Origin of the sequence: Bacillus halotolerans, from assembly GCF_004006435.1 — a bacterium.
GTDB lineage: Bacteria > Bacillota > Bacilli > Bacillales > Bacillaceae > Bacillus > Bacillus halotolerans.
This window is the reverse complement of the sequence record NZ_CP029364.1, coordinates 1,422,672-1,538,014: the sequence shown is the minus strand read 5'-3', so window position 1 is coordinate 1,538,014 and position 115,343 is coordinate 1,422,672. Positions and strand designations below refer to the sequence as shown.

General features: G+C 40.6%; 123 protein-coding genes, 7 tRNA genes, 6 pseudogenes and 2 riboswitches (2 of these 138 cut by a window edge). Of the genes and pseudogenes, 104 read left to right on the top strand and 32 right to left on the bottom strand.

Annotation, left to right across the window (positions count from 1 at the left end):
- Positions 1–306, top strand: partial view of a pyridoxamine 5'-phosphate oxidase family protein gene (locus DIC78_RS07830; RefSeq protein ID WP_024120258.1) — the 3' portion only. It extends 117 nt beyond the left edge of the window; the window shows 306 of its 423 coding nt (coding positions 118–423); the start codon falls outside the window, past its left edge; its stop codon occupies positions 304–306.
- Between the two features lie 511 nt (positions 307–817).
- Positions 818–1,627 (top strand): lipid II flippase Amj, encoded by an 810-nt coding sequence (gene amj, locus DIC78_RS07825; RefSeq protein ID WP_127695956.1) that lies wholly within the window; start codon positions 818–820, stop codon positions 1,625–1,627.
- A gap of 38 nt (positions 1,628–1,665) precedes the next feature.
- Here the strand turns inward: amj and DIC78_RS07820 are convergent, their stop codons facing one another.
- The gene (locus DIC78_RS07820; RefSeq protein ID WP_127695954.1) at positions 1,666–2,103 is read right to left on the bottom strand and encodes a carboxymuconolactone decarboxylase family protein; all 438 of its coding nucleotides are present in this window, start codon (positions 2,101–2,103) and stop codon (positions 1,666–1,668) included.
- A 123-nt stretch (positions 2,104–2,226) separates the two neighbouring features.
- A complete protein-coding gene (locus DIC78_RS07815) occupies positions 2,227–2,517 on the bottom strand; it encodes a DUF3817 domain-containing protein (RefSeq protein ID WP_010333070.1) in 291 nt (96 codons plus the stop codon).
- Between the two features lie 182 nt (positions 2,518–2,699).
- On the opposite strand from DIC78_RS07815, the gene lrpC reads away from it, so the two are divergent.
- From lrpC to DIC78_RS07765, 10 genes are all read left to right on the top strand, one after another.
- On the top strand, positions 2,700–3,134 hold the full coding sequence (gene lrpC / locus DIC78_RS07810; protein ID WP_010333071.1) for a transcriptional regulator LrpC: 435 nt from the start codon (positions 2,700–2,702) through the stop codon (positions 3,132–3,134).
- Positions 3,135–3,198: 64 nt separating this feature from the next.
- Entirely contained in the window at positions 3,199–5,382 is a 2,184-nt protein-coding gene (locus tag DIC78_RS07805; RefSeq protein WP_127695952.1) for a DNA topoisomerase III, read from the top strand.
- Between the two features lie 195 nt (positions 5,383–5,577).
- Complete coding sequence (locus tag DIC78_RS07800; RefSeq protein ID WP_127695950.1) at positions 5,578–6,672, top strand: lipoprotein YdaJ; 1,095 nt, start codon at positions 5,578–5,580, stop codon at positions 6,670–6,672.
- Positions 6,653–7,504, top strand: a complete 852-nt coding sequence (locus DIC78_RS07795) for a diguanylate cyclase domain-containing protein (RefSeq protein ID WP_103671944.1) — start codon at positions 6,653–6,655, stop codon at positions 7,502–7,504. The genes DIC78_RS07800 and DIC78_RS07795 overlap by 20 nt, the downstream gene beginning before the upstream one ends.
- Complete coding sequence (locus DIC78_RS07790; protein ID WP_127695948.1) at positions 7,494–9,224, top strand: DUF2334 domain-containing protein; 1,731 nt, start codon at positions 7,494–7,496, stop codon at positions 9,222–9,224. Before DIC78_RS07795 ends, DIC78_RS07790 begins: the two co-directional genes overlap by 11 nt.
- Complete coding sequence (locus DIC78_RS07785) at positions 9,217–10,479, top strand: glycosyltransferase family 2 protein (protein WP_106020972.1); 1,263 nt, start codon at positions 9,217–9,219, stop codon at positions 10,477–10,479. The genes DIC78_RS07790 and DIC78_RS07785 overlap by 8 nt, the downstream gene beginning before the upstream one ends.
- Positions 10,480–10,484: 5 nt before the next feature.
- Positions 10,485–12,596 (top strand): cellulose biosynthesis cyclic di-GMP-binding regulatory protein BcsB, encoded by a 2,112-nt coding sequence (locus tag DIC78_RS07780; protein ID WP_106020970.1) that lies wholly within the window; start codon positions 10,485–10,487, stop codon positions 12,594–12,596.
- A gap of 136 nt (positions 12,597–12,732) precedes the next feature.
- Positions 12,733–12,877, top strand: a riboswitch (cyclic di-AMP (ydaO/yuaA leader).
- A 190-nt stretch (positions 12,878–13,067) separates the two neighbouring features.
- On the top strand, positions 13,068–14,891 hold the full coding sequence (gene kimA / locus DIC78_RS07775; protein WP_127695946.1) for a potassium transporter KimA: 1,824 nt from the start codon (positions 13,068–13,070) through the stop codon (positions 14,889–14,891).
- A 57-nt stretch (positions 14,892–14,948) separates the two neighbouring features.
- Entirely contained in the window at positions 14,949–15,401 is a 453-nt protein-coding gene (locus DIC78_RS07770) for an NUDIX hydrolase (protein WP_106022302.1), read from the top strand.
- Positions 15,402–15,463: 62 nt separating this feature from the next.
- The gene (locus DIC78_RS07765) at positions 15,464–17,188 is read left to right on the top strand and encodes a pyruvate oxidase (protein WP_095714111.1); all 1,725 of its coding nucleotides are present in this window, start codon (positions 15,464–15,466) and stop codon (positions 17,186–17,188) included.
- Positions 17,189–17,454: 266 nt separating this feature from the next.
- On the opposite strand, the gene DIC78_RS07760 is transcribed toward DIC78_RS07765, so the two are convergent.
- From DIC78_RS07760 to DIC78_RS07745, 4 genes are all read right to left on the bottom strand, one after another.
- The gene (locus DIC78_RS07760) at positions 17,455–17,724 is read right to left on the bottom strand and encodes a hypothetical protein (protein ID WP_010333081.1); all 270 of its coding nucleotides are present in this window, start codon (positions 17,722–17,724) and stop codon (positions 17,455–17,457) included.
- 107 nt (positions 17,725–17,831) lie between these two features.
- Positions 17,832–19,109 (bottom strand): Nramp family divalent metal transporter, encoded by a 1,278-nt coding sequence (locus DIC78_RS07755; RefSeq protein ID WP_049809886.1) that lies wholly within the window; start codon positions 19,107–19,109, stop codon positions 17,832–17,834.
- Between the two features lie 231 nt (positions 19,110–19,340).
- A complete protein-coding gene (locus DIC78_RS07750) occupies positions 19,341–19,598 on the bottom strand; it encodes a GlsB/YeaQ/YmgE family stress response membrane protein (RefSeq protein ID WP_010333083.1) in 258 nt (85 codons plus the stop codon).
- Positions 19,599–19,675: 77 nt separating this feature from the next.
- Entirely contained in the window at positions 19,676–20,128 is a 453-nt protein-coding gene (locus DIC78_RS07745; RefSeq protein WP_127695944.1) for a DUF2188 domain-containing protein, read from the bottom strand.
- Positions 20,129–20,247: 119 nt separating this feature from the next.
- On the opposite strand from DIC78_RS07745, the gene DIC78_RS07740 reads away from it, so the two are divergent.
- From DIC78_RS07740 to DIC78_RS07720, 5 genes and pseudogenes are all read left to right on the top strand, one after another.
- The gene (locus DIC78_RS07740) at positions 20,248–21,066 is read left to right on the top strand and encodes an EcsC family protein (protein ID WP_127695943.1); all 819 of its coding nucleotides are present in this window, start codon (positions 20,248–20,250) and stop codon (positions 21,064–21,066) included.
- Positions 21,067–21,194: 128 nt separating this feature from the next.
- Positions 21,195–21,566 (top strand): glucose starvation-inducible protein GsiB, encoded by a 372-nt coding sequence (gene gsiB, locus DIC78_RS07735; protein ID WP_010333086.1) that lies wholly within the window; start codon positions 21,195–21,197, stop codon positions 21,564–21,566.
- 146 nt (positions 21,567–21,712) lie between these two features.
- Complete coding sequence (locus DIC78_RS07730) at positions 21,713–22,054, top strand: cupin domain-containing protein (protein ID WP_095714113.1); 342 nt, start codon at positions 21,713–21,715, stop codon at positions 22,052–22,054.
- Positions 22,048–22,406: pseudogene (locus tag DIC78_RS07725) on the top strand (YdbC family protein). Before DIC78_RS07730 ends, DIC78_RS07725 begins: the two are co-directional and overlap by 7 nt.
- Before the next feature lie 138 nt (positions 22,407–22,544).
- Entirely contained in the window at positions 22,545–22,943 is a 399-nt protein-coding gene (locus DIC78_RS07720) for a VOC family protein (RefSeq protein ID WP_127695941.1), read from the top strand.
- Positions 22,944–22,971: 28 nt separating this feature from the next.
- Here the strand turns inward: DIC78_RS07720 and DIC78_RS07715 are convergent, their stop codons facing one another.
- Together DIC78_RS07715 and DIC78_RS07710 are read right to left on the bottom strand one after the other, a co-directional pair.
- Positions 22,972–23,793, bottom strand: coding sequence for a manganese catalase (locus DIC78_RS07715; RefSeq protein ID WP_127695939.1), 822 nt, complete (start codon positions 23,791–23,793; stop codon positions 22,972–22,974).
- Positions 23,794–23,878: 85 nt separating this feature from the next.
- Positions 23,879–24,931 (bottom strand): TRAP transporter substrate-binding protein, encoded by a 1,053-nt coding sequence (locus DIC78_RS07710; RefSeq protein WP_106022308.1) that lies wholly within the window; start codon positions 24,929–24,931, stop codon positions 23,879–23,881.
- A 71-nt stretch (positions 24,932–25,002) separates the two neighbouring features.
- Between DIC78_RS07710 and dctS the strand changes: the two genes are divergently transcribed.
- From dctS to DIC78_RS07665, 9 genes are all read left to right on the top strand, one after another.
- Complete coding sequence (dctS, locus tag DIC78_RS07705; protein WP_105955171.1) at positions 25,003–26,610, top strand: two-component system sensor histidine kinase DctS; 1,608 nt, start codon at positions 25,003–25,005, stop codon at positions 26,608–26,610.
- Positions 26,600–27,280 carry a two-component system response regulator DctR gene (locus tag DIC78_RS07700; protein ID WP_101864023.1) on the top strand — a complete coding sequence of 227 codons (681 nt, stop codon included), beginning with the start codon at positions 26,600–26,602 and terminating at the stop codon, positions 27,278–27,280. The genes dctS and DIC78_RS07700 overlap by 11 nt, the downstream gene beginning before the upstream one ends.
- Positions 27,281–27,398: 118 nt before the next feature.
- A complete protein-coding gene (dctP, locus tag DIC78_RS07695) occupies positions 27,399–28,664 on the top strand; it encodes a C4-dicarboxylate transporter DctP (protein ID WP_024120280.1) in 1,266 nt (421 codons plus the stop codon).
- Between the two features lie 145 nt (positions 28,665–28,809).
- Positions 28,810–29,862 (top strand): AI-2E family transporter, encoded by a 1,053-nt coding sequence (locus DIC78_RS07690; RefSeq protein WP_024120281.1) that lies wholly within the window; start codon positions 28,810–28,812, stop codon positions 29,860–29,862.
- A gap of 49 nt (positions 29,863–29,911) precedes the next feature.
- A riboswitch (cyclic di-AMP (ydaO/yuaA leader) is annotated at positions 29,912–30,043 on the top strand.
- A gap of 72 nt (positions 30,044–30,115) precedes the next feature.
- Positions 30,116–31,354: a dicarboxylate/amino acid:cation symporter gene (locus DIC78_RS07685; protein WP_024120282.1), complete on the top strand. Its 1,239-nt coding sequence runs from the start codon at positions 30,116–30,118 to the stop codon at positions 31,352–31,354.
- Positions 31,355–31,444: 90 nt separating this feature from the next.
- On the top strand, positions 31,445–32,371 hold the full coding sequence (locus DIC78_RS07680; protein ID WP_106020960.1) for an ABC transporter ATP-binding protein: 927 nt from the start codon (positions 31,445–31,447) through the stop codon (positions 32,369–32,371).
- A gap of 19 nt (positions 32,372–32,390) precedes the next feature.
- On the top strand, positions 32,391–33,131 hold the full coding sequence (locus tag DIC78_RS07675) for an ABC transporter permease (RefSeq protein ID WP_232351029.1): 741 nt from the start codon (positions 32,391–32,393) through the stop codon (positions 33,129–33,131).
- A 95-nt stretch (positions 33,132–33,226) separates the two neighbouring features.
- Entirely contained in the window at positions 33,227–33,562 is a 336-nt protein-coding gene (locus tag DIC78_RS07670; protein ID WP_003225151.1) for a hypothetical protein, read from the top strand.
- A 128-nt stretch (positions 33,563–33,690) separates the two neighbouring features.
- Positions 33,691–34,833 carry an acyl-CoA dehydrogenase family protein gene (locus DIC78_RS07665; RefSeq protein ID WP_105991472.1) on the top strand — a complete coding sequence of 381 codons (1,143 nt, stop codon included), beginning with the start codon at positions 33,691–33,693 and terminating at the stop codon, positions 34,831–34,833.
- A gap of 28 nt (positions 34,834–34,861) precedes the next feature.
- Here the strand turns inward: DIC78_RS07665 and fbpB are convergent, their stop codons facing one another.
- Positions 34,862–35,008, bottom strand: coding sequence for a Fur-regulated basic protein FbpB (fbpB, locus tag DIC78_RS07660; RefSeq protein ID WP_010333101.1), 147 nt, complete (start codon positions 35,006–35,008; stop codon positions 34,862–34,864).
- A pseudogene (locus tag DIC78_RS07655) lies at positions 34,995–35,160 on the bottom strand (Fur-regulated basic protein FbpA). The gene fbpB and the pseudogene DIC78_RS07655 overlap by 14 nt, the downstream one beginning before the upstream one ends.
- 249 nt (positions 35,161–35,409) lie before the next feature.
- On the opposite strand from DIC78_RS07655, the gene DIC78_RS07650 reads away from it, so the two are divergent.
- Positions 35,410–36,282 carry a cation diffusion facilitator family transporter gene (locus DIC78_RS07650; protein ID WP_127695937.1) on the top strand — a complete coding sequence of 291 codons (873 nt, stop codon included), beginning with the start codon at positions 35,410–35,412 and terminating at the stop codon, positions 36,280–36,282.
- Positions 36,283–36,296: 14 nt separating this feature from the next.
- Here the strand turns inward: DIC78_RS07650 and DIC78_RS07645 are convergent, their stop codons facing one another.
- Positions 36,297–36,617, bottom strand: coding sequence for a thioredoxin family protein (locus DIC78_RS07645; protein ID WP_010333104.1), 321 nt, complete (start codon positions 36,615–36,617; stop codon positions 36,297–36,299).
- A 153-nt stretch (positions 36,618–36,770) separates the two neighbouring features.
- Between DIC78_RS07645 and DIC78_RS07640 the strand changes: the two genes are divergently transcribed.
- The 5 genes from DIC78_RS07640 (at position 36,771) to DIC78_RS07620 (ending at position 43,346) form a co-directional block, all read left to right on the top strand.
- The gene (locus DIC78_RS07640) at positions 36,771–37,856 is read left to right on the top strand and encodes a D-alanine--D-alanine ligase (protein ID WP_095714122.1); all 1,086 of its coding nucleotides are present in this window, start codon (positions 36,771–36,773) and stop codon (positions 37,854–37,856) included.
- Between the two features lie 74 nt (positions 37,857–37,930).
- Positions 37,931–39,304, top strand: a complete 1,374-nt coding sequence (locus DIC78_RS07635; RefSeq protein ID WP_106020954.1) for a UDP-N-acetylmuramoyl-tripeptide--D-alanyl-D-alanine ligase — start codon at positions 37,931–37,933, stop codon at positions 39,302–39,304.
- 423 nt (positions 39,305–39,727) lie between these two features.
- A complete protein-coding gene (gene cshA / locus DIC78_RS07630) occupies positions 39,728–41,212 on the top strand; it encodes a degradosome RNA helicase CshA (protein WP_044161742.1) in 1,485 nt (494 codons plus the stop codon).
- Positions 41,213–41,395: 183 nt separating this feature from the next.
- Positions 41,396–41,875, top strand: coding sequence for a PH domain-containing protein (locus DIC78_RS07625; protein WP_106020952.1), 480 nt, complete (start codon positions 41,396–41,398; stop codon positions 41,873–41,875).
- Positions 41,865–43,346: a PH domain-containing protein gene (locus tag DIC78_RS07620; RefSeq protein WP_106020950.1), complete on the top strand. Its 1,482-nt coding sequence runs from the start codon at positions 41,865–41,867 to the stop codon at positions 43,344–43,346. The genes DIC78_RS07625 and DIC78_RS07620 overlap by 11 nt, the downstream gene beginning before the upstream one ends.
- Here the strand turns inward: DIC78_RS07620 and DIC78_RS07615 are convergent.
- Positions 43,343–43,942, bottom strand: a complete 600-nt coding sequence (locus DIC78_RS07615; protein ID WP_024120294.1) for a rhomboid family intramembrane serine protease — start codon at positions 43,940–43,942, stop codon at positions 43,343–43,345. The genes DIC78_RS07620 and DIC78_RS07615 overlap by 4 nt on opposite strands.
- A gap of 94 nt (positions 43,943–44,036) precedes the next feature.
- On the opposite strand from DIC78_RS07615, the gene acpS reads away from it, so the two are divergent.
- From acpS to DIC78_RS07530, 17 genes and pseudogenes are all read left to right on the top strand, one after another.
- On the top strand, positions 44,037–44,402 hold the full coding sequence (acpS, locus tag DIC78_RS07610) for a holo-ACP synthase (RefSeq protein WP_106020948.1): 366 nt from the start codon (positions 44,037–44,039) through the stop codon (positions 44,400–44,402).
- A gap of 165 nt (positions 44,403–44,567) precedes the next feature.
- Positions 44,568–45,584 carry a LolA family protein gene (locus DIC78_RS07605; RefSeq protein WP_081638241.1) on the top strand — a complete coding sequence of 339 codons (1,017 nt, stop codon included), beginning with the start codon at positions 44,568–44,570 and terminating at the stop codon, positions 45,582–45,584.
- A gap of 116 nt (positions 45,585–45,700) precedes the next feature.
- Entirely contained in the window at positions 45,701–46,870 is a 1,170-nt protein-coding gene (alr, locus tag DIC78_RS07600) for an alanine racemase (RefSeq protein ID WP_024120297.1), read from the top strand.
- A 117-nt stretch (positions 46,871–46,987) separates the two neighbouring features.
- A complete protein-coding gene (gene endB / locus DIC78_RS07595) occupies positions 46,988–47,269 on the top strand; it encodes a type II toxin-antitoxin system antitoxin EndoAI (protein WP_003225183.1) in 282 nt (93 codons plus the stop codon).
- A gap of 4 nt (positions 47,270–47,273) precedes the next feature.
- Positions 47,274–47,624, top strand: coding sequence for a type II toxin-antitoxin system endoribonuclease NdoA (ndoA, locus tag DIC78_RS07590; RefSeq protein ID WP_003156187.1), 351 nt, complete (start codon positions 47,274–47,276; stop codon positions 47,622–47,624).
- A 115-nt stretch (positions 47,625–47,739) separates the two neighbouring features.
- On the top strand, positions 47,740–48,564 hold the full coding sequence (gene rsbRA, locus DIC78_RS07585; protein WP_081638235.1) for an RsbT co-antagonist protein RsbRA: 825 nt from the start codon (positions 47,740–47,742) through the stop codon (positions 48,562–48,564).
- A gap of 4 nt (positions 48,565–48,568) precedes the next feature.
- On the top strand, positions 48,569–48,934 hold the full coding sequence (rsbS, locus tag DIC78_RS07580; protein WP_003225190.1) for an RsbT antagonist protein RsbS: 366 nt from the start codon (positions 48,569–48,571) through the stop codon (positions 48,932–48,934).
- 2 nt (positions 48,935–48,936) lie between these two features.
- Positions 48,937–49,338: a serine/threonine-protein kinase RsbT gene (gene rsbT / locus DIC78_RS07575; protein ID WP_106020946.1), complete on the top strand. Its 402-nt coding sequence runs from the start codon at positions 48,937–48,939 to the stop codon at positions 49,336–49,338.
- Positions 49,339–49,349: 11 nt separating this feature from the next.
- A complete protein-coding gene (rsbU, locus tag DIC78_RS07570) occupies positions 49,350–50,357 on the top strand; it encodes a phosphoserine phosphatase RsbU (RefSeq protein WP_024120300.1) in 1,008 nt (335 codons plus the stop codon).
- Positions 50,358–50,417: 60 nt separating this feature from the next.
- Entirely contained in the window at positions 50,418–50,747 is a 330-nt protein-coding gene (gene rsbV / locus DIC78_RS07565) for an anti-sigma factor antagonist RsbV (RefSeq protein ID WP_024120301.1), read from the top strand.
- Positions 50,744–51,226: an anti-sigma B factor RsbW gene (gene rsbW, locus DIC78_RS07560; RefSeq protein WP_024120302.1), complete on the top strand. Its 483-nt coding sequence runs from the start codon at positions 50,744–50,746 to the stop codon at positions 51,224–51,226. Before rsbV ends, rsbW begins: the two co-directional genes overlap by 4 nt.
- Positions 51,192–51,980, top strand: coding sequence for an RNA polymerase sigma factor SigB (gene sigB, locus DIC78_RS07555; RefSeq protein WP_024120303.1), 789 nt, complete (start codon positions 51,192–51,194; stop codon positions 51,978–51,980). The genes rsbW and sigB overlap by 35 nt, the downstream gene beginning before the upstream one ends.
- Positions 51,980–52,579, top strand: a complete 600-nt coding sequence (gene rsbX, locus DIC78_RS07550) for a phosphoserine phosphatase RsbX (RefSeq protein WP_024120304.1) — start codon at positions 51,980–51,982, stop codon at positions 52,577–52,579. Before sigB ends, rsbX begins: the two co-directional genes overlap by 1 nt.
- A gap of 111 nt (positions 52,580–52,690) precedes the next feature.
- Positions 52,691–53,116: an SRPBCC family protein gene (locus DIC78_RS07545; protein ID WP_038954149.1), complete on the top strand. Its 426-nt coding sequence runs from the start codon at positions 52,691–52,693 to the stop codon at positions 53,114–53,116.
- Positions 53,113–53,552, top strand: a pseudogene (locus DIC78_RS07540) (EVE domain-containing protein). The gene DIC78_RS07545 and the pseudogene DIC78_RS07540 overlap by 4 nt, the downstream one beginning before the upstream one ends.
- Positions 53,536–53,979: a MarR family winged helix-turn-helix transcriptional regulator gene (locus DIC78_RS07535; protein WP_087992953.1), complete on the top strand. Its 444-nt coding sequence runs from the start codon at positions 53,536–53,538 to the stop codon at positions 53,977–53,979. Before DIC78_RS07540 ends, DIC78_RS07535 begins: the two are co-directional and overlap by 17 nt.
- Positions 53,980–54,072: 93 nt before the next feature.
- Positions 54,073–56,232 (top strand): Tex family protein, encoded by a 2,160-nt coding sequence (locus DIC78_RS07530; protein ID WP_127695935.1) that lies wholly within the window; start codon positions 54,073–54,075, stop codon positions 56,230–56,232.
- Positions 56,233–56,241: 9 nt separating this feature from the next.
- Here DIC78_RS07530 and cmpA read toward each other — a convergent pair whose 3' ends face one another.
- A complete protein-coding gene (cmpA, locus tag DIC78_RS07525) occupies positions 56,242–56,355 on the bottom strand; it encodes a cortex morphogenetic protein CmpA (protein ID WP_003225207.1) in 114 nt (37 codons plus the stop codon).
- A gap of 103 nt (positions 56,356–56,458) precedes the next feature.
- On the opposite strand from cmpA, the gene DIC78_RS07520 reads away from it, so the two are divergent.
- The 8 genes from DIC78_RS07520 (at position 56,459) to DIC78_RS07485 (ending at position 57,753) form a co-directional block, all read left to right on the top strand.
- Positions 56,459–56,911: a SprT family protein gene (locus tag DIC78_RS07520; protein WP_024120307.1), complete on the top strand. Its 453-nt coding sequence runs from the start codon at positions 56,459–56,461 to the stop codon at positions 56,909–56,911.
- Positions 56,912–57,035: 124 nt separating this feature from the next.
- A tRNA-Asn gene (locus DIC78_RS07515) sits at positions 57,036–57,110 on the top strand.
- A 5-nt stretch (positions 57,111–57,115) separates the two neighbouring features.
- Positions 57,116–57,206, top strand: a tRNA-Ser gene (locus DIC78_RS07510).
- Between the two features lie 29 nt (positions 57,207–57,235).
- Positions 57,236–57,307: transfer RNA gene (locus tag DIC78_RS07505), tRNA-Glu, on the top strand.
- 12 nt (positions 57,308–57,319) lie between these two features.
- A tRNA-Gln gene (locus DIC78_RS07500) sits at positions 57,320–57,394 on the top strand.
- A 27-nt stretch (positions 57,395–57,421) separates the two neighbouring features.
- Positions 57,422–57,497 (top strand) — tRNA-Lys (locus tag DIC78_RS07495).
- 11 nt (positions 57,498–57,508) lie between these two features.
- Positions 57,509–57,590, top strand: a tRNA-Leu gene (locus tag DIC78_RS07490).
- A 79-nt stretch (positions 57,591–57,669) separates the two neighbouring features.
- Positions 57,670–57,753 (top strand) — tRNA-Leu (locus tag DIC78_RS07485).
- A 99-nt stretch (positions 57,754–57,852) separates the two neighbouring features.
- On the opposite strand, the gene DIC78_RS07480 is transcribed toward DIC78_RS07485, so the two are convergent.
- From DIC78_RS07480 to DIC78_RS07470, 3 genes are read right to left on the bottom strand one after another with little or no spacing between them, the layout of a single operon-like run.
- Positions 57,853–58,959, bottom strand: a complete 1,107-nt coding sequence (locus DIC78_RS07480; RefSeq protein ID WP_127695933.1) for a tyrosine-type recombinase/integrase — start codon at positions 58,957–58,959, stop codon at positions 57,853–57,855.
- An 11-nt stretch (positions 58,960–58,970) separates the two neighbouring features.
- Positions 58,971–59,486 carry an ImmA/IrrE family metallo-endopeptidase gene (locus DIC78_RS07475; RefSeq protein WP_127695931.1) on the bottom strand — a complete coding sequence of 172 codons (516 nt, stop codon included), beginning with the start codon at positions 59,484–59,486 and terminating at the stop codon, positions 58,971–58,973.
- Positions 59,487–59,503: 17 nt separating this feature from the next.
- Entirely contained in the window at positions 59,504–59,887 is a 384-nt protein-coding gene (locus DIC78_RS07470; protein ID WP_003328156.1) for a helix-turn-helix domain-containing protein, read from the bottom strand.
- A 175-nt stretch (positions 59,888–60,062) separates the two neighbouring features.
- Here DIC78_RS07470 and DIC78_RS07465 point away from each other — a divergent pair, with 175 nt between their 5' ends.
- From DIC78_RS07465 to nicK, 7 genes are all read left to right on the top strand, one after another.
- Positions 60,063–60,272 carry an ICEBs1 excisionase gene (locus tag DIC78_RS07465; RefSeq protein ID WP_127696916.1) on the top strand — a complete coding sequence of 70 codons (210 nt, stop codon included), beginning with the start codon at positions 60,063–60,065 and terminating at the stop codon, positions 60,270–60,272.
- Positions 60,229–60,489 carry a hypothetical protein gene (locus tag DIC78_RS07460; protein ID WP_084992056.1) on the top strand — a complete coding sequence of 87 codons (261 nt, stop codon included), beginning with the start codon at positions 60,229–60,231 and terminating at the stop codon, positions 60,487–60,489. Before DIC78_RS07465 ends, DIC78_RS07460 begins: the two co-directional genes overlap by 44 nt.
- A 53-nt stretch (positions 60,490–60,542) precedes the next feature.
- Positions 60,543–60,803, top strand: coding sequence for a hypothetical protein (locus DIC78_RS07455; protein WP_084992058.1), 261 nt, complete (start codon positions 60,543–60,545; stop codon positions 60,801–60,803).
- 205 nt (positions 60,804–61,008) lie between these two features.
- On the top strand, positions 61,009–61,155 hold the full coding sequence (locus tag DIC78_RS07450; RefSeq protein WP_127695929.1) for a hypothetical protein: 147 nt from the start codon (positions 61,009–61,011) through the stop codon (positions 61,153–61,155).
- A 16-nt stretch (positions 61,156–61,171) separates the two neighbouring features.
- The gene (locus DIC78_RS07445) at positions 61,172–61,546 is read left to right on the top strand and encodes a YdcP family protein (protein WP_017418452.1); all 375 of its coding nucleotides are present in this window, start codon (positions 61,172–61,174) and stop codon (positions 61,544–61,546) included.
- A gap of 249 nt (positions 61,547–61,795) precedes the next feature.
- Positions 61,796–63,238, top strand: coding sequence for a coupling conjugation protein ConQ (conQ, locus tag DIC78_RS07440; protein ID WP_127696915.1), 1,443 nt, complete (start codon positions 61,796–61,798; stop codon positions 63,236–63,238).
- Entirely contained in the window at positions 63,231–64,289 is a 1,059-nt protein-coding gene (nicK, locus tag DIC78_RS07435) for a DNA relaxase NicK (RefSeq protein ID WP_127695927.1), read from the top strand. Before conQ ends, nicK begins: the two co-directional genes overlap by 8 nt.
- Before the next feature lie 421 nt (positions 64,290–64,710).
- Here the strand turns inward: nicK and DIC78_RS07430 are convergent, their stop codons facing one another.
- Entirely contained in the window at positions 64,711–65,565 is an 855-nt protein-coding gene (locus tag DIC78_RS07430) for a hypothetical protein (RefSeq protein ID WP_084992065.1), read from the bottom strand.
- Between the two features lie 130 nt (positions 65,566–65,695).
- Between DIC78_RS07430 and DIC78_RS07425 the strand changes: the two genes are divergently transcribed.
- Positions 65,696–65,962, top strand: a complete 267-nt coding sequence (locus DIC78_RS07425; protein ID WP_084992067.1) for a hypothetical protein — start codon at positions 65,696–65,698, stop codon at positions 65,960–65,962.
- Between the two features lie 103 nt (positions 65,963–66,065).
- Here the strand turns inward: DIC78_RS07425 and DIC78_RS07420 are convergent, their stop codons facing one another.
- A complete protein-coding gene (locus DIC78_RS07420) occupies positions 66,066–66,302 on the bottom strand; it encodes a hypothetical protein (RefSeq protein ID WP_084992069.1) in 237 nt (78 codons plus the stop codon).
- A gap of 140 nt (positions 66,303–66,442) precedes the next feature.
- Here DIC78_RS07420 and DIC78_RS07415 point away from each other — a divergent pair, with 140 nt between their 5' ends.
- From DIC78_RS07415 to DIC78_RS07355, 15 genes are all read left to right on the top strand, one after another.
- Positions 66,443–66,724, top strand: coding sequence for a hypothetical protein (locus DIC78_RS07415; protein ID WP_084992071.1), 282 nt, complete (start codon positions 66,443–66,445; stop codon positions 66,722–66,724).
- A 366-nt stretch (positions 66,725–67,090) separates the two neighbouring features.
- Positions 67,091–67,240: a hypothetical protein gene (locus DIC78_RS21565; protein ID WP_164848135.1), complete on the top strand. Its 150-nt coding sequence runs from the start codon at positions 67,091–67,093 to the stop codon at positions 67,238–67,240.
- 27 nt (positions 67,241–67,267) lie between these two features.
- Entirely contained in the window at positions 67,268–68,332 is a 1,065-nt protein-coding gene (locus DIC78_RS07410) for a conjugal transfer protein (RefSeq protein WP_127695925.1), read from the top strand.
- Between the two features lie 11 nt (positions 68,333–68,343).
- Positions 68,344–68,592, top strand: coding sequence for a transposon conjugation system subunit ConC (gene conC, locus DIC78_RS07405; protein WP_003328173.1), 249 nt, complete (start codon positions 68,344–68,346; stop codon positions 68,590–68,592).
- A 12-nt stretch (positions 68,593–68,604) separates the two neighbouring features.
- Positions 68,605–69,129: a conjugal transfer protein gene (locus DIC78_RS07400; RefSeq protein WP_084992074.1), complete on the top strand. Its 525-nt coding sequence runs from the start codon at positions 68,605–68,607 to the stop codon at positions 69,127–69,129.
- Entirely contained in the window at positions 69,017–71,512 is a 2,496-nt protein-coding gene (gene conE / locus DIC78_RS07395) for a VirB4-like ATPase ConE (RefSeq protein ID WP_127695923.1), read from the top strand. The genes DIC78_RS07400 and conE overlap by 113 nt, the downstream gene beginning before the upstream one ends.
- 17 nt (positions 71,513–71,529) lie before the next feature.
- Positions 71,530–71,856, top strand: a complete 327-nt coding sequence (locus DIC78_RS07390; RefSeq protein WP_084992079.1) for a YddF family protein — start codon at positions 71,530–71,532, stop codon at positions 71,854–71,856.
- 3 nt (positions 71,857–71,859) lie between these two features.
- Entirely contained in the window at positions 71,860–74,307 is a 2,448-nt protein-coding gene (locus DIC78_RS07385) for a CD3337/EF1877 family mobilome membrane protein (protein ID WP_127695921.1), read from the top strand.
- On the top strand, positions 74,301–75,290 hold the full coding sequence (locus tag DIC78_RS07380) for a bifunctional lytic transglycosylase/C40 family peptidase (RefSeq protein WP_084992083.1): 990 nt from the start codon (positions 74,301–74,303) through the stop codon (positions 75,288–75,290). Before DIC78_RS07385 ends, DIC78_RS07380 begins: the two co-directional genes overlap by 7 nt.
- A 14-nt stretch (positions 75,291–75,304) precedes the next feature.
- A complete protein-coding gene (locus DIC78_RS07375) occupies positions 75,305–75,811 on the top strand; it encodes a hypothetical protein (protein ID WP_127695919.1) in 507 nt (168 codons plus the stop codon).
- A gap of 62 nt (positions 75,812–75,873) precedes the next feature.
- Positions 75,874–76,257 carry a cystatin-like fold lipoprotein gene (locus tag DIC78_RS07370; RefSeq protein ID WP_127695917.1) on the top strand — a complete coding sequence of 128 codons (384 nt, stop codon included), beginning with the start codon at positions 75,874–75,876 and terminating at the stop codon, positions 76,255–76,257.
- Positions 76,258–76,477: 220 nt separating this feature from the next.
- On the top strand, positions 76,478–77,596 hold the full coding sequence (locus DIC78_RS07365; RefSeq protein WP_084992089.1) for a Shedu immune nuclease family protein: 1,119 nt from the start codon (positions 76,478–76,480) through the stop codon (positions 77,594–77,596).
- Positions 77,597–77,825: 229 nt separating this feature from the next.
- On the top strand, positions 77,826–77,930 hold the full coding sequence (locus tag DIC78_RS21560; RefSeq protein ID WP_338021173.1) for a response regulator aspartate phosphatase: 105 nt from the start codon (positions 77,826–77,828) through the stop codon (positions 77,928–77,930).
- Between the two features lie 231 nt (positions 77,931–78,161).
- Entirely contained in the window at positions 78,162–78,932 is a 771-nt protein-coding gene (locus tag DIC78_RS07360) for a hypothetical protein (RefSeq protein WP_084992091.1), read from the top strand.
- Positions 78,933–78,974: 42 nt separating this feature from the next.
- Positions 78,975–79,388 carry a hypothetical protein gene (locus tag DIC78_RS07355; RefSeq protein ID WP_127695915.1) on the top strand — a complete coding sequence of 138 codons (414 nt, stop codon included), beginning with the start codon at positions 78,975–78,977 and terminating at the stop codon, positions 79,386–79,388.
- 181 nt (positions 79,389–79,569) lie between these two features.
- On the opposite strand, the gene DIC78_RS07350 is transcribed toward DIC78_RS07355, so the two are convergent.
- Both DIC78_RS07350 and DIC78_RS07345 read right to left on the bottom strand, forming a co-directional pair.
- Positions 79,570–80,028, bottom strand: a complete 459-nt coding sequence (locus DIC78_RS07350) for an SMI1/KNR4 family protein (protein ID WP_127695913.1) — start codon at positions 80,026–80,028, stop codon at positions 79,570–79,572.
- A 12-nt stretch (positions 80,029–80,040) separates the two neighbouring features.
- Complete coding sequence (locus DIC78_RS07345) at positions 80,041–81,837, bottom strand: T7SS effector LXG polymorphic toxin (RefSeq protein ID WP_127695911.1); 1,797 nt, start codon at positions 81,835–81,837, stop codon at positions 80,041–80,043.
- Positions 81,838–82,228: 391 nt separating this feature from the next.
- On the opposite strand from DIC78_RS07345, the gene DIC78_RS07340 reads away from it, so the two are divergent.
- The 3 genes from DIC78_RS07340 (at position 82,229) to DIC78_RS21550 (ending at position 84,516) form a co-directional block, all read left to right on the top strand.
- On the top strand, positions 82,229–83,404 hold the full coding sequence (locus DIC78_RS07340) for a Rap family tetratricopeptide repeat protein (RefSeq protein WP_084992097.1): 1,176 nt from the start codon (positions 82,229–82,231) through the stop codon (positions 83,402–83,404).
- Between the two features lie 541 nt (positions 83,405–83,945).
- Positions 83,946–84,323 (top strand): type II toxin-antitoxin system HicA family toxin, encoded by a 378-nt coding sequence (locus DIC78_RS21670; protein WP_080481237.1) that lies wholly within the window; start codon positions 83,946–83,948, stop codon positions 84,321–84,323.
- 16 nt (positions 84,324–84,339) lie between these two features.
- Positions 84,340–84,516 carry a hypothetical protein gene (locus DIC78_RS21550; RefSeq protein WP_003328187.1) on the top strand — a complete coding sequence of 59 codons (177 nt, stop codon included), beginning with the start codon at positions 84,340–84,342 and terminating at the stop codon, positions 84,514–84,516.
- A 394-nt stretch (positions 84,517–84,910) separates the two neighbouring features.
- Here DIC78_RS21550 and desA read toward each other — a convergent pair whose 3' ends face one another.
- Entirely contained in the window at positions 84,911–85,939 is a 1,029-nt protein-coding gene (desA, locus tag DIC78_RS07330) for a Delta(5) desaturase DesA (RefSeq protein ID WP_127695909.1), read from the bottom strand.
- 934 nt (positions 85,940–86,873) lie between these two features.
- Here desA and cspC (DIC78_RS07325) point away from each other — a divergent pair.
- Complete coding sequence (cspC, locus tag DIC78_RS07325) at positions 86,874–87,077, top strand: cold shock protein CspC (protein ID WP_010333136.1); 204 nt, start codon at positions 86,874–86,876, stop codon at positions 87,075–87,077.
- Positions 87,078–87,973: 896 nt separating this feature from the next.
- A complete protein-coding gene (gene cspC / locus DIC78_RS07320; protein WP_010333137.1) occupies positions 87,974–88,177 on the top strand; it encodes a cold shock protein CspC in 204 nt (67 codons plus the stop codon).
- An 873-nt stretch (positions 88,178–89,050) separates the two neighbouring features.
- On the opposite strand, the gene DIC78_RS07315 is transcribed toward cspC (DIC78_RS07320), so the two are convergent.
- From DIC78_RS07315 to DIC78_RS07305, 3 genes are all read right to left on the bottom strand, one after another.
- Entirely contained in the window at positions 89,051–89,512 is a 462-nt protein-coding gene (locus DIC78_RS07315; protein WP_101864051.1) for a CarD family transcriptional regulator, read from the bottom strand.
- Positions 89,513–89,741: 229 nt separating this feature from the next.
- Positions 89,742–90,080, bottom strand: a complete 339-nt coding sequence (locus DIC78_RS07310) for an MmcQ/YjbR family DNA-binding protein (RefSeq protein ID WP_024120329.1) — start codon at positions 90,078–90,080, stop codon at positions 89,742–89,744.
- Between the two features lie 130 nt (positions 90,081–90,210).
- Positions 90,211–90,594 (bottom strand): VOC family protein, encoded by a 384-nt coding sequence (locus DIC78_RS07305; RefSeq protein ID WP_024120330.1) that lies wholly within the window; start codon positions 90,592–90,594, stop codon positions 90,211–90,213.
- An 89-nt stretch (positions 90,595–90,683) separates the two neighbouring features.
- On the opposite strand from DIC78_RS07305, the pseudogene DIC78_RS07300 reads away from it, so the two are divergent.
- A pseudogene (locus DIC78_RS07300) lies at positions 90,684–90,880 on the top strand (tetratricopeptide repeat protein); the annotation flags it as partial.
- A 216-nt stretch (positions 90,881–91,096) separates the two neighbouring features.
- Positions 91,097–91,474 carry a hypothetical protein gene (locus DIC78_RS07295; RefSeq protein ID WP_106020935.1) on the top strand — a complete coding sequence of 126 codons (378 nt, stop codon included), beginning with the start codon at positions 91,097–91,099 and terminating at the stop codon, positions 91,472–91,474.
- Positions 91,475–91,530: 56 nt separating this feature from the next.
- Here the strand turns inward: DIC78_RS07295 and DIC78_RS21775 are convergent.
- Positions 91,531–91,713: pseudogene (locus DIC78_RS21775) on the bottom strand (T7SS effector LXG polymorphic toxin); the annotation flags it as partial.
- Between the two features lie 109 nt (positions 91,714–91,822).
- Between DIC78_RS21775 and DIC78_RS07285 the strand changes: the two are divergent.
- Both DIC78_RS07285 and DIC78_RS07280 read left to right on the top strand, forming a co-directional pair.
- Positions 91,823–92,296 (top strand): hypothetical protein, encoded by a 474-nt coding sequence (locus DIC78_RS07285; protein ID WP_106020933.1) that lies wholly within the window; start codon positions 91,823–91,825, stop codon positions 92,294–92,296.
- Positions 92,297–92,813: 517 nt separating this feature from the next.
- Positions 92,814–93,407 (top strand): YdeI/OmpD-associated family protein, encoded by a 594-nt coding sequence (locus tag DIC78_RS07280; RefSeq protein ID WP_106020931.1) that lies wholly within the window; start codon positions 92,814–92,816, stop codon positions 93,405–93,407.
- 211 nt (positions 93,408–93,618) lie between these two features.
- Here the strand turns inward: DIC78_RS07280 and DIC78_RS07275 are convergent, their stop codons facing one another.
- The 3 genes and pseudogenes from DIC78_RS07275 to DIC78_RS07265 all read right to left on the bottom strand — a co-directional run bounded on the left by DIC78_RS07275 (position 93,619) and on the right by DIC78_RS07265 (position 95,294).
- A complete protein-coding gene (locus DIC78_RS07275) occupies positions 93,619–94,320 on the bottom strand; it encodes a hypothetical protein (RefSeq protein ID WP_127695907.1) in 702 nt (233 codons plus the stop codon).
- A 19-nt stretch (positions 94,321–94,339) separates the two neighbouring features.
- Positions 94,340–94,438: pseudogene (locus DIC78_RS22150) on the bottom strand (hypothetical protein); the annotation flags it as partial.
- A 211-nt stretch (positions 94,439–94,649) separates the two neighbouring features.
- Positions 94,650–95,294: a YczE/YyaS/YitT family protein gene (locus DIC78_RS07265; protein WP_106020928.1), complete on the bottom strand. Its 645-nt coding sequence runs from the start codon at positions 95,292–95,294 to the stop codon at positions 94,650–94,652.
- A gap of 114 nt (positions 95,295–95,408) precedes the next feature.
- Between DIC78_RS07265 and DIC78_RS07260 the strand changes: the two genes are divergently transcribed.
- The 4 genes from DIC78_RS07260 (at position 95,409) to DIC78_RS07245 (ending at position 97,891) form a co-directional block, all read left to right on the top strand.
- Positions 95,409–95,861 carry a MarR family winged helix-turn-helix transcriptional regulator gene (locus tag DIC78_RS07260; RefSeq protein ID WP_106020926.1) on the top strand — a complete coding sequence of 151 codons (453 nt, stop codon included), beginning with the start codon at positions 95,409–95,411 and terminating at the stop codon, positions 95,859–95,861.
- Positions 95,862–95,884: 23 nt separating this feature from the next.
- Entirely contained in the window at positions 95,885–96,403 is a 519-nt protein-coding gene (gene paiA, locus DIC78_RS07255; protein WP_105955134.1) for a spermidine/spermine N(1)-acetyltransferase, read from the top strand.
- A gap of 23 nt (positions 96,404–96,426) precedes the next feature.
- Positions 96,427–97,044: an FMN-binding negative transcriptional regulator gene (locus DIC78_RS07250; protein WP_106020924.1), complete on the top strand. Its 618-nt coding sequence runs from the start codon at positions 96,427–96,429 to the stop codon at positions 97,042–97,044.
- A 430-nt stretch (positions 97,045–97,474) separates the two neighbouring features.
- Positions 97,475–97,891 carry an NUDIX hydrolase gene (locus DIC78_RS07245; RefSeq protein ID WP_044161664.1) on the top strand — a complete coding sequence of 139 codons (417 nt, stop codon included), beginning with the start codon at positions 97,475–97,477 and terminating at the stop codon, positions 97,889–97,891.
- A 92-nt stretch (positions 97,892–97,983) separates the two neighbouring features.
- Here DIC78_RS07245 and DIC78_RS07240 read toward each other — a convergent pair whose 3' ends face one another.
- Positions 97,984–98,874, bottom strand: coding sequence for a DMT family transporter (locus tag DIC78_RS07240; RefSeq protein ID WP_106020922.1), 891 nt, complete (start codon positions 98,872–98,874; stop codon positions 97,984–97,986).
- 475 nt (positions 98,875–99,349) lie between these two features.
- Between DIC78_RS07240 and DIC78_RS07235 the strand changes: the two genes are divergently transcribed.
- From DIC78_RS07235 to DIC78_RS07225, 3 genes are all read left to right on the top strand, one after another.
- Entirely contained in the window at positions 99,350–100,195 is an 846-nt protein-coding gene (locus DIC78_RS07235) for a MerR family transcriptional regulator (protein ID WP_127695905.1), read from the top strand.
- An 81-nt stretch (positions 100,196–100,276) separates the two neighbouring features.
- Positions 100,277–100,462, top strand: coding sequence for an arginase (locus tag DIC78_RS07230; protein ID WP_240671136.1), 186 nt, complete (start codon positions 100,277–100,279; stop codon positions 100,460–100,462).
- Between the two features lie 314 nt (positions 100,463–100,776).
- Complete coding sequence (locus DIC78_RS07225) at positions 100,777–101,346, top strand: flavin reductase family protein (protein WP_127695903.1); 570 nt, start codon at positions 100,777–100,779, stop codon at positions 101,344–101,346.
- Between the two features lie 445 nt (positions 101,347–101,791).
- Here the strand turns inward: DIC78_RS07225 and DIC78_RS07220 are convergent, their stop codons facing one another.
- A complete protein-coding gene (locus DIC78_RS07220; protein ID WP_106021108.1) occupies positions 101,792–102,655 on the bottom strand; it encodes a DMT family transporter in 864 nt (287 codons plus the stop codon).
- Positions 102,656–102,810: 155 nt separating this feature from the next.
- On the opposite strand from DIC78_RS07220, the gene pdxR reads away from it, so the two are divergent.
- From pdxR to DIC78_RS07180, 7 genes are all read left to right on the top strand, one after another.
- The gene (gene pdxR, locus DIC78_RS07215) at positions 102,811–104,202 is read left to right on the top strand and encodes a MocR-like pyridoxine biosynthesis transcription factor PdxR (protein ID WP_106020916.1); all 1,392 of its coding nucleotides are present in this window, start codon (positions 102,811–102,813) and stop codon (positions 104,200–104,202) included.
- A 212-nt stretch (positions 104,203–104,414) separates the two neighbouring features.
- Positions 104,415–104,732 (top strand): ArsR/SmtB family transcription factor, encoded by a 318-nt coding sequence (locus DIC78_RS07210; protein WP_106021107.1) that lies wholly within the window; start codon positions 104,415–104,417, stop codon positions 104,730–104,732.
- A 54-nt stretch (positions 104,733–104,786) separates the two neighbouring features.
- Complete coding sequence (locus DIC78_RS07205; protein WP_106022338.1) at positions 104,787–105,200, top strand: ArsI/CadI family heavy metal resistance metalloenzyme; 414 nt, start codon at positions 104,787–104,789, stop codon at positions 105,198–105,200.
- Positions 105,201–105,638: 438 nt separating this feature from the next.
- Positions 105,639–110,339 (top strand): isopeptide-forming domain-containing fimbrial protein, encoded by a 4,701-nt coding sequence (locus DIC78_RS07200; RefSeq protein ID WP_127695901.1) that lies wholly within the window; start codon positions 105,639–105,641, stop codon positions 110,337–110,339.
- Positions 110,340–110,348: 9 nt separating this feature from the next.
- Positions 110,349–110,924 carry a class D sortase gene (locus tag DIC78_RS07195; RefSeq protein WP_106021106.1) on the top strand — a complete coding sequence of 192 codons (576 nt, stop codon included), beginning with the start codon at positions 110,349–110,351 and terminating at the stop codon, positions 110,922–110,924.
- A gap of 310 nt (positions 110,925–111,234) precedes the next feature.
- On the top strand, positions 111,235–112,107 hold the full coding sequence (locus DIC78_RS07185) for a YitT family protein (RefSeq protein ID WP_101864953.1): 873 nt from the start codon (positions 111,235–111,237) through the stop codon (positions 112,105–112,107).
- A gap of 201 nt (positions 112,108–112,308) precedes the next feature.
- Positions 112,309–113,223 carry a Vgb family protein gene (locus tag DIC78_RS07180; protein WP_106020909.1) on the top strand — a complete coding sequence of 305 codons (915 nt, stop codon included), beginning with the start codon at positions 112,309–112,311 and terminating at the stop codon, positions 113,221–113,223.
- Between the two features lie 102 nt (positions 113,224–113,325).
- Here the strand turns inward: DIC78_RS07180 and DIC78_RS07175 are convergent, their stop codons facing one another.
- On the bottom strand, positions 113,326–113,784 hold the full coding sequence (locus DIC78_RS07175) for a spermine/spermidine acetyltransferase (protein ID WP_106020907.1): 459 nt from the start codon (positions 113,782–113,784) through the stop codon (positions 113,326–113,328).
- 123 nt (positions 113,785–113,907) lie between these two features.
- Positions 113,908–114,729, bottom strand: coding sequence for a MerR family transcriptional regulator (locus DIC78_RS07170; RefSeq protein WP_127695899.1), 822 nt, complete (start codon positions 114,727–114,729; stop codon positions 113,908–113,910).
- A gap of 166 nt (positions 114,730–114,895) precedes the next feature.
- Between DIC78_RS07170 and DIC78_RS07165 the strand changes: the two genes are divergently transcribed.
- Positions 114,896–115,343, top strand: partial view of an SDR family oxidoreductase gene (locus DIC78_RS07165; protein ID WP_127695897.1) — the 5' portion only. It continues 377 nt past the right edge of the window; only the first 448 of its 825 coding nucleotides appear in the window; its start codon is at positions 114,896–114,898; its stop codon lies off the right edge, out of view.

Below are 115,343 nucleotides of genomic sequence, written 5' to 3'. Positions count from 1 at the left end.
GACGGGCTGACGATTTATACACCGACAAGCAAAGAAACTCATAAAGCTGAAGAAATTGAGAATAACCCTAATGTGCACATTTTATTAGGTTATGATTGTGAAGGCTTTGGCGATGCGTATGTCGAAGTCACAGGAAAAGCAAAAATAAACAATTCATCAGAATTGAAAGACAAAATCTGGAGTTCTAAATTGGAGCGCTGGTTCGACGGCAAGGATGACCCGAATCTGGTGATTCTTGAAATCGAACCGGAAGATATCAGGCTAATGAATGCGGGAGAGAAAACACCAGTCTCACTCGAATTATAATAAAAGTTTGTATTTGCAGGGGCGATATGTTATCATGAATAGCTAAGCAAGAAAAATAAGCAAATAAAAAAGAAAGTAAACTTCTTTTTTCTGTTTTGAGAGAGAAGCTTTTACCGCTTCACAAGCAGCAAACCAGCTGCCCTTATTCTTTTCCTTCATAACAAATCGCCCCTAACGATGAGATGGAAAAAAGACTTTTTTGTTTTACAATTCACACCGGCGCGGCTTCGGAGCCGCAGTGACGATTGAGAGGTAGGGCTTTCGTTGTCTTGTGTTCAAGAAATTTCCATGGTGTTTACTTTCCAGAATGATTCTTCGGAACAATGCTACATGAATCGAACCCGCCCGAATCGGCGGATAATATAATCTTTATTTGCGTATAGAAAAGAATAAGACAAACCGCTCGGCGTAAGCCGGCGGTTTTTTATTGTGAAAAAAACAAATCACACATGAAACTTCTCGTTGTTTCCTTCAGTCTTATCACTAGGATGAAACTGGAGGAAAGAATACCGTGCATGTCATTACAACACAAGTCGTTTTTATTTTCTGTTTTTTGTTATTGATTCACTCAATAGAGACCCTTGCCTATGCCACAAGGCTTTCAGGGGCCCGGGTAGGGTTTATTGCATCCGCGCTTTCCTTGTTTAATGTCATGGTAATCGTGTCAAGGATGTCGAACATGGTGCAGCAGCCCTTCACGGGGCGCTTAATTGACGATGCCGGAAAAAACGCGCTGACACTCGTAGGCGAGCAGTTCCGGTTCCTGATCTTTGGCTCGACGGTTGGGACTATTGTGGGCATTATCCTGCTCCCGTCGTTTGTCGCCCTGTTTTCACGTGCGATCATCCACTTGGCGGGCGGGGGCGGCTCCGTTTTACAAGTTTTTCGGAAAGGATTTTCTAAGAATGGATTTAAAAATGCCTGCTCCTATTTGCGTCTGCCGTCTGCTTCGTATTTGAAGGGATTTCACATGCGCTTGATTCCAAAACGGCTGTTTGTCATCAACATGCTGATTACGTCCATTTATACAATTGGCGTGCTCTCCGCATTGTACGCAGGGCTGCTTGCACCCGAGCGGAGCACGACGGCGGTTATGGCATCAGGCTTAATCAACGGGATTGCGACGATGCTGCTGGCCATTTTTGTTGACCCGAAAGTGTCTGTTCTTGCCGATGATGTGGCAAAAGGAAAACGAAGCTATATTTATTTGAAATGGACCTCTGTGACAATGGTGACGTCAAGGGTGGCGGGCACACTTCTTGCCCAGCTTATGTTTATCCCTGGCGCATATTATATCGCGTGGCTGACAAAATGGTTTTGATAGCGAAAAGCTGACCTGGTAAAAGGTCAGCTTTTTATTTATTCGGCGATGTTGCCCATAGAGATGGCGAGTCGGTTCCAGCTGTTAATCTGATTAATGATGAGGATGAGATCAACATATTCTTTTTCATTATAAAATTTACGCACCTCTTGATAAACATCATCAGGCATACGCTTGTTAGAAATAAAAGTGACATGCTCCGTCAGCAATAATGCTGCTTTTTCTTCAGGTGTATAAAAACTGCACTCTTCCCAAGCGTTTAATCCGTAAATGCGCTGTTCGGTTTCTCCCATTTTTCGGGCATCTTTCGTATGAATGTTAATGCAGTAGGCGCAGCCGTTCAATTGTGATGCTCTTATTTTCATTAGCTCTCTTGTTGTCCGGTTAATGCCGGATGTTTTCGTGTATGCCTCCATATTCATCATGATATGTAACCCATCAGGTGCTATTTGGTCGTAGGGAATCCTCTTCGTCATCATTCCATCTCCTTTAACTGCTGTATCATTATCACATGAAGATTGGGTTAAAAAAGAAAACAGCCTGAAGCAGATCCAAGCAGTTTTCTTAACAGTGCGGCGCACATCATGCCGCTTTATCGTTTATTTAAAGTTTCTTAATCCGCGGTCGTACAAAAAGTTTCCGAATGGGACGAATGCGGCGACGAAACCGGCGGCTGACCATTTCAGCGACCATTTCACAGAGAACGTCACATAGGCCAACACAAGCAAATACAAAATAAACAATCCGCCGTGAACAGAACCGACTATTGTTACCGCAAGCGAAAGGCCTGCCCAATATTTGAGCGGCATGGCGACGAAAAGCAGGATTAAGAGTGACATTCCTTCAATAAAACCCATCGTGCGAAGTCTTCCGATCGGCGTTTGCAGCATAAATCGCCCTCCTTGTGGACACGTTTTCATCTATACTATAAACAATCCGGCGGGCATATATGACAAGTTTCAGAAAATGTTCGGAAAACATTCATATTTAAAAAATCTATCTTGGGCCTCAGTCTTGTCATTTACACAAATTCCCGAGATAATGTGAACAAAAATAAAAGAAGGATTTTGATATGAAACTTGACCAAATTGATTTGAATATCATTGCGGAACTGAAAAAAGACAGCCGTTTGTCCATGAGGGAGTTAGGAAGGAAAATTAAGCTGTCCCCGCCATCGGTCACCGAACGGGTGAGACAGCTGGAATCGTTTGGCATCATTAAGCAATATACGCTGGAGGTTGATCAGAAAAAACTTGGCCTTCCGGTTTCCTGTATTGTCGAGGCAACCGTCAAAAACGGGGATTACGATCGATTCAAAAGCTACATTCAAACGCTGCCGAATATTGAATTTTGCTACCGGATTGCGGGAGCGGCCTGCTATATACTGAAAATCAACGCGGAGAGCCTTGAAGCAGTAGAAGCTTTCATCAACAAAACAACACCTTACGCCCAAACCGTCACTCACGTCATTTTCTCAGAAATTGATACAAAAAACGGGCGCGGTTAGAGAGTGCTTGGTCAAGTCTGTTATAATAAAAGGATGAGCGTGAAAGAAAGAGAAGTGATCAAGCATGTCAAAAACAGTTGTATTAGCTGAAAAACCTTCAGTCGGCCGCGATTTGGCCCGGGTGCTGAAGTGCCATAAAAAAGGGAACGGTTATCTCGAAGGAGATCAATATATTGTCACATGGGCTTTAGGCCATTTGGTGACACTTGCTGATCCGGAAGGCTACGGAAAAGAATTTCAATCATGGCGGCTTGAGGATCTGCCGATTATCCCTGAACCACTAAAGCTAGTGGTCATCAAAAAAACCGGAAAGCAGTTCAATGCGGTGAAAGCGCAGCTTACCCGCAAGGACGTCAATCAGATCGTCATCGCCACTGATGCCGGCCGGGAAGGTGAGCTCGTCGCACGCTGGATCATTGAAAAAGCGAACGTCCGCAAACCGATCAAACGGCTGTGGATTTCATCTGTAACGGACAAAGCGATCAAGGAAGGTTTTCAAAAGCTGCGCAGCGGCAAAGAGTATGAAAATCTGTACCACTCAGCCGTTGCCAGAGCAGAAGCGGATTGGATTGTCGGCATTAACGCGACCCGTGCGCTCACCACAAAATTCAATGCCCAGCTTTCATGCGGACGTGTGCAGACGCCGACGCTAGCCATGATTGCCAAGCGCGAAGCGGACATCCAAGCCTTTAAGCCTGTACCGTATTACGGCATTCGCGCAGCAGTCGATGGAATGACGCTGACGTGGCAGGACAAAAAATCGAAGCAGACGAGAACATTCGATCAAGGCGTGACAAGCCGTTTGCTAAAAGAACTTGATGGAAAACAGGCGGTGGTCGCTGAACTGAAAAAAACAGCGAAAAAAAGCTTTGCTCCTGCGCTTTACGACTTGACGGAACTCCAGCGGGACGCCCACAAACGCTTCGGATTTTCCGCCAAAGAAACGCTCTCAGTTCTGCAGAAGCTGTATGAGCAGCACAAGCTTGTCACATATCCGCGGACAGACTCACGGTTTTTATCCAGTGACATTGTCCCAACCTTAAAAGACCGGCTGGAGGGCATGGAAGTGAAACCGTATGCCCAATATGTCACTCAAATTAAAAAGCGCGGCATCAAATCGCACAAAGGCTACGTCAATGATGCTAAGGTGTCAGACCACCATGCGATTATCCCGACTGAAGAGCCGCTTGTTCTCAGCAGTCTCAGCGATAAAGAACGCAAGCTGTATGACCTGATTGCCAAACGTTTCTTGGCTGTGCTGATGCCGGCTTTCGAATATGAAGAAACAAAGGTCATGGCAGAAATCGGCGGAGAAACCTTTACGGCGAAGGGAAAAACCGTACAGTTACAAGGCTGGAAAGCTGTTTATGATATGGCTGACGAGGATGACGAGCAGGAGGACGACAGAGATCAGACGCTGCCGGCTCTGCAAAAAGGCGCCTCGCTCACTGTTCGCACATTAACTGAAACAAGCGGCCAAACCAAACCGCCGGCCCGTTTTAATGAAGGGACGCTGCTGTCAGCTATGGAGAACCCAAGCGCCTTTATGCAGGGAGAAGAAAAAGGCCTTGTCAAAACGCTTGGCGAAACAGGCGGTCTCGGCACGGTTGCAACGCGTGCCGATATTATCGAAAAACTGTTCAACAGCTTTTTAATTGAGAAAAAAGACAAAGACATTTTTATCACCTCAAAAGGAAAACAGCTCCTGCAGCTCGTTCCTGGGGATTTGAAATCACCTGCCTTAACGGCAGAGTGGGAACAAAAGCTGTCCGCCATTGCGGCCGGAAAATTAAAATCCGCTGTCTTTATTAAAGACATGAAGGCTTATGCTAAGCAAACGGTAACAGAAATCAAAAACAGCAGCCAAACCTTCAGACATGATAACATCACGGGAACGGCATGTCCGGAGTGTGGCAAAATGATGCTGAAGGTCAACGGCAAGCGCGGCACCATGCTCGTGTGCCAGGACCGGGAATGCGGAAGCAGAAAAACGCTTGCCAGAAAAACAAACGCGCGCTGCCCGAACTGCCATAAAAGAATGGAGCTTCGCGGCCAAGGAGAAGGCCAGACCTTCGCGTGTGTTTGCGGGCACCGTGAGAAGCTTTCTGTATTTGAAAAACGGAAAAACAAAGACAAAGGGCGCGCTACAAAGCGGGACGTCTCTTCTTATATGAAAAAACAAAATAAAGACGAACCGATTAACAATGCGCTGGCGGAACAGCTGAAGAAACTCGGTTTGGATCAATAAAAAGAAACCTGTGCGATTCGCACAGGTTTTTTATTGGACTTAGGTCCTGTTTTTTGAAAGTTCAAAAAGGGGAAAAAAAGCTAGTAATCTTCGTTTTTTTCTTTTATAGTTAATATAATTTGTAACATGGCAGTAATAATTTCATCATATATTGGTGCGTCTGATTCGCTTCGGACGACAAAGGGGGACTTGCCTGTGCGGCATGTGTTGGTCGCTGCTATCTTATTTTGCTTATCTATCGGACTTTCCGCAGGGTGTGCTGAAGCTGGGAATAAAACCCTATATCAGTCTGAGGCAGATATGAATACCCGCCCGCTTCAGCCGGCGGAGTATTTCATCTATCACAATCTTATGAATGACCAAGGGCTTATCAAAACGGATTTCTCAGATCAGCCCTCCTATTTATCAGAATCGATTGGCCTGTGGATGGAGTTTTTGGTCAGCAGACAAGATGCCTCGCATTTTCAGGAGCAATATCAGCATCTGAGGGATTCTTTTCTTCTGAATCATCAGTTGGTGACATGGAAGATACAAAACGGTCAAGCGAGCGGGACAAACGCGCTGATTGATGATATGAGAATCATGGTGTCTCTCGATCAGGCAGCTGCTCTTTGGGGGAGCAGCCAATATGAAAAAACTGCCCGTGATATTGGCACGGCTTTAAAGACTTACAACATGTACAACGGGATGTTTACAGACTTTTACGATTCAGCCTCTCATGCCGCTTCAAAGGACGTGACGCTTTCGTATGTCATGCCCGATGCACTAGCTGTTTTGAAAAAGTATGGAATCATAGACGAAGAAACAGAACAGCGAAATGCCGATGTTCTCTATCTAGCCCCTTTAAAGAATGGTTTCCTGCCAAAGACGTACAGCGCAGAGTCGAAGCAGTACAAATATGACAGTGAAGTAAACATCATTGACCAGCTGTACGCCGCGTGGCATTTGCCGGAAGGGGATGAGAAAGCCGCTGTGATAGCAGAGTGGGTCAAAAAGGAATTTCAGGCAAACGGAAAGCTGTACGGACGATATGTGGCAGATACGAAGGAGCCTGCCGTCCAATATGAGTCGCCGTCCGTATACGCGTTAGCTGTTTTATTTTTAACAAAACAGCATGAAGACAGCTCGGTCATCAAAGCGATTTATGATAGAATGAATGACTTTGAAATTCTTGATCCGGCGAAACCGTATTATGGGGGTTACATGAGCGGCTCCGACACGCACTCGTTCGACAATCTGCTGCCGCTGTTAGCCGAAAGGAAGCTTTTTAATGAAACGATCATTCAATGAATCACAAAAATTATATGCTTATCTTTCAGGGCTCATCGCAGCCCTGTCTCTGTTTATTTTTTATGTGTCCGCCGAGCAGTCGGAGGGCTTTCTGATCATTTGCATTACATTTGTCGTGATCGGGGCCGGCATTTGGTTCGGTCCGATTTACGCGCTGGCGGTCACCTTAATCGTTCTCTTTGTTCTCGGCACGCTCATGATGTTTTTTCAGACTGGACAGGCTGTGATGTTTTCGGCTGAAGACGGGCTGCGCATGCTTATCGTGTGGGGAATTGCGCTTTTGCTGTTTTCCTTTATATCAGGAAGAATTCATGATATCGCAGCAGAGCTGCGCCATTCAGTCAAACGTCTTCAATCTGAAATCAAAAGCTTCGTGGCTGTCGATAGAGTGACGGGCTTTGATAATAAGCAAAGAATGAAACTGGAACTGTCAGAGGAAATCAAACGGGCGGAGCGCTACGGCAATTCCTTTGTCTTTTTGCTGCTTCATATGCATTATTTCAAGGAATTTAAGTCTTTGTACGGGGAGAAAGAGACCGACCTTCTCTTTCAATTCGTCAGCCGGCAAATCAGGTCAAGCGTTCGGGAAACGGATAAAAAATTCCGCCCCTCTGATGAGCGCTTCGGCATTGTGCTGACACACACGCCGGCTGAACATATGCCGGCCGTCCTGACAAAGCTGAAAAAACAGCTGGACACGTATCAGCTGACAAACGGAAAGTATGTGTCGCTTACGTTCCATGTCTGTTATTTACCTTATCGAAGAGATATAAGGACAGCTGATCAATTTTTAGAAGAACTGGAAAACGAGATGATGATGAATGAACTTTAAAAGAATAACGCTACTCTGCGTGTCCGTTCTGATGCTGACAGCTATTGCTTCTTTTCCTATTTCTGCCCAAGCGAAGGAGAAGGATGACGGCATTCTCATCATCTATTCAACCTTGGACGGCAAAGAGTCGCCTCAAGTCAAAATGCTCGATTTATTGGCCGGCCATTTTGCAACTCATGTCACGGTCAGAAAAGATTCGGATGTTACAGCATCTGATGTGAAAGGCAAAGAACATGTCATCTATTACGGGCAAACGAAAAGAAAGCTCAGCAAAAAACTGGTGTCTCTTATCAGCGGCGTAAAAAAACCCGTCGTCGCCATCGGCTATAACGCCGGACAAATCAGCCAATTTTCCGGTCTTTCCTTAACCCGAAAAGAACATGTCTATCAGATTCACAGCAGCACGGAAAAAAACGATGTCTCCTTAGAGAGCGGGCTTAACGTGCTGAGCGTATCAGGCCTGAAAGGAAAGGGGCTGTATACCTTTACATCTGATGACGGCAAAACGAGTCCGTTTATATGGAAAACGGATAAATCAAATGTGTACATCGGCTTAACCAATCTGTTAAATGACAATCTGATTGTGGCGAAAGAGCTTCGAGCAGCATTTGGAGAGAAGGCCGGAACCGCGCTTTTATATTTGCGGCTGGAGGATATCAGCCCGATGTCTGATGAAACATTGCTGCTTCAAGCCGGTACATATCTGTACAAGAGACATGTGCCTTTTATCCTGTCAGTCATTCCGGTGTATCTGAATCCGGAAACAGGCGATAAAGTGTATTTGTCTGATAAACCGAAGATGGTCAAGGTATTAAAAAAACTGCAAAGCATGGGCGGCAGTATCATTGTTCACGGCTACACACACGCCTATCGCCACAGTGAAACAGGAGAGGGCTTCGAATTTTGGGATGCCAAGGCGGACCAGCCGATCACTTCGGAAAATGCCGATGACACCCCGTCCATTTTGGAAAAGGAACAGGCTTTTCCGAACGAACAGGCCTATAAGAGCTATTTGAAGCCGTTTCAGGAAAAGGAAGAAACATATACAAGGCAAAAGCTGACGCACGCCATTGAGGATTTAACCTCGGCAGGGCTTTATCCGCTGGCATTTGAAGCCCCGCACTATACGATGTCTGAGTACGGCTATCAAATGGCTTCACAGTATTTCTCAAGCATTTTCGGGCAGGTGCAGCTCAGCGATACAACATGGAAGACTTCCGGCGCATCCCCTTTTTTGACCAAACCAGCTATGCTGCATGGGATGACGCTGTATCCGGAAACAATCGGTTTTGTCGATACATCAAAGCAAAACCCGCTCGGCGATATGGAGGAACACATTTCCCAGATGATTGATTTTGAAGGCGGAGTGGCCGGAGGGTTTTATCATCCGTATCTCGGGATGAAATATTTGCCGGAGCTCGTTGACCGGATGGAACGCATTCCGGACAGTGAATGGCTTGATTTGAAGAAAACGCAACAAACCGTCAAAACGGACAAAGTGGAAATCCATACAAGCGGTGACGGAACGGTTCACGTAAAAAACAATGTAAGTGCCATTGGCGAGTTTTTCGACCACCATCGGCAAACCCCGCTGGAAAAGGCGTTATGGGTTCTCTCCGCCGTTGTGCTCTTGTTTGTCGTGATGTTTGTCAGCTATACGTTTTACTTGAGAGCCACATTGAAAAAACGAATGTTTAAGGAGAGAAGAAGCCTTGGGTAATACGCTGTTCTTTATCTCGCTAAGTTTAATATGGGTGATGCTTCTCTATCACATGTTTCTCATGCAAGGCGGATTCCGCCACTACATGACCTTCGAGCGGAACATTCCGAAGTGGAGAGAAAATATGAAGGAATTGCCGAAGGTCAGTGTGCTCATCCCGGCCCATAATGAAGAAGTTGTCATTCGGCAGACGCTGAAGGCAATGGTGAATCTTTATTATCCGAAGGACCGGCTGGAGATTATTGTGGTAAACGATAATTCTTCAGACGGGACGGGTGATATCGTCAATGAATTTTCCGAGAAATACGATTTTATCAAAATGGTGATCACAAAACCGCCTAACGCCGGAAAAGGCAAATCCTCGGCGCTCAACTCCGGTTTTGCTGAATCGAACGGCGATGTCATTTGTGTATATGACGCCGACAACACGCCTGAAAAAATGGCCGTGTATTATCTTGTTCTCGGTCTGATGAATGACGAGAAGGCAGGCGCAGTGGTGGGGAAATTCCGCGTCATCAATGCGGCAAAAACGCTGCTGACGAAGTTTATCAATATTGAAACGATCTGTTTTCAGTGGATGGCACAGGGAGGCAGATGGAAGTGGTTCAAAATCGCCACCATTCCCGGAACCAATTTCGCGATCCGCAGAAGTATTATTGAAAAGCTCGGGGGCTGGGATGATAAAGCGCTGGCTGAAGATACCGAGCTGACCATCCGGGTGTATAACCTCGGCTATCACATCCGCTTTTTTCCGGCAGCTATTACTTGGGAGCAGGAGCCGGAAACGTGGAAGGTGTGGTGGCGCCAGCGGACGAGATGGGCGCGCGGCAACCAATATGTCGTCCTGAAGTTTTTGGCGCAGTTTTTCAAACTGAAACGAAAACGGATTATCTTTGACTTGTTTTACTTTTTCTTTACGTATTTCCTGTTTTTCTTTGGCGTGATCATGTCAAACACGATATTTGTGGTCAATCTGTTTTATGATTTGCATTTGTCGGTCGGGTTTTTGGCAATGATCCTTTGGATTTTGGCGTTTTTCTTATTTATGACGGAGGTCATGATTACGTTAAGCATCGAAAAAACAGAAATGAACAGGCAAAACTTCTTTATCGTATTTCTTATGTACTTTACGTACTCGCAGGCATGGATTGTGCTCGTGATCTATTCTTTATTCGTAGAAATCAAGCACCGTTTATTCAAGCAAGAGGTCAAATGGTACAAAACAGAACGATACAATCAACATAAAAGCGGGTGACCTTTTTGAAACAACTACTTATTTTTCTTACAAGCTTTCTGCTGCTGGCAATGACCGGACAATCGGCCTTTGCCCAAGAGATGCAGGTTGATGGCTCGCTTCTGGGCAAAAGCAGCCGTGAACAAGCCAAACAGCAGGTGCTGACAAACGATCTTATGACATTGTACGGATCAAAAGACAGCGCGGAACTGACGTATCAGATTCCGGCAGGCGCCTCTTCCGGCAGCCAGCAATTGGTGATTGAATATGAGGCATCAGATCTTTTAATTTCTCCTTCATCGTTAACGGCTGTAATTGACAATGAACCGGTAAAAACGTTAAAGCTAAACGGCGATCCAAAACGGAAAACACTGAAGCTGAACTTGAACAAAAGCCAGTCCGCTCCAGGCTATCACAGCGTATCACTGAAATTTTACGGCGTCTTGAAAGAGGGCGTCTGCGTCAGACAGGATACGTCCGGCAACTGGATCAAAATTTATCCGGACAGCCGCCTGACACTGGCGGACAGCAGCGAAGCGAAGGGAACATCACTTGAACATTACCCATACCCATTTGCCCAATCGGGAAATACAGCGGAAGAGACTGCTATTGTCATTCCGGATAACCCGAGCTCGGCAGAAATTGAAGCGGCTGTCAAGACAGAAGGATACCTGAAAACTGCGGACAGCAGTGTCAGCATTTCGTTTGTGAAGGAATCTGAAGTGAAGCAAATCGACAAGCCGACCATTTTCATCGGAGTGGATAAGCATTGGAACGGCAAGGTGAAGAAGCTGATCAAACAAGCCGGCTTACAGGCAAAAGGAGAAAAACTTCTGCTTGCGGAGCGCGTGCTGAAAGCACAGGGCAAGCAGCAGCCGGTTCTGTTTGCACAAGCGGCATCTGATGATGTGCTCTCAGAAAAAATCAGCGCCATCGCCGATCAGACTTACACCGGCCAGCTAAGCGGGGAAACACTTTCAATTGGCAAGCTTCAGAAGGCTGAAAAGCAGGTAAGCAATAAGCTGACCCTTGAGAAATTCGGGGCAGAAGATATGACAATCGGAGCTGACAAAACATCTTCAGCACATTATTTTTATCCGGCTTCTGCGATGATAGACCAAAATCAATCAGCCAAGCTGTCGCTTAAACTAAAGAAATCGGAAACGATTCAAGCAGCCGCGGCAGAAAGCGGTTCAGCCTCTCAAGCAGCAGAGCTGAAGGTCCTCATCAACGGTCAGCCGCATTCAGTTCGCCTTGATGAATTAGGGAAAGAAGATAAAAACGGATACTATCATGTCACGCTGAAAGTAGACCCTGAGCTGCTGCAGAAAAACCGCTACATTGATATACAGTTTATCACCACGGGCTTAAAGGAAAACAACCCTTGCAACACAACGGACGAAGAGAAATGGGTCTTCATTGATAAAAGCAGCACATTGTCTTACACGATCAAAGGCACATCTCCGTCAGCCGATTTTCAAGAATGGCCGCTTCCATACGCCGGAAATCAGGAACAGACAACACTGATTGTGCTACCTGACAGCGTGAGCAAATCCAAGCTTAAGGAGCTTTCTCTCGTTACTGATTCCTTTGGAAGCGAAGCCCAGCAATCTTTCACAGTAAGGAAAGCATCTGAAGTTAAAGCGGAGGACGCGAAAGGCCGGAACTTAATTTTCATCGGCGGCATTAGCCAGTTCTCTCTTTTGAAAGAGAAATCTTCTGATCTGCTCGTGCCTCAAGCGAAAAACGGCTCGTTTGACGTGTCGGGCTTTGAAATGCTGAACGAGACGACGAAACAAGTGGCATTTACCCAAGCGTCTTTATGGGATTCAAATTATACGATGGCTGTTTTTGCGCCGCTGAAAGGAAATGGCGCGGCCGTCACAAAAGAAATCATCAGCTTTTTGAACAGCAATGATGACACGGCGACCGTCATCAATGAAACAAACAGCCAGCAGGTGTTTACAAACCACCAGCAGCTCAAATCGGAAACAAACAGTTCTGAAACAGAAAAAACAGCACAAGATCATGGGCAACAACTGCTGTATATCGGCGTGCTGGCTCTCATGATGGTAATTGCGGCAGCCTTCATTTGGGTAACCGTTAGACGAAGAAAGAGAAAGACAGACAGAGAATAAGGCAGAGGCTGTTATCAGCCTCTGTTTTTTTGTTTTTGGTTTAAATTTTCCATTTGTGGAACCTGTCATTTTATTTTTTTCTCCCGGCCGATAAGCCTCTTTACAACATACGTAAACGGGAGTATGATCTCTTTTAGAAAACAAATCGCTTAATCTGTAAACAGAGCGGGGGACCCATTTTAGCGGCATTTTGCCGCTCGGGGTGAATCCTTTTTAGGTAGGGCAAACTCTCATATGCCCGAATCCGTCAGCTAACCTCGTAAGCGTTCATGAGAGGAGATGAATGAAACCTGTGTTCGATGTTAAGGCACAGGGGCATCCGTTTGCCTCTGTGTTTTTTGCTGTTCAATTTTCAGGATGTAAATCGCATACAGAGACATCATAGCAGAAAGGGACTATTACAAAATGTGAGAACAGATGCGGATGTTTTATTGTTTTAATGAAAAATGAAATTAAAAGGGGAAGACATCGATGTATCATTCAATCAAACGTTTTTTGATTGGGAAACCGTTAAAATCACAAGCCGCAGGAGAACAAAAACTGACGAAATTAAAGGCGCTTGCCATGCTCTCCTCAGATGCTTTATCATCTGTCGCTTACGGAACGGAACAAATTCTTATCATATTGGCGGCGGTAAGCGCTGCTGCATTTTGGTATTCCATTCCGATAGCGGTCGGCGTACTCATTTTGCTGCTCGCGCTGATTCTCTCATACAGGCAAATTATTTACGCTTATCCGCAGGGCGGCGGGGCGTATGTTGTATCAAAAGAAAACCTCGGCGAAAAGCCCGGGCTGATTGCAGGCGGTTCATTGCTTGTCGATTATATATTAACTGTAGCAGTAAGTATTTCCGCAGGGACGGACGCCATCACGTCGGCGTTCCCGGCACTGCATGATTATCATATACCGATTGCTGTTTTACTTGTTTTAGTGATTATGATTTTAAATCTGCGGGGGCTGTCAGAATCAGCATCGATTCTTGCTTACCCGGTCTATCTGTTTGTGGCGGCGCTTTTCATCCTGATTGCCGTCGGTCTTTTTAAGCTTATGACAGGACAAATTGATCAGCCAGTCCATCATACACCGATCGGCACACCGGTAGCCGGCATTACGCTGTTTTTGCTGCTTAAGGCTTTTTCATCCGGCTGTTCCGCGCTCACCGGAGTTGAAGCGATCTCCAACGCGATTCCAGCCTTCAAAAACCCGCCTGCGCGAAACGCGGCGAGAACGTTGGCTATGATGGGGATCTTGCTTGCGGTTCTGTTTGCCGGCATTACGGTACTTGCATACGGTTACGGGACGGCTCCGAAACCGAATGAAACGGTCATTTCACAAATCGCATCGGATACCTTCGGCAGAAATGTGTTCTACTATGTCATTCAGGGTGTGACATCGTTAATTTTGGTCCTTGCGGCGAATACGGGCTTTTCAGCCTTCCCGCAGCTTGCCTTCAACTTGGCGAGAGACCAATACATGCCGCGCATGTTTACAGTAAGAGGCGACCGCTTAGGCTTCTCAAACGGGATTATCTTTTTAGGTGTTGCCTCAATTGTGCTGATTCTGTTATTTGGAGGGCTGACGGAGCACTTAATCCCGCTATACGCGGTCGGTGTGTTTATTCCATTTACCCTTTCACAAACAGGGATGTGCATCAAATGGATCAAACAAAAACCAAAAGGCTGGATTGGAAAAATGCTGATTAACGCCTGCGGCGCATTGATATCGTTTATGGTTCTGTCCATCCTATTTGTCACGAAGTTTAATGTCGTATGGCCTGTTTTAATCTTTATGCCGATCGTCGTTTTTTTGTTTTTTGCGATTAAAAATCACTATACGGCTGTCGGTGAACAGCTTCGTATCGTAAACAAACAGCCGGAAGAAATCAAAGGTACGGTCGTGATTGTGCCTGTAGCCGGCGTCACGACCGTCGTGCAAAAATCTATTCAATACGCGAAGTCACTGTCAGATCAGGTCATTGCCGTTCACGTGTCGTTTGACAGAGAACAGGAAAAGAAAGTGGAAAAACGCTGGGAAGAGCTGAATAATGGAGTGCGTCTCGTCACGCTTCACTCTTCGTACAGAAGCCTGGTCCATCCGTTTGATAAGTTTTTGGAAACTGTTGAAGCAAAAGCGAAGAAGAAACAGTTTTCTGTCATGGTGCTGTTCCCGCAATTTATCACAAAAAAACGCTGGCACACCATTCTGCACAACCAGTCAGCCTTCCTGCTCAGAGTCCGGCTGTTCTGGAAGAAGGACATAATCGTTGCCACATTGCCGTATCATTTTAAAAAGTAAGCAGCTCAGACCAAGGGACATCTCCTTGGTCTTTTTTAAATAAAGGGGAAAATGGCGATGTATACGGAAGGGGCATTTGTCATAGTGACAAACACAAAACGGCAGATTCTGCTGGTCAAACGAAAAGACGTTCCTTTATGGGATTTGCCGGGCGGACGGGTTGAATCAGGAGAAACCCCGGAGGCAGCGGCGGTCCGGGAGGTAATGGAAGAAACGGGATATCTGATAGAGCCTTCCGGGAAATTGGGTGTCTATCAAAGACCTAAGTTTCAAGACGAACAGCATGTGTTTGCAGGGAACATAACAGGCGGACAAGCGATAGAAAACGGCATGGAAACGGCCGGGATGAAGTGGTTTTCGCCAGAGCGTCTGCCGCTTTTGATGGTGCCAAACCGGAAAATGCAAATCAGAGATTTTCTAAACGGCGCTGCGGGCATCCGTATTACCGTCAAGGACAAGAGCTTTTTGGCGGCCCTAGACCTGTTCAGAAGGAAATACAGCAAGCGATAGTTGCCTCCGGGTTTTAAACGCCTCCCCCTGTGGTATTGAAAAAGGAAAAAGGAGGATACGGCATGGCACACAAAACAGCAGGACAAACAATGACAGAACTGCTTGAACATTGGGGAGTTGATCATGTTTACGGCATCCCCGGAGACAGCATTAACGAATTTATTGAGGAACTGAGACACGAAAGAAATCAATTGGAATTCATCCAAACCCGCCATGAAGAGGTGGCAGCGCTGGCAGCCGCGGCTGAGGCAAAACTCACCGGCAAGATCGGTGTCTGCCTGTCAATTGCAGGGCCGGGTGCGGTGCACTTATTGAACGGTTTATACGATGCAAAAGCGGACGGCGCCCCTGTGCTTGCGATTGCAGGTCAGGTTTCCTCAGGTGAAGTCGGGCGGGACTACTTTCAGGAGATTAAGCTTGAGCAAATGTTTGAAGACGTGGCAGTGTTTAACAGGGAGGTACATAGCGCGGAGTCACTGCCGGATCTGTTGAATCAGGCGATCCGCACTGCCTACAGCAAAAAAGGCGTTGCGGTATTAAGTGTGTCAGATGATTTGTTTGCGGAGAAAATCAAACGGGAACCCGTTTATACATCACCGTTGTATATTGAAGGGAATCTTGAACCGAAAAAAGAACAGCTTGTGACATGCGCGCAATATATTAACAATGCGAAAAAGCCGATCATTTTGGCGGGACAGGGAATGAAGAAGGCGAAGCGGGAGCTACTGGAATTTGCGGATAAAGCAGCGGCGCCGATCGTCGTCACGCTCCCCGCAAAAGGCGTTGTTCCCGATAAGCACCCGCACTTTCTCGGCAACCTTGGACAGATTGGGACAAAGCCGGCCTATGAGGCAATGGAAGAATGCGATTTGTTAATTATGCTTGGCACCTCGTTCCCGTATCGTGATTACTTGCCGGAAGACACACCGGCCATCCAGCTTGATTCAGACCCGGCGAAAATCGGCAAACGCTATCCGGTAACAGCGGGGCTTGTCTGTGACTCGGCTCTCGGTCTGCGCGAATTGACGGAGTATATTGAACGGAAGGAAGACAGAAGATTCCTAAATGCCTGCACTGAACATATGCAGCATTGGTGGAATGAAATCGAAAAAGATGAAACTGAGGCGACAACACCGCTTAAACCTCAGCAGGTCATCGCACGTCTTCAGGAGGCAGCAGCGGAAGACGCGGTGCTGTCTGTAGATGTCGGCACTGTCACCGTCTGGATGGCACGGCATTTCAAAATGAACGTCAACCAGGATTTCATCGTTTCCAGCTGGCTTGCGACAATGGGATGCGGCCTGCCGGGAGCTATAGCGGCGAGCTTGTCTGAACCGGAGCGCCAAGCCATCGCAGTCTGCGGTGACGGGGGCTTTTCCATGGTCATGCAGGATCTCCCGACCGCAGTCAAATATAAGCTCCCGATTACTGTTGTCATTTTAAACAATGAAAATCTCGGCATGATTGAATATGAACAGCAGGTCAAAGGGAACATCGACTATGTCACAAAACTTCAGAATGTCGACTATGCCGCATTTGCAGAAAGCTGCGGAGCAAAAGGCATCAAGGTGACGAGAGCGGAAGAACTTGCACCGGCTTTCCATGAGGCGCTTCACTCCGATCAGCCGGTCGTTGTCGACGTCATGATCGGAAACGAACCGCCGCTGCCCGGCAAAATCACCTACGGACAGGCAAAAGGCTTCAGCAAATATATGCTGAAAAACTTCTTCGAAAACCAAAAAATTGAAATGCCGTCATTGAAACAAAGCTTAAAACGGTTATTCTAAAAAAACAGGGGCCCGTGAAGGCTCCTGTTTTTTGATTTTACGGAGGGTGAGTCATAAAATCGGTTGTTTGAACCTTTAAAATGACTCGTATATTTATTGGGATCAGCAGGAATGATCTATGCAGCCTGTCATGATTTTCGCCGTGCCCAAAACAGACACAAGGACAAATGCATCTTCTTTCAAAGCAGAAAGATCAGCGCATTTGTCCTTGTCTGTTTCATCTGTTTATTCTTATCAAATCTTACAAAATGAATGTCTTTATAAGTTTATTTCCCTTTTTTCGAAAGTCCGAAAAAGAAAGGAAAAGCAGAACCAACTAATAAAGTGCCGAATAAAAACATTCCGCCGATAAACACGTGAAAATTAGCGCCTCCAGCCGTAAAAGCCGTAATCAAGGAAATGATACTGAGCACCACCATGGCAATGCCGGGTGCGATTCGCATTTTTTTACCTGTTGATTTATAAGCGATAACAGAACATAAAATTCCGATAACAATAGGGACAATCCATAAATAAAACAGAATAAATACTGACATTATCAAAACTCCGATTTTTTCTTCTATCATAACAAATTTCTGTAAAAAATGATATCAATGAGCTTTTAAGCCAAAATAAAAAACCGGCTCTTTCAGCCGGTTTTTTTCTAACGGAACGTATCGACGATCAAAAACACATTCAAAGCAACAATCAGCACAGCGATCAGCCAAGAAACCACTGTTACCCATTTGGCATTGATCAGCGAACCCATAATCCGCTTGTTGCTTGTGAACATAATAAGCGGGATTAAGGCAAAGGCAATGCCGAAGGAAAGAACCACCTGGCTCAGCACAAGAGCCGACGTCGGATTGACGCCTGATGCAATGATCAAGATCGGCGGAATGATGGTGATGAACCGCCGTACATACAGCGGGATGCGGTAGTTGATAAATCCCTGCATAATCACATCGCCTGAAAGTGTTCCGACAGACGAGCTGGACAGGCCCGCTACCAGCAGGCCGATTCCGAATAACGCGGCTGAAACAGGACTGACAAGATGACCGAACTGCTGAAACGCGACATCAAGGTCCTCGACAAACAGCCCGTTTTTGAAGAATAATGCGGCAGCCACAATCAGCATACTCGCATTAATAGCCCCTGCAATCAGCATCGCTATTAAAATATCAATAAATTCGAATCTGAAGATTTTCTTCCGTTCAGCATCTGTTTTGCCGACCACCCGCCGCTGTGTGAGGGCAGAGTGTAAATAAATGGCGTGCGGCATAACGGTTGCGCCGAGAATACCTGCTGCAAGAAGCACGCTGTCGGTGCCATGAAATGTCGGCACGAAAAGTCCTTTCATCACTGAGACGGCATCAGGCTTTGCAAAAAAGGTCTGCAGTGCAAAGGCGATGACCACTACAAACAGCATGCCGGCAATACCGGCTTCAAGTGAGCGATATCCGCGGCGCTGAAGCTCCAAAATCGCGAAAGAGCCGATCGCCGCAATAATAGACGCTTCGAGCATCGGGATGCCGAACAGCAAATACAGTCCCAATGCCGCTCCGATAAATTCCGCCAGATCAGTCGCGATAATGACGAGCTCGCCTTGAATCCATAAGCCGATAGAGACAGGCTTAGGAAATTCCTCACGAGCGACCTCAGGCAGGTTTTTGCCTGTCGCGATACCGAGTTTGGCGGAGAGTGATTGGATCAAGAGCGCCATGATATTAGAAAATAAAATCACCCATAGCAGCATATATCCATATTTAGAACCTGCTGATATATTTGTTGCGAAGTTACCGGGATCGATATAGGCAATGGCTGCAATAAACGCCGGGCCTAAAAAAGGCAGCAGTCCTCTGAATCCTCTGCTTTTCCCGTCAAGCGCATCTTGGACTGCTTTGGAACGGGGAGATTGTGCTGTGATGTCCTTATTCATCATGTACTCACCTGAATTCTAATTGTTTTTGCCATACAACAAAGAGTTTCCTTAAACCAAATTATTTTATCTACATCATATGACCATCACGATTTCTTGTCAACCAATGATGTTCAAAAATGACACTCAAATTTTTCCCTGTTATGTAACATGATATGTAGGGCATCTGATAAGGTCCATACATAAAAAGACATCGTTTCAGTATGAAACGATGCCTCCTGAATCATCTAATATCTAGGCTTCCTTGCGCAGTCCGCGGAATACGAGGCTCAGTAAGAATACGAAGATCGCTGCCCCGATAATTGCCGGAATAATGGCAAATCCTGCAAGGCTTGGTCCCCAAGTTCCGAGTAAGCCATGCCCGATCCATGCGCCGATCAGCCCTGCAATCATCGAACCGAAGATTCCTCCAGGCATGCGATTGCCGACGATGGCGCTTCCGATTAGTCCAATTAAGATAGCAATAACTAATGAAACCAAAAAGCTAAGCATCATATTCACCTCTCCTTAATGATTTATATATCAATTACCGTTCTAGACAGATCCGAAACGTACAAAAGCATATTTGGTTATGATCCTGTTTTTATCTTTCTCTGCACACTGCCGTCAGCCAAATGAACAATTACTTCTGTGCCTTTATGTTCCGCAATTTCCTTCACCCGTTCAATCGCTTCCTTTTTCGTATTCTTGATTTCAGATACACGTTTGGCATCCTCAGCTTTGACGGCCCAGCCACTTTTATGTTTGATGACATGCTCCGCTTTATTCATTAGCTCAGGTCTGGCGTCATCGTTTGCCTCCTCATCGCGTTCTGTTTCATCATCATGTTTGAGGAAGTCGTCAATTTCCTTTTTTGAGGCGTTTTCCGCCCATTCCTTTGCTTTGCTCGTCGCAATCGGAATGGCGCGTCCGTCCTCATAGCCTTCATCAATCATGGCATTCGCAATTTCAATCGCCTTTTTCTTCACAGGCTTCTCGAGATTTTTCAGTGAAGCGGGGTAATCCTTCATAGACCAAGGCATATCCATCACTCCTTCTGCTTTTATAAAAATGGTACCCGCAGGTGAAAAATAAAAACGTTTTAGAGAAAAATGAAGGTATACTATATAGTAGAAAAAAACGGAAGGGAAGTGCGAGTTGGGTGACAACAGAACGAAAAGAAGACTTACATCAGCAATTAAAAGAAATAGAGAAATGGGAAAAGGAGCAGCAAAAAGTCTGGTTTTGGGAAAAACTCAGCCGTCTCCCGTTTCAGCTGCTGGACAAGCTGACGCCGGAATTCATCCAGAAAAAGATCGGCAAGCTTTTGGATGAGGTGGGCAGCTTTGTTCAAACTGGAGGACAGTACCTGACATCGGAAAAACAGATTATCAAAACGTTTCAAAAGAAACTGCCCGAGCAAACCTTTGAATCACTGGAGGACGTACAGAAAGCGCCTCTGGCTGTTATGGATGATGTTGCTGAAGCGATGGGCAAAAACCGAATCAACGCTGCAACCGTTCAGGGAGCGACCACGGGTGTGGGCGGCGTATTTACACTGGCGGCAGACATTCCGGCTGTGCTCGGTTTATCATTAAAAACACTGCAGGATATCGCAGTGGCCTATGGCTATGATCCAAAGGAGAAAAAAGAGCGGGTCTTTATCGTAAAATGTTTGCAGCTTACTTCAGCAGATGTTGTCGGTAAAAAATCCATTCTGAAAGAATTAAAAGATTATGATCAGGACCGTACATATAAGAATGTCGCTTCCCAAATTCAAGGCTGGAGGGAAGTGGTTTTAGGCTACCGTGACACCTTTGGCTGGAAAAAGCTTTTTCAAATGGTGCCGGTCGCGGGAATGGTCTTTGGCGCGGCGGCCAATCGCTCGACCTTAAATGACATTACCGAAACAGGCATGATGCTTTATAAAAAGCGGCGCATCCTTGAGCGGCTCATAGAAACAGAACAGAATCATGAATAGAAGAAAAGCAGACGGGCACCGCATTCCGTCTGCTTTTTCAGTCAAAACACACTCAATGTGTTTTGTTTGTTTAAAAGAAATGACAGCGGGAATACAACAACCAACACCAATTAAAGGAGGAATTCAAAATGGCACAAGATAACAAAATGAGCAGAGAAGAAGCAGGTAGAAAAGGCGGAGAAACGACTAGCAAAAACCATGATAAAGAATTCTATCAAGAGATTGGTCAAAAAGGCGGAGAAGCCACTAGCAAAAACCATGACAAAGAATTCTATCAGGAAATCGGCGAAAAAGGCGGAGAAGCCACTAGTAAGAACCATGACAAAGAGTTCTATCAAGAAATCGGTGAAAAAGGCGGAGAAGCCACTAGCGAAAATCATGATAAAGAATTCTATCAAGAAATCGGCCGTAAAGGCGGAGAAGCGACAAGCAAAAATCATGATAAGGAATTCTATCAAGAAATTGGCTCAAAAGGCGGAAACGCCCGCGACAACGACTAACTAAGTAAAGCATAAAAGGCAGACAACCTGTAGATAAAAAGCGATCCGGCGCAGCAGCTGGATCGCTTTTTATGATGAAATGGAAAAAAATATACCTTCCCAATGACGCTTCTGCGGTAAAATAGGTGAAAAAGGAGTTTTCACTTATGCCTGAGATGCAAAACCTGCTGGCCATTGCAAATGAAGTCAAAGAAAAACACGCTAATTTCTCCATTTCAGAGGTCAATGACCATTGTGTACGGCTTGCTGTGTTTACAGGAGAATACGACTGGCACCATCACCCTGACTCAGATGAATTATTTATCGTTCTTGAAGGAGAGCTGCTTATTGATTTTAAGGATCAAGAAACCGCGGTGTTAAAAGCGAATGACAGCCTGCTTGTCCCAAAAGGCACCATACACCGCACACGCTCTTACGTCAGGACCGTGAATCTCTGCGTCGAGCACATTCATGCAGAAACGGTCATAACAGAGGAATCAAAATGCTGATCAAAAAGATTGTATGTGGGGTGGACGCGGCAAACGCTGAAGCATTTTCGAAGGCGCAGTCACAGTGAGGAGCACTATCATATGTAAGTGGCTTCATCAAACAGGCCGGCGGATGGCGGAAAACAGCGGATGGGCTGTTCACCGCAGAAATCACCAGCGTTTGGGAGAACAGAGAAGCTTATGATGTTTTATGGAGAACGAACACGACATCATCTATAAAGAAATCGAGCAAAAGGGCACGATTCTCTCTATCGAAGTGACGCTGTCTCAGGTGGATGCAGAGGAGGCCGCTTGTTTATTTGACAGCAGGGACATTGAATACGAGCCTGGATGGAATGTGGCAAAAGCTTAGTGAAGAGAAGTCGTCCTAAAAAAGATGATTAGCTGATTTTATCACTCATAATAACAATAAAGATATTCTCCTGTTATTTTGATTGAATTAGAATGAAGAAAATGGCATTCAATTGTGAAATCAGGGGGATTGATTCAGATGACTTTTCATTTTAATGAAATTGATCATATTCAGCTTGCGGCTCCTAAAGGCTGTGAAACTATTGCAAGACAATTTTACGGCGGCATATTAGGCTTTCGGGAAATTGAAAAACCTGATGATTTAAAAGCTAGGGGCGGAGTCTGGTTCACTTTTGGGAATAGACAATTGCATATCGGGATAGAAGAACCTTTTGTCCCCGCTAAAAAAGCACACCCTGCCTTTGAGGTTATGAATATAGAAGGTTTAAAAGAACATTTGAAATGCAATGGAATTGGAATAGTTGAGGACAATAAACTTCCGGGAGCGGACAGATTCTATATTTCAGATCCATTTGGCAATCGTCTGGAGATGCTTGAGCGGCAGAAAATTGCACAAAAAAAGATAGATCACAGTTAGAGTGATCTATCTTTTTTATGATAGCCTCTTACTCACGCCCAGGAAGCGTATTATGAACAAAAGGAGGAGCAGGCTTCAATTCCGGCTTTTCTCCAAAAGCTTTTGCTTCGTTCACATATTCAAACGCTTCTCCGTCCGGGGCTTTCTCCTTCAGCCAGTTTTGCTCGGCGCTTTCTTCACCTTCAGAGAAATTGATAAGCTGATGAGAGAATTCCTGTTTCTCGAGCGCTTTCGGGAATGTACCCGGGACAACCGGACCTTCCTGTGCTTCTAATTCTTTAATAGCGGCCAGCCATTGGTTTTGGTGCATTGTGTCACGCGCCAGCAGGAAGCTGAGCATGTCCTTGACGCCTTTGTCATCCGTCATTTCAAACAGGCGTGCAACCTGTAGACGGCCTTGTGATTCCGCATTCAGATTGGCGCGGAAGTCTGCCAGCAGGTTTCCGCTCGCTACGATGTAGCCTCCGCTCCATGGTACGCCTGTACTGCTTTCCGGCATGGCGCCTAGTCCTGATACAATGGCATGGTGAGGGTTCATGCCTCCCATGATGGAACCGATGACTGGGTCATCAGCCGCTTTTTCCTGTTCATCAAGCGGGGCATCCTCAAGAAGTCTGGCGATCATGGTAGCGATCATTTCAACGTGCCCGATTTCTTCAGTTGCCGTATCCATCAGCAAATCCTTGTATTTTTCATTTCCTCTTGAATTCCAGCCTTGAAATAAGTACTGCATGGCAACAGAAATTTCTCCGAATTGCCCGCCTAAAATTTCTTGCATTTTTTTAGCGAATAATGGATCTGGACGGTCTGGCTTAGCAGGATGCTGCAGCATTTTCGTATGTTTAAACATGTACCCATCTCCTTTTTTCGTGTCTCTCTTTCTATATTTCCGATGGGAACAAAGATAAACGAAAAGCAGCGTATTGAGATGGGTTCTACGAATCCTTGCGCAGCTCCAGAAGCTCCTGAATCAGCTTCCGGCCGAAGATGGGCTCGTACTTCCGGTAAACAGGATCAAGGCGCTTCATCCAATCTTTTTTCTCTTTATCTGACAGCTCGTAGATTTTAATAGAAGAATGTTTTTTGATTTCTTCCAGCTGCTCCTTGTTCATTTCTTCGGCATACGTTTCATTCCACTCTGTCGTTTCCTGCATCGCTTCCGTCAGAATGCGTCTTGTTTCCGGTGTTTGCGCGTTCCAGAAATGCTCATCAGTCATCACAGCGTAGCCGAGGTAACCGTGGCTGCTTATTGTCAAATAGTCTTGAACATTATAAAATTTTTTAGAATAGATGTTTGAGATTGTATTTTCCTCGCCATCTACTATATTGCTTTCTAACAGCTGAAAAGTAGCATTGAAAGATTCCTGGTGGGGTGCTGCACCAAGCAGCTTGAACTGGTCCTCTATTACATTACTTTGCATAATGCGCAGGTCTTGTCCCTTTAAATCATCCGGGGTTTTGACCGGGCCTTGATTCGTGGTGATTTGCTTAAAGCCGTTTGTCCAGTACGCCAGGCCCTTTAATTGATTTTTCTTTAAGGAATCAAACAGCTGTGTTCCAATTATTCCGTGCAGCCCTTTTTTAACCGCATCATAGTCTGTAAATGCATACGGAAGATCAAGAACTCCCCATTCAGGAGAGAGCATACCGAGCTTCGATGTGGAGGGGGCGATAAATTGCACGTCGCCATTTTGCAATGCTTCGATTTCTTCAATGTCCGAATACAGGCTTCCATTCGGGAACACTTCAATTTTCATTTTCCCGCCTGATTTCTCGTTTACGAGATCGGCGAATTTGTTGGCGGCCAGCCCTTTTGGCGTGTTTTCAGCAACAACGTGGCTGAATTTGAATACGATTTGATCCTGTAAGCCTTCCTGATCGTCATCATACACAATCTCTTCGCCGTTTGAACGGTCATGGAATCCGATAAATAAAGCGGTTGCAATTCCGGCGATCATCAGACCGAGACATGCAAGCAAACTCTTCATGAAAAGCCCCCTCCCTTATGTTAAGAATAATGGGGCAGATATGATTCGTAAAGACCTGAAAGGAGAAGCTGATGAACAAAAAAAAGCTCTCAATCCGCTGGAAAATCACGATCCTTTCTTACATACTCGTCATTTTCTCCTTTTTGATCGGCGGCATTGTGCTCATAGGCAATATTCAGCATACAGAGGAAAGGGAGCTGAAAAAACGGCTGATGAATACGGCTCGGACGGTGTCGGAGATGACCGAAGTGAAAGAGGCGTTATCACGAAAAGAACAAACAGAAGCCGTCCGGCATGCGGTTGAAGAGATCCGGATGATCAATGAAGCAGACTACATTGTCGTCATGGACATGGATCACATTCGCTATACTCATCCTGTCACCACAAACATCGGGAAAAAGTCAAAGGGTGCAGATGAAGAAGCTGCGTTTGCGGAGCACATTTATTTCTCAGAAGCAACGGGCGAGATCGGGACGGCTGTCCGGGCCTTTTATCCGGTAAAGGATCAGGATTTGAATCAGGTCGGCGTAGTACTCGTCGGAAAAACACTGCCGGGGATGGCTGATATTTTGTTTCATTTAAGAAGGGATATCGCCTTCATCGTAGTGCTGACACTCGGGTTCGGCCTGGCGGGTTCGTTCCTGCTGGCCCGTCATATCAAAAAACAAATGTTTCAGCTCGAGCCCCATGAGATTGTCAGAATGTATGAAGAGCGAACCGCTACCTTTCACTCTATGAACGAAGGCGTGATCGCCATTGACAACCGGCATATCATCACAATATTTAATGAAAAAGCCAAACAGATTTTTGAGGTGCAGGGCGATCTGGTCGGAAAGGTGATTTGGGATGTACTCAAGGATTCGCGCCTGCCTGAAATCGTGGAACGGAACAAGGCGGTTTATAATGAAGAAATTCGTGTGAGCGGAAAGGTCATCATGAGCAGCAGGATTCCGATCGTCATGAAGAAAAAAGTCATCGGCGCCGTCGCGATTTTTCAGGACAGAACGGAAGCGGCCAAGATGGCTGAGGAATTGACGGGTGTCAAAAACTTTGTCGAAGCGCTCCGCGTCCAAAATCATGAGCATATGAACAAGCTCCATACCATCGCAGGCCTGATCCAGCTCGGGAAATCTGAAAAAGCGCTGCAGCTGGCGTTTCAGACTTCAACCGAGCAGGAAAACGTCACTGAGTTTCTGCATCGCTCCATTCAAAATGACGCCGCGGCGGGGCTGTTGTTAAGTAAAATCAGAAGGGGAAAAGAGCTCGGCATTGCTGTGCATATTGATGAAAACAGCAGCCTGCAGCAATTTCCCGAGCATGTCGACCAGCATGATATCGTCGTGCTTCTTGGCAACCTGATTGAAAATGCCTTCGGCTCGTTTGAAACCGTTCAGTCTGATGACAAACGAATTGACATCAGCATTGAACAAACGGAGGATATCCTTGCGATTTTAATAGAAGACAACGGATGCGGGATTAAGCACACACATATGCCGTACCTTTATGAAAAAGGATTTACAGTGAATAAAACAGGCGGCACAGGCTATGGCCTCTATTTAGTCAAGCAAATAACAGACAAAGGGTCGGGTGCGATAGAGGTCGATTCACACCCGGGACAAGGAACGTCTTTTTCAATCGTTTTTCCGATGAAGGGGGAGGAAGCGCAGCATGGCTCGTAAGGAAATCAAGGTTCTGCTCATTGAAGACGATCCGATGGTTCAGGAAGTCAATAAGGATTTCATAACAACCGTTAAAGGCTTTACCGTCTGTGCACAAGCGGGAAACGGGGACGAAGGCATCAAGCTGATCAAAGAACAGCAGCCCGAACTCGTGATTCTGGATGTATACATGCCGAAAAAAGACGGAATCAAAACCTTGCAGGAGATCAGAAGGCAAAAGCTTGAGGTAGATGTCATCGTCGTATCCGCTGCAAAAGACAAGGAAACAATTTCTCTTATGCTGCAAAATGGGGCAGTTGACTATATCTTAAAACCGTTTAAGCTCGAACGGATGAGACAGGCGCTTGAGAAATATAAGCGGTATAAACAAAAAATAGAGGAAAACGACACGCTGTCCCAGGATCAGCTCGATGCCATCCTCAATATCCCGCAGCAGGCCGTACAGGATCTGCCGAAGGGGTTGAATCATTTTACGATGAATGAGCTCATTGCTTTTTTGAAGCAGCAAACGTCGCCTCTTTCTGCTGAAGAGGTTGCCAAGGCTCTCGGCATCGCCAGAGTGACAGCGAGGCGATATCTTGATTATCTCGAAAAGAACGGAACGATTCAGCTTGATGTTCAGTACGGAGGAGTCGGACGCCCCGTCAACCGCTACATATTTAAAGTGTAAACCCGAGACCAAAAAGACCAAAATGTCCGTTATGAACATAAACTTCCCCGCCCCTAATGAAAACGCTATCATTCTAGTAAGAAAGACACAAAGGCGACTAGGACAGGGGAGGGAGAATATGAAACTGTTTAAAAATTTAACAGTTCAAGTCATAACCGCGGTCATCATCGGGGTCATTGTCGGATTGGTTTGGCCGGATGTCGGGAAAGAAATGAAACCGCTTGGCGATACCTTTATCAACGCTGTGAAAATGGTGATCGCTCCAATCATTTTCTTCACAATCGTTCTCGGGATTGCAAAAATGGGCGATATGAAGAAGGTTGGAAAAGTAGGGGGAAAAGCATTTATCTATTTCGAGGTTGTTACGACCCTTGCACTCATTATCGGTTTATTTGTCGTCAATATTATGAAGCCGGGTGCGGGCCTCGATTACAGCAAGCTTGAAAAGGGAGATGTCTCACAATACACCCAAAATGGCGGTCAGGGGATCGACTGGGTTGAATTTGTCACACACATCGTACCGTCCAACATGGTTGATGCCTTCGCAAAAGGGGATATTTTGCAGGTCTTATTCTTTTCCATTCTTTTCGGAGTCGGTCTAGCGGCATTAGGTGAAAAAGGGAAAAGCGTCATTGATTTCTTTGATAAAGTTTCACATGTCTTTTTCAAAATTATCGGCTATGTTATGCGTGCCGCTCCAATCGGTGCATTCGGAGCGATGGCGTATACGATCGGGCACTTCGGACTCGATTCCATCAAGCCGCTTGCCAGCTTAATGCTGTCCGTGTATATCACAATGTTCCTGTTCGTGTTTGTTGTTTTAAATATCATCTGCAAGCTATACGGATTCAGCCTGTGGAACTACCTGCGCTTCATCAAAGATGAGCTTCTCATCGTGCTCGGCACAAGCTCTTCAGAATCGGTTCTTCCGAGAATGATGGATAAAATGGAACGCTACGGCTGTTCTAAATCAGTCGTCGGGCTCGTTATTCCGACCGGGTATTCGTTTAACCTTGACGGAACATCCATTTATTTATCAATGGCGACTGTCTTTCTGGCTCAAGTGTTTGGAGTGGATCTCAGCATCGGCCAGCAAATTACGATTATCCTCGTTCTGATGCTGACTTCGAAGGGGGCAGCCGGTGTGACAGGAAGCGGATTTATCGTTCTTGCGTCAACGCTGTCAGCACTTCAGGTCATTCCGCTTGAGGGTCTTGCGCTTCTGCTTGGTGTCGACCGTTTCATGAGTGAAGGAAGAGCGATTGTGAACCTGATCGGAAACGGAATCGCCACAATCATCGTTGCAAAAAGCGAAAAAGAATTCGATGAAGCAAAAAGCGTGGAGGCTGTGGAAGGCATGAAAAAAATGAAAGCAGCAGTCTGAAAAAAACGGCCCATTATGGGGCCGTTTTTTTAATTGTTTAAGAATAATTAAGGTGAGGACAGAGACCTCAGCATTTTTTTGTTATATAATTTACAAATGGATACTATATTGAATGAAGGACGTTTGTCCTAACAGGAGTGTATAAATGGCCGCTTTAGTAAAATTTTTTCAGCACCCGGGAGTAAGGCGTTTTTCCATCTTTGTCGTGTTAACTGGTGTGTTATATCTATTTAAGAGCATGATCAACTTAATATTGCTGACCTTCATTTTCACATTTCTTATGGATCGTTTGGAGCTTGTCGTCCGGCAATTTTTAAGCCGGTTCTTCCGCGTGAGCCAGCGGGTTGTCATTACGTTTCTCTACATTTTGCTGGCCGTGCTGCTTACAGTCGGAGGGTTTGTGTTTTATCCGGTCGTTGCCGCACAGATTCAGCAGCTGATCAAGCAGATTAAACATATTGCGTATCATCCAAGCAGCATTCCTTTCTTTGATGAGATCACAAGTGTTTTCGGAGATATTAATATTAGTTCGTATGTCAAAGAGGGTTTCAATGTACTATATACGTATCTGGCCGATATCAGCACATTCGGCTTGCAGATCGTGATGGCGCTCATTCTCAGCATGTTCTTCTTATTTGAGAAAAAACGGCTGTCTGAATTTATGGAGCAGTTTAAAACGAGCAAGCTTGCTGTTTTTTATAATGAGATTGCTTTTTTCGGAGGTAAATTCGCGAGAACATTCGGCAAGGTGCTTGAGGCACAATTTATCATTGCGCTCGTGAACTGCATACTGACTTTTATTGCACTCTGGATTATGCACTTCCCTCAGCTGTTGGGGCTGTCCATCATGGTTTTCTTTCTCGGATTGATCCCGGTAGCAGGCGTTGTCATCTCCCTGATTCCGCTTAGTATTATTGCATACAGCACAGGCGGCGGAATGTATGTGCTTTACATTGTGCTTGTCATTTTCGCCATTCATGCGATTGAGACATATTTCCTCAATCCGAAGCTGATGTCAGCGAAAACAGAGCTGCCGATCTTTTTCACATTTACAGTCCTGATTTTTTCTGAACACTTTCTCGGCATTTGGGGCTTAATTATCGGGATTCCGATCTTTGTATTTCTCCTTGATATTCTTGATGTAACCAACAAGGAAAATAGGCCTAAAAGACCTCGAGAGAAAAGTAACAAAAAATAGTTTACAAAATTGGATATTTTCTGTATAAATAAAACTACATCATACAAAAGTAAGCCACACGCTTAATCCTTTTTAAAAGGAGTGGGGGACCCAATCGTTTGGGGTTCATTTTTCATCTGAAAAACGGACATCTCTTCGTCCGAACCCGGCAGCTAACCTCATCAGCGTGAAGAGAGAATCCTGTGGTTTTATGATACAGCCAAAGCCCGCGGGAGTCTCTCGCGGGCTTTTTTTCAAAAAAGGAGGAATGCGGATGAAACTGGCAAGAAAGATCATCATTGCATTGGTACTGGGTGCCGTCACGGGGATTATTCTTAATGTAACATCACCTGAATTATTTGAAAATTTGAATAAGTTTGTATTCGGGCCTCTTGGCACCATCTTTTTAAATCTCATTAAAATGCTTGTCGTACCGATTGTTTTTTTCTCTCTTACATTAGGAGTTGCCGGGCTTGGCGATCCTAAAAAGCTTGGCAGAATCGGTGTGAAGGCCATTTCTTATTTTCTCATCACGACAGCGGTGGCGATTACGATCGGGCTTATACTGGCGCTTGTCATTAAGCCGGGTGAGTTCGGCACTTATGATGTCTCATCCGCTAAATTCGAGGCAGAAGAAGCGCCGAGTGTTGCTGACACACTTCTGAACATGATTCCGGCCAATCCCGTTCAAGCGATGACCGAAGGAAATATGCTCCAGATTATCGTGTTTTCCATTTTTGTCGGACTCGGGATTACGATGCTAGGCAAAAAAGCGGATATGCTTTTGAAAGTCGTGGAGCAGGGCAATGAACTGATGATGTATCTGGTCAACCTGGTCATGAAGTTTGCGCCATACGGCACGTTTGGTCTCATTGCGACAGCTATCGGCAGCCAGGGATTCAGTGCAATAAAAGCGATGGGGCTGTACATGATTGTTGTTACACTGTCTCTTGTCATACATGCAATCGTCACATACGGTTCAACAGTGGCTCTTTTAGCAAAAAGAAATCCGATTACATTCTTTAAAGATTTCTCAGAAGTTATGGTCGTTGCGTTCAGTACCTCAAGCAGCAATGCAACGCTTCCGGTATCAATGGATGTAGCCCAGAAAAAACTAAAAGTGCCTGAGCCGATCAGCAGCTTCGTTCAGCCGCTCGGGGCGACGATTAACATGGACGGGACAGCCATTATGCAAGGGGTGGCCACCATCTTCATTGCACAGGTATTCGGACATGATCTTACATTTACGCAATTGCTGATGGTGATATTGACGGCTGTATTAGCAAGTGTGGGAACTGCGGGTGTTCCGGGAGTCGGTTTGATTATGCTCGCCATGGTGCTTCAATCAGTCGGCTTGCCTGTTGAGGGTATCGGATTGATCCTCGGAATAGACCGCTTGCTCGATATGCTTCGCACAGTGGTCAACACAACAGGAGACGCGGCCTGTGCCGTCATCATTACAGAAACAGAAAAGAACAAACAGCCGGAGCAAGCACCGACTCTATCGGTTTAACCAAACATTTGGAAGCAACAAATGCTATAATACAAACAGTGCCTATTTTTAGGCACTGTTTATTTTTGTCGAAAAAAGGAGGAAGGCTTTATGGCTGAGCCGATTTTACATATTGAAGGCCTTGATAAAAAAATAGGGTCTAAACAGATTTTAAAACAGATCAGCATGGACGTCAGGCAGGGAGAGATTATCGGTCTTCTCGGTCCGAACGGTTCCGGAAAAACGACACTCATCCGCATCATCGTCGGACTGTTAAAACAAAACAGCGGAAGCGTGGCCATCAACGGATTCAAGCATGATACTGAGTTCGAACAAGCGATGGAAGCTGTCGGCGCGATTGTGGAAAACCCTGAGTTTTACCCGTACCTGTCAGGCTGGGAAAACCTCAAACACTTTGCAAATATGCACAAAAAGATAACTGATGAAAGACTGGACGAAGTGGTGGAAAGAGTCGGGCTGACATCAGCGATTGATGATAAAGTGAAAACCTACTCCCTCGGCATGCGCCAGCGTCTCGGCATTGCTCAGGCGATTCTTCACCGGCCGAAGCTTCTCATTTTAGATGAGCCGACAAACGGTCTTGATCCTGCCGGTATGAAGGATTTTCGCGATCATATTAAGGAGCTCGCTGAAGAGGAAGGAACAGCGGTTTTATTCGCTACTCATTTATTGCGTGAAGTTGAAGACCTGTGTGACCGTGTGATCATCATACAAAAAGGCGAGATCAAAGCAGAAGTAAGCCTGAATGGAGCCGGTCAGAAAACGGAGAAAGCCGTTATAGAAGTGCAGCCGGCGGAAAAAGCGCTCGATTGGCTGATGGGCAATGGGTACTCAGCTGAACGTAAAGACGGCTCCATCGTGGTGGATATAGCGAAAGAAAATATACCAGAGCTGAACCGCTCGCTAGTCGGACAAGGGCTGAACGTATTTTCAATTATGCCTTATACGCAGTCACTGGAAGACGAATTTATTAAAGCGACAACCGCTCATCAAGAGGAGGGAGAAGAGCTTGTCTAAATTAATATGGAATGAACATATGAAACTCTTTAATCGGAAAGTTACATTTGTTTCGCTTATATTGATGGCCGTTTTTCAATTTTTCATGGCGCTGATCATTAAACGGATCGTTATCAGTGCCGGAACTGACGAAAATTTCATCGGCTACTTTTCCTATACACCGAGCCTGAATATCCTGTTGCAGGCGTTAACCATTGTCATTGCAGCGACGATTATTTCTAATGAATTTGATAAAAAGACAATCAAATTTCTGCTCATACGCCCGGTCAAGCGGCAAAAGGTCTTTTGGTCGAAACTAATGACAGTTGTAATGGTCAGCTTCTATCTTTATCTGGCATACTACATTCTGGCTTTATTATTCGGTCTTGTCTTTTTTGGCACGTCCGTGACATCTGAATCAAAAACATTGTTCATCAACACATTGGAGCTAATCGGCACAAACTGGCTTGAAGCGGTGCTGATGGGATTATTCGGTTTGCTTTGTTCATCACTGTTCCGCAACAGTGCCATTTCAGTTGTTGTTTCTTTTGTCGTTTTATATGGAGCAAGTTCACTTGTGCAAATCATGAAGCTGTTTGAAAACAAATGGGGAAGCTTTTTGCTTTTTGCAAACACGGACTTCACTCAATACAAAAGCGGACAAACGGCTCTGTTTTCAGGCATGACGCCATTGTTCTCTGTAGGGATTATTGTGATTCATGCTGTTTTCTTCATTGCCGTTGCCTGGTGGAGTTTCTGCAAACGGGATGTTCGAATCTAAAGGCAAGGAATGACATTTTTGTGAAAAAGCTCACGTAAATCAATATCATTCGATGTTTTGGTTTATAATAAAGGTACTGACGGAGGTGTCTCGAATTGAGGAACTTTATTACCGCTTTACCGATTGTATTGCTGCTTGGATTCTCATTTGTGTCATTCATGTTTCAGTTTGAACATCTTGTATATTTCAGGCTCGCGCTGGGGTTGTTTTCTCTCGTGGGGCTGTACATGATATATAAAATGAAGACGGGTATCCGTTATTTTATCATATATCTGTATGCAAGCTGGATTGTGCTTGCGGCAGTTACTGCCTTTGAAGAGCCGATTTTCTCAAGCTTTTTCTTCGGCGGATTGGTCATGACAATGGGTTACCTGACTTATATGCTCATTTATCTCGGTATGAAACAAGACCGGGATGCAAATCCGGTTTAAACACGCTGTTCCCTCGGGAATGGCGTGTTTTTCTATCGTGGACAAATTGTTAACAGTTGCGGAATCATGGCTGGAAATCTATAATACATATTAAATTTATCGGAATTGAAAAAATGGGGGGCTGCCGGATGTCATTATTTGTACGGAACGAAAAACAGCGGCAATGGATAGAGAAAATAGGACAGCTAGCGGATGAATTTCAGCAAACAGCCGCTGAGGATGATGAACAGGGACGATTTCCTGCCGAAAAAATACAAAAACTGCGTGATTCGGGATATACGGCGATAACCGTGCCAAAATCCCATGGAGGAGCAGGAATGTCTGTTTACGACATGCTGCTTTTTCAAGAGCGGCTTGCACGGGGAGATGCTCCTGCAGCTCTGAGCATCGGCTGGCATTTAAGCGTGATGGGAGAGCTCGGAGAAGGAAACAGCTGGGATGAAGATGTGTTTGCGTTTATCGCAAAGGAAGTCCAAAACGGCGCCGTGATCAATAGAGCAGCGACAGAAGCGAAAACTGGGAGCCCGACCAGGGGAGGACGCCCCGGGACTGCCGCCGTCAAAAAGGACGGCAAATGGGTGGTGAATGGAAGAAAAACGTTTACGACAATGTCGCAAGCGCTTGATTATTTTTTAGTGACGGCATGGATTGAAGAAAAACAAACAACAGGTGTCGTGTTGGTTCATAAAAATGATCCTGGTGTATCAATTGAAGAAACATGGGATATGATGGCGATGCGGGCTACCGGCAGCCATGATCTTGTATTAAACGAGGTAACGCTGGAGGACAATAAACTGGTAGAGTTGCTTCAAGGGCCGCGGGGAGCAAAGCCAAATGGCTGGCTGCTCCATATTCCGGCGGTTTATCTTGGCGTGGCTCAAGCTGCTAGAGACTATGCGGTGCGCTTTGCCTCCGAGTATTCTCCAAATAGTTTGAAGGGGCCGATCAAGGATGTTCCGGCCGTTCAGCAAAGAACAGGCGAAATGGAGCTTGAATTGCTGAATGCCAGACACTTTCTTTTTCATGCGGCTGAATTGTATGACGATCCGGAGCGCCGCCCTTACTTGAAGAGTGAGCTCGGTGCGGCAAAACATATCGTCACAAACGCCGCGCTTTCTGTTGTAGACAAAGCGATGAGAATTGCAGGGGCCAAAAGCCTCGAACGCACCAATCCGCTTCAGCGCTATTACCGGGATGTGCGCGCCGGTCTCCATAACCCGCCGATGGACGACGCGGTCATTCAAAAGCTGGCCGCAGAAGCCTTTCATTAAATAAAAAAGAGCCTTTGCCGGCTCTTTTTTATGTATTGTTTTGTTCCTGAAGATTCTTCTGATGCTTGCGGTCAATTCTGTCGTAAATGACGTTCATCAGCTTTGGATTGCCCATGATCGCCTCTTTGTTTTCCTGGATCAGCTGTTGGTAGGTTTTTATTTTACGCTTTGGCATGCCCTGGCGCCTCCTGACAATGTTTTGTATTCACTTTCCAGCTCCATCAGCGACAATTCATACAAATGACGCTTGGACTTTTTGTATATACCATTCTGTATTAACAGATGAATGAGATGCTTTTTTCTGATTTCTGCAGACTGAGGTGTCATTGTGTCACCAACCTCCAATCAAACGATATTGATAATCATTATCAATTAACCTCAGTATACAATGTCCGCCACAGCCTGTAAAGGTGAAAACAGTCCTATTCTTTCGTAAGTAAGCAAACCTTCAACATATCGACAAAAAGTTTCCCGGGCAATAATTTGCTGTCGAAATTTCCCTCCCCGTTGAGAATCGCTGCTGCTATTTTTCATGTTTTTAACCATACTATGTAATAGAATGGAGGCTGGTATTCAATGGGGAGGACAGATAATCTTAAAAAGGGAGAAAAAGGAGCACTCCTCAATATTTTGGCATATATCATTCTTGCTGCAGTAAAGCTGACAATCGGAATACTGTATCATTCTGAAGCGCTGAGAGCAGACGGGTTAAACAATGGGACAGATATTGTAGCGTCAATAGCGGTGCTGATCGGACTGCGTATTTCGCAAAGGCCGGCTGACAGTGACCATCCATATGGCCATTATCGGGCTGAAACAATTTCGTCCCTTATTGCGTCTTTTATTATGATGGCTGTTGGAATTGAAGTGTTAATCGGCGGAGGAAAAGCGATTGCGGGCGGCACATCAGAAACGCCAAGCCTTATCGCGGCGTGGACGGCTTTAGGCAGTGCAGTGTTTATGTACGGCATCTATTTATATAACAAAAGACTCGCATCATCCATTAAAAGCTCTGCACTTATGGCGGCGGCGAAGGACAGCAGGTCAGACGCATTTGTCAGTGCCGGAGCATTTATCGGTGTTTTTTCTTCCCAGCTGCAGCTGGCCTGGATAGATCCGGTTACGGCTTTTATTATCGGAATCATCATTTGCAAGACAGCCTGGGATATCTTCAAAGACGCTTCGCATTCATTAACGGACGGATTCCATTTGAAAGATCTTGAACCTTATAAACAGACTGTCGGCCGGATAGAAAATGTGCATCGTCTTAAGGACGTGAAAGCGCGATACTTGGGCAGCACAGTACATATAGAGATGGTCATTACAGTGGATCCGAAGCTGACAGTAGAGGAAGGCCATGGGGTCGCAGATGAGGTAGAAAACAAAATAAAACATGAACACGATGTCACTCATGTTCATGTTCACGTAGAGCCCGACGACATAAAATAGGGCTGCTTATCGAATTAGCTTATATGTTCTGATAAGAATTCAGTCACTTCTTCAGGCGTTTTGGCATTGGCGCTGTGAAGATGGCCTGTTTTTTCTCCATTTTTGAAAATGAGCAGGCTTGGAATACCCATTACCTGATATGTTTCAGCCAGTTCAGGAAGCTCGTCCTTATTCAGCTCGTACCAATCGTTTTGATTGTACGTTTCCAAAATATCGCCGATGAACATATTCATGCGTGTGCAGTCAGGGCACCAATCAGCATAAAACTTTACAATGATTTCTTTATCAGATTGAATCAATTCATTAAATTGTTCTTTTGTTGTGATTTTTTTCATATGTCACATCTCCTTTTCAATGCCATTTTAATATAAAATAAAAAGGAATTACATACAAATGCATTCAGCTTCAGCATGCCCAAAAATAATTAGATCATTTTCTTGTGAAAGTGATAAGATAGTAAAGATGAATTGTAGTGGGGGGAGTATCCATTGAAAACAAGTCTAGGATTAGTGTACGGCGGTAAGTCAGCCGAACATAATGTTTCGCTTCAGACAGCTCTGGCTGTAACAAAAGCGCTAAATACTGAGAAGTTTGATATACATCCAATTTATATAACTGAAAAAGGCGAATGGATAAGAGGCGCACGTTTAACAGAGCCTGTTTCCAACGTAAAAATGCTTCAGCTTGAGCAGGGCGGAACTGCTTTTTCTCCATCTGCTCTCAACCAGGAGATGTTTCCGCAGGAAGTGTCACAACAAAATGAAGCAATTGATGTCGTCTTCCCGCTCCTGCACGGCCCGAACGGAGAGGACGGAACGATTCAGGGAATGCTTGAACTTTTAAATATTCCTTATGTCGGCAACGGTGTGCTCGCTTCCTCAGCTGGTATGGATAAAGTTGTCATGAAGCATTTGTTTGCGCAAGCCGGCCTTGCACAGGCGAAATACACAGCCTTCCTTAAAAAAGACTGGACTCGTTCTCCAGAAGAAAGCTGCGAGCAAGTAGAACAAGAATTGGGCTACCCTTGCTTCGTGAAGCCGGCCAACCTTGGCTCAAGCGTCGGAATCAGCAAATGCCGAAACCGTGAAGAACTGCAAAAAGCGTTTGAGCTGGCGTTCCAATATGACCGGAAAGTCGTAGTCGAAGAAGGCATCAACGGCCGCGAAATTGAAATCGGCGTTCTCGGAAATGATGATCCTAAATGCTCTGCAGTTGGAGAAATCGCACCTAAGACAGATTTCTACGATTACAAAGCGAAATACGAGGATGGAGACACTGACCTGATTATTCCTGCGGCTGTAACAGATGAGGAATACGCGAAAATCAGTGACATGGCGATCAGAGCGTTTAAATCAATTGACGGTTCAGGACTTGTCAGAGCGGACTTTTTCCTGACAGCTGACGGCGAAGTGCTGATCAATGAAGTAAACACGATGCCTGGTTTTACACCGTTCAGCATGTTCCCGCTTCTCTGGAAAGAAGCCGGAGTTGAATACGCTGACCTCATTGAACAGCTTGTAGAGCTGGCTAAAGAACGCCACGCTGAAAAACAATTGATTAAACATACATTCTAAATGAAGACGGACACTGCCGGTAAAAGGGCAGTGTCTTTTCCCGTATATCACCAAAAGAAAGAGAGGGACCTTACTTGATTAAGCGAACCGTAAAAAAAATTGCCGAAATGGTCAAAGGCACACTGACAAACCCGCAATATGAAAATACAGTCATTCATGGAGTTGCTACAGATACAAGAAAGCTGGAAAGCAATCAGCTTTTCATCCCGCTGAAAGGGGAACATTTTAACGGCCACACTTTTGTGCCGCAGGCTTTTGAAGCTGGTGTGTCTGCCGTTCTGTGGAACCGCTCGGAACCAAATCCGCCCGAGAATCAAGCTGTGATTCTGGTGGAAGATACATTGTCTGCACTCCAGCAGCTTGCAAAAGCTTATTTACAGGAGCTGGGCACACGTGTCATCGGGGTAACAGGAAGCAACGGCAAAACGACGACCAAAGACATGATTCACACTGTCCTGCAAACGCGGTACCGCGTCCATAAAACAGGAGGAAACTTCAACAACCATATCGGGCTGCCGCTTACAGTGTTAGCGATGCCTGAAGATACAGAAATTGCCGTACTGGAAATGGGAATGAGCGCAAAAGGAGAAATTGACCTCCTGAGCCGCCTGGCAAATCCGGATGCGGCTGTGATAACGAATATCGGCGAATCCCACATGCAGGATCTTGGTTCAAGAGAAGGCATTGCGGAAGCGAAACTGGAAATTATCAACGGCCTGAAAGAAGACGGTGTGCTGATTTATATCGGAGACGAACCGCTCTTGCAAAAGGACTACAGCTGCCAAACGAAAACGTATGGTACTGGGGCGCAAAACGATTATCAGCTGCAGGATGTCAGCCAGAGTGAAGCGGGAACCCATTTTACGATCAAAGGCATAGAAAAAACGTTTTTTATCCCTATACTGGGCAAACATAATGTGATGAACGCCATGGCGGCAATCGCTGCAGGGGCTTATTTCGGCATCACACCTGAGGATGCGGCAAAAGGATTAAGCGGCCTGAAGGTCACCGGCATGAGACTTGAATTGATGAAAACAGACAGCGGCATTTCTATTATTAATGACGCTTATAACGCGAGCCCGACGTCGATGAAGGCTGCAATCCAACTGACAGAAAGCCTTGAAGGATACGGGAAGAAAATGGTCGTGCTCGGAGACATGCTTGAACTCGGCGATCTTGAAGAAACGTTCCATAAAGAATGCGGCGCTGTGATCAGCCCGGACAAAATTGACCACGTCTTTACGTATGGAAAACTTGGGGCATTTATCGCGGAAGGTGCGATGGAACATTTTAGCGAAGAACGCATCAGCCACTTCAGCGACAAAAAAGATCTCACTCAGGCCCTGAAGAATAAAGCGGCAAAGGGAGATTTGATTTTATTCAAGGCGTCAAGAGGTATGAAGCTTGAAGAAATCGTTAAAGATTTAATGGAGAGCCCGTTTTCTTAAAAAATCCTGCGGAAAAAAGCAGATTGCAATCATAAAATAAAAATGATGTGCAGACACTAATGTATGCCGGCCCGAAATAATTTATGTATGACCGGCTGAGGCTATGGTACAATAATGACAGGTTTATTTCGCGATACGAAAATATGTGTACGGACCGCCACCCGCTGACCTTAGGTTTTCCGCGGACACAAGGAGCGGGATTGGGCATCGTCCGGCATATTTGGTTAGCAGGTCAGCGAGCGCATTCAAAATGCTGATCTGCTTACCGCGTTATTGAAAAACAAGTAGTGTAATGGTAAGATAAAACTTAAAGTAATTCGGGCTTTGTATACGTAAGGATCCTGTCCTTTTTCCATGGAGGGCAGTTTTTAAGTGGTAAATCACGACATTACTGAAACAGCAATTAGAAGGAGTTTGAATAATTTGACTATAACGTTTCAAGATTTTCAATTAAGTTCTGATCTCATGAAGGCAATTAACCGTATGGGATTTGAAGAAGCAACGCCGATTCAGGCACAAACGATTCCGCTCGGACTTTCAAATAAAGATGTCATTGGACAAGCGCAAACAGGTACAGGTAAAACAGCTGCGTTTGGTATACCCCTTGTTGAGAAAATTAACCCCGAGTCTCCTAATATTCAAGCAATCGTAATCGCACCAACCCGTGAACTAGCCATTCAAGTATCTGAAGAATTATATAAAATCGGACAAGATAAACGTGCGAAAGTTCTTCCTATTTACGGTGGGCAGGATATTGGACGACAAATCCGGGCGTTAAAGAAAAATCCGCATATCATTGTCGGAACACCGGGACGTCTTCTTGACCACATTAACCGCCGCACGATTCGTTTAAACAATGTAAATACTGTTGTAATGGATGAAGCGGATGAAATGCTGAATATGGGGTTCATCGACGACATCGAATCTATTCTTTCAAATGTGCCGAGCGAGCATCAGACGCTTCTGTTCTCAGCTACAATGCCAGCGCCGATCAAACGCATTGCAGAGCGTTTCATGACTGAGCCTGAACACGTAAAAGTAAAAGCAAAAGAAATGACTGTTTCTAACATTCAGCAGTTCTATTTGGAAGTACAGGAACGTAAAAAGTTCGACACACTGACTCGTCTTCTTGACATTCAGTCTCCTGAGCTTGCGATTGTATTCGGACGTACAAAACGCCGTGTTGATGAACTGGCAGAAGCCCTGAACCTTCGCGGATATGCAGCTGAAGGAATTCATGGTGATTTAACGCAGGCGAAACGTATGGTTGCGCTTCGCAAATTTAAAGAAGGTGCAATCGAAGTACTTGTTGCAACTGATGTTGCAGCTCGCGGACTCGATATCTCAGGTGTTACACACGTGTACAACTTCGACGTGCCTCAAGATCCTGAAAGCTATGTTCACCGTATCGGAAGAACAGGCCGCGCAGGTAAAACAGGTATGGCGATGACGTTTATCACACCGCGTGAGAAAAGCATGCTTCGCGCAATTGAACAAACAACGAAACGCAAAATGGACCGCATGAAAGAGCCGACACTTGATGAAGCGTTAGAAGGCCAGCAGCAGGTTACAGTTGATCGTCTTCGTACGACAATCAGCGAAAACAACTTGAACTTCTACATGACAGCGGCAGCTGAGCTGCTTGAAGATCATGATGCAGTGACAGTGGTTGCAGCGGCTATCAAAATGGCTACAAAAGAGCCGGATAGCACGCCTGTTCGCTTAACGGACGAAGCGCCGATGATCGGCAAACGCTACAAAAACCAACGCACTTCTAAACGCAGAGACGGACAAGGCGGCGGTTACCGGGGCGGTAAAGGGAAAAGCAACAACCGTTCTTCCTATGATAAAAAGCGTTCAAACGATCGCCGTTCTTCAGGTGACAGACGCCAGAAAAAATCATACTAATTCTGTAAAGAATATAAGAGCCTAAAACATGAGTTGTTTTGGGCTTTTTTTATGTTCAAAAATTCATGGACATTAAGCAAACTTTCAGCTGACGGCACCGTTTTTTCTATGTATGCTTAAAGATGAAACTTTTTCTGCATAAGTGCGTATAAGTAACGATGATAAAAACGGGAGGTAGGTATTTTGAGAAAGCAGCCAAAAAACCAAATCAGTCCAGACGGATTAAAGGTTTGGCGACTTCAAGAGATAATCATATCCGCTGTCTGCTTGCTTATTGTCATAGCAGTTGCAGTGTTCAGTTATTTTTTTCATTGGCCGTACTGGATCAGCGGCGTGCTCGGCGCAGTTTGGCTGCTGGGTTCGGTTGTGACGATTTATCTGATTCCAAAGATCCGGCACAAAGTGTGGCGTTATGAAGTTCATGAAAACGAAATAGATATTCAATCAGGTATCTTTGTTGTGACACGCGTGATCGTGCCGATGGTCAGGGTTCAGCACGTAGACACATCGCAAGGGCCGTTATTAAGAAAATACAATCTGGCAACAGTGAAAATCTCCACGGCAGCAACTGTGCATTCAATTCCTGCTTTAGAGATGGAGGAAGCGGATCAGCTGAGAGACTCCATTTCGCGCCTGGCAAGGGTGACTGACGATGATGTCTGAACCGAAACGCCTTCACCCGGCGGCAGTCATTTTGAATTTATCCCATACCATTATTCAAACGATAAAAAATATTATTCTGCCATTCTTTTTTGTGTATATCGTCAACTCTAATCATACTGTCCGTTTTTACGGAGCCATCGCGCTCGGCGTTTTGTTCATCTGGCTCGTGGCAGCAAGCATCATCAAATGGAGAAAGTTTTCCTATCGAATCGAAGATGATGAATTCAGAATCGAAGAAGGCTTGTTTGTGACGAAAAAGAGGTATATATCGATTGACCGGATTCAAACGATGAATACGAGTGCGGGTGTGGTCCAGCAAATTTTCAAGCTTGTCAAACTGCAAATTGAAACGGCTGGCGGCGGCAAAGAGGCGGAAGCGGTATTGTCGGCTATATCAGTTGAAGAAGCTGAAAGAATCAAAGAAGCCGTATTCAAGAAAAAAGCAGAAAGAAATTCAATCGATACCGATGAAGGCCTGTCAGGAGATAAAGAGGCGCTCCCGGATGCAGAGCCGCAGGTGAACTACAGCATGAATGCAAAAGAATTACTTATGGCCGCTTCAACTTCCGGAGGAATCGGCGTGATTATCTCTGCTGTATTTGCGCTCATTTCTCAGCTGGATGAGGTGCTGCCGATGGATTGGCTCTTTAAGAAATTCTCCTTTCTGCAGCACGCCAATATAGGCATATACGCCGTACTTATATTTATTGGTTTATTTATCACCTGGATTCTCAGCATAGCCGGCATGATGTTCAAATATGCTAACTTTCAAATCATGAAAAAAGAGCAGGAATTGGTGATTTCAAGGGGTATTATTGAAAAACACCAAGTCACCATACCGCTTCGCAAAATACAAGCCATCAAAATAAAAGAAAACATCATCCGCCAGCTTTTCGGTTTTGCGACGGTGTCAATCGTCAGCGCGGGCGGCGGAGGAGACCCGGAAAAAGCAGAGGGCGCTTCGACCATTCTGTTTCCGATGATCCACAAAAAAAAGCTTCCCGGCATGCTGCGTACTTTTACGCCGGAATACACGCTGGAAGAAAATCGCCGCCATCTGCCGCGGCGCGCATTGAAGCGGTACTTATTCCGCTCAACCATTTTCTCCATCTTTTTCATCATTCCGCTGTGTATTTTCTTTCAGCCATGGGGTTATCTCTCGATTGTCCTGCTGCCGATTGAATTGTTTTTCGGGTATCTTGCTTATAAAGATGCGGCCTGGGTGATCAGCGGAGACCGTCTCCAGCTGACATCGAGATTTATCGGCAGAACGACTGCAATTGTGTTGAGAAAGCGAATGCAGGTATGCAAAGCGAGCCAATCTTATTTTCAAAAGAAGGGGAAGCTGTATACCATTTCCACCTCGGTAAAATCGTCAAGCCATATGGAAGAATTAACGGTGAGAGATGTGGGAGAAGAGGATGCAGATTTCATTTTAAATTGGTACTCATATGAAAAAGCGGACGGTTAATACCGCCGCTCTTTTTTTTGCACACATAAAAAAGACAGGAGAAACCCGCCGCAAAGTCCAAACAGGTGGGCCATCATGTTAATATTGGAGTTGATAAACGACATGAGAACGGCAAAGGCAAGCAATGTGATAATCATTTTGGAGTTGTCCTGCCCGATCAGCTCTTTACGATAAAGAACCATAAACAGATAAACGCCGAACAGCCCGAAAATCGCGCCGGAAGCCCCGACATGCACATAATCCAGCGGTTCTGTAAAATACGTGCCGATGTTTCCGATCATTCCGGAGCCTGCATACACAAGAAGGAAGCGCGCTTTTCCAAGCATTCGTTCCAGAGCCGGCGCAAATAAAAAGATGGACATTGAATTAAACAGCAAATGGGTAAACCCTGCGTGAAGAAAAATCGGCGTGACCAGCCGCCACCATTCACCGTTAGCGACGCCAAGGTTATAGCCTGTGACAGCGTCTCTCCACAACACGACTGAAGGAACAGGAAGTGAAAAGAAAAGCCAGAGAACGGCCTGAGCAGCCAATATAAAGGTGACAACGGGATAAAGCCTGATAAAGGTTTGAAAGTTTTCAGTCCGTATAAACATGCCGAGCCCCATTTCATCATTTTGGTATTTCTATAGTAACACGTTTATGAGACAAACCATTCAAATAGTACAAGCGCAAAGGAGGGTGTAAAACATGATTTACGGTATAGGATTAGACATCGTTGAGCTTAAGCGGATCGCTTCAATGGCCGATCGCCAGAAACGATTTGCCGAGCGTATTTTAACAGGCGGCGAACTTGCTCAGTATCATGAGCTTTCTGAGAAAAGAAAAATTGAGTTTCTCGCAGGAAGATTTGCGGCAAAAGAAGCTTTTTCGAAAGCATACGGCACAGGAATAGGCAAGAAATTAAGTTTTCAAGATATTGAAGTGACAAAAAATTCGAATGGCAAGCCTTTTATTGTTTGCGCAAAGCTGAGCCAAGCCGCTGTTCATGTGTCAATCACTCATACGAAGGAATATGCGGCTGCACAGGTTGTTATTGAAAGGTTGTCAAGCTAGTCTGCATATTAGGGACACCCCTCTCATATATTTGATAATGCATTAAGGGAGACGAGTTGTTTGAGGCTTTTATGGTACGCCTCTGTTCTGTTTAACCGTGTACCGAGCGTACCGTTAAAGTCAAACAAGCGATTTCTTCCTTTTACATCAATTGAGAAAAAGGGGTTGAAAAAGGTGAGAAAAAGCTTTGTTTTGCTTTTAACGGGACTGCTGGCTGTCCTTATTCTTTCTGCCTGCGGACAAAAATCACAGGAAGATGTCGTTACCGGGCTGGACGAGAAGGCGAAAGAATATACCTCGTACAAAGCAAAAGCAAAAATGACCATTGAGACAGGGAGTGACCCGCAAGTATACAATGTGGAAATCTGGCACAAAAAACCGTCTCTGTACCGGGTCTATTTGGAAAATCCGAAAAAGGACCAAAACCAAGTCATTTTACGAAATGAAAACGGAGTATTTGTTCTCACACCGTCTTTAAATAAGAGCTTCAGGTTTCAAAGCGACTGGCCAAACAACAGCAGCCAAGTCTATTTGTTTGAATCGCTTGTAAAGGATGTTCAAAATGATTCGGATGCAGTCTTCACTTCAAAAGAATCAGAATACGTATTTGAAACAAAAACGAACTATCAGCATAACAAAATGCTTCCGACACAAGAAATCACATTTAACAAGAAGGACATGAGCCCGCTATCTGTCAAAGTCATGGATACCGACCGTAAAGTGATGGTGAAAGTAGAGTTCAGCAGCTTCCAATTCAATAAGCAATTTGACAAAGAGTCCTTTGATGAAAAGAAAAATATGACCCTTTCTCAAATGGATGTCGCCACTAGCGCGAAGCCTTCCGACTCTTTTGCCGTCAAAACGCCGCTTGAACTGCCGCTAGGCGTAAAACTGCTTGAAGAAAAAGATATTTCAACGGAAGATGGCAAGCGCGTCATCATGACTTACGGCGGAGAAAAATCGTTTACCTTAATTCAGGAAAAAGCCCAGGTTGCGAAAGCGTCCTCCTCAGTCACGCTGAACGCGGAACCGGTGAATCTCGGCTACACAATCGGCGCTTTGTCAGATGCTTCGCTAACATGGACTTACGAAGGCGTGGATTATCTTCTGTCATCAAAAGATCTTTCACAAGAGGAGATGGTGACAGTCGCCAAAAGCATGAAGGGACAATCATCCAAATAATCTCCTAAAGGCCGAATCAAATTTGGCCTTTTTTTCGTCAGGCAGAATTTCACTTTGCCCTATAATTTTAGTATGATATGTAAATGATATTGAATAAACGCTAGGAAGTGTCATAAATGAGCACAAAACCTTTTTACAGAGACACGTGGGCGGAAATTGATCTGTCCGCGATTAAAGAAAATGTAAGTAATATGAAAAAACACATCGGTGAACATGTCCACCTGATGGCGGTTGTGAAAGCAAATGCCTACGGACATGGGGATGCCGAAGTAGCGAAGGCGGCTCTTGAGTCAGGTGCTTCATGCTTAGCCGTGGCGATCTTGGATGAAGCGATTTCTCTTCGCCAGCGGGGCCTGAAAGCGCCTATATTGGTGCTCGGCGCGGTTCCTCCGGAGTATGTGAAAATCGCGGCGGAATACGATGTGACGTTAACGGGTTATTCTGTTGAATGGCTTCAAGAAGCTGCGCGCCACCTCAAGAAAGCTTCCCTTCATTTTCATCTGAAAGTCGATACGGGAATGAACAGGCTCGGCGTAAAAACAGAAGAAGAGATTCATCACGTGATGAAAATTCTGGAGCGCAACCCAGGCTTAAAATGCAAAGGGGTCTTCACTCATTTTGCGACTGCTGATGAAAAACAAAGAGACTACTTTCTGATGCAGTTTGAACGCTTTAAAGAATTGATTGCTCCTCTGCCTTTAAAGAAAATGATGGTTCACTGCGCCAACAGTGCCGCCGGCCTGCGTCTGAAAAAAGGCTTTTTTAACGCGGTCAGATTTGGCATCGGCATGTACGGCCTGCGTCCGTCAGCGGAAATTACCGATGAAATCCCGTTTAAACTGCGTCCCGCATTCACCCTGCATTCGACCCTGTCGCATGTCAAAAAGGTACATAAAGGGGAAAGTGTCAGCTACGGGGCGGAATACACAGCGGAAAAAGACACATGGATTGGAACGGTACCCGTTGGCTATGCGGACGGCTGGCTCCGCCAATTAAAGGGAACAGAGATACTCGTGAAAGGAAAACGGCTGAAAATCGCCGGCCGAATCTGCATGGACCAATTTATGGTGGAGCTGGATCAGGAATATCCGCCGGGCTCAAAAGTCACATTGATCGGCTGCCAGGGGGATGAATATATTTCCATGGATGAGGTCGCAGGCAGGCTCGAAACCATTAACTACGAGGTGGCTTGTACAATAAGTTCCCGCGTTCCCCGTATGTTTTTGGAAAATGGGAGTATAATGGAAGTAAGAAACCCTTTATTGCAGGGGAATGCAAGCGAATAGCTCATATCACGATAGAGAATTTTTAAAACAGCTTTGCTTGAAGAGTGAATAATGGTATCATTATCACTGGATGGATAAAAGAGTCGTATCCGTAAGTTTGGTGGAGGTGTATGTTTTTTGTCTGAATCCAGCGCAAGAACCGAAATGAAAATCAGCTTGCCCGAAAACCTAGTAGCTGAATTGGATGGTGTAGCGATGCGGGAGAAACGAAGCAGAAACGAACTGATATCACAAGCAGTGAGAGCCTATGTCAGCGAACGAACAACTCGTCACAACCGTGATTTGATGAGACGCGGCTATATGGAAATGGCGAAAATCAACCTGAACATTTCTTCCGAGGCTCACTTTGCGGAGTGCGAGGCTGAAACGACAGTTGAGCGCTTAGTCAGCGGAGGATAATCATTTGATTGTGAAACGCGGCGATGTTTATTTTGCTGATTTATCTCCTGTTGTTGGCTCAGAGCAAGGCGGGGTGCGCCCGGTTTTAGTGATCCAAAATGACATCGGAAATCGCTTCAGCCCAACTGCTATTGTTGCAGCCATAACAGCCCAAATACAGAAAGCGAAATTACCAACCCACGTCGAAATTGATGCAAAACGCTACGGTTTTGAAAGAGATTCCGTTATTTTGCTGGAGCAAATTCGGACGATTGACAAGCAAAGGTTAACGGATAAGATTACTCATCTGGATGATGAAATGATGGATAAGGTTGATGAAGCCTTACAGATCAGTTTGGCACTCATTGATTTTTAGTAATATTTACCTGGTTGCTCAAATAGAGCAACTTTTTTTGTTTTCAAAAAACATTAACGATATAATAGTGGAATAACGAAAAAATATGTTGTTTTTTATCGGGAGGTAAGCGAATTTGATGTCGAATCAGACTGTCTATCAGTTCATAGCCGAGAATCAAAATGAACTGCTTCAATTGTGGACTGACACACTAAAAGAATTAAGTGAACAAGAATCATATCAGCTGACTGACCAAGTTTATGAAAATATATCTAAAGAATATATCGACATTCTGCTTTCATCTGTTAATGATGAGAGCGCTGCTGAAAGCCAAATCAGCGAACTGGCGCTGAGAGCCGTTCAAATCGGACTTTCTTTGAAGTTTCTGGCTACGGCGCTTGCTGAATTCTGGAAGCGTCTCTACACGAAGATGAACGATAAGAGATTGCCAGATCAAGAGAGTACAGAATTAATCTGGCAGATTGACCGCTTCTTCAGTCCGATTAATACAGAAATTTTTAATCAGTACTCCATCTCATGGGAAAAAACAGTATCCCTGCAAAAAATCGCACTGCAGGAGCTTTCTGCGCCGCTGATCCCGGTTTTTGAAAATATAACGGTCATGCCGCTGGTCGGAACGATTGATACGGAACGCGCAAAACGAATTATGGAGAATCTGCTTAACGGCGTTGTCAAACACCGTTCCCAAGTCGTGCTGATCGATATTACCGGTGTGCCTGTCGTCGATACGATGGTTGCCCATCATATTATTCAGGCGTCTGAAGCGGTAAGGCTTGTCGGAGCGAAATGCCTGCTTGCCGGAATCCGTCCGGAAATCGCCCAGACGATCGTTAACCTTGGCATTGATTTATCCCAAGTTATTACTAAGAATACCCTGCAAAAAGGAATTCAAACAGCATTGGAAATGACGGATCGAAAAATCGTTTCATTGGGGGAATAATATTGTGAGACATCCGAAAATCCCGATCTTGAAACTGTATAATTGCTTATTAGTATCTATTCAATGGGAACTAGATGATCAAACCGCATTAACCTTTCAAGAAGACTTATTAAATAAAATATACGAAACAGGTGCAAACGGGGTCGTCATTGACCTGACATCTGTGGATATGATTGATTCATTTATCGCCAAAGTGCTGGGTGATGTCATCACAATGTCTAAGTTAATGGGCGCAAAAGTTGTCTTAACCGGCATTCAGCCCGCCGTTGCGGTGACGCTGATTGAACTTGGAATCGCGCTTGAGGAAATCGAAACGGCGCTCGACTTAGAGCAAGGGCTTGAGACATTGAAGCGGGAATTGGGGGAATAGCTATGAACGACCAATCCTGTGTAAAGATCATGACAGAATGGGATATCGTGGCAGCCAGACAGCTAGGGCGAAACGTTGCAAAAGAGCTGGGGTTCGGCACAGTAGACCAGGCAAGAATCACAACGGCTATATCAGAATTAGCCAGAAATATTTATTTATATGCCGGCAAGGGCCAGATTGGAATTGAACAGGTTGCAGACAGAGGAAAAATGGGCCTGAAAATTATAGCGGAAGACAAAGGGCCGGGAATTCCTGATATCCGAAAAGTCATGGAAGACGGGTTTTCAACGTCAGGCGGACTGGGAGCGGGACTTCCCGGCGTGAAAAGGCTGATGGATGAATTTAGCTTAAATTCCGTAACGGGGGAAGGAACAGAGATACAAGCCATAAAATGGCTTCGGTAGGAGGTTAGAAAGTGGATTTTAGGGAGGTTATTGAGCAGCGGTACCATCAGCTGCTTAACCGATATATAGCCGAATTAACAGAAACATCTTTATATCAAGCCCAAAAATTCAGCCGAAAAACAATCGAGCATCAAATTCCTCCGGAAGAAATCATCAGTATTCACCGAAAAGTGCTGAAGGAACTGTATCCGAGTCTCCCGGAAGATGTTTTTCATTCGCTGGATTTTTTAATAGAAGTCATGATTGGATATGGAATGGCTTATCAGGAGCATCAAACTCTCAGAGGGATACAGCAGGAAATTAAATCAGAAATTGAAATCGCAGCTAATGTACAGCAGACGCTTCTGGGAACAAAAATTCCGGAGGAAGAAGCGCTGGACATCGGCGCGATCAGTGTGCCCGCCAAACAGATGAGCGGTGATTATTACCATTTTGTTAAAGACAAAGAGTCCATTAATATTGCCATTGCTGACGTCATCGGCAAAGGAATTCCGGCAGCTTTATGTATGTCTATGATTAAATACGCGATGGATTCTTTGCCGGAAACGGGCATTCACCCTTCACAGGTGCTGAAAAACTTGAATCGTGTTGTTGAACAAAACGTTGATGCCAGTATGTTTATTACGATGTTTTATGCCAATTACAATACGGACAGTCATCGATTTACATATGCTTCAGCGGGACATGAACCGGGATTCTACTATTCTCAAAAAGACAATGCATTTTACGATTTAGAAGCTAAAGGGCTGGTTCTCGGGATCTCGCAGGATTATGACTACCGGCAATTTGACCAGTATCTCGAAAAGGGAGATATGATTGTTTTATTTTCTGACGGCGTTACAGAATGCAGGACAGAAAACGGTTTCTTGGAGCGTCTTGATATACAGAAGCTCATTGAGGAACATATGTGTTGCTCTGCGCAGGAAATGGTCAAAAACATATATGACAGCCTCCTCAAATTGCAGGATTTTCAGCTTCACGATGATTTTACGTTAATTGTTTTAAGAAGAAAGGTTTAGCGTTTGCCAGCCGAGGGTATAAAACAACTATGATTTAAAGGATACTTTGAGGTGATATGAATGAATATAAATGTTGATGTGCGACAGAATGTGAATGATATACAAGTAAACATTGCAGGAGAAATTGATGTGTATTCAGCTCCGGTTCTCAGAGAAAAACTCGTTCCTCTGGCAGAACAAGGCGCTGACTTAAGGATTTGCCTGAAGGATGTCAGCTACATGGACAGTACCGGGCTTGGCGTCTTTGTAGGTGTATTTAAAACAGTGAAAAAACAAGGCGGTTCGCTCAAGCTTGAAAATCTGTCTGACCGCCTGATCCGTCTGTTTGAAATTACAGGTCTAAAGGACATCATTGATATTTCTGCAAAGTCAGAAGGTGGAGTGCAATGAAGAACAAAGCTGATTACATCGAAATGAAAGTGCCGGCCCAGCCTGAATACGTAGGGATTATACGGCTGACTCTGTCAGGCGTCGCTAGCAGAATGGGCTATACGTACGATGAGATTGAAGATTTGAAAATCGCAGTGAGTGAAGCGTGTACAAATGCGGTTCAGCACGCATATAAAGAAGACAAAAACGGGGAAGTGTCAATCCGATTCGGTGTGTTCGAGGATCGTTTAGAGGTCATTGTGGCGGATGAAGGCGACAGCTTTGATTTTGATGAAAAGCAGCAGGATCTTGGACCGTACACACCTTCACACACAGTCGATCAATTATCAGAAGGAGGGCTCGGTCTATATTTAATGGAAACGCTCATGGATGAAGTCAGAGTGCAAAACAACTCCGGCGTCACCGTAGCGATGACAAAGTATTTAAATGGGGAGCGAGTTGATCATGACACAACCATCAAAAACTACGAAACTAACTAAGGATGAAGTCGATCGGCTCATAAGCGATTACCAAACAAAACAAGATGAACAGGCACAGGAAACGCTTGTGCAGGTGTATACAAATCTGGTTGATATGCTTGCGAAGAAATACTCAAAAGGCAAAAGCTTCCACGAAGATCTCCGCCAGGTCGGCATGATCGGGCTTCTCGGCGCAATAAAACGCTACGATCCCGTGGTGGGCAAATCGTTTGAAGCTTTTGCGATTCCGACAATTATCGGGGAGATTAAACGTTTCCTTAGAGATAAGACGTGGAGCGTTCATGTTCCGAGACGAATCAAAGAACTGGGGCCGAGAATCAAAATGGCGGTCGATCAGCTGACGACAGAAACACAAAGGTCGCCGAAAGTGGAAGAGATTGCTGAATTCCTCGATGTATCAGAGGAAGAGGTTCTTGAAACCATGGAGATGGGGAAAAGCTATCAAGCCTTATCTGTAGATCACAGCATTGAAGCAGATGCGGACGGAAGCACAGTTACCATTCTCGATATCGTCGGATCACAGGAGGATGGATATGAACGGGTGAACCAGCAAATGATGCTGCAAAGCGTGCTTCATGTCCTTTCAGACCGTGAAAAACAAATCATAGACCTAACGTACATTCAAAACAAAAGCCAAAAAGAAACTGGGGACATTCTCGGTATATCTCAAATGCACGTCTCGCGTCTGCAGCGCAAAGCTGTGAAGAAGCTTAGAGAGGCCTTGATTGAAGATCCCTCCATGGAGTTAATGTAATGATCCAGGTTGAAGAAAACCAGCATATTCAAACCCTTGTATACCAACTGAATAAAGAAGGAAAATCCATTTGCGGCGACAGCTTTTTTATGAAAGCTGATGATAAAGAATTGATTTGTGCGGTAGCTGACGGTCTTGGAAGCGGATCGCTTGCCAACGAATCTTCTTCAGCAATCAAAGACTTAGTGGAAAACTATGCGAACGAAGACGTACAAAGCATTATCGAACGCTGTAATCAGGCGATGAGAAACAAAAGAGGGGCGACAGCTTCTATCTTAAAAATCAACTTTGAACAAAGGCAGTTTACGTACTGCTCCGTCGGAAATGTACGTTTTATCCTGCATTCCCCGTCTGGTGAAAGCTTTTATCCTCTGCCGATTTCAGGCTATTTATCAGGCAAGCCGCAAAAATACAAAACGCACACCGCTACCTATGAAAAGGGTTCTAAGTTCATTATACATACAGATGGACTCAACGTACCCGATATCCGCTCCCATTTGAAAAAAGGCCAATCGGTAGAAGACATATCGAATTCACTGAAAATGTACACGACATCAAGAAAAGACGATCTGACATATATTCTTGGGCAGCTGTCCTAGAAGAGTAGAAAAAAGAAGCTGGGAAAGCCGGCTTCTTTTTTTTGTGATTGACTATTAGTAAGTGCACTTATTATAATTAATAAGTGTACTTATTATTTAGGGGGATTACAAATGTGGAAATATGAATACACTGCAATATCAGATGCGGCACCAGAAGAAATCTGGAAATATTATCAGCACCCAGAATCCTGGAAACAGTGGGATGCGGGCATCACATCAGCTTCTCTGAAAGGGCCGTTTCAAAATGAAACGGAAGGAGCATTGCTTTTGCGAGGAAATACAGTTCCATTTTGGCTTGAACATGTGGAGAAGCATCAATCATTTTCTGTCATATCCCACCTTCCGAATACAAATGTAAAAATGGAATTTTATCATGTACTGCAAAAGCGACAAGAGGGTCTAAACATCACGCATGGGGTTGTATTGGAAGGCGCAGAAGCAAAAAAATGGGGAGAAAAAATCGGGCAGGAACTGTCTAAAGACATCCCAGAGTCAGTCAACTGCCTTGTCCGTCTTTGCAAAGGAATGCTAAAATGAACACAAAATATTGGGTTGGCGTCGTGTCAGAGCAGCATGTTTTAAAAGGGACCGCCGGCGGATTTGCCCAAGTATGCCACGGTAAAAAAGCGCCTCTTGCCAGGATGAAAGAGAATGATTGGCTTATTTATTATTCTCCGCGAGATGCATATCCGGACGGCAGGCTGCTGCGATGTTTTACCGCTATCGGAAAAGTGAAGAGCGGAAACGTCTATCAATATCAAATGGCTCCGGACTTTATCCCATACCGGTTAGACATTGATTACTTTCCGTGTGAAAAAATAGGTTTTTACGATATTAAATCTCAGTTGGAATTTGTTCAGGAAACAAATCATCTCGGGCTTTTATTTCGAAGAGGGCACTTTGAAATCAGCAAAAATGATTTTTTGACAATATCACAAGCGATGGGAGTAATATAAGTGAAATGGCACTCTGAATTTAGCGGACCGAACACAAGTCCAGGTTTTTTATTATGGCAGGTCACACAAAGCTGGCAGCGGAAAATAGGGAAAGCATTGGCTGAGCATGACCTTACCCACGTTCAATTTGTTCTCCTGACCTCATGCAAGTATATGATTGCTCATGGAGAAACCGTCACGCAAAAAAAACTCGCAGGCTTCAGCCAGACCAATATCATGATGGTATCAGAGGTTGTGCGGACGCTTGAGAAAAAGGGATTTATCCAAAGAAGCAAAAATCCTCAGGATAAAAGGGAAGTTCTTCTGTCATTAACAGAAACAGGAGAGGAAAGAGTAACCTCTGCTCTGCCGATTGTCGAGCGGATTGACCAATCTTTTTTTGAAGCAGCCATGATAAAAGAGAACTTTCTAAGCGGCTTACAGGAACTCTTGAAAAATGAATAAAAATACGGGCAGCGGCAGCTGTCTTTTTTTATGTGTTTTTTTCTGTTTTTGATACACTAGAGTAAGAACGACAAAATTGGAGGCTATGGTTACATGGAAACGTCAGCCCTTTTGAAACAGCAAATTGCGAAAGAAATAGGTTTATCACAAAAACATGTTGAAAGCGTCATCCGCCTGCTTGAGGACGGCAACACAGTTCCGTTTATCGCCAGATATCGAAAAGAGCAGACGGGTTCAATGGACGAGGTTCAGATTCAGACCATTTCTGAACGATGGCAATACATACAAAACCTGAATCAGCGAAAAGAAGAAGTAATCAGGCTAATCGCCGAGCAGGATAAACTAACAGTTGAATTAAAACGCAAAATTGACCAATCCGTAAAACTTCAGGAAGTAGAAGACCTCTACCGTCCGTATAAACAAAAGCGCAAAACGAAAGCGACAGTCGCCAAAAGCAAAGGCCTTGAGCCGCTTGCCGACTATATTATGACCCTTCCGCAAGATGACCGCCTTGCAGAAACAGCAGACCAATATATCAGTGAAGAAAAAGAAGTGTTCACCAGAGAAGAAGCCATTGAAGGCGCCAAGCACATTATTGCGGAACAAATTTCAGACGAACCGAATTTCAGAAAATGGATTCGCCAGGAAACCTTTAAAAAAGGAACGATCAAGTCAGCTGCCGGAAAATCAGCAGACACAGATGAAAAAAACGTGTACGAAATGTACTACGAGTATGAAGAGCCAATCGCAAAGGTCGTTCCGCACAGAGTGCTTGCCATGAACCGCGGCGAAAAAGAAGACATTTTAAAGGTGTCTATCGAACCGCCAGCAGATCACATTAAGGCTTACTTAGAAAAGCAAATCATCAAAAACCGTTCAACGTCTGTAAAAGAAATCTTGCAGGAAACGATTGAAGACAGCTACAAAAGACTGATTCAGCCTGCTATTGAACGTGAAATCAGAAAAGAGCTGTCGGAAAAAGCGGATGAACAGGCGATTCATATTTTTTCTGAGAACCTCAGAAAGCTTCTCCTTCAGCCGCCGATGAAAGGCAAGACGGTTCTCGGTGTAGATCCGGCTTTCCGAACAGGCTGTAAGCTGGCAGTGTCAGATGAAACCGGGAAAGTCTTAAAAATTGATGTGATTTACCCGCATGCACCTGTCAAAAAAACGAAAGAAGCTCATGAGAAAGTGAAAGCGATTCTTGAAGAGTATCAAGTGGAAATGGTGGCGATTGGAAACGGCACGGCCTCCAGGGAGACAGAGCAATTCATTGTGGATGTGCTGAAGGACACGCCGCGTGATATTTATTATGTGATTGTCAATGAAGCGGGGGCAAGCGTATACTCGGCATCTGAGCTTGCCAGAGAAGAATTTCCTGAGCTTCAGGTCGAGGAACGCAGTGCAGTATCCATCGCACGGAGACTTCAAGATCCGCTTGCGGAACTCGTCAAAATTGACCCGAAATCTGTAGGAGTGGGGCAGTATCAGCATGACGTCAGCCAAAAACGCTTAAATGAATCCCTGCGCTTTGTCGTTGAAACAGTCGTAAACCAGGTAGGAGTAAATGTCAACACAGCTTCCGCGGCGCTGCTTCAGTATGTAGCGGGATTATCAAAGTCCGTAGCGGGCAACATTGTCAAAAAGCGGGAAGAGCTCGGTAAATTTTCGAATCGAAAAGAACTGAAAGATATTCCAAGGCTCGGCGCGAAAACCTATGAACAATGTATCGGCTTTTTAAGAGTGCAGGAAGGGACAGAGCCTCTGGACAGAACAGGAATCCACCCGGAAAGCTATAAAGAAACAAAAACGCTTTTGAAAAAGTTCGGTCTTTCAACAGAGCAGATCGGTACGGCGGAATTGAAGGATAAAATCAACAAACTTGAGCTTTCTGAAACAGCAAAGGAACTGGGAATCGGTGAAATTACGCTGAAAGACATTTGTGAACAGCTGACAAGACCTGAACGTGATCCGCGTGATGAGGTGCCTAAGCCTCTGCTGAAAACAGACGTTCTTCAGCTGGAGGATCTGAAAGAAGGGATGGAGCTGCAGGGCACCGTGCGCAATGTAGTGGACTTCGGAGCGTTTGTTGATATCGGAGTCAAACAGGACGGGCTTGTGCACATTTCAAAACTCAGCAATCAATTCGTCAAGCATCCGCTTGATGTTGTATCCGTCGGTGACATCGTGACGGTTTGGGTTGACGGTGTCGATGTACAAAAAGGCAGAGTGTCACTGTCTATGGTAAAATAAAAGCACTGCTTACGAGCAGTGTTTTTTCCTATAGAAATACCAGCATTGATTCAGCAGTTTAATTTGGTAATTATCTTTTTCAAGGAACGCTTTTTGCATCTGCTTTTTCAGCCAATTTGGCATAGGCTCATTCCTCCTCAGCTTTTATCATAAGAGGGGCGGTGATTACCCTATTGTATGCGAACAGTGAATTGTCCCGTTCAATGTTTTTTTAGTGAGGTGCACCATGGATAACAAAGAGCTGCAAAAGCTTACAGAGGATATTTCTAACACATATTTCAAAAAGCCGTTTCGCCATCAGGCTGTTTTCAACGACAGACTCAAAACGACCGGCGGAAGATACCTGTTAACCTCTCATAACATCGAATTGAACAGAAAATATTTGATTGAACATGGGAGGGAGGAACTGATTGGCATTATTAAGCACGAGCTCTGCCATTATCATCTTCACCTTGAAGGAAAAGGATACAAGCACAGGGACAAAGATTTCAGAGCGCTTCTCCAGCAAGTCAATGCGCCTCGCTTCTGTACGCCTCTAAAGAAAAAAACAGAAAGCAACAAAACATATAGGTATATATGTACGGCTTGCGGCCAACAGTATATAAAGAGACGCGCCATGAATCCTGACAGATACAGATGCGGAAAATGCCGCGGGAAAATAAAAAGAATTTTTTCGTAAAAAAGGTTGACGAAACTGGCAAGCCTATGTTACATTATAAAAGTCGTCACGAGAGATAAATAAAAAAACATTTACCTCTTGACTCTGAATGACAAGTCTGATATAATGAATCTTGTCTCATTATTCCACAGTAGCTCAGTGGTAGAGCTATCGGCTGTTAACCGATCGGTCGCAGGTTCGAATCCTGCCTGTGGAGCCATATTTGGAGAAGTACTCAAGTGGCTGAAGAGGCGCCCCTGCTAAGGGTGTAGGTCGCGTAAGCGGCGCGAGGGTTCAAATCCCTCCTTCTCCGCCATAAGATTGCGATATAAGTTCTCAACCATCGGCCCGTTGGTCAAGCGGTTAAGACACCGCCCTTTCACGGCGGTAACACGGGTTCGAATCCCGTACGGGTCATTCCATTTTCGTTGGGCTATAGCCAAGCGGTAAGGCAACGGACTTTGACTCCGTCATGCGTTGGTTCGAATCCAGCTAGCCCAGCCATTTTTATTTTATGAAATTAAATAGTAAGAGCCATTAGCTCAGTTGGTAGAGCATCTGACTTTTAATCAGAGGGTCGAAGGTTCGAGTCCTTCATGGCTCACCATTTGTCTTTTTGCGGGTGTGGCGGAATTGGCAGACGCGCTAGACTTAGGATCTAGTGTCTTACGACGTGGGGGTTCGAGTCCCTTCACCCGCACTTTATTTACGAAGTGCACGCAAATTGGTTTTACTAGGTTAAGAGCCTACTAAACCAGCACAAACAATTTAATGATCACGCGGTCGTGGCGGAATGGCAGACGCGCTAGGTTGAGGGCCTAGTGGGTGAATAACCCGTGGAGGTTCAAGTCCTCTCGGCCGCATCCCAATAATACCAAGGGTTTAACCACCTTTGGTATTATTTTTTTGTGAGGAAAATACGGCTATGGGAGAAGACTTGCTCACCAAAACTCACCAGTTACTTAAAGTAAGTCATCCAAACGATCGGCGGTTTCTTTCTGTTTATTAGGAAAAAGGTGTCCGTAAGTATTCATTGTAAAAGAAACGGAACTATGCCCTAATCGTTCTTTAATTACTAAATAATCTTCCCCTTGATGGATAAGCAAGGCTACATGTGAATGCCTCAAATCATGGAAACGGATAGGCTCAACATTTCCTCTTTGACAAATCTGTTTTATTTTCCTGCTGAAAATATCTTTAGTAGGTGGTCTGTCTTTGTATTGGAACATATAAGTTTCTTCTGATTGATGAATTCCTAATTCATCAAAGATTTCCTTCTGGTGTTGTCTCCATTCGTCAAGCAATGTTATAAGTTTTGAATTGATACTTATACGGCGAATAGAATTTTTAGTTTTTGGAGGTGTAATTATATATTCTTGATTTATATATGTTAAAGCTTTGTACACATTGATTTCTCTTCTAAACTTGTCTAAATCTTTCCATTGAAGCGCTAAAATTTCTCCTAAGCGCATTCCTGTCAGATAATCAGTAGTATAGAATACTTTAAAAATAAATTCGTCTTTTTCTATGAGACTAATAAATTCTTTGAACTGACCGGGAGTCCAAAATTTCATCTGTTTTTTGACAACACTTAAATTTTTTACCTTTGCACATGGATTTTTGATTAAAACATCCTCAACGATACCTATATCAAAAATTTTGCTGAGAATAATCATTGTGTTGTTAATTGTTTTGTTTTCAAGTCCTTTATCAATTAGTGACTTTTGAAAGTCTTGAATTTCGTTATGAGTAACTTTTTTGACAATACAATTTTCAAAATGAGGTATGATATGTTTTTCTATTGTATATTTTTCAATATTATAATAATTAGGCTTATGGTGAAGCTTACATTGCTCCAAATAAATACTTACTAGTGTAGAGAAACTGACTTCCTTATGGCTTGTTAGCAAACCATCACTGTGTGCTTTTTTTATTGCATGATACATTTCTTCAGCATGCTTTTTCGTTTTTAAGGTCATTGTTTTTCTTTTGCGTTTTCCTGTTACTGGATCAAAACCAAGACTAACGTCGATTCTATATCTCCCATCTTTAGTTTTCCTTATAGACATTATTTTGCTCCTTAGAATTGTGCTATTAGTTTATTATCGAAAACGTTGAAGCCTCTTGAAGAAGAAAATTTCAGTTGCTCAATTTTATGTTTGATTACAAAAGTAGGGACTTTAAAATAAGTTGCAATGTCGTTTAACGTATATTCATTGAAATTGATATTTGCATCTTGAATCATTTTATCAGTCACCAAAAGTTCAGAAGCGAATATGTTGGCCTGACGTTCTAACTTTTCTTCCAAGATGAGTGAACAATTCGATAATTTAAAAGAATTCAATTTCTTGTGGAGAAAAAAGTGCCCAAGTTCATGGGCAATAATAAAATTTCTGTAACTGGCATTTTCATTGATGTGAATAATGTACTCATCTTCCTCTTCACAGTATTGAAGGAAGCCATTTACGTTGCCTAAGTTACTTTCTAAATGAAAAATTCTTAAATTGTTACAAATGATACTTACATTGTTTGTTTTATTTTTTTTAATAATTTCTTGTGCTTTGTGTTTTATACTTTTTGAAGTGTAAATGTTCATCACTCTTTCAATGTTTATTATTTGTCTTTGCGCTTCATTTCGTTAACAAACCGGACTCCATTCTTTAATGCTTTTTTTATTAATTCAGCTGTTTCTTCGTCAATATCACCATTTTTCATAAAGAGAAGTGTTTCTTCGTCTTTAAGTTCCTCAATTGCTTCATTAAATGCTTTTTCTAGATTAGAGTTTTTCTTTTGTGGAGGTTGAGGTCTATCTAATAAGAAATCAATAGATACATCAAAATAATTTGCAATCTTACTTAATGTTTCACTTGTAGGTAGGATTTCATCTTTCTCAAACCTTGTTATGGAACTTTGACTTAAAAATAATTTTTCAGCTAATTCTTTTTGGGTTAATCCTCTTTGTTTTCTCAAAGTTTTTAATTTATGACCAAAACTCATTTTTAAGACCTCATTTTTATTTTTATATTACAACTAGTCATATTTTTTTAAAAGAAAATATGCGTATTTTGCATTTTTTGTGTTGACATTATGCGTATAGTCATTTATTATATAAGTAGTTAATGATTATACGCATTTTTTCGGGGGTGATAATTTGAATGAGTTTCTGACTGCAATGGATATTCAAAATATTTTAGGTGTAAAGCAAGCAAAAGCATATGAAATAATTCGATTACTTAATAAAGAAATGGAGAAGGACGGCTATATGGTCATTCAAGGTAAAGTTAATCGTGCAAAATTTGAAGAACGTTATTGTTATAAAAGCAGAAGACAGGAACAGGATGATCATCATGAACCTAAGCCAAACTCATTCATTTATGCGTAAAGCAATTCCTTTGGCCAATCAAATGGAAGGTGATTGGATAGCGCGAATGAAGGTTGCTCTTAATTCGATCATCATAGATCATTATTTAAACCTTCCTTTAACATATGAAAATGTTAATGAACTACTGCGGAAAGGCGTTTCGTATCGCAGGATATGTAAGCATTATGGTATTGGAAGAAAAGACATTGAAAAGCTGCGGCAATCGTCCATAGTGTGACGCTATATACCATTATAGGGAGCCGTTATAAACTCTTTGAAAGGGGGGATGCGATGAAAATAAGGGTGAATGCAACAATCATCACTGATGTTGAAGCTTTAAAGGCTGATAGGGATTTGAAGCACTTTAAAGATTATGCCACTTGTGAAACATTTGTTGTTGATGCTGATAATTATTTGAAGGCTAATGAAGAAATATCTGAGCTGTTAAATGGCTGGAATTGGTGGTGTATCTGGTCTACTCGTCCATTGAGTAAGAAGGATAACCAAGTGTTTACTTTGTATAACGATGATCTGTATAACTTATGTCGCTAGGAGTGTTTGTTCCTTGAAAACTACATATAAACAAAGAAAGCGCCTTGACGAATAATCATCAAGAACGCCGGAAAATAAAAACTAGTCACTTTTATTATACGGTAATTTTGTTGAAATGTCATGCGTGAGTATTTGAGTGATGAACAGCAATCACTTTAAATGCTGTAGCAGGCTAGAATAAGCGTGCGGAATAGCTGTAGTCAGCTTGATGGCTATAAATAGCCTACTAGGTTGCCACGAGGGCATAAAGCCGTTAGCAACTGATAAGCGCCAAGATGGATACAGAACCGGAGCGAATTCAAAATATAAAATCGAAATTGATGATCGTTTGAAAATAAATAATAAAAAATGAAATGGGGATATGAAAAATGAACTTAAACTTTATCGTGCCGGATATTAATATGACTTTTGGTGAACTGAAATTTTTAGGGTTAAATCGTGAGCGCTATGCCTATGTGGATGGAAAAAGAACGGATACTTTGGAATCGAGGATTTATAATCTAGGATCAAGTGTGCAAGGCGGGCAGATCGAAGTGACAATTCCTGCTTATGTGGATTTGAAGGAATTTGATTTCTTTAAGGATGTTGAATTGAAAAATCCAAAAATCATGGCTTCTGCTAGAGCAAACGGGAATTTTGCTAATGTTAACTGGACTGTCGAAGCAGAAGATCTCGTATTAAAAGGCACTGGGTCTAGTCCTGCAAACAAAACAGTAACACCAGGAACTTCTGATAAGAAATAATTTATAAATCGAGTACAGTTATTTTGATTATGTTGAAGAAAACGGAGGTAATGGCGAAGTGAAGACCGTTAAATCTGTGTACTTTGAGAATGTCGTTATCCCTACAATTGAACTTGGCGAATGTCATTGTTGCGAGGAGGACAATGCCGTAGAGTATTATCAAGAAGAAGTGCCGAGAGGTTATGTGTGGGAAATGTATTGTCACTCTTGTAGAGAAAAATCATCGGGGTATGAATTCTAATGATCAATATTAGTGATTTCTTTAATAAAAGGTTTTGGAAGTACAGGGGCAAACGAATCCGCCCGTACATGAGAAACAACGTAAAATTAGCAGGCGCAATTATCTTTGTGCCTGTTTTTTTATTGTCTATGTTCCTCTTTTGGAGAGAACAACTGATTCATTTTGATATAACTCGATTAATAAAACATTTTGAGTGGAACGTGCCTTTAATCATCAAAAGCGTTTTATTCTCACTGTTAATTGCTGTTGGAAGCATAGCTGCATCTTATTTTCTTTTCTTTGATAGCTATAAGAAAATTCTTCACAGGCAAAAAATTGCTAAGATGATTTTCTCTAATAAGTTTTACGAAAAAGAAAATGTGAAAGTAAGAAAACTCTTTTCAAATGAAACTGACTCAAAGGAAAAAATCACATACTTTCCTAGAATGTATTATAGGGTCAAAAACAACCATATTTATATCCGTATTGCTATGGACATGAGCCGTTTTCAGAATCGCTTCCTAGACTTAGGAAAGGATTTGGAAAACGGCTTATTTTGTGACCTGGTGGATAAGCAAATGGAAGAAGGTTTTGTATGCTTTAAGCTTCTTTACGATGTGAAAAAGAATCGTATTTCCATTGATGATACAGTAGCTGAGAATGGAGTCCTTCCGTTAATGAAGCATATTTCATGGCAATTTGATAAGTTGCCGCACATGCTTATTGCGGGTGGTACAGGTGGAGGAAAAACATACTTCATGCTAACGATTATTAAAGCATGTGTTGGACTGGGGGCAGATGTAAGAATATTGGACCCTAAAAATGCAGATTTAGCAGACTTGGAAGAAGTCCTTCCGAAAAAGGTTTATTCCCAAAAGAATGGCATTCTTATGTGCCTGAGAAAGTCTGTAGATGGCATGATGGAACGAATGGATGAAATGAAGCAAATGCCTAACTATAAGACAGGTGAAAACTATGCCTATTTAGGCTTAAAACCTGTTTTTATCTTCTTTGATGAATATGTGGCGTTTATGGATTTGTTAGATATGAAAGAAAGAAATGAAGCCCTTTCTTATATGAAGCAGTTAGTCATGTTGGGGAGACAGGCGGGGTATTTTCTCGTTTTAGGCGCACAACGTCCAGATGCAAAATATTTAGCTGACGGTATTCGTGATCAGTTTAGCTTCCGTGTGTCATTAGGTCTAATGTCCGAGACTGGATACGGAATGATGTTCGGCGATGTTGATAAGGCATTTGTTAATAAAAAAGAGACAGGGCGAGGATATGCCAATGTTGGCACAGGTTCTGTGTTGGAGTTTTACAGTCCAATTGTGTCGAAAGGATATGATTTCATGTCATCTATTAAAAATGCGCTGGTTGGAGTCGAGGGAGCGCAGGCGACGGCAGTCGCCAGCGGCAGCGTAAGCGACCAGACGGCCAGCGGCGAAGGAGTGAGCGAAGCGAATGGATGAGCTAAAACAACCCCCCCATGCTAACAGGGGGGTAGTAATCGTAAAAGAAAAAAATGAAACCGTTGAAAGCCCTTTGGTATCAATGGTTGACTATATTCGAGTCTCTTTTAAAACTCATGATGTTGATCGAATTATTGAAGAGGTTCTTCACCTTAGCAAAGACTTTATGACTGAGAAACAATCTGGTTTTTATGGCTACGTTGGAACGTATGAACTGGACTATATCAAAGTTTTTTATTCTGCGCCGGATGATAACAGAGGTGTTTTGATAGAAATGTCGGGTCAAGGTTGCCGTCAATTTGAATCCTTCTTGGAATGCCGGAAGAAAACATGGTACGACTTCTTTCAAGATTGCATGCAACAAGGCGGTTCGTTCACTCGCTTTGATTTAGCTATTGATGATAAAAAGACATACTTTTCTATACCACAACTGTTAAAGAAAGCCCAAAAGGGCGAATGTATTTCACGATTTAGAAAATCGGATTTCAATGGCTCCTTTGATCTATCTGATGGCATTACAGGTGGAACGACAATATATTTCGGTTCTAAAAAGTCAGAAGCGTACCTTTGCTTTTATGAGAAAAACTATGAACAAGCAGAAAAGTATAACATTCCGTTAGAAGAACTAGGCGATTGGAATCGTTATGAATTGCGGCTTAAAAATGAACGTGCACAAGTGGCTATAGATGCTTTATTGAAAACAAAGGATTTAACCTTAATCGCTATGCAGATCATTAATAACTATGTAAGGTTCGTTGATGCTGATGAAAACATCACTAGAGAGCATTGGAAAACGAGCCTTTTTTGGTCTGATTTTATAGGTGATGTTGGGAGACTCCCTTTGTACGTCAAACCACAAAAAGACTTCTATCAGAAATCAAGAAACTGGCTTCGTAACTCTTGTGCTCCCACTATGAAAATGGTGCTTGAAGCTGATGAACATTTAGGGAAAACCGATCTGTCAGATATGATTGCAGAAGCTGAACTGGCAGACAAACATAAAAAAATGTTAGATGTGTATATGGCCGATGTTGCTGACATGGTCGTTTAAAAACAAGCTGCTAAACCTTTATAAACACAGGTGATGCGATTAAACGTATGTGTCAACGGTACCGGAACGTAGTGAGGATAAGGAGTTGACATATTCAGCGCCACCCAAACCCTCTTGGCATTGAACAAACAACCGTTTGTTCCTGCCTACCGGCGAGGGAGTCCCCCGATGATTCGGGGGAATAGGGGGCTAGATAATTATTTTTCAAAATATATGGGGTGATTAAGACTGAATAAATTAATAGTGATAGCAGAGAGAGCTTATGTTTTCCTTTGGATTGTGAACTATTTATTATGGTCATTTGTCACTTTTTTGATTTTGTATCAATCCGTGTATTTACGTAATTTTGTTTATGCATTCGCCAGTTTAATTTTATTTGCTGTGCTTTCAAGCTACCATGTATTAAAAGTTTATAAAAAACTTAAATTAAAAACTGAAACAACAAAGGAATAATAAACAACAGTAATATAGCAATCACAAAAGTGTATTTTGCTTTCGTGGAAAAAAAACGCTCTTTTATAAGTAACATCTTTAATAAATAGGTTGCAACTATTAAAGAAGCGACTATAAGTAAGCCCATTAAGAAAGGAGGAGTTATCTCTAGTAAAGAATGAATTGTGACGTTTTCTTCTGGATTAGGAGCTTCATTAACAATTTTAAGGAACTCGTCACCTAAGTTCATAGTTTTAAAAACAGTGAGAGTAAGGAAAGCTCCTATATTTATAAATAAAAGATATATCCAAGTAAAGATGTTTTGAATAGATAATTTCTTCGAAGAAAGTAACAGCAAGTTTAAAAACAAAGCAATACTTAATCCGAAAATTAGATGTAGAGTTAGCTGCCCAATACTTTGAAATGCATTCATTACGGAAAGTTCAAATGTTTGTATTTTGCTCATAATACCTTTATGTGAATCCCAAGCTGAAGAAATGTTATTAATCATAATGATAGCGCCTGTTAGGTAAATAATGGTTATGAAAACTTTATCAATGTTGCTAGAAAAACGCTCAAACTTTAACTTTTTTTGTTTAGCTTTTTCCAGTTGGTTTTGCAAAAAGAAGTATTCTTCAGTTTCCTTATTATGTACTACATTAATATTCATCTCATTATAAAAGCCATGTTGAGTGTAATTTGTGACTTTACTGTATTCGTTTTGGGTGCTCATTTCATTTTTTTGCAACACGTATTGCCTATAGGTAATAACGAAGGACACAACAGGAATGATCATTTCGACAAAAAAAGTTGCCCAGTTTTGCAATTGATTAACAAATAACATCCATAAAATCCCTTTCTTTTTTGGTATATACTACACCAATACCTAAAACTGGTCAATTTCCCTTTTGCAACTTTTGTCGAAATTTGACGTGAAGTTCGGTAAACATAAAGTACTAACTTGGAGGGATAAGATGTTTAACATTAATCTGTTGAATAAGGCTCGACTGGAAAGTGATTTGGAGTCTCTTGGCTGTTTGTGTATTGCTGAGGAACTCATTGAAAAAATGATGGAAGATGTCTTTTACAGTGATGTTGCTCAAAGAGTCATAGTTCAAACTCTTGCGGTTATAGATAACGTGAATGCCAAACTTCAAGCCACATTCAACATACTGGAGGATGAAGATACCGAGACAGATGAAAGAATTGTAGAGTTTGAAGGAATTAGCTACTACCAATAAGGGGTGAAAATGTGCGGTATTTGCTGTCAGTAGTAATGTGCAAATAAAAAAGAATCTCTAGTTATAGAGACTCTTAATGCTTAGATAGTCTGAAATTAGTTTGTTAGTTTTTAACGCTATCGTCATCTTCAAGCCATTTGTCGACTTTATCTTCAAAGTTTTTCATTTCTTTCTTTGACATAGTAAAAGGAGCAAAAATTATATAGCCTAGAATGGCGGAAGAACCGAGCCAGATTATAAAATCGAATATGCCGTCAGTTTGTTTCCAAAAAAATAAAAAGTTAATTAGCATTGCACCTATAACGGTGCTTATAATTCCTTTCAAAGTTGATTTATTCAAGATATCACTCCAGTAATATAAAATTTTCTTTAATTATACCATCAAAGTTAAAATATACTATTTATTTCAACAATTTTTAAGAAATGGTTAAAGTACAGATGGCGTAAGGTGGATTGAAAAATAGGAGGTGGAAATGTGCAGTGTCTGCTGTAGATAAACGATTCAGAAGCTTAGGTTTTAATGTGGGTATTCCCTCTTTAGTTTTTGTGAGAAGTTTAAGCAGAGATTGCATGTTGGTTGTCGAAGGAAAAAGAGTAAAAGGATTTTCTGAGTATCGTTATACATTCTATAAGACAAGATACTTGCCGGACGGTCGAATGACTAGCTTAAAAGTTTATATGGAGAATCAAAGCATCAAAAGGGTGTTACATCGTGTAGCATCCTTTTTATTATTTCTAGAAAAAACAAAGCAGATTTCATGAAAAGGGAGTGGTAAAAAGGAGTATGTTATACTCATGATGGAAATATGTAATCAAGTTAGAGGGAGTTTTGTGAATGTATTGGTGGAAATGGGTAAATATAGTTTGTGTAGTAACGCTAATTTTAGTCATTGGTATTAAGCTATTAACTGATCAACAGGTAAGTACACCTCTATTAGTATTTTCATCTATTGTTATTCTGAGTAGCATATTAAGATTTATTGGGAAAAAGCCTTCATATGAAGCAAATTAAATAATCTATAATCATCAGTTCAAATGTGATGAACAAGTAAGGATGTTACAACATGTAGCATCCTTTTTATTATTCCTTGAAAAAACAAAACAGGTTTAAAGAAAGCGAGGTCTTTCATGAAACAGAGTGTTGAGGTTGTTGAAATTAAAGGTAAGCCAGTGGAAGTGATCGTGACGGAGTTAAACGAACCGAACTATGAAAAAATGGCGAGAGCCATCCTGAAAATGACAAGAAACATAAAAGTTAACCAGGAGGAAAGTGCTTAGAAATCTATGAAAGGAGAGTGAATCGAATTGCTTCATAAAGAAATTGGCTCGGATAAAAAAGAAGAGTCGTTTTTTCGGTCTGCCTTTCAAAAACTGAAACGAATTGAAAGACCGGAAAAAGACAAACAGAAAGTTCCTCGTGACAGGTCAAAGCTGATAGCCGTCACATTATGGTCTTGTGTAGGGGGCTTGCTGTTTATATGTCTGCTTGCTGTGCTTCTGTCAATTAATACTCGATCCCAACTTAATGACATGAAAGACGAAGCGAATAAGCCAACAAATGAAGATAAACAAAAAATTTCGGTGACTGCTGCTGAAAACTTTCTGTCAGGGTTCATCAATGAATATGTGAATGTGAAGAACGATCAAGAATCTATTGAAAAACGCATGCAGAGCCTTGAAAGCTACATGGTGAAACAGGAAGATAACCATTTTGAGGATGAAGATCGTTTTAATGTGGATGGCTTAAAAGGTGATCGAGAGTTAAAGGGTTACAGCTTATATAACGTGAAAGAAGGTGATAAAAACAGCCTTTTTCAATATAAGGTCACATATGAAAATCTCTACCCTGTAGAGAAGGAAGTTGAAAAAGAAGTTAAAGACGGAAAGAAAAAAAAGAAGGTGAAAGAAAAGGTTAAAACAAACGAGAAATCTGAAAAACAAATGTTGCTGAACATTCCAGTCACAAATAAAGGTGATTCCTTTGCGGTGTCTGCTGTTCCTTACTTTACACAGATTTATGATCTGAAAGGCAATATTGCTTCTGAGGGCAAAGAAGACACTAGAGACGAATATGCAGGCGAGAAAAAAGAATCTATCGAATCATTTCTTCATACTTTCTTCGAGAAATACGCTTCTGAAAAGAAAGAAGAAATGGTTTATATGATGAAAAAGCCGGAAGCGTTGGAAGGAAACTTGTTATTTGGGGAAGTGCAGTCAATGAAAATCTTCGAGACGAAAAAAGGTTTCGAGGTTTTTTGTGCTGTTCGATTTAAGGAAAAAGAAAATGATATTCCCGTAAATGAAAAATTTAGTTTAGAGATTGCGGAAAACAGTGGTCAGTTTTATGTAAATAAACTCAAACATCAATAGGAGGTTTAAATATGGATTTCATGAATTTCTTTATTCTTGGCGCAGACCTTCCAACACTTGGAGGGGTAAAAGGATGGGCATCAGATGTTGTTATCCAATTCATTACGATCGTGGTCATGTTCATAGCCGCAAAGAATCTTATGAAATTAAAAATGGGCGGCATTATCTTTGTTTGTTGTATTGGCAGTGCGGTGACGTGGGTTATTAAGCACTGGTCAGAATTCTCCGGCTGGATCAATGCGCTAATGGAAAAATTGTAAGGGGGCATCTGAATGGGGCGTCTGGTGTTCAACTACCGGAAGGCAATGAGAGAGCCGAAAAAAATTCAGCAATTAACTGAAAATTATTCGTTACCCTTTGCAGTTGAGTTAATACCGGCTATTAACTATTTCATTTTTGTTGGTCTCTGCTTTGGATTTTGGTACGGTGTGAGGATGATTTTTCCTCACGCTTTTGATAACAGTTTCGTCATCGTGATTTTTGGAATACCGATTTTTTTAACAATGCTTGTTACGAAAATAAAGCCGGAAGGCAAAAACATCTATTTATACTTCATTGATTTTGCAAAGTATTACTTCTTCATCAAGCTTCCACAAAAGAAGTTTTGCAATGACCGAAAGGTTGATTTAAGTAATGAAAAACAAATTGAGTTTCGAAAACTTGTGAAGGTGGTGGATTATTCGAATGAGACTAAAAACGCCTATGAAGGCAATACACAAGAATTTGCTGTTAACAAGAACGGACGACGTGTGGGCGTACTACCGAATAAAAAGCAATTCGATCCCTATGCAAAATAAAGAAAAAGTTGAATCGTATAAAAAGAAGTGGCAGCATCTTTTCGAAGAAATAACATCTTATGAGGATTTTCACTTGATGATGTATCCAAGTGAGTATGAATTAGAAAAACGATTTAAGGATTTAGAAACAGATATTGCGGCAGATGCAATGGATGTGGCACGTTACTACAATGAAGAAACGGTAAGGCTGTTAGAACAGCGATTAGGAAGGCTGACAAAGTATGACTTCATTTTAGGTGTAAAACTGAAAAGCAGTCTTGTAAATATTAGTGTCGAACTTAAAGACAACATACTCTCTTTTTTCAATACAGCGACTGATACAGTCGTGAAAATGCTCGGGTGGGAACAAAATGTTTCCACCTCTTTTTTTGAAAAATATGAAGAAGTCGAAGAAACACTAGCGAATATCATGGCTTCTGTTCGCGGAGAACGGCTTTCAGAAACAGAAATGACATACATTAACCGTTATCACTTTGTGCGTGGGTTAAAGCACCAAACGAATGAAGAAAGTGAGATAAAGGATGTTCGCTCTATTACAAACACGATCATAGACCCCACTGACCCATCAGTTTTGCATTTGCATAGTGATCAAGATGAAGGCTATTCAGCTTTTGTCGTGATTGACGAATTTCTCCACAATATGTCGGAAAGTGATTTGTTTTATGAAGCACAGTCTCTTCCCTTCCCTGTTGAAGTTCAGATGAAAATTCAAACGGAATCAAAGTCCATTACCAAGCCTGCTCTCAACCTCAAAAGACAGCAATTGAAAGAAGAACAAAAAGAACAACAAAGCACAGGCGATCGAAGTGATGTTTCCACTGTCACAAGTGCCACAATGATAAGGCATTTACAAGATGAAATAAAGAAAGAAGATGTGCATGTGATGAACTGGCTGTCTGTGATAGTCGTTCATGGAAAGACAAAAAAAGAATGTGTGGGGAAAGCAACGATTGTCAAAAGGCATTTAAAAGGCGCTGGCATTACGTGTCGGCTTCCGGTGGCTGATCAACTGAACCTTTTTTATAAGATGCTTCCCGGTGAAAAGTTAGACATAACCGATAAGAACTGGATTCAAAAAACAACGCAAGATGGAGTTGCAGAAGGTCTGTTTGCTGTTAACTCTGATATTGGTTCGAAAATCGGTTTCTTTCTCGGTTGGGTTGATCGTTTCCAAGAACACACCGACTTAGAAAGTGCTATTATGTCCAGCCGTGATTTTGTCTTATTCCACCCTTTCTTAGCGAATCAACAATTAAAGGGTTCAAAGACACGTTCTCCCCACTGCTTAATCACAGGAGACACAGGAAACGGCAAGTCGTATTTAGCAAAATTGATCTTCAACTATATCAGCATGTTAAACATCAAATCTCTGTATATAGACCCTAAAAAGGAAATGAGAAAGTGGATTCAAAGAGTCTTGAATGATGAGTACATTCGAGAGAATTTCCCTTTATATATTGCACATTTAGAGAAATACAACTATATCACACTAGATAATGAAAACACGCACAACTGGGGAGCGCTTGACCCTATCTCCTTTCTCCCTCCTATGAAAGCGAAAGAGCTAGTTCAAGTCATTTTTGAACAAGTATATGACTTTAAAGGGAAAGACGATGTGAACACAGCTTTCCTTCGTGCTACGTCAGAAGTAATTGAGGCGAAACAGAAAGGTGAACAGGTCGGCTCACTTGATATTATTCGGAAGATGCAGAAACATCCGGAAGAAGCTGTACAAAAGGCTGGCGACTACTTAAATGAGGTTGTGTCAGATTCCATTTTGAAACTTTGTATTCATGATGGTTCAAACCCTGCATTGTCTCTTGAAAAACGAATCACCATTTTAGAAGTTGAAAATATGGATTTACCGGATCATGCTGAGCGACTTGAAAACTATACCATATCACAATTAAAGTCTAGTGCCGTCATGTTTGCGCTTGGTAAGTTCTGCGAACTATTCGGTATGAATCAAGATGAACAAACTGTTGAATTTATAGATGAAGCATGGATATTCACCACTTCCCAACAAGGAAAAAAAGTAGAAAGACAAATGCGCCGGATTGGTCGCTCATACAACAATGCGGAATACTTCATTTCCCAATCTACAAAAGACGCTTTAAAAGAAGAGGATTCTGGAAACTTCGGCGTTGCCTTTGCCTTTGATGAACCGAATGAGCGTGAAGAAGTGTTGAAATGGATGAACATGGAGGTCACAAAAGAAAATAAAAAAATGATGGAATCCATGTTCCAAGGTCAATGCTTATTTAAAGATTACTATGGCCGTACCTCCAAAATCTCAATAGAATGCCTATTCGAAGAATGGCAAGGTGCTCTGAAAACAGTTGAGAAAAAAGCTGTCGCATATGCGGAAGAAAAATATTTGTAAAAGGGGTTGAATCGTACATGGAAATAGCTTTCTTAAACTCTCTTGTTGTCACGAGTCCAGGCTTTTATAAAGCTGAAAAAATCACATTGGACGAAGTGAAACAATGGCTGAATCATTATGAAGGTCGGTACAAAAGTTTTATTGGGCATAAATCAACGGCACAGTTTCTGCAAAAATTATTAGGTATCAAGATTGAACAAAACCGAAAGACTTTTAGGCATATGAAATATCAAAAAGCCATCTGTTTCTCTTTGTATGAGCGATATCCCGAAAACGTGCTGCTAACACAAAGAGACTTAGAGAAAGCCAGATACCAATTTTATTTATTAACTCGATTAGATTAGGAGGTGGTTGTAATGAAAAAGAAAAGGATACTGATTGTGTCGGCTATCGTGTTGCTGTTTTTAACTGTCGCTTCAGCTGTAACAGTATTTTCGGCTGATGGAGATACCACCACTCAGCCAAAAGTCGAAAAAGCTGGCGGCGTTGAATTGAAGGTGAAAAGATTTCCTATCTCACGTTATCAAGCGAATAATGAAGCATCTGATGATTTAATCAAGGGGGCGTTTGTTGGGCTGACAAACGTCACTTTTTCTTTTGCAGGAAACATTGTCCGTGTGGTTGATGCGGGAATGGATATTTTATATAACTTGCAACCAATTGACGAGTTTGCAAACTCCATTACAAACGTTTCTAAATCAGTTTATAAAACCCTGAAAAAAAATTTCGGTGAAGCGTTATTCATCTTCACGTGTGGCTATGTCGTCTATCTGATCTGTGTTAGAGGTAGCGCAAAAGAAGCAATGCGACGGAGTATTCTATTTATTTGTGTCATGGTGATCGGCGGGCTTTGGATGTCAAACGCTGGTTATTACATGAAAGCGTTGAATGCCTTGTCTGTAGAAGCACAAGGAAAGCTTTTAACTGCGGGAAATGGATTGGTTGGCATTGTTCAAGATGAAGGGAATTTTGCAGATGGTTCTGCGATTGAAAAAGGAAAGGAAATGGAAGGTACAGTTGCGGTCATGCGTAACCTTTACTTTGACATGGCTTTAATGAAACCTTTTCTAATCGTGAATTTTGGAGAAACAATTGAAGCGAAAATTAATGAAAAAGGTGATCCGAAAAGTAAATTATCGAGAGTAGATAAATTGCTTTCATACAAATTATCTAAGGAAGGAGAAAAAGAAAAATTAGACTATATAGAAAGTGTAGAAATAAAGAAATATGAAAATGAGTCTATGACTGCTGGAAGTGCTTTTACTCAACTTGGGGAATCTTTTATCGCTGTAGTCTCCTCTATTGTCATTGGGATACCATTTTTAGCATTAGCGTTCTTTAACTTCTTGCTTCAAATTATCGCTTTAGTGATTGTATTCTTTGTGCCATTCGCTTTCATCTTAGCGTATGTTCCCCACTTAGCTTATTCGGGATTTGTTACACTTGGACGCCTAGGGAGTGTTTATCTACTTAAAGCGATGTTAGGAGTCATTGTTCTGTTTGTGTATGTCATTTGTTTTATGGTTGATACGTTAATTCCTCCTAATGGTTTTGGAAAGTACCTACTGAATGTTACTGTACTCGCTTTAATTCTTTGGATTGGTTTTGTGAAAAGGGATGCCATTATCAAGTTTGTGACTGCTGGAAAAGTGGTTTCAGTTGATAACAATATGTTGGAAAATATGAGACAAAACGTTGTTCAGCCTGCTTGGGAAAATGCGAAAAAAGTAGGAGGAGCACTAAGTACAGGAACGGCAGGCACATTCACGAATTTTGCAAAGAATTTTAGGGGAAGAAAAGCTGGTTCAGCTGATAGCGTAGATGGTACTCCAAGTGGAAGTGGCGGTAATTCACCGAGTGGGGCTGCTATGGGATATGATAATACTCATGCCATTTCAAGAACCCCGCAAAAAGAGACTGCTAACGGAATAGCTAGTCATAACAGTCGAAACTTAAAAAGAAATCCTCAAACTCTATCGAAAGAACAAGAGAAACAAAAAGAAGCATTTGCGAATGCAAAAGAAAATAAACAGCAATCCCATTTAGACAGATTGAGAAAAGACGGGATAAACTCTCCTATGCTGAAAGATGCTTTGAATGAAAGAAATGAGGAGTTATCCAAACGAGCACCTATCTTGCAGGATAAAAAGGATGAATCAGCACGAACAGATCAAAAAGAATATGTTGAACAGCTTCTTAAACAGCCCGATAATCAGCAACAAACTGACGATGCATCATTACAGCATGAAGAAGAATCTACTTTTAATCGTGCGCCTGTCTTACAAGAGAATGAAAAAGATACAGAACGTACTGATCAGAAAGCGTATGTTTATGAAGAACAAAATCAGAATCCTGAAACTGATCAGCAACAAGATTTTGAAGTCCAGAAAGATGATTCTGTTTCAAAGAGTGAGCCTGTAGCACAAGAGAAAACAGCAGACATCAAACGATCTGACCAAAAAGTCATGAAGAATCAACCTGAACCACAGCTCGGTTTTGAAAGTCCTCAATCTACAAAAGTAGAAAATCAATCTATTGCCAATAATGAACGAATAATCAGACCATCTGAACCCGCAAAAGTTCATTCAGATGGTATTCATGCTGAGAAAAAACAGACGGATGCACCTGCTGAAAGTAAGACTCTATTAAGAGAGAAACAGCCTTCATCACAAACCATTATGCGAACTGAACAAAACGTTAATACATTTGAACAAGTCTCGTTAAATGAAATTGCAAGACGCTCTACATCAAAAGTAGAAGATCGACTGAGAAGGGATGAAAGAACAAGATTATAAGTAAAAAGGTAGTTCTTTCTTTGGTGTTCTCGGCTCCTTTTATCTTCTTTTTTGTTTTATGTATCGCAGTGATTATGACGATTTCAAGAGAAAATTCAGTCGGGGACGATTTTATAGGCGGTGGGGATGGCGAATATGAAACGGTTGGCATTGCACCGGAGGTCGAACGATTTAGGGCTGTATTTGAGAAGTACGCCCGTCAGGAAGGCGTTTTTGATCAAGTGAATATTATTATGGCGCTCACCATGCAAGAAAGTGGTGGGCGTTCTTTAGATATAATGCAAAGTTCCGAAAGTATCGGCTTACCTCCCAACTCCATAACTGACCCAGAACGTTCGATTGAAGTCGGTATTAAACATTTTAAGAAGGTTTTTAAACAGGCTGGCGGTGATGTTCGTTTAACCTTACAGGCATACAACTTTGGTTCTGGATTTATAGACTATGTGAAAAAGAATGGTGGGGAATACACAAAGAAATTGGCACTTGATTTCAGCCGATTGCAAGCTTTTAAAATGGGCTGGAAAAGCTACGGTGACCCAAGTTATGTTGACCATGTCATGAGGTATGTGAAAGGCTCTGATAAAAATGTGAAGCCTGTGAATGGTTCTATGGATTTCTATGAAACGGTCATGAAAGAAGCTTTGAAATATGAAGGGCAACCGTATGCCTGGGGAGGTTCAAACCCGAAAACTGGATTTGATTGTTCGGGCCTTGTTCAGTGGTCTTTTGCGAAAGCTGGAATCACTCTTCCTAGAACAGCACAAGAACAACATGGGGCAACAAAGAAAATAAGTGAAAAAGAAGTGACTGCGGGTGACTTAGTGTTCTTTGGCGGCACATACGAAGGAAAAGCCATTACTCACGTTGGCATCTATGTAGGCAATGGCAGAATGTTTAATTCGAATGACAGTGGAATCGAATATTCTGATCTGAAATCAGGTTACTGGAGAGATCACCTTGTATCTTTTGGACGCATTAAATAACTAGGAGTGAAAACATGAAAACACATATTGCATGGGCTTCAGCTTGTTTATTATTGATATTGCTGACCGGATTTTTTACGAATGGACAGCAAACGTATAAGATTGAAAAGTTGAAGGATAAAAATGAAGTTCTGACAGAAAAAATCAAGGAATTGAACCAAATAGAATCCACAAGTAGCGCTTCGGAAAATAAGGCATTTTTTGAAGCGTTTTTTAATTACTCTGATATAGATAAACGGTATGAAACAGTTAAGAAGCATACAACCGAAAAAGGGTTTGACTATGCATTTCCTTCTCGTTCTGATCAAAAGCACACAGTCAGTGTGCAAAGTGAATTACTTTCATTAGAGAATTATTCAAAACCCTTAGATCAATCTCATGAATTGTTTTTGAACATTGTAGAAATCGCCACAACCGCAAATTCAGTTACTACGAATCAAGTGTTGATTGTTCAAACGACTATGAAAAAAGAGAAAGATGGTTGGTTAGTCGATATTGTGCAGGTTAAGGGAAATGGATAAAAAGTGGAAAAGATCAAATTGTTTGTTTATACTAAATATTGAAAAAGGAGGTAATGTTTATTTTGAAAAACCTTTTTATTTTCCTTAGTTTGATAATGATGTTTGTTTTAACTGCATGTGGCGGAAACAAATATGATGATGCGATTGATGAAGTTATTGGTCTTGAGAAAAAGAAAGATAAAGAATATGGCTTTGATACGGAAGGTATGGAGAGAGAAAATGCAATAGTTCGAGTTTTTGATGGTGGGAAATATATTCAGCTCGGCTTTTATACAGATAATCCAAATAGAGAGATAGCCCCTTACTCATATTATGAAAAGCTCGGTGATTCTTACAAGGAACTTGATCATATGCCGGGTAATGGAGAAAACGACAGACTGGGGCTGTCAAAGAAGATACCAGATTATGAAGAAGCAAAAGGTGAAGAAACTAAGTTAGAGGAGTAAACCATGTGTTTGCTTCTCTTTTTTTCTGTTTATAAAAGTATTGCGTGATGTTGGCGTCAAGTCGCAAAAGTATTGCTATGACTATACCACTATGTCTTTTCGTTTTTAAATGGTTCTTAATTTACAATAATAATAAAATATTGGATAAAGAATGGTATAATATTACTGTGGTATCTATAAATTCGAAATTGTCAGTTAAACAATAAAGGGGGATCAGCAGATGAAGTATTCTATTTCTCCAACATCAAGAGATTCGGCTTTTGGTGAAGATATTATATTAAGAGAATCATCAACTACCAGATTGTTATTTAGACCACAATTAATTAATAATGCGCACAATGAGAACGCATCTGTTAAAGGGTGTTTTATTTTTCAAAAGAAAAGAAGTAGTGAAAATTGGGAAGATTATAAAGAACTTGATTTAAGTAAATTAAAAGCAACCGAATGGGTTAAACTTGAGATCAGGTCGGAGGAAATGTTAAAACTTGTAACTGAGTTAGATATGTATTATAAAATCCATAGAGAATATGGGATTGAGCCTGGAGGAAGGAATTATTTTAAAATAAATAATTCAAGTTTAGAAAAGATTATATCAATGTTTAAAGAAGACAAAAGCCTTTTTGAGGCTTTATTGGATGAAGATACAGAACAATTATTAAAACAAACAGTTAAATGGATGGTAAGAACAAAAAATTCTGAAGAGATTATATCCAGATTGTTAGAAGTTCAAGATAATGAGCTGGATCAATTGAATAATCTTATTGGAATAACTAATATTAAAAAATTACTAGCTGTTTGGGAAGCAAATAAGGATAATGTCGATGAAGAATTTTGGCAAAAAATATTTAAAGATAATGCTTGGGTATTAAGCCAAGTCTTTGCAAGTCCCTTATTACTTTTTGATGAAAAAGCATATATCGGGGGAAAAGGATTAGGTAACAAAGGTGGTAAGGTTGTTGATTTTATTTTTCAAAATGATATTTCGAAGGATGTAGCTTTAATTGAAATTAAAACACCTAATACTAAGATTCTTTCCGGCGAGTATAGACAAGGGGCTTATTCAATTCATAGTGATTTAACAGGTGCAATTGTTCAGGTGCTTGCTTATAAGGAGCAGCTCCAGCGAGAATATGGGAACCTATTGTTAAATTCTGAAAGTGAATTTAAGGTTTTTAACCCTATTTGTGTTGTGATTGCAGGTAAGCTAGATGAGATGGAAAAGACCAAGCTACAGTCCTTTGAGTTATATAGAAAAGAAATGAAAAATATACTTATAATTACTTTTGATGAACTTTTTAAAAAAGTAAGTTTGTTACTTCAATTATTATCAGAAAAATAAAGTAAATCTACTCAGTTTCAGTTTGAATTGAATTAAAGATATTCTTGGGGAAAGTGAGAAAAGAGAGGCGTTAAGTCTTTCTTTTTTGTTCGTGATGTTACTGTCAAATCGCAAAAGAATTACTTATAATAGCAAAAAAAACGGCCGTAATTGAATTAATGTAAAAATTCATACATTAAGCGGAGATGAGGAATTGATAGGCGAATCTGGTTTTCATGACTAAGGGGAAATTCCATATGATCTTGTTATAAGAAAATGTAATGCTTGGTATACAGCAATTAAAAATGGTCGTGTTGAACAAGCTGATAATATAAAACAGGAAATGGAGAAATAATTCAAAATAATAGAAAGAAATCAGGATGCACTGTAGTATTTTCAGTTGTTAGAGTTTAGGCATGAAATCATGTTAAGTAATGTGAAATCAAAAACATTCATTCAAAAATATTAGATACTTACTTCTGTTTTAATAGCAAGGAATTAAATTACATAACAAGTGTTTTAAAGTTATTGTTATGGAGTATAATAATTTATATTCATAATAAAGGGAATAAAGGAGGAATTTGATGTGTTTGTAGGTTATAATTTAAGTTTAGAGACTGATAGTTTTTTAGAATACCGTAGTTTCGGTAACTCAAATTTTGAAAGTTATAAGAAAAATGTTGAAAAGGAATTAGACTTATTCATAAATGAAGATGGGGATGGAAGTATTTCTGGATCTAAAATACAAGATAATTGGTTTCCAGAGATAAATGCTGATATTTTTTTGTCCCATTCTCATGCTGATAAAGAAATGGCTATTGCTTTGGCTGGTTGGCTAAAAGATACATTTGACTTAAACACATTTATAGATTCTTGTGTATGGGGATATGCTGATGACCTTTTAAAAAAGATAGATAATAAGTATTGCAGGAATCAAGGAGAGAGTTCTTATAATTATGAGCTTAGAAATCACTCTACAAGTCATGTGCATATGATGCTTTCAACAGCTTTGACAAAAATGATTGATAAAACAGAGTGTGTAATATTTTTGAATACTCCAAACTCAATTGATAACAAGGATGTAATTAATCAAACGAAATCACCATGGATTTTTTTGGAACTAGCGATGACTGAATTAATTAGAAAAACAAAACCTAATAGATTAAATAAAAGTCATTATAGTGAAGTACAAGAGAACAAAAGTATGGTTATCAAATATGACGTACCAACTAAACATTTATATGACTTAAATAAATATGATTTAGATTCATGGGCGGAGGATTATAGTCGACGTTATCTGAGTGAACATGCATTGGATACGCTATATAAAAAGCACACTTTAATAACAAATGGTTAAAATTTTTAGGCATGGGTAATAATATTTTTGGAGGGATGTTGGATGAATGAAGAAAGAAAAATAAGACACTTAGAAATGATTCAAAATATAATAACTAGGTTGGCTTCAAATTCATTTTTAATTAAGGGTTGGACTGTGACAATTGTTGTAGGTTTATTTGCTTTTGCTAATTTTAAAGAAATGAACTCTAAGTTTATTATAGTGGCTTTAATACCGGTTTTGTTTTTTTGGGGGTTAGACGGCTTTTTCCTATATCAAGAAAAGTTGTTTAGGAAGTTATATGTACGTGTGATAAATTTACAAGTGGATAAAGTTAATTTCTCTATGGAAATTGAGTCTTTTAAAACTAAGTACGGATGGATTAAGGCGACAAAATCTAAGACGCTGTTACCTTTTTATCTCCCTATAATTGCAGTTATTTTAATAGCTTTATTCATTCCTACGGTGTGGAAATGAAATTATATATAATGTTGTCATAAGTGTAATAATAATCAGGGCTCAATCGAAGAAAGAAAAAACAACCGTAATGATACTTCATTTTATATTCTTGAAAACCAAAACCATACCAAAACTCTTGGTATGGTTTTTGTGTTGTAATTATTCAATCCAAAAAAACTTTATTTTGATGTTGTAAAGATTAATCTTCCCAATCCTCATCTTCGTCTAAGTCCTCTTTACCTTTTTCTAGTCGCTGATGAAAAAAATCAAGAAAATTACCTGCAGCTGTATAACCATATCCTTCATGGTTATCCCAAAGAATAACTGGGCACTCTCCATCTACCGTTCTGTTTGTATCAAGACAATAAGAGAATTCATCTATATACTCAATAACAACAAGACCTGGTATAAGATCGTAAAAAGTTCTGTATTCTTTTGTTTGCTCTACAACTTCAGCGCCTTCAGAGTCATAACCAAGAATCATTGTTCCATATGCACCACCAGAACCATACTCTTTTAAAAACCATTTATAACTTTCTGGAAGGGAAACCTCAAGTTCTTCTTCTATCTCATTAATCTCTTTATCACTGACTCCGCCAGTGATAATAGTGAATTCGTTGTTTTCTTCTAAAAATTTTTGTACTGTTGAGTAATCCATAAAAATCACCTCTTACTGTTGTTTTTCAAATTGTTGTGCTCTCCATTTCCAATATCTCTTTCTAAAACTGTCGTACTGAGAAGAAAGTTCGGGATTGTTTCTAAAACTTTGCCCGTTTTCCTTTAAACCATGGAGAATATTGTGATATTTTTTGTGTAGGCTTTCAGGAACTTCAACCATTGTACCAGGTTCTTCTTGGATTAAATGATGTAGGTTTATTTGTGTTCCATCCTTTGCAAAAGGTGCATTGCCAAGTTTCATTAGCTGAAGATTTGTTTGACCTTTACGGTTTTTTTGATTTAGGTCTATATCTTTTAACATATACACTTTTCGGCTTACGTCTTTTATATTTCCTTTAGCTTTCACTTTTCCTTCTATTTCAGCAGCTGTATATTTTTCTTTATTTAACCAAGGAACGTCAATATATTTCCCCGTAAAAGGTTTCCGAGTTACATCAGCTACCTTCTTGGAAAACTGATGATAAGATTTTTTATAACTCTCACCATCTATTGTGTTGAAAGGAAAAGTCCCTGAACCACCAGCCATTGCGTACTGTTGTTCAAAAACATTTGGTATTTTAACATATTCAATACCTTTTTTTATTCCTGCTTTTGAAACTTCAAGTGTCTTAATTGCAGCAGCTTTTGAACCGGCTTTTGCAACTTTGGATACTTTATCAATACCCTTTGAACCAACTAATACAAGAACAACAGTGCTGCCGACATAGGACACCCATTTTGCTCTGCTGTAGCTATCTCCATTAATCATATCACGTTGGAAAGTGTCTTCTATGTCTTTTGCTATGATCTTATAAGTATCGATTGGATGTAAGACTGCGTTCACCGTTCCCGAAAGCGTTTCAATAGGGTGCATTGCGAGTTGATAGAGACCCATCACTGTATCTTTACCGGCTTCATACATTCCAACTGCAATACCTTTTCCGATTTCGGCTTTTTGTTGAAGTTCTTCGAGTTGGCGGAAATAAACTTGCTGGTCAGGTTCCAAATTCTCGTATCCTATTTTCTTCGCAATTTTTAAATACTCGTCTGGATCTGTTACCTTTACAAGCTGTTTTTTCAAATCTTTTATTTCGCGTTCTTTAGCTTCTTCTTTTTTGATCTTCAAATAAGCTTCAGATTGCTTCTCGATATCGCTTTTTTTCTTATATATATCGCTCTCACGATATGCCTTGGCATTATAGTGAAGGGGTGTAGCATTCTTGCCCTTACCTGTTGACTCCTGTAACTTTTGAAAGTCAGCTTTAATGAATTGTTCGTTAGATTCAGTTATTGCATATTCAGTTTTTAAGTTTTCGTCTACATCGTCTATTTTCTCAACAGTCTTCTTCCGTTTGTTTTCGGTAGAAGAGAGCTCATCCTTAAAAGTCTCAGTTGAAAATAAATCAAGTGGAAGAATGTCATCGATATCATTAAGAATATCTTTCATTGCTTTCTTCTGCTCAGACATAATTGATTTTGATTTTTTATATGCGTTTGCTAATTCATGTTCTAAGAAGGATTCCTCGATATATGCATCATATAAGCTGGCATCTTCTAAAACACCGGAGATACTAGTAAGGAAAGCGATCTTCATTTCAATTAAATCAATCCATTGATCAGCGACACCCACATGATCGTGATAAAATGCTTTAATATTGTTTGCTCCCTTGCCAGAGAACTCACTGTCATTCAGATCAGCAACAGCCTTAAATGCTTTTCTTAGCTTCATCATTTGATTTTTCAACTCTTTATAATCTTTTGCTCGGTTATCAGCTTCAGATAACAAAGACTTAGTTTCAAATACCTTCATTGTCCAATCCTTTCGGAGATTTGATATCTAAATATTACCATGGAATGGGAATGAAAGTTCGAAAAAATTGAATAAAGTGAGGGAACATAAGTTAGATCATTTGATCATAATTAGAGTTAAAGGGGTTCGGAAGGAGGGTGTACTACAATTCTTACATATGTTAGAAATCTAAAGTGAAGTTAGAAAGTACCAGAGACATTAAGTCTTTCTCTTTTAATGTTCACAAGCTTGATGTCAAGTCTCAAAAGAGTTGCAATGACCGCAAAAAAACCGAAAAGGAGTAGATATAATGTACCTTTTTGCAATTCATCTTTGTATACTTAATTAAAATCTGACATAATACAATTAATGTAAAAATTATCATAATTTATGTAAGGGTGGGGGATACTTCTTGCGTCCGTTTCTTCTAGATAAAACTAAAATTCCGTATGATCTAGTTACGAAAAAATTAAATGCTTGGTATACTTCGATAAAGAATGATCAAGTTGAAAAAGCTGAGAGAATAAAAAAAGAAGTAGAAGCTGAATTAGTAAATATGGAAGAGAACCAAGACGCTCTGTTATATTATCAATTGTTAGAATTCAGGCATGAGATAATGTTATCTTATATGGAATCGAAAGAAATAGATGATCTAAATAGTGCTTACGAGACAATAAAGGAAATAGAAGAGCAGGGGCAATTGACAGGGATGCTTGAATATTATTATTTCTTTTTCTTGGGTATGTACGAATTTAGACGAAAAGAGTTAACAACTGCTATAAGTGCTTATAGGATTGCTGAATCTAAGTTATATCAGGTTGAGGATGAAATAGAGAGGGCAGAATTTTTCTTCAAAGTGTCGTACGTTTATTATTATATGAAACAGACTTATTTCTCAATGAACTATGCTAATCGAGCACTGAAAATATTTAAGAAATATGATGAATATGCTGTTCAGACAATGCGATGTCAATTTATTGTAGCAGGTAATTTGATTGATTCTTTAGAGTTTGAAATGGCTTTACAGCAATTTTTAAAGGCTTTAGATATTGCAGAGGATATAAAGATTGATCATTTGATTGGTATGTCTCACATGAATATTGGAATTTGTTATGAGGAATTAAAGGATTATGATAATGCTGCTAATCATCTAGATTTATCAATTGAAATTTTTGAAAAATCTGAACACATCTTCCTAACAAAAGCTTTATTTGCTATGGCTCATGTTGAGGCGAAAAGAAATAATTTTAATGTTGCTCAGGAATATTTTTTGCAGGGTAAAGAGGTTGCTGAAAAGAACAAGGATAAGGAATACACAGCAAAGTTTAAAATTTTGGAAGGACTTTATTTTTCGAATGGTGAATATCATTTAATTAATGAAGCATTTTCTTATCTTGCGGACAGAAAAATGTTTGCTGACGTTGAAAATTTCGCTACCGAAATCGGACATTATTTTCATCATCGAGGAAATTTAGAGTTATCAAATGAGTATTATCGTATTAGTATTGAGGCGAGACGAAGAATAAAGAAAGGAGAGATTATAAATGAAGATCAGCCGAATTCTATTGACAGTAATGGTATTCAGTAGTCTCTTAACATTTAATAACTTTTTAGATGGAGACAGTGCTTCAAATGGTGATTTTAAAACTGCCGCAGATCGAGTTGGTGCATAAAAAGGAAGGTGATTAGACCTTCCTTTTTTATTTGAGCGGACAGCTAAATTTGTGCCCCAAAAATAGATGATATAAATCGGTGTAAATCGGGTATATAACTATAAACTATGATACATAGTTTTATTTGAAAGATTACAATTGTTTAAGTACAGTTTATTAATTTAGGAAAGCTGATTTCTTTCATACATAGCCACTCTTTTAATTTGTCCTTAACCCGAAGTGGTTAGATAAGAAAAACGCCAAGTTATGAAGAGAATAAAGGTGAAGAAGTTAGTAGAACTAGACTAAACCATTAAAGCAGGTATATACCTGCTTTTTTCTGAGGACATTTGAAGTTATAGAATATATAAGTATATTTCACTAAAGTTAAGGGGAATTTAAGGAAAAATTAAGGTAAATGCTACAATAATAAGATATAATATCCTATGTAAACTATTACATTAGGAGGAAAAAACTTTGAAAAAGTTATCAATGTTTTTATTATCATTCACTATACTATTTGCAGGTCTATTTGCAGCAACTGAATCAGCTTCGGCTACAAAATATGTTAAAGTTGGTAATAAGAAATTTTCTATGACACCTACTCTGAAAGAATTGGGTATTAAAAAACCTAAAGTAATGAAGGCTGAAATGCCATGGGGTACTGGAGCTGCAAGTGCTAAACAAGTAATTAAATTTTTGAAATCAAAAGGGTTTAGTGTTGTAAGTCAAAAGGGTAGTCATGTTAAATTAAAAAACTCCAAAGGAAAGACAACAATAGTCCCTTCACATGGAAATAAAAGCTTGGCTAAAGGGACATTGAATAGTATTCTTAAACAAGCTGGAATAAAATAATAAAGGAAGTGATATTTTGAAGCAATCCGGTGTTAAGATAGAAGGTGTTATATACTCGCTTGAAGGAGATTTAGGACACAATAAATTTTTGGATGAATTTTTGGAATTTATAGAGAGTAAAGGTTGGCAATTTGGAGGAGGAAGTTTCCAAGTTGATGAAGAAGGAAAGCACATTGATGATATAGATGATTAATTTTTTAAAGGCGTTGAATTTCCTCGATGCCTTTTTTTTGTTAGAAGTGGGGAAGAAGAGGGTCTTTTGCTCACCAATTATTAACCATAATTCATATAAATCTATAGAAATGATGTAAAATAAGAGTAGAAAGTGTAATGAAAACAAGCTTTCATAACCAATGTTATAGATTTACTATGTTGAGGGCCTAGTGGGTGAATAACCCGTGGAGGTTCAAGTCCTCTCGGCCGCATCCCAATAATACCAAGGGTTTAATCACCTTTGGTATTATTTTTTTGTTGCAAGTGTATCCTGGCATTAAAAAAGTGCTGACCCCTGCACAAAACCTTTGCGCGAGTCTGCACTTTTATTTTGCAAGATACACTGCCCCTTATCTCGATTAAGGGGAGTTTATTTAATCCGTTTTTAGCCGCACTGATACTTGGCTTTTAGGAGCTTTTTTTAAATGGCTAAAACCTACAAATTTTTTGCCTTCTTCATCCCATAGGCGGAACTTTAACGACTTCAGACTTGTTGCCAGTGTAATGGTCGGAACGTTTTGCAATGGTTCAGTGCTGTTATGTACTTCTTCAAGCTTATAGTTTGGGACTCTCGGGCTTAAATGATGAACATGATGGAAACCGATATTGCCTGTTAGCCATTGCATGATTTTTGGCAGCTTATAAAAAGAGCTTCCTTCCACTGCTGCTTTTACATATTCCCAATGCTTATCTTCTTCAAAATAAGAATCCTCAAACGTATGCTGGATATAAAACATCCAAATTCCGAGGGATCCCGATACCATAAAAATTGGTGCTTGAACCAGCAGGAAGTTTTGCCAGCCGATTGCCCAACATAAAAGTGCTGCGAGAACGACGATCCCCAGGTTCGTTACATACGTATTCATCCGTTCTTTGCGTTTTGCCCCTTTACGGTTAAAACGATTGGTCACCCCGAAGACGTAAATCGGCCCAATAATAAACATGACAAACGGATTTCTGTACAAACGGTACATTATTTTTGTCTTCGTTGAGGCTTCCTTATACTCCTCAACGGTCAGTACCCAAATATCGCCTGTACCGCGTTTGTCCAGGTTGCTGCTTGTCGCATGATGGACAGAATGGTCGTGTGCCCAATGATCAAAAGGATGCAGAGTCAGAATTCCTGTTATTGTTCCAATGATTCGATTCGCCCTTCTGTTCTTAAAAAAGGAATAGTGGCAGCAATCATGAAAAATGATGAAGGTTCTCACCAAAAACCCGGCCGCAACGACAGAAATTGCTAATGTAAGGAAATAAGAAATTGACAAGCTCTTATATGCCAAAAACCATAACAGGAAAAATGGTCCCAATGTGTTAATGATTTGACAAATACTTTTTTGTAAATCGGACTTTTCGTAAGGGGTAACCAGTTTTCTCAAAGTCCTTAGGTTTTCTTTATTCATTTATTAAAGTTTCCCCTTCCTAATGTTCTTAAGCTCAGTATAGAAAACGTTTTATTCCCTTTGAAGTCCCAGCTGTCATACTCCATATATGATACGTATCATGGTTTTGTTATAACTCGCCAGCCAGCTAAGGATCCTTTTCAAAAGCTGTTAAATGAATCAGTTTTCCAATCCCTCTGTAAAATGATTGGAAATGTGAAACTGATTTCCAGCTTAATTAAATCTTTATTAGCAGAGGCAGCCAGGAAACAAAAGTCGTATAAAGATTATACCCATCTCTTTATCGGACCAAACTCTCTCCTGTTCCCCCATGGGAATCGATCTATTTAGACCGTGAACCTTGATTGAGGAACAAACTTTACAAGTGTAGAATATGGATTGATTTTTGAGAGTCAAAATAAAGTAAGCTGGAAGACCTTGAATTTTCTAGTTGCTTAATTCAAAAGGCTTTGGAAAGTGGTAATGAAGAAAAGGAAGATGATTTGAGATCAAGTTTTATTTTTTTGAGCATATTGGCAAATGGGGGTAGACAATGAGTAACGTTTGCAAACATCTGCAGAAATAAAGCTTTACCAGTGAACAGCCCTGTTTGTAGCACTTAAATAAGAATCAGCTGAGCTTTGTAAAGAAATCTTTAACAATCAATAATGAAGTACGATTAAGCAAAAAAAAAGGGCTGAAGGCACTCGTGATTCATTTTCAAGGTGTTTTCAAACCATCGTTAATGAAGGCCTCTTATTCTGCATGTTTAACAAATAATGCCATAAATAAAACAATAATATTAATTTGCATTTATTTCCGTTTCATGTTAAGATAAAGTAGAATTATTTTTGTTCGTGTAAAGGATAGTATGAATATTGACTTTTCGTCTTGATGATACTTTGGGCAGGGATAGTAATTAAAATGTGTGGTAACGCACTAGGAGGCAACAAAAATGGAACAAGGTACAGTTAAATGGTTTAATGCAGAAAAAGGTTTTGGATTTATCGAACGTGAAAATGGAGACGACGTATTCGTACACTTCTCTGCAATCCAAGGTGACGGATTCAAATCGTTAGACGAAGGTCAAAAAGTAACGTTTGACGTTGAGCAAGGTGCTCGTGGAGCTCAAGCTGCTAACGTTCAAAAAGCTGCTTAATCTTAAATGTTTATAGAAAAACAGGCTCTTAATATAGGGCCTGTTTTTTTGCGTTCTCTGTATAATAATCAAACTCAATAAAAAACCCTACTCAACGTTCGAGTAGGGAGATGTTACAAGGTAATAGCAAAAGATTTAACGCTTCAAAGGTTTGTTTATAGTATAACATACTGGATTGACAATATGCGGAATGTATATAAATTATTTATTTTTCTTTTCGAATACAATTACATACTATTCATTCTTTTTTCACTAACCTGTGGGAATCGGTTTATTTCGACCGTGAACCTTGATTGAGGAGCAAAACATTACAAGTAAGGAAATACTACCGTAAATACGGATTGAATGTTGTGTGTCAAAATGATTAAAAGGCTTTGGAAAGTGGTAATGAAGAAAAGGAAGATGATTTGTGGTCCAAGTATTCTTGGCAAACGGGACTAAACAATGAGTGACAGTTTGGAGACGTCTGTAGAGATAAGCTTTACTAGTGAACAGCCCTGCTTTTAAAAGAATATCTTGCACTTGAACAAGAAACAGCTGAGCTTTTTAAGAAATTTTTAAACAATCAATAATGAAGTACACACTCGTGATTCATTTTCACGGGGGATCAAACCGTAGATATTAATAAGCCCTCTTAGATCATGTTATAAATTCAATACGGGATTATTGACATTTTTTATTTCGCTTACCGCTTCTGCACAGTATCCACACCTTTATCAAATATGCCATGATTTAAACGATAATATAATTGCCATTATTTCCGTTTCGTGCTATGATAAAGAAAGATTATTTTTGTTCGTGTAAAGGATAGTATGAATATTGACTTTTCGTCTTGATGATACTTTGGGCAGGGATAGTAATTAAAATGTGTGGTAACACACTAGGAGGCAACAAAAATGGAACAAGGTACAGTTAAATGGTTTAATGCAGAAAAAGGTTTTGGATTTATCGAACGTGAAAATGGAGACGACGTATTCGTACACTTCTCTGCAATCCAAGGTGACGGATTCAAATCGTTAGACGAAGGTCAAAAAGTAACGTTTGACGTTGAGCAAGGTGCTCGTGGAGCTCAAGCTGCTAACGTTCAAAAAGCTTCTTAATCTAACTCGTTGATAAAAACAGGCTCTTAATATAGGGGCCTGTTTTTTTGCGTTCTCTGTATAAAACTCAATAAAAAACCCTACTCAACGTTCGAGTAGGGAGATGGTACAGGTAATAGAAAAAGATTTAACGCTTCAAAGGTTTCTTTACAAGTATAACATACTGGATTGACAATATGCGGTAATGTATATAAGTTATTTATTTCTTTTCAAACACACCTACATCTTATTAGGAAGCAAACTTTCACGAAATTTTAAAAATAATAGCCAACTCTAAATGTGTCGTGTACCAACCGCCGCTAAACGGGAGTCAACCATGATCATTCCGACACTCTTCTTTTTTTAATTCATGACCAGCAGTAAACAAAAAGGATCATTCCTTTTCGTAAAGAATCATCCTTTTCTTCGTTCATTCAACAATCTTTATGTATTGTTGATTAATCTACAAAAATTCCACCAACTTCAATTTTTTCATAAAACTGATCCTTATTAGAAGTAGGTTTCTTTAACTCGTGACTGTCGCAGTGGATATAGAAATTCTTAAAGATAAGAGGGGAGATTGATTGATTTTTTTTCTAGAAATAATCAATTAGATATACCTAACACAATGAAAGCCCTACCTCTCTTCCATCCTTACGGCTCCTTGTCCGTGCCAGTGTGAATCAGGTACAAAAATCAAGCGATTATTTTTCGAATTATTTGATAAAACTTCAAATGTTCGTAGAAGAAATGTAAATCATAAAAATGGATTAGATTGTAGGTATAACAAAAGAGGTTAATGTTCTAAACTAAGTTGAACGTCTTTGAAATGATTTACTTTTAATCATGATATTCCCGAAAAATTCAGAATGTTTTTGGAATGTAATATCAACCTTAACAGAAGCTTTTTATTTGATTTTCAGTGATTCCTTTAATTACTTCCAGTTCACTGATCAAAAATTCATATGCATTATCCAACATTTTTTTTTCGCTTGAATTAAGTGCTTTTTCTTTCTTCATACGCATTAAATCACGTACAACTTCAGCACCTTCTTGTATTTCACCCGTTTTTATTTTGTTCGTGTTTACTTGATACCTTTGTTTCCACGGCAGTAACCTATCTGATTCTCCATGCTGAAAAATGTGTATAATGCGTTTTAATGCAAGTATATCAGTAACTGGTCGTATACTTGAACTCAATATTTTACGTGTTGGAATCATAACTGTCATATTACTGATTGACATTTTTATGACATAATACTGTTGTTTTTCATCTAAAAATTCTTTTTCTTCTATGGCTTCAATTATACCTGCTCCGTGCATTGGATAAACAATGTTATCGCCAATTTGAAACATATTATCCACCTCCATGTATGGTAACCTTCTTAAGCTTACCATACATGGAGGTGGATAATCAAAATATTTAATAATAACATGATAATATTTTTGTTGTCAATAACTTTTTTCAATAAATCAGATCAAGCAAAAACAATACGGAACGTGTATGATTTCCAATAAAGGAAAGGTCAATTGGTCCGTGTATATCCTGAAACCTCGACTCATTAACATAGATCAGTTTTTCGTTTTAGCTATGAGACTTCTTCGGCTTTGTCAATTCGAAACTATGTTGCACCATATCACCTAGAGTTTCTTTCGAGAGGGCACCATCTAAAATAATGGTATTCCAGTGGTCTTTATTCATATGATAACCGGGTTTCACTTCCTTATAGATGCTGCGCAGAAAATTGGCGCGCTCAGGTTCGCATTTAAGATTGATGCATAGATGACCATCTAGATTAAAGATAAGCGCAAACAACTTTTTATTACCTTTGTGACGCATCACAGTCCATCCTTCACCAAAAGGGTAGTCTTTATAGGTGTCTGGATAAGACAGGCAGTAATCAATTATTTCATTCAGAGTCATAATAAGCCACCGCCATTATAATTTATGAGTATAGATAAATGAGCCAATGATTCCAAGATCATTATATATCAAAGTAAAATCTGTTTTAATCGTTTTGACTATTAGGTGTTAATATAAGAACGTCATGAAGTTACTTCTGTATGATCTGAATAAGGTTGCCGCATGTATCGTCGAAGACAGCTATTGTGACTTCTCCCATTATGGTCGGCTCCATAGTGAACTTCACGCCTTTTTCCATTAATCGTGTGTACTCTTTTCGTATATCTGTAACGCCAAACATTGTTGCTGGGAAGCCCTCGGCGAATATCTTCTTTTGATACTCCTTAGCGGCAGGATGTTCATTTGGTTCGAGTAAAAGTTCGGTTCCATCTTGATCATCTTGAGAAACAAGTGTTATCCACCTGAATTTCCCCATAGGAACGTCTTCCTTTTTTACAAACCCCAGCTTTTCTGTATAAAACTCCAGTGCCTTGTCTTGGTCTTGTACGAATATACTGGTAACAATGATTTTCATACTGTTTTTGCCTCCTTTGATATTTATGACGCATGATACTGGCTGCAAGCAAAACAACCCACACATTTGTCAAAAGTCCTGTTCCGGCTTTTTTCAAAGTGTCTTATGTATATTATATGAAACAAACGTATTTCTCCAAAAATTATGCAAATCGTGCACTCAATATTTTTGGAGTGTAAGAAACTGTCCAAATTATACGTTGCCAATTTATTGTCGCAGGAAACCTGATCGATTCTTTAGAAAATATGAAAGAGCTTAGGAACAATTTTTAAATTCTTTGAAGCTGCAAGGAAAAACGTAAAGCATTGCAATGTCACATATGAATATAATGTGGTTATTTACTATTATGTAAATTTATGTCTAAATAGTAAGTGGTGATAAATATTATTGATAGCTGCGTTTTGACTGCATATTTTTTCATTAAATATATAAAATGGTTATGAAAATGAAAAAAGGCAGGATACCCGTTTATAGTCACTTTTATAAAAAAGGAGTCATAACGATGTTAAAAAGATTTTTTCTGGTTTTACTCACACTGATGATGTCTATAGTTGTTATACTAGTGGCTGCTAAAGATTCCCCTGGAGATAATGTCATTTCATTTGATGAGCCTATGATCTTAATGATATCCATTGGGATCGTTGTATTTTTATTCATCCCTCCATTAACCATGTCCTTTTTTGGCAACATGGTTGTAAGAATAATATCTGGAGTATATCAATGTTTTATCGTTTTCACTTTTCTGGGGATGATTCCAATTGGATTTCTTATTCCCAATGGCTTTTTGACCATTCTTGTTTCTGTTTTAGGAACGTTAGTCAGCATAATTAGTGTTGTAGTAACCTTATTAATTGATAGGAATAAAGAAGTTAAATCTTAATAGAATAGTTGCTTTTATTGAAAAGCTTTATCCCTAATGTCGAGGAAAGAGGCCTTCCATTGATCACCAACATGATCGTGATAAAATGCTGTTCCTTTGCCAGAGAACTCATTGTCATGCAAACCAGCAACAGTCTCCAATGCTTTTCTTAGCTTTATCATTTGATTTTTCAAATCTTTATAATCTTTTGCTCGATTTTAAGCTTCAGATAACAAAGAATCTGCTTCAAATCCTTTCATTGGTCCAATCTTTTCTATGAGTTTATATCCTAATGTTACTATTAATTATTTATATTAGAATATAATAAGTTTACATCCTATTTATTACATAGAAAGATTGGAGTTAAAAATGAAAAAAAGTAAGTTTTTTTTAGCAATTATTTGTTCTGCTGCACTGCTAGTTTTTTTAGCATGGTTTATTTATGCTGGCACCCACCAACCTCCTATATTGAAGGGTAATTCAAAAGATGGAAAATGGAGTGTTATCTATTCTCCTGAAAAAGACATAGATCTTGCAAGGCAAGACTTATGGGCGGTTCATATTACATGGAAAAGGGATTCTGGGTTTTCAGTAAAAGAGGTTGTGTTTAAAGAAAATGGTGTTGTTGAGGCATCAGGTGACGCAACAGATGAACCTAAGAATGCAAAAGAAATAGCAGTAGCGATAATGGGAGATCCACCAAATACGAATAATGATTATACAGTAGAAGTTACTTGGGAAGAGAATGGGAAAACTCAAAAAGACATTATACAAGTAAATAAAGAAATCAAACGGTCATTTGTTATTCCTAATGTAATAAAAAGAATTTTAAGTTTAGGATAAAGCTAAAATACTCTCATAGGAATAGAAAAATATTATTAAATCAAGTAAAAGCGTTTGCTTTTTTCTTGTTTCATCTTAATTTATCACCTTAACTGATGGTTGTTTCTAAGTAAATATCATTGATACCAAGGGTTTTGACTGCCTTGGTCTTTTTTTGTGCTTGTTTTGCAATTGTCTACTGCCGGACTTACCTAACCTGTAAGTCATTTAAACGGTCAGCAGTTTCTCTTTGTTTGTTGGGGAAACATAAACATCTATTGTCGTTGTTATAATAGCTTGTCCGAGTCTTTTTTTATTGTTGCATAAACTTCGTCTTAAGCTTAATCTATGAATACATAATAAAGACGGAACCTATATCATTGCTGATAGGAGAATAAAACAAATACCGTGATGTCAAAAATACCAATTAAGGGGAAGGGGATGAAGAAAAATCAAGAGCGTGATGGGCGAAAAGCCGATTAAACCGGTGAATCTAACGTAATGAAAAAGCAAACTGTTTGGAAAAGAGGGGGTCCTGATGACAAATAGTAGTATGAATCCTAACGTTGATGAATTTGTAAGTAAAGCTGAAAAGTGGAAGGAAGAATATGAGCGGTTAAGAAATATCGTTCTTGAATGTGAGCTGACTGAAGAATTTAAGTGGATGCATCCTTGTTATACGTTTCATAAAAAAAACGTCGTTTTAATACATGGATTTAGAGAATATTGTGCGCTTCTGTTTCACAAAGGCGCCTTGTTACAGGATCCTCATGGGATTCTCATCCAACAAACGGAGAATGTACAGGCGGCTCGCCAGATTCGGTTCACCAATGTTCAAGAAATAGCTGAAATGGAAACCATCTTGAAAGCCTATATTAATGAAGCCATTGAAGTTGAAAAAGCCGGTTTGGAAGTGAATGTTAAAAAGAATACAGAATACATCATTCCAGAGGAACTTCAACATAAATTCGATGAAATTCCTGCCTTGAAAACGGCTTTTGAAGCATTGACCCCGGGACGGCAAAGAGCTTACATTCTTTATTTTTCTCAAGCCAAACAATCCAAAACTCGAGAGTCAAGGGTTGAAAAATATATGAAGAAAATTCTCGATGGAAAGGGATTAAAGGATTAGTATATTCGTCAGGAAGGCATTTTGCTAAGTGAGATTTCTATGAATCTGTCATGCAAGAAGCATTTGAAGGATGAAGGCAACCGTGATACCAAGAGTTTTGAGTCCCTTGGTATTTCTTGTGTCAGAATAAAATACAGAGGGGCGGTTCAATGTATGAAAGAACCGTCCCTTATTTTATTTGGCATTTTCGTTTGAATAAAACGATTACTGATTAATGAATAGCCATTATGTCAATAAGGCGCTTGATTTTTTCACTGTCTCCTGTATCAACGTACACTGTTTTTGCATTTTTTATTATATCCTCAGTCACTTCCCGCATTACGCCTTTACTTACATCATCAGAGGAATCCCAGCGTAAAGGAACATTGTATACTTTAATCGTACCATCTCCATTACCGCTATAAGTTACAGATCCATCCACTAAACGAGAGCCTGCTAACTGGATAACATCTTCAGGATAGCCAGCACTGGTGTCATCAGTCGGATTGATTGGTTCGCCAGCCGAAATATGTCGAACATTCAGTTCATCTATCTCTTGATTTGCTCCCAGCTGCAACCAAACTCTGGCATATTCGATTTTCTCAGAGGGATATTCCGCTAATACATTGTCTTTTTCGCTGTTCGCCTCGTTTTTTAATCCTTCTGAAGAGGTTTCTTTTGATTCATCCGTTGAGGATTCCTTTAAAGCATTTTCATTTGAATTCTTTGTTCCGGATTCTTCTGATCCTGTTGTTGCCTCTGATTCATCCTTAGTTATTTGGTTGCTATCTTCAGTCTCATTATTATTTTCTTCAGATTGTAATGCAGAATCATTATTTGATTTTTCTTCCTTACCGCCCATACATCCAACGAGCAATAAGACGAGCAGCATCATGACAACATTAGAATAAAAAATATTTCTCAGTTTCTTCATTATTTCATCCCTCACCATCAACAGCCTTACATGCTTTTCTTAGCTTAATCAGTTTTTTATAATCTTTTTTTCGGTTTTCAGCTTCAGATAACAAAGACTTAGCTTCAAATCCCATCATTGTCCAATCCTTTCAGTTAGTTATATCTAAATATTACCATGGAATAGATATGAAAGTTCGAAAAAATTGTTCAAGGAGAGGTAACGAATGTTAGCTCAATCGAATAAATCTAGACAGCTTTTTGAAATGATGGCCACACTGTATACGGGTGGATTTCATGAGGAATCACCTATCATATTTGTGTCAACACTGTCCCTTTACATGAAGCAGACTATATTGAATGCTTTTTATTTTTGTCATCATGTGGTGATGTACTAGAGTGTGTGAATATGCGGTCTAATATTTGTTCTGTAAATGGCATAAAGGCATTAAGGATTATTCCTCCTAAACAAACGGTTAACAAAGTCCCGATGCCAATTGGCCCATTTAAAATAATTGCAGCTATCAAGAAGAAGAGGTAAATGAATGTTCTCGAAAAAAAGATATTTGTTTTGGTTAATTCTTTTATGATTAATGTTAATCGGTCAACTGGAATCGGTGCAAAATTTGTATGCAAATAGGTTGCAGTTCCTAACCCTATAACAACTAAGCCGATTCCAAAACAAATCACTTTGCTGAACCATAGGTCAGGTGTTAGCAAATTGTGCAATAAAAAAAGCCACATATCAATCCCAATCCCCGTTATAAATGCTGTTAACATCCCCAAAACTTCCGGTCTTTGTCTATTTAAAATTGAATTACAGCATATCAATATGAACGCTATTATGATTTCCCAGCTTCCCACTGTAAGCCCCACATTTTTAGACAGTCCTACCACAACTGCATCAAAGGGTGAAGTTCCAAGGTCTGATTGGATAGTGAAGGAAATACCAAGAGTTAAAATGAAAATTCCTAATACATAAAAAGTATATTTCACTTTACTCGACCTCTTTTTCGTTATTTTTATTGCAAATACAACAAAGTTAAGATATATTCAATATAAGTCATTTTTGTTGTATTTGCAACAAAAGTATGCACTAAGGAGGTCATGATGAAGGAAATTCTTCGCGAAATCGGAATGATTGCCAGGGCATTAGATTCGATAAGCAATATAGAATTTAAAGAATATAACCTCACAAAAGGGCAGTATTTGTACCTTGTCCGAATATGTGAAAACCCAGGAATCATTCAAGAAAAGTTAGCTGAAATGATTAAAGTAGACCGAACAACCGCAGCTCGTGCGATAAAAAAACTCGAAATAAACGGTTTTATTGAAAAGATGGATGATGAGCATAACAAAAAGATAAAAAAACTCTTTCCAACAGAAAAAGGGAAAGATGTGTTTCCCGTTATAAAAAGAGAAAATGATCATTCGAATAATGTCGCATTAGCGGGGTTTTCTGAAAAAGAAGCAGAAACCATTTTTCACCTTCTTCAAAGAATGAGAAAAAATGTAGAAGTTGACTGGGAATATGTAAAAAAAGGGAATAAGAGAGATTATTAATTTTAAAAGGAGCATATATGAGCATGAGTGTAAAACTAAAAAAGTGCAGCCATGAAGATTTAAAAATACTCCAAGAAATAAGTATTGAAACATTCAATGATACATTCAAAGACCAGAATTCACCTGAAAATATGAAAGCTTATTTGGAAAGTGCGTTTCATTCTAAACAGTTGGAAAAGGAATTATCTAATATCTCTTCACAATTCTTTTTTGTTTATTTTAATCATGAAGTCGCTGGATATTTAAAGGTCAATACCAATGAGGCTCAGTCTGAAGAAATGGGTGATGAATCACTAGAAATCGAGAGGATTTATATCAAGAACAAATTTCAAAAACATGGCCTTGGTAAATATCTGTTCAATAAAGCTGTGGAAATTGCGCTGGAATCTAATAAAAAGAAAATCTGGCTAGGCGTATGGGAAAAAAATGAAAATGCTATTGCTTTTTATGAGAAAATGGGGTTTGTTCAAACTGGAGCCCACTCTTTTTATATGGGTGATGAGGAACAAATAGACTTTATCATGATCAAAACACTCGTATAACTTTTTATGAAAGGCGGGTTTATATGTATATTCCAAAATACTATAAGGTTACAAATGCCGATGACATTTGGGACTTTGTTCAAAACAACTCATTTGGCACAATTGTCACAACAGCACAAGGGAAGCCAATTGCAACTCATTTGCCATTGCAGTTAATGAAAGAGGGGGATACTTACTATATAACGGGGCATATTGCTTATGGGAATCCTCAGTGGAGAACATTTGAAACCTGTGAAGATGTGCTTGTTATGTTTCAGGGACCGCACGCTTATATCTCTTCCTCTTGGTATGAAAAGGAAAATGTCCCAACATGGAACTATCAAGCCGTACATGTATACGGTACAGCCAGCATTTTGAACGAAGAAGAGTTAAAACATGACCTGACAATGTTACTGCAAAAATACGAAAAACACCGCAAGAATCCAGTTTTATGGGATAAGCTTTCTCCTCAGCTCTTAGAAAGTCAGCTGAAAGGTATTGTCGGATTTAAGATGAAGGTGGGAGAAATTCAGGCTTCATATAAATTAAGTCAGAACCGAAATGAAAAGGATTATATGAATATCATTGATCAATTACGAAATGAAGGTAATCCAAATTCGAAACAAATGGCAGAACTGATGGAAAAGAGATTAAAAGATTAAATATCAGTCCGCTTTTATTAGCGAACTTGGGATGAATGCGTGGTACTGCTCAAATGTTTGATTCTGCAGAGCCTTCTTGTGAAAGTTCAAGGAACACTTGTTGTTTTTAGCAGAGGCTTCTGGCGTGGCTCTTTCGGTTTTCTAATCACAATTCATAAAAACTTATAGAAATGACGGAAAATGAATATACGGAGTGTAATGAAAATAAGCTTTCAGAATGAGGGCTTGTTAGTGAATAACCCGTGAAGGTTCAAGTCATCTCGGCCGCATCCTAATGATACCAAGGGTTTAACTTCCTTTGGTATTATTTTTTTATGCAGAAAAGCTATGAGAGATTTCTTACCAAAACTAACCAGTTATCATTTATAGTAATATATAGAAAATCAACAAATCAACCGAGGATGAATTTTGTTCTATAAAGGAGATTCCCATGGAAGAAGTAAAAGTTGTGTATGCGTTGATTAAAAGTAAGTGTAATCAGATATTAATGGTGGATAATCATGAAGGACACTGGTCACTTCCAGGTGGAAGAGTTGAACCTGATGAGACGTTAATAGAAGCTGCTATACGTGAAGTGCATGAAGAAACAGGTTTTGAAGTAGAAATAGGGAATTTAATTGCTGTTAACGAAGCGAAATATGTAAAGAGGAATCATCACGCTATCCTTTTTACATTTGAAGCACGAATTGTTGGAGGAACCGAAGCGATTAAAAAGCCAAACGAGATATTGCAAATTGAATGGGTTGACATTGAACAGGCAAATGAACGAATGCCGTATTACTCAGAAGGACTTAATAAAATGCTGACAGGATATGCCCTATATAATAATCAAGGAACAATAGGGTAATGGCAGTAATCGTCAGGTTAGTTTAGGTCAAGTTGCAAACAAAAGAAACAAAACAGTGGGGAACAAATGCTTCCCCCTGTTTTGTACGTTACTTAGCTGATGTTTTCTTTAATCGTTTTGGAAAATGTGATTGATTTATTCTCGCTAACAAATGTTGAGCCTAAAAGGAGTGCACCACCTAGCATTTGAACAATGGTCATTTGTTCTTGCAGGATAATGGCAGAAATTAATATAGCTACAAATGGGTCTACATAGCTTAACATAGCAATACTCTGTCCTTTTAATTTTTGCATCCCCGAGAAAAATAACCAAAATCCAATTCCAGTGTTTACAATCCCTAAAATGATGATAAAAGGAACGGATGATCCAGATACTCCAAAGATACCGAATCCTTCGGTGAAAAACACATATGGCAAGAGCAGCAATGCTGTTAATCCAAGTTGGATGATTGTAATCTCCAGCCTGCCCATGCGGTGTATAAATTTATTTAGTAACATCAATGCAGCGTAAAATGCAGCCGCAACTAATCCAAAAAAGATCCCAAGCAGATCGTCTGTTCCAGATGCACTTATGCCATTTCCAACAATCAATAACATGCCTATGATCGCTACACCAATACAAACCATTTTTTTGACAGATAATCGTTCCTTAAGGACAAATGGTGAGAGAATCATGACAAACACAGGTGCAAAGTAATACCCTAGTGTTGCATTAGTAAGTGTTGTATGATCGTACGATTGATAAAGAAAGATCCAATTCCCTCCTAATGCAATACCAGAAAGAAATAAGATGTAAGCATTTGCTTTGACTAATTTCCATGGAATGGTTTTCTTCATCATCATAAACACGACTATTAAAAATAGACATCCAATTGAACTGCTTAGTAAAGCTGTTTCACTCGAAGATAAATCAATGTATCTTACAACTAAACCCATTGTGCCGAAAATGATCATTGATAATATAAACTGAATCTTAGATTTCATTGTCTACTCCTTCGAATCTGCGAAACAGCTTATATTATATTTCGCAGATTCTTAATCTGTTTTAAATATAAGCTTATTCACTGCTGATTCAACAGCTGGAGTAAACGGCGGTGGCGGTGAAGTAGAAAATGGCTTCCAAGTGTATAGATTTGTATTTGAGAGTAGCATGTTAATCCCCCTATTTAATTAATTTTTTTAAAAGTCTTGATATTACGAAAAAGTTGGTTCTAGATAGATTATACATGAAACCTTATAAATGTTTTATATTAATTGTGACTTCAACGCTTGTTTTTTATAGAGAATAAGAATGTTACTCATTTTATACATGTATTCATTTAAAACAGTTTGGTATAAAACTCGTCTTCAGCAGATTGTAGGGATTTCTATTTTCTCGAGTTTAGGATTTAAGCCGTATTTGTGAATAGGTAAATGAAAGATTTTCTAAAGAGCTAACAGATAGAAAGGATGATAATGGATGAAGGAATATTTTACAATTGGAGAAACAGCCCGTCTCAATAACATTTCAATTCAAACATTGCGCTATTATGATAGGATCGGAGTTTTCAAGCCTTATTATACAGATCAGGATAATGGCTATCGATATTACCATGTGAAACAGTTCTTTTATTTAGATATTATCAAGTATCTAAAATATATTAGAACACCTCTGGAAGAAATCAAGCGTTTCAGCTCAAATACTTGTACCCCTGAACATATGCAACACTTTCTTGAGGAGCAAGAAAACATGATTGTGCAAGAAATGGAAAAACTCGAACGTGCCCGGCAATTACTTCATAGAAGAAGGAATCAGCTTAATGAACAAGTAGACATATGCAATAAAAAAGATGAAGGTTTCGTTTATTTTCGTTATATAGATGAACAAACAATAATAAAAGTGGAGACGCCTCAAGTTAATCCTCATCATCAATCAGATTTGTATTACAGAAAGCTGGCTGATGTTGTAGAAAAAATAGGAGATGTAGTAGATAACTATTATGGATTCATTTATGCTTTCAAGCCCTATAAGGATTCTCGTGACATTTATTGCAACAGTATTTATACGACTGTTTGCAATGGAAAAGAGATAGACATAGGAGAAAAAAACATAACGCTAGACACGATCCCGTCCGGTGATTATGTATGTATCGCATTTGATTGGTCTGCAAAAAATTATGATGAATATTATCAAAAACTTTATCAATATATTGAATCTCATGGCATCCAAACAGATGGAAAAGTATATCAAGTTTCTCTTCCAATCGACTTTCACTCATTAAGAGAAGAAAACTTCCTTACAGAATTAAGAGTGCTAAAAAAATAACTAATTCTTGACCCTATAGTTGCTATAGGGTTTATGATTTGTGCATCTTCTTATGAATATTTGAAAGGGAGGATGTATAAGATGACAAGATGCTTCGGTTACTCGTTACGCAATGGCAAGGCGGAAACCAACCGTCATGTACTGGGAGCCCATTTATTAACTGGCTTGCACCTTAAAACGAAAGGTCCATTTGAAGAAGTGCCTGTCGATTTTGGTGCGAGCCTTGAAAAAGAGCAGGGGATTGTTTTGGTAGGAGTGTTTTATTAAAGCGAGCTTGATCTGCCAAAAGCTTAATTCAAAAGCACAGGCCTGATCGTATTATCGTTCTTGGCGGCAATTGCGGTGCAGAACTTGCTCCTTTTGCATCCTTAAACGAAACATACGATGGAGATACTGCTTTGTTATGGGTTGATTCACACCCTGACGTTTCGCTACGGCTGTAGTGAAGGAAGATAGATTCATCATAACAATGCAGTGAATCATATTAGAGCTGTACGTGCTGCTTTAGCTTTACGTTGAAACACGTTTTATCGTATCTCAAATCCTAATAAAAAATGAATCTGAAAAAAGGAGCGATGAATATGAGAGCACCGATAGATGAACCAATTTGGTACGCCTACCCTGGAATGGTAGCTATAGTTACGGCTCAATATGAGGGTGAAAAAAACGCAATGGCTTCCGGATGGCATACGTATATCGGATCTTCTCCAGGAATGTATGGCATATCAGTAAACAAAGAGACATATACGTACAAAATGATTGAGAAAAGTGGTGTTTTCGGTGTGAATTTTCTTCCAGGGGGATGTTCGGAATTAATTCAAGCATTAGGCACCCATAGTGGCAGAGATATCAATAAGTTTGAAGAATTTAATATTCAATACGAAGAAGGATTAAAAGCTGAGATACCGATTTTAAATGATGCATATTTTGCTTATGAGTGTAAAGTACACAGTATGTCCACTTTGGGCGATCAAGAGTGGATTGTGGGAGAAGTTTTACAGAGATATCGAGATAAAGAGCTTTTCTTAAGAAATGGAATGCCAAATTTAGAAAAGTTGGATATTCCGCTTCATATTGGAAAGTCCAGCTACCGAATATTAAATAGCAAAGCAGAGGAACGTCAGCACGCATTTGATTCCAAAACTGATTGAAACATTCAGGTTCCCCCACCTTCATTGTTACGTGGCATACATGCTCATAACACCACTATGTGCGGTTTGCGATAGAATTTGACCCTCAATATATGCCTTTAGATGAGGTGATGAAGCAATAAATGACGTAACAGTAAACGTATTTTACTGATTAAATACCCGTTACCGACTCCATTTTTTAAATCGCATTTCATATAAACATATAGAAATGATGGGAAAGTGAATATACGGAGTGTAAAGAAAATAAGCTTTGATTTAGGGGCCTAGTAGGTGAATAATCCATGAATGTTCAAGTCTCTCGGCCGCATCAAAGATACCAAGGGTTGTAGACACCCCTGGTATTTTTTAATGTTCTCTTTAGCTTTTGCAGTTTTTTTCTTTTTGTTTCACTCGTTAAAGTGAAATGGAATAAACAAAGGTTTTCCCCGTTTTTGCATAGTCTATCTTACTTTGCGAATCGCCGAGCAGCTGCCACGCACAATATAACGGCGATATTCACTGCTACGAGTGCCCAGCCCACTTTCTCGTGCAGAATCACTGAGGCAAGCAGCAGTCCAAAGAAGGGCTGGAGGAGCTGCAGCTGTCCAACCGCCGCAATACCGCCTTGTGCGAGACCACGATACCAGAACACGAAGCCAATCAGCATGCTGAATAAGGATACATACGCAAGACTGAGCAGCGCAGGAACGCCGACGTCCGACCATGAGTCCGGCGTAAAATAGAATGACAATGGCAGCATAAGAGGTAGCGACAGAACGAGAGCCCAAGAGATCACCTGCCAGTTTCCCAGCCGCCGTGAGAGCCGGGCCCCTTCTGCATAACCGAGCCCGCATACGACGATAGAAGCCAGCATGTACGCGTCGCCGATCGGGGAAGATTCTCCGCCTTGGATGAGGGCGAATCCTGCTACTAATAAGCTGCCTATAGCTGAGAAAATCCAGAAGGCTGGCCGGGGGCGTTCCCCTCCGCGCAGTACGCCGAAGGTCGCTGTCGCGAGCGGAAGAAGCCCAATGAAAACAATGGCATGTGCGGATGTGACATACTGAAGCGCCAAGGCTGTCAGCAACGGGAAACCGACCACCACGCCGAACGCTACCACCAATAGCGCAGTTATGTCATCTTTGGCAGGTCGCTGCTGCCGGAAGATGAGAAGGAGCGCTCCGGCCAATACACCAGCTATCGCAGCGCGGCATACGGTGAGGAACAACGGATCGAAGTCCGCCACAGCCAAGCGGGTCGCGGGCAGCGATCCGCTGAAAATGAGCACCCCCAGAAAACCATTCATCCAGCCATTTGTTGCTTTGTTCATTTCAATCACTCCATAATATGTTTCTTCTCCTAAGATCATTTTTTCTCTTATCAAAACCTGTATGTAAGGATTACAATGACTATAAACTGTAATTGACCTTTTAAAAACAGCCAGTTTTCATAAAAAAATGCATACCAGTTAGGGGAAACGCGTAAATGGATATCACGCCTTTTTTAAATAGAAATCTGGATATTCCGCTTTATCAGCAGCTTTATCAGTATTTCAAAGAAAACATGCATCAGGGGCGTATTCAAAAAGGAATGAAACTGCCATCAAAGAGGCTTCTGGCGAATCAGCTTTCCATCAGTCAAACGACTGTAGAACGTGCCTATGAACAGCTTGCTGCCGAAGGCTATATTGTGAGCAAGCCAAGAAGCGGATGGTTTGCTGATTATAATGATGCTGATTTTGTCCATAGTAAAATGCTTAGCACATTACCAGCGAGAAAAAAAGCGCAAGAAAATGAACAATGGATTGATTTTCACTATGGAAATGTAGATTCTTCTCACTTCCCTTTTTCCGCTTGGCGAAAAAGTATGGTCAATAGTTTAGATCAATATGGCCACGAGCTTTATCGGCCTGGAAATGCTTTAGGGGAGCTGGAGCTGAGAACACTTATTGCAGAGTACCTGTATCAATCCCGCGGGGTTCATTGTGTCCCTGAACAAGTGATCATAGGTGCCGGGAACCCTTTTCTTCTGCAAATCTTGTGCCAGGTTTTTGAACCGGATATTTTCATAGGATATGAGGATCCGGGTTATCCACGAGCTCGGCAGATTTTTGAAGCCAATCGTATGAATATCGTTCCTATACCGGTCGACGATGAAGGGATTTGTATACAGAAGATCAAAGAACAGCAGCCACACCTTGTATATGTCACGCCTTCCCATCAATTTACGCTGGGAACAATCATGACGATTAACAGAAGAATGCAGCTTCTCAAATGGGCGGCAGAAAATCAATCATTCATCATAGAGGACGATTATGACGGGGAATTTAGATACACAGGACAGCCGGTCCCATCCTTACAAGGGCTTGACCAGCATAACCGTGTCATTTATATGGGCACCTTTTCCAAATCTCTTCTTCCTTCACTGCGCATCAGCTATATGATTCTCCCTTCGCCTCTTTTAAAAAAAGGCCATGACATCACTTCTTTATATAAGCAAACAGTGTCCTGCCACAGTCAGCTGACGTTGGCTCAATTTATAAAAAATGGAGAGTGGCAAAAACACATCAACAGAATGAGAAAGCTATATCGAAAAAAAAGACAAGTTTTATTAGAGACTGTGCAAAAGGAATTAGGAAAACACGTCAGGATTCGCGGGGAAAATTCTGGACTTCGTATCTTACTAGACGTTTTCTTGCCATTCAGTGAAAAAGAGTTAATTGAGAAGGCAAAGGAATATGGAGTGAAAATTTATCCGGTTTCTCTTTCTTATAAAAAACATCCTCCTACAAAAACTGTCTCACTGGGATTTGCAGGGGTTTCTGAATTCGACATACGAGAAGGCATAAAAAAGCTGAAAGCTGCTTGGGAGCTATAAGGGAGCTTTCAGTTTTGTATTTGATATTCACCATTCATATTGGATAAAGGAGCAAGTACGGCGATTAACAATGTTGGTGGAAGAAACATACAAAACGGCTTTTGTATGTTTTTCGCCTTTAATCAAATAAAATTGATTCATTTTATTGAATTTAGTGAAAATTTATGATTATAATGAATACATCAAAAAAATTGATTAAAGAGGGTGATATGATGAATGATACGAAATTAGAACTGCTTCAGAATTATGAAAAAAAATTTAAAGCTCTTGCAGATCAAAAACGGTTAGAGATCATGTATGAACTTTGTCAAAGAGGAAAAACCTGTGTTTGTGATTTGACTGAGATTTTTAACATGACACAATCAAAGCTTTCATATCATCTGAAAATATTGCTGGGCGCGAACTTAATTACTAAAGAAGTTAAGGGTACATGGAGCTATTATGATGTAAATAATCCTGAGTTAAATCAATTGTTGTCAGAAGAGCTTTGTTGTGTATTTAGAAAGAGCGGGGAAGGAAGCTGCAGTTAAATTTTAACCATTAAATCAAAATTTCTTGATGAATATCAATAAGGGGGAATCATTATGAAGTATGTTCATGTAGGGGTTAATGTAACCAATTTAGGGGAATCGATCAAATTCTATGAAAAAGTTTTTGGAGTGAAACCTGTAAAAGTAAAAACAGACTATGCAAAATTCCTGTTAGATAAACCGGGGTTGAATTTTACGTTGAATGTTCGTGATCAGGTACAGGGGAACCAAGTGAATCATTTTGGATTCCAAGTCGATACTTTAGATGAAGTTTTGAGACATAAGGAGCGGCTAGAAAAAGAAGGATTTTTTGCACGTAAGGAAATGAATACTACATGTTGTTACGCAGTCCAAGATAAATTTTGGGTTACAGATCCCGATGGAAATGAATGGGAGTTTTTCTATACCAAATCGAATAGTGATGACCAAAAACAAGATACTCTCTCTTGTTGTGTAACACCCGTGTGAAATTTAATTAAAAATTGTTAATGTACGGAGTTGTCAATTATAGATGTTCTATAGTTGGCAACTTTTTTTATGTAATCAAATAAGTCCGTCATAGTAGCCCAACGAATATGTCAGCAGTGAATCATCGCTTTACACTCATTGCTCTAGTAATCCATATTAGTATAAAAAAGGACAAAATTCCCTTGACAAATTACGACAAATACATTTGTTTTTTGAATTGTTACCTTATTTTATGCCAGATATATGAATATTTTGTCACATTGTAAGATATTCATATATTTTGTTATATTAACCAAGAGAGAAGGGAGGTCATATTAAGAACAGAGTTCGGAATATTGTGATTTTTCAAGTCGTGTGAAAAATAAATTATGGAGTGTGAAAGCTGTGCGAAAGGGCTTTATCCCTAGAACTTACATACTGAATATTAGGAAAACCCTCATGATATTTGCAGTCTTGTTATTGGTTACTGGAAATATGTTGACGGTTCTGCCAAATCATATTCACGCTGAAGATAAAACAGAGGTAACTCAAAATGCAGTTAATACTTGCCTGGCTCCGGTTGCACTGATTAACGGAAGCTTTGAGCAAGGTGCTGCCAGAGGAACTGCATATAATAATTCGGGTCTCTTTTATCTCGAATCCGAGGTACCTGGCTGGAAAACGACTGATGATTCCTCTGGTCAGAAGGCAATTGAAATATGGAATTATGAAAAGAACATTCCTGCAACAGTAAAAGGCTGGCCTTCTCCTCCTGATGGCAATCGGTGGGCGGAATTAAACGCTTTTGAGAATGGCATGCTGTATCAAGACGTGAAAACAACGCCCGGACAAACGATTTATTGGCGCTTATCCCATATGGGGCGGCAAGGTGTTGACACCATGCAGGTTCGCATCGGGGCAGCAACTAATAATCCATACAATACGGTGGTTCAAAAACAATTTTCTGATGGAAAAACGGCATGGGGAACTCATTCAGGCTCTTACACTGTTCCAGCAGGTCAAACGACAACGCGTTTCGGTTTTGAGGCGGTGAGTTCAGCCGGCGGAAGCTTAGGAGCCGGCAACTTTTTGGATGATATTTTCCTTGGCACAGAACCATGTGTAACTGCAAATAAGTCAGTCTCTCCACAGGGCGAGGTGCAACCCGGTGATGAATTAACATATGCGGTTCAAATCAAAAACCAAGGCGGAGATATTGCTTCTGATGCAAGCTTTTCCGATGCAATTCCAGAGGGAACTGAATATGTTCCGGGATCATTAAAATTAATTAATGGTTCGACAACAAAAAATTTAACTGATGCATCCGATAGTGATGAAGGTAATTTCGATGGTAATAAAGTAAATATTACATTAGGAGATTTACCTAATACGAACAACTTGCCTAATGGAATGACTGTACAGTTTAAAGTGAAAGCCAAGACAGGTTATGTCGGTAAGGAAATTTCTAACAAAGCGCAAATAGACTATGACAGTTTATTAACGAATACGAAAAAACAAACCGAATCAAACGAAGTAACAACTCCGGTTGTTTTTAAAGATCCTGTACTTGAATCAAAGAAAACGTCTGCAATTAAGGCAAAAGCGGATGGAAACCAAGATACGGATCATCCGGAAGTGGGAGATACGCTCCTTTACACGATACAAACACGGAATACTGCTGAAGACAGTCAGGTGAAAAACCTTTCAATTTCAGATGCAGTGCCAGAAGGCTTAGAATATGTTCCGGGCACTTTAAAAGTAGATGGTACATCGGTCAGTGATGCTCAAGATGATGATAAAGGCCAATATACAGACAGCAAAGTGTCAGGCAAAATTGGCGATGTGACGGATACTGAATGGCATAACGTTACCTTCGAAGCAAAAGTTAAGCCTGGTCAAGCAGGAAAGGATATTATCAATACGGCAAGCATTTCAGGAGACAATATAAATACTCCGGATAAGCCGAATAATGAAGTCAAAGTGTATCCTAGGAATCCTGACTTAGAGTCAAAGAAAACGTCAGCAATTAAGGAAAAAGTGGAAGGAAACAAATATCCTGATCACCCAGAAGTAGGCGACACGCTTCTTTACACAATACAAACACGAAATACTGAAGAAGACAGTGAGGTAAAAGCCCTTACAATCTCAGATGCCATACCAGAAGGACTGGAATACGTTCCAGGCACTCTGAAAGTAGACGGTACAGCAGTCAGCGATGCTCAAGACGATGACAAAGGTGATGTAACAGATGGCAAAGTGTCAGGCCAAATTGGTGATGTGACGGATACGGAATGGCATACTGTTACATTTGAAGCGAAAGTGAAAGCTGGCCAAGCTGGTGAAACGATTCAAAATACGGCTAGCGTTACTGGCAGCAACATCGACACACCAGATAAGCCGAGCAATGATACCGAGATTTATCCAAGAAAGCCGGATGTAGAATCGAAGAAAACCGCAAGCCTTCAAGCAAAAGCGGATGGCAATAAAGATGCGAAACATCCAGAAGTAGGAGATACCCTTCTTTATACAATCGAAACGAGAAACACGATTGAAGACAGTCTGCTGAAAGATCTCGTCATTTCAGATGAACTTCCGGAGGGATTAGAATACGTTTCAGGCTCACTAAAAGTAGACAATAAAGAAGTCAGTGACGCCAAAGACGACGATAAAGGTGATGTGACAAATGGCAAAGTGTCAGGCCAAATTGGTGATGTGACTGATACCGAATGGCATACTGTTACATTCGAAGCGAAAGTGAAAGCTGGTCAAGCCGGAGAAACGATTAAAAATACGGCTAGCATTACCGGCAGTAACGTAGACACTCCGGATAAACCGAATAATGAAGTAGAAGTTTATCCTAGAAACCCTGTCTTAGAGTCAAAGAAAACATCAAGTATTCAAGCAAAAGCAGATGGAAATAAGGACAAGAAAAAGCCGCAAGTCGGAGATACACTTCTTTATACAATCCAGACGAAAAACACAGTTGAGGACAGTCTGGTGAAAAATCTAGTCATCTCAGATGAACTTCCAGAAGGGTTAGAATATGTTTCTGGGACACTAAAAGTAGACAATCAAGCAGTCAGTGATGCTCAAGATGATGATAAAGGCGATATGACAGAAGGCAAAGTGTCAGGTGAAATTGGTAATGTGACTGACACTCAATGGCATACTGTTACCTTTGAAGCAAAAGTGAAAGCTGGCCAAGCAGATAAAGATATTGTTAATACTGCCAACGTTACTGGTGACAATATTGATAAACCAGATAAACCAAGCCATGAGGTCAAAGTTTCTCCAAGAAATCCAGTCTTAGAGTCAGAAAAGACAGCAAAGAATCTGGATGAAGAGAAAGAAAAGTATGAAGCAGGAGATACGGTTGTTTACACGATCAAAACAAGAAATACAGTTAAGGACAGTAAAGTAACTGATCTTGTCATCGCAGATAAACTGCCGGCAGGCTTAGAATATGTTCCTGGCACACTAAAAGTAGACAATAAAGAAGTCAGTGATGCCCGCGATGATGATAAAGGCGATGTGACAGAAGGCAAAGTATCAGGCCAATTTGGTGATGTGACTGATATGGAATGGCATACTGTTACATTTGAAGCGAAAGTAAAAGCTGGTCAAGCAGGTAAAAATATTGTCAATACGGCTAGCATTAGCGGTGACAATACTGATAAACCGGATAAACCAAGCCATGAGGTCAAAGTTACTCCGAAAGATCCAGTTTTGAATTCAGAAAAGACAGTAAAAAATCTGGATTCAGATAAAGAGAAATATGAAGCAGGAGATACAGTTGTTTACACCATCAAAACAAGAAATACAGTAGCGGATAGTAAAGTAACTGATCTCGTCATCTCAGACGAACTTCCAGATGGTCTGAAGTACATTGAAGGCAGTTTGAAAGTAAGCCATGATGGCAAAGGAAATGTTGAAAACGGTAAGGTATCTGCTGACTTTGGAGACGTCACTGACACTGAATGGCGGACTGTGACATTCCAAGCGAAAATTGAGTCCGGCTATGCGGAAAAAACGATTAAAAACGTGGCTACCGTTGACGGCGGCAATATCGACACACCGGATAAACCGGGAACAGACATCACAGTGGATCCGAAAGATCCAAAATTAGAATCAAAGAAAACAGCCTCCATTAAGGAAAAAGCTGAGGGAAATAAAGATGCGGACCATCCAGAAGTGGGCGACACGCTTCTTTACACAATCCAAACCCGAAACACGATTGAAGATAGCCTTGTCAAAAATCTTTTAATCTCAGATTCTCTTCCAGAAGGATTAGAATATGTTTCAGGAACATTGAAAGTAGATGGTACTGGGGTAAGTGATGATCAAGACGATGATCATGGATATTATGCCGAGGGTAAGACGTCAGGTGAGTTTGGCAATGTGACCGATACGAAGTGGCACTCTGTGACATTCGAAGTAAAAGTGAATTCTGGTCAAGCAGGAAAGGATATCGTGAACACTGCAAACATCAGCAGCGACAATATCAAGACTCCTGACAAACCAAGCCATGAAGTGAAGGTATATCCGCGAAATCCTGTTTTAGAATCTGAAAAAACAGTGAAGAACTTGGATTCAGATAAGGAAAAGTATGAAGCAGGGGACACGGTAGTCTACACCATTAAAACCCGAAACACAGTATCCGACGGTAAAGTAGAAAATCTGGTTATTTCAGATAAGCTTCCAGCCGGATTGAAGTATGTCGAAGGCAGCTTGAAAGCGAGCAACGGCGGAGAAGCAACAATCAAGGACGGCAAGATTACTGCTAACTTTGGCGATGTTACTGACACTGAATGGCGGACTGTGACGTTCCAAGCGAAAATTGAGCCGGGATATGCAGGCAAAACGATTACAAACGTGGCAACTGTAGAAAGCAGCAGTATTGATAAGCCAGATAAGCCTGAAGCAGAGATGAAAGTTGTATCGAAAGGCTCTGAAAAACCAAGCGATCCTGCTAAACCAAGCAACTCTGATCCTTCTGGTGAGCCAAGTAAATCAACACCAGAAAAAACAGGTGAAAAGACAAATACCGGAAATGAGCTTCCGGATACGGCGACAAACAATTATAATATTCTTCTTGTTGGTTTTGGATTATTGTTAATTGGATCAGTCCTCTGGTATTTTAGAAGGAAAAGAAATGCCTAAATGCAAATTATAAAAAAAGCGTTTCCTTTGTTCATCATAAGTGCCGGACTCATTTTCATAGGCTATGGAGTCTGGAAAGTGGTGGATACCAATCAAAAGACAGCAGAAGCTTTAGAAGAAGCTAAGCTGGCAGCGGGACATCCTGAAACTAGCAAGGAGCGAGAAGCAGAAAAAGCATCTTTTAAACCTAAGGTCGGGGAAGCTGTCGGTGTTCTTGAAATCCCAAAAATAAATGCAGAGCTTCCGATTGTAGAAGGGACTGACGCAGATGACTTGGAAAAGGGCGTCGGTCACTACAAAGAAAGTTATTATCCAAATGAAAACGGACAAATTGTGTTATCGGGACATCGGGATACCGTTTTTCGCCGGACGGGAGAACTAAAAAAAGGTGATCAATTAAAGATTACGCTGCCATATGGGAGTTTTCAGTATAAGATTGAGAATATGAAAATTGTCGATAAAAATGATACTTCCATTATTACGTTGCAGCATAAAAAAGAGGAGCTCATTCTAACTACGTGTTATCCGTTTTCATATATCGGCAATGCTCCAAAACGATATATTATTTATGGAAAACGGATTTAAAACAATTAAGAATCCCAAAGATTTAGGCTGGCGAGATATTCTCGCCAGCTTTTTTTAATGAGTAGTTGAGGGAAGTAACAAGAGAACACGCTTGTTTTTCGTATTTCGCTTTTTCAAATGTTTCACCCCAAGGGAAGAAATCCGCCGGGTTATGAACATGGAGAAGCAAGTTCTGGAACTTATCAGAGGAATTCATTTATTGGTTTACTGTTGGGGAACATATATATACCTTCTGTATATGGTCTTTAGAATAAATAAACCTATTATGGTATATTTAAATTAAGACTAAATATTCGAAATGAGGAATGAGATGAATACAAACAAAAAACATAAGCATTTAAAAATAAAAAGAGTACTGCAAGTCATAATGGTTATTATCGGAGGAATTATAGCGGCATATGGACTGGAAACCGTATTGATTCCAAACAGTGTATCTGATGGAGGGGTGACAGGACTTAGTATCGTTGGTTCACAGCTATTTGATTTGCCGCTAGGGGTTCTTATTGCAGCATTAAACATCCCGTTTGTCTGGTTAGGATATAAGCAAATCGGGAAAGACTTTGCATTATTATCCATTATCGGAATCGTATCACTTGCCGCTGGCACAATGTTTTTCCACCACACTCCAGCCATCATAGAGGGGGATACCCTGTTAATAACCGTTGTTGGCGGGATTATCCTTGGATTGGGAATGGGGTTAGCGTTACGTAACGGCGGCGCATTGGATGGAATTGATATGCTCGCTGTGCTGCTATCTCGAAAATTGCCATTTGGAACGAGCGATCTCATTTTATTCTTAAACCTTTTTGTGTTTATTTTTGTATCCATTGTATTTGGCTTACAAGGGGCATTACTGTCAGTCATTGCTTACTACATTGCGTCCAAAGTCATACATATCGTTGAGGAAGGCTTAAGTGGTTCTAAAACCTTTCAAATTATTTCAACCCAGCCTGAATTAATGGTAGAGACAATACGTGATCAGTTAGGCCGAAGTGCTACCTATAAAGAAGCTTATGGCGGTTTTTCCCACGAGAAATTTAAAGAAATCACATGTGTCATCAACCGCCTTGAAGAAACAAAACTAAAGGAAATTATTAATGAAATTGATAAAAATGCCTTTGTTACCGTATATGACGTAGCTGAAGTGAAGGGCAGTAATTTTAGAAGACATACGAGTCATTAGAGAAAAACAGAACTTCTAACCCAAAAGTGAGATACCTCAGAAATTTTATATTAAATTGTTTTTGTCTTCACGCTCAGAAAAAAAGGTAACCAGCTAGTCAGTATGTTAAAGTCTGTACTGGAATTCCATTGCCTCCTGTCTCGTATAATGAGAATAGGGGGCTTTTTTTGTATAAGGTTATGCTTAAATGGAGGGATTTATTTGAATATTGAACTGCAAGAAATAGATATGTTACAAGCGGATTCTGGTCCTTATGGGATAGCGGTCTCTCGTGAAGGAAATGTATGGTTTACTCAACATAAAGCAAATAAAATCAGTTGTCTTCATCAAAATGGAACAATCAAAGAATGTATTGTTCCAACTCCTGATGCACGAGTGCTGTGTTTGACCATATCTTCAATAGGTGATATTTGGTTTACTGAAAATGGGACTGATAAAATTGGAAGGCTTTCAGAAAAGGGCATATTTACAGAGTACCCATTACCCCATCCAAATTCAGCGCCATATGGAATTACTGAAGGTCTTCACGGTGATATTTGGTTTACTGAAATGAATGGAAATCGCATAGGGAGATTGACAGCAGAAGGGGTGATTCATGAATACGAACTGCCGAATAAAGAATCATATCCTTCTTTTATTACGTTGGGGCCCGATGACTCACTTTGGTTCACTGAAAACCAAAACAATGCGATCGGCAAGATAACCCAATCAGGAGAAATAACGGCATACCCAATCCCAACACCGGGAGCAGCGCCAGTAGGTCTTGCAAACGGAAATGATGGTGCCCTTTGGTTTACAGAAATAATGGGAAATAAAATAGGAAGGATCACGATGTCCGGCGAAATAACGGAATATGATATTCCTACACCAAATGCCCGGCCTCATGCTATTGCTGCGGGAGTCGAATCGGATTTATGGTTCACTGAATGGGGAGCAAATAAAATAGGAAGATTGACGAAAGAGAGAACCTTTGAAGAATATACAATCAAAACCTCTAATGGCGAGCCTCACGGAATTGGCTGTGACAAAGAAGGCAGTGTATGGTTCGCGTTAGAATGCAATAAAATCGGAAAGCTGCGTTTACTGAAATCAAGAGAAAGTGCTGAAAGAATTTAAAAAGCATACCAAGAACATAGTATGCTTTTTCATTTGCGTGAAACGCCATAATGTTACATGAATTGAAGTCTCGTCAATGTAGCTTTTCAACAGCTTAAGTACTTATAGCTCTTTTACCATGACCTTCTCGCCGTTAAAATCGAGCTCACCGTTAAATGTAAAGCCGAATTTTTGATACAGGCGCAAAGCATGAATGTTGCTCTCAAAAATGCTTAAATAAATTCTGTTACATGTATATAGCTCAGCAAGGTGATGAATAAGAGCTTCAAGCATAATGCTCCCTAATCCTTGACCTTGAAAACGCTCGTCAATGAAAAATCGGTCAAGCCACACTCTGCCGTTTTTATTTTCTTCATCAATCTCAGGAAACCATCCATACATAGCAAAACCGACTAACTCCCCTTTGTAATAAAGTCCAGCAGGTTTATAATACTGACATTCTGTTGCATCCTCTAGACATTGCTTGGTTGATTCTATATATGATATTTGGCTCTTGTGAACATGAAGAGACAGAATAGATTCACGATTCTCTTCAGTTACCGCCTTTATCTCAATACTCATAGCCATTCTCCTTTTTTCTCTTTTTCTGAAAAGGACAGAAGATTTTCAGATCAATAACGTTGTTACGCTTTCATCCACATCATGTAGTTTTACGAGGAACAATGAGTTCTGCAGTTAATCCCCTTACTTTACAATTTGCACAAAAACCTTAATTAAATACTTTTCATAGCCTTTAACTGATAGCTCATCTAACATCACTTCTTCGTAGAAAAAGCCTTGTAATTTTATATCTTTGCCGCGAGAAAAAGTTAACAATCTATCGTAAGTTTCTTTAATACGTGAATAACCGTCTCCGTGATACGCGGTTAAATATGTGCCTTTGTTTTGTACATAATGATAATGATTTAATGTTTTGTTCACTCTCGTATAAAGATAATCATAACTAAAGGCTTTACCGCTTATGATTTTCTTCGTATCCATCATCCAGCCTGGTGAATGATGGGCATCTAAATTGTGAGTGTTTACATACTTATTGTGATTGATCATGGAATTGTAAATGCTTTTATCTCCTGTAAAAGGCTCTGCTTCAGTTAATACTAATGCTTCTTCTTGCCTTTCTTCAAATAGAATAGCTGAACGATCTATTTCAGCTGCCTTCTTCGTAATTCTCGATTTCTCCGAGATTATTTTTTTCATTTTTTGAAGCTGTATAATCTTAGTGTCAAGTATTGATTCTTTACTTTCGAGAAGATAAATAAGTTCATCGGGGGATCTTTTGTTCAGATACTCCTTTATTTCCTTTAGTGGCATTTCTAATTCTTTTAGGGTTGAAATCACATGAAAAACATCGATTTGATTGATTGAATAATACCTGTAACCATTAGGAGCTTTCACTTCCGGAGAAAAAATTCCAATTCGATCATAGTGAAACAGTGTGTCTTTGCTTATCCCCATTAATTTGGCAAATTGCCCAGTCGTTAAATGAGTATGTAAATGTAAATCCATTAAAAATCTCTCCTTGACTATGGTGTTACACCACCCTTTATTATAACCAAGAAGGGCAGAGATGAGTACGATTTCGGAGTGGCTGCAGTCAAAATAGATTTCATTGATGATTCCGATCATTGTATAGCCTTGTTTGTTAAAAATGAAAATGTTGGAGGGAATAAACATGACAATCTTAGTTACAGGAGCTACGGGAACAGTAGGCGGGCACATTGTTGAGCTTTTAAATGGAAAAGGAGTTAAGGTGAAGGCGTTAACAAGGGCCATAAACAAAACAAATCTGCCTGCTGAAGTTCAGCTTGTCTCTGGAGATCTTGATCATCCTGAAACTTTACAGTCACATCTTTATAAAGTTGACGGTTTATTTTTAATGACACAAAGTGATCAATCAGACACTAAATTCTTGGCCAATCAAAGAATTGTGCAAATGGCTGAAAAAGCTGGCGTTAAAAAAATTGTGGCATTGGTGGATTATGAAGGAAACCCTATTGAAGAAGTAATTAAAAATAGCGGGATGGAGTGGACAATATTAAGGCCCGTAGAATTTATGAAAAATGTACTAAATGATTGGGCAGAATCTATTCAAAAAGAAGGATTTATCCGTACTGCATTCC

Coding starts and splice junctions, on each gene's coding strand:
- DIC78_RS07795 (WP_103671944.1), top strand. CDS start 6,653: ATGAAACGATCATTCAATGAATCACAAAAATTATATGCTTATCTTTCA.
- DIC78_RS07210 (WP_106021107.1), top strand. CDS start 104,415: ATGAATGATACGAAATTAGAACTGCTTCAGAATTATGAAAAAAAATTT.
- rsbX (WP_024120304.1), top strand. CDS start 51,980: ATGATCCAGGTTGAAGAAAACCAGCATATTCAAACCCTTGTATACCAA.
- acpS (WP_106020948.1), top strand. CDS start 44,037: ATGATTTACGGTATAGGATTAGACATCGTTGAGCTTAAGCGGATCGCT.
- DIC78_RS07665 (WP_105991472.1), top strand. CDS start 33,691: ATGTCATTATTTGTACGGAACGAAAAACAGCGGCAATGGATAGAGAAA.
- DIC78_RS07790 (WP_127695948.1), top strand. CDS start 7,494: ATGAACTTTAAAAGAATAACGCTACTCTGCGTGTCCGTTCTGATGCTG.
- DIC78_RS21565 (WP_164848135.1), top strand. CDS start 67,091: ATGAAACAGAGTGTTGAGGTTGTTGAAATTAAAGGTAAGCCAGTGGAA.
- DIC78_RS07700 (WP_101864023.1), top strand. CDS start 26,600: ATGGCTCGTAAGGAAATCAAGGTTCTGCTCATTGAAGACGATCCGATG.
- DIC78_RS07275 (WP_127695907.1), bottom strand. CDS start 94,320: ATGAAGAAACTGAGAAATATTTTTTATTCTAATGTTGTCATGATGCTG.
- DIC78_RS07455 (WP_084992058.1), top strand. CDS start 60,543: ATGAAAATAAGGGTGAATGCAACAATCATCACTGATGTTGAAGCTTTA.
- DIC78_RS07715 (WP_127695939.1), bottom strand. CDS start 23,793: ATGTTTAAACATACGAAAATGCTGCAGCATCCTGCTAAGCCAGACCGT.
- fbpB (WP_010333101.1), bottom strand. CDS start 35,008: ATGCCAAAGCGTAAAATAAAAACCTACCAACAGCTGATCCAGGAAAAC.
- DIC78_RS07225 (WP_127695903.1), top strand. CDS start 100,777: ATGAGAGCACCGATAGATGAACCAATTTGGTACGCCTACCCTGGAATG.
- DIC78_RS07185 (WP_101864953.1), top strand. CDS start 111,235: ATGAATACAAACAAAAAACATAAGCATTTAAAAATAAAAAGAGTACTG.
- DIC78_RS07475 (WP_127695931.1), bottom strand. CDS start 59,486: ATGAACATTTACACTTCAAAAAGTATAAAACACAAAGCACAAGAAATT.
- DIC78_RS07805 (WP_127695952.1), top strand. CDS start 3,199: ATGTCAAAAACAGTTGTATTAGCTGAAAAACCTTCAGTCGGCCGCGAT.
- DIC78_RS07280 (WP_106020931.1), top strand. CDS start 92,814: ATGACAAATAGTAGTATGAATCCTAACGTTGATGAATTTGTAAGTAAA.
- alr (WP_024120297.1), top strand. CDS start 45,701: ATGAGCACAAAACCTTTTTACAGAGACACGTGGGCGGAAATTGATCTG.
- DIC78_RS07480 (WP_127695933.1), bottom strand. CDS start 58,959: ATGTCTATAAGGAAAACTAAAGATGGGAGATATAGAATCGACGTTAGT.
- conE (WP_127695923.1), top strand. CDS start 69,017: ATGAGACTAAAAACGCCTATGAAGGCAATACACAAGAATTTGCTGTTA.
- DIC78_RS07425 (WP_084992067.1), top strand. CDS start 65,696: ATGTTTAACATTAATCTGTTGAATAAGGCTCGACTGGAAAGTGATTTG.
- DIC78_RS07315 (WP_101864051.1), bottom strand. CDS start 89,512: ATGTTTCAAATTGGCGATAACATTGTTTATCCAATGCACGGAGCAGGT.
- DIC78_RS07815 (WP_010333070.1), bottom strand. CDS start 2,517: ATGCTGCAAACGCCGATCGGAAGACTTCGCACGATGGGTTTTATTGAA.
- DIC78_RS07545 (WP_038954149.1), top strand. CDS start 52,691: ATGTGGAAATATGAATACACTGCAATATCAGATGCGGCACCAGAAGAA.
- DIC78_RS07710 (WP_106022308.1), bottom strand. CDS start 24,931: ATGAAGAGTTTGCTTGCATGTCTCGGTCTGATGATCGCCGGAATTGCA.
- DIC78_RS07220 (WP_106021108.1), bottom strand. CDS start 102,655: ATGAACAAAGCAACAAATGGCTGGATGAATGGTTTTCTGGGGGTGCTC.
- DIC78_RS07620 (WP_106020950.1), top strand. CDS start 41,865: ATGATGTCTGAACCGAAACGCCTTCACCCGGCGGCAGTCATTTTGAAT.
- DIC78_RS07345 (WP_127695911.1), bottom strand. CDS start 81,837: ATGAAGGTATTTGAAACTAAGTCTTTGTTATCTGAAGCTGATAACCGA.
- rsbT (WP_106020946.1), top strand. CDS start 48,937: ATGAACGACCAATCCTGTGTAAAGATCATGACAGAATGGGATATCGTG.
- dctS (WP_105955171.1), top strand. CDS start 25,003: ATGAACAAAAAAAAGCTCTCAATCCGCTGGAAAATCACGATCCTTTCT.
- DIC78_RS07305 (WP_024120330.1), bottom strand. CDS start 90,594: ATGAAAATCATTGTTACCAGTATATTCGTACAAGACCAAGACAAGGCA.
- DIC78_RS07350 (WP_127695913.1), bottom strand. CDS start 80,028: ATGGATTACTCAACAGTACAAAAATTTTTAGAAGAAAACAACGAATTC.
- gsiB (WP_010333086.1), top strand. CDS start 21,195: ATGGCACAAGATAACAAAATGAGCAGAGAAGAAGCAGGTAGAAAAGGC.
- nicK (WP_127695927.1), top strand. CDS start 63,231: ATGGATGAGCTAAAACAACCCCCCCATGCTAACAGGGGGGTAGTAATC.
- DIC78_RS07245 (WP_044161664.1), top strand. CDS start 97,475: ATGGAAGAAGTAAAAGTTGTGTATGCGTTGATTAAAAGTAAGTGTAAT.
- DIC78_RS07365 (WP_084992089.1), top strand. CDS start 76,478: ATGAAGTATTCTATTTCTCCAACATCAAGAGATTCGGCTTTTGGTGAA.
- DIC78_RS07390 (WP_084992079.1), top strand. CDS start 71,530: ATGGAAATAGCTTTCTTAAACTCTCTTGTTGTCACGAGTCCAGGCTTT.
- kimA (WP_127695946.1), top strand. CDS start 13,068: ATGTATCATTCAATCAAACGTTTTTTGATTGGGAAACCGTTAAAATCA.
- DIC78_RS07430 (WP_084992065.1), bottom strand. CDS start 65,565: ATGTTATTTGTTAATCAATTGCAAAACTGGGCAACTTTTTTTGTCGAA.
- DIC78_RS07750 (WP_010333083.1), bottom strand. CDS start 19,598: ATGCTTAGCTTTTTGGTTTCATTAGTTATTGCTATCTTAATTGGACTA.
- DIC78_RS07260 (WP_106020926.1), top strand. CDS start 95,409: ATGAAGGAAATTCTTCGCGAAATCGGAATGATTGCCAGGGCATTAGAT.
- DIC78_RS07760 (WP_010333081.1), bottom strand. CDS start 17,724: ATGTCAGTATTTATTCTGTTTTATTTATGGATTGTCCCTATTGTTATC.
- DIC78_RS07530 (WP_127695935.1), top strand. CDS start 54,073: ATGGAAACGTCAGCCCTTTTGAAACAGCAAATTGCGAAAGAAATAGGT.
- DIC78_RS07465 (WP_127696916.1), top strand. CDS start 60,063: ATGGATATTCAAAATATTTTAGGTGTAAAGCAAGCAAAAGCATATGAA.
- DIC78_RS07470 (WP_003328156.1), bottom strand. CDS start 59,887: ATGAGTTTTGGTCATAAATTAAAAACTTTGAGAAAACAAAGAGGATTA.
- DIC78_RS07730 (WP_095714113.1), top strand. CDS start 21,713: ATGCCTGAGATGCAAAACCTGCTGGCCATTGCAAATGAAGTCAAAGAA.
- DIC78_RS07520 (WP_024120307.1), top strand. CDS start 56,459: ATGGATAACAAAGAGCTGCAAAAGCTTACAGAGGATATTTCTAACACA.
- DIC78_RS07205 (WP_106022338.1), top strand. CDS start 104,787: ATGAAGTATGTTCATGTAGGGGTTAATGTAACCAATTTAGGGGAATCG.
- dctP (WP_024120280.1), top strand. CDS start 27,399: ATGAAACTGTTTAAAAATTTAACAGTTCAAGTCATAACCGCGGTCATC.
- desA (WP_127695909.1), bottom strand. CDS start 85,939: ATGAATAAAGAAAACCTAAGGACTTTGAGAAAACTGGTTACCCCTTAC.
- DIC78_RS07645 (WP_010333104.1), bottom strand. CDS start 36,617: ATGAAAAAAATCACAACAAAAGAACAATTTAATGAATTGATTCAATCT.
- DIC78_RS07690 (WP_024120281.1), top strand. CDS start 28,810: ATGGCCGCTTTAGTAAAATTTTTTCAGCACCCGGGAGTAAGGCGTTTT.
- cmpA (WP_003225207.1), bottom strand. CDS start 56,355: ATGCCAAATTGGCTGAAAAAGCAGATGCAAAAAGCGTTCCTTGAAAAA.
- DIC78_RS07375 (WP_127695919.1), top strand. CDS start 75,305: ATGAAAACACATATTGCATGGGCTTCAGCTTGTTTATTATTGATATTG.
- DIC78_RS07400 (WP_084992074.1), top strand. CDS start 68,605: ATGGGGCGTCTGGTGTTCAACTACCGGAAGGCAATGAGAGAGCCGAAA.
- pdxR (WP_106020916.1), top strand. CDS start 102,811: ATGGATATCACGCCTTTTTTAAATAGAAATCTGGATATTCCGCTTTAT.
- DIC78_RS07820 (WP_127695954.1), bottom strand. CDS start 2,103: ATGACGAAGAGGATTCCCTACGACCAAATAGCACCTGATGGGTTACAT.
- DIC78_RS07295 (WP_106020935.1), top strand. CDS start 91,097: ATGTTAAAAAGATTTTTTCTGGTTTTACTCACACTGATGATGTCTATA.
- DIC78_RS07355 (WP_127695915.1), top strand. CDS start 78,975: ATGAATGAAGAAAGAAAAATAAGACACTTAGAAATGATTCAAAATATA.
- DIC78_RS07200 (WP_127695901.1), top strand. CDS start 105,639: ATGATATTTGCAGTCTTGTTATTGGTTACTGGAAATATGTTGACGGTT.
- DIC78_RS07680 (WP_106020960.1), top strand. CDS start 31,445: ATGGCTGAGCCGATTTTACATATTGAAGGCCTTGATAAAAAAATAGGG.
- rsbV (WP_024120301.1), top strand. CDS start 50,418: ATGAATATAAATGTTGATGTGCGACAGAATGTGAATGATATACAAGTA.
- cspC (WP_010333137.1), top strand. CDS start 87,974: ATGGAACAAGGTACAGTTAAATGGTTTAATGCAGAAAAAGGTTTTGGA.
- DIC78_RS07765 (WP_095714111.1), top strand. CDS start 15,464: ATGGCACACAAAACAGCAGGACAAACAATGACAGAACTGCTTGAACAT.
- DIC78_RS07170 (WP_127695899.1), bottom strand. CDS start 114,729: ATGGATTTACATTTACATACTCATTTAACGACTGGGCAATTTGCCAAA.
- DIC78_RS07650 (WP_127695937.1), top strand. CDS start 35,410: ATGGGGAGGACAGATAATCTTAAAAAGGGAGAAAAAGGAGCACTCCTC.
- sigB (WP_024120303.1), top strand. CDS start 51,192: ATGACACAACCATCAAAAACTACGAAACTAACTAAGGATGAAGTCGAT.
- DIC78_RS07675 (WP_232351029.1), top strand. CDS start 32,391: ATGAAACTCTTTAATCGGAAAGTTACATTTGTTTCGCTTATATTGATG.
- DIC78_RS07235 (WP_127695905.1), top strand. CDS start 99,350: ATGAAGGAATATTTTACAATTGGAGAAACAGCCCGTCTCAATAACATT.
- DIC78_RS07685 (WP_024120282.1), top strand. CDS start 30,116: ATGAAACTGGCAAGAAAGATCATCATTGCATTGGTACTGGGTGCCGTC.
- DIC78_RS07745 (WP_127695944.1), bottom strand. CDS start 20,128: ATGCCTTGGTCTATGAAGGATTACCCCGCTTCACTGAAAAATCTCGAG.
- DIC78_RS07445 (WP_017418452.1), top strand. CDS start 61,172: ATGAACTTAAACTTTATCGTGCCGGATATTAATATGACTTTTGGTGAA.
- DIC78_RS07770 (WP_106022302.1), top strand. CDS start 14,949: ATGTATACGGAAGGGGCATTTGTCATAGTGACAAACACAAAACGGCAG.
- DIC78_RS07230 (WP_240671136.1), top strand. CDS start 100,277: ATGACAAGATGCTTCGGTTACTCGTTACGCAATGGCAAGGCGGAAACC.
- DIC78_RS07285 (WP_106020933.1), top strand. CDS start 91,823: ATGAAAAAAAGTAAGTTTTTTTTAGCAATTATTTGTTCTGCTGCACTG.
- DIC78_RS07250 (WP_106020924.1), top strand. CDS start 96,427: ATGTATATTCCAAAATACTATAAGGTTACAAATGCCGATGACATTTGG.
- DIC78_RS07240 (WP_106020922.1), bottom strand. CDS start 98,874: ATGAAATCTAAGATTCAGTTTATATTATCAATGATCATTTTCGGCACA.
- DIC78_RS07615 (WP_024120294.1), bottom strand. CDS start 43,942: ATGTTTATACGGACTGAAAACTTTCAAACCTTTATCAGGCTTTATCCC.
- lrpC (WP_010333071.1), top strand. CDS start 2,700: ATGAAACTTGACCAAATTGATTTGAATATCATTGCGGAACTGAAAAAA.
- cspC (WP_010333136.1), top strand. CDS start 86,874: ATGGAACAAGGTACAGTTAAATGGTTTAATGCAGAAAAAGGTTTTGGA.
- rsbW (WP_024120302.1), top strand. CDS start 50,744: ATGAAGAACAAAGCTGATTACATCGAAATGAAAGTGCCGGCCCAGCCT.
- DIC78_RS07310 (WP_024120329.1), bottom strand. CDS start 90,080: ATGACTCTGAATGAAATAATTGATTACTGCCTGTCTTATCCAGACACC.
- DIC78_RS07755 (WP_049809886.1), bottom strand. CDS start 19,109: ATGATGAATAAGGACATCACAGCACAATCTCCCCGTTCCAAAGCAGTC.
- paiA (WP_105955134.1), top strand. CDS start 95,885: ATGAGTGTAAAACTAAAAAAGTGCAGCCATGAAGATTTAAAAATACTC.
- DIC78_RS07175 (WP_106020907.1), bottom strand. CDS start 113,784: ATGAGTATTGAGATAAAGGCGGTAACTGAAGAGAATCGTGAATCTATT.
- DIC78_RS07720 (WP_127695941.1), top strand. CDS start 22,545: ATGACTTTTCATTTTAATGAAATTGATCATATTCAGCTTGCGGCTCCT.
- conC (WP_003328173.1), top strand. CDS start 68,344: ATGGATTTCATGAATTTCTTTATTCTTGGCGCAGACCTTCCAACACTT.
- DIC78_RS07460 (WP_084992056.1), top strand. CDS start 60,229: ATGATCATCATGAACCTAAGCCAAACTCATTCATTTATGCGTAAAGCA.